The 113,605-nt window shown below is 69.7% G+C and carries 102 protein-coding genes, 2 pseudogenes and 1 riboswitch (2 of these 105 running past the window's edge); of the genes and pseudogenes, 55 read left to right on the top strand and 49 right to left on the bottom strand.

Translation table 11 applies throughout. The features are described 5' to 3' along the window. From G3I56_RS00790 to G3I56_RS00760, 7 genes and pseudogenes are all read left to right on the top strand, one after another. Positions 1-226 carry the final stretch of a TerB family tellurite resistance protein gene (locus tag G3I56_RS00790; RefSeq protein WP_164406477.1) on the top strand. Its footprint begins 482 nt before the window's first position, so only the last 226 of its 708 coding nucleotides appear in the window; the start codon falls outside the window, past its left edge; it ends in the stop codon at positions 224-226. Positions 227-447: 221 nt separating this feature from the next. Next, a complete protein-coding gene (locus tag G3I56_RS00785; RefSeq protein WP_203688898.1) occupies positions 448-2,553 on the top strand; it encodes an MMPL family transporter in 2,106 nt (701 codons plus the stop codon). 119 nt (positions 2,554-2,672) lie between these two features. Further along, positions 2,673-3,899, top strand: a complete 1,227-nt coding sequence (locus tag G3I56_RS00780; protein ID WP_239134624.1) for a sensor histidine kinase — start codon at positions 2,673-2,675, stop codon at positions 3,897-3,899. After that, positions 3,896-4,564, top strand: coding sequence for a response regulator transcription factor (locus G3I56_RS00775; RefSeq protein ID WP_164406472.1), 669 nt, complete (start codon positions 3,896-3,898; stop codon positions 4,562-4,564). The genes G3I56_RS00780 and G3I56_RS00775 overlap by 4 nt, the downstream gene beginning before the upstream one ends. 215 nt (positions 4,565-4,779) lie before the next feature. Beyond that, positions 4,780-5,994 carry a sialidase family protein gene (locus G3I56_RS00770; RefSeq protein ID WP_164406470.1) on the top strand — a complete coding sequence of 405 codons (1,215 nt, stop codon included), beginning with the start codon at positions 4,780-4,782 and terminating at the stop codon, positions 5,992-5,994. 254 nt (positions 5,995-6,248) lie between these two features. Then, positions 6,249-6,392: pseudogene (locus G3I56_RS00765) on the top strand (IS256 family transposase); the annotation flags it as partial. Next, a complete protein-coding gene (locus G3I56_RS00760; protein WP_343239825.1) occupies positions 6,389-7,099 on the top strand; it encodes a class I SAM-dependent methyltransferase in 711 nt (236 codons plus the stop codon). The pseudogene G3I56_RS00765 and the gene G3I56_RS00760, both read left to right, overlap by 4 nt. Positions 7,100-8,302: 1,203 nt before the next feature. Here G3I56_RS00760 and G3I56_RS44625 read toward each other — a convergent pair. Next, positions 8,303-8,860 carry an ATP-binding protein gene (locus G3I56_RS44625; protein ID WP_343239853.1) on the bottom strand — a complete coding sequence of 186 codons (558 nt, stop codon included), beginning with the start codon at positions 8,858-8,860 and terminating at the stop codon, positions 8,303-8,305. A gap of 203 nt (positions 8,861-9,063) precedes the next feature. Next, a complete protein-coding gene (locus G3I56_RS00745) occupies positions 9,064-9,387 on the bottom strand; it encodes a hypothetical protein (protein WP_164406465.1) in 324 nt (107 codons plus the stop codon). Positions 9,388-9,585: 198 nt separating this feature from the next. On the opposite strand from G3I56_RS00745, the gene G3I56_RS00740 reads away from it, so the two are divergent. Beyond that, positions 9,586-10,479 (top strand): helix-turn-helix transcriptional regulator, encoded by an 894-nt coding sequence (locus G3I56_RS00740; protein ID WP_164406463.1) that lies wholly within the window; start codon positions 9,586-9,588, stop codon positions 10,477-10,479. Continuing rightward, positions 10,476-10,703 carry a DUF397 domain-containing protein gene (locus G3I56_RS00735; protein WP_239134622.1) on the top strand — a complete coding sequence of 76 codons (228 nt, stop codon included), beginning with the start codon at positions 10,476-10,478 and terminating at the stop codon, positions 10,701-10,703. Before G3I56_RS00740 ends, G3I56_RS00735 begins: the two co-directional genes overlap by 4 nt. A 116-nt stretch (positions 10,704-10,819) precedes the next feature. Here the strand turns inward: G3I56_RS00735 and G3I56_RS00730 are convergent, their stop codons facing one another. From G3I56_RS00730 to G3I56_RS00710, 5 genes are read right to left on the bottom strand one after another with little or no spacing between them, the layout of a single operon-like run. Then, positions 10,820-11,755, bottom strand: coding sequence for a dihydrodipicolinate synthase family protein (locus G3I56_RS00730; protein WP_164406461.1), 936 nt, complete (start codon positions 11,753-11,755; stop codon positions 10,820-10,822). Next, entirely contained in the window at positions 11,755-12,882 is a 1,128-nt protein-coding gene (locus tag G3I56_RS00725) for an ABC transporter ATP-binding protein (RefSeq protein ID WP_343239824.1), read from the bottom strand. Before G3I56_RS00725 ends, G3I56_RS00730 begins: the two co-directional genes overlap by 1 nt. After that, positions 12,879-14,864 (bottom strand): dipeptide/oligopeptide/nickel ABC transporter permease/ATP-binding protein, encoded by a 1,986-nt coding sequence (locus tag G3I56_RS00720; RefSeq protein ID WP_203689010.1) that lies wholly within the window; start codon positions 14,862-14,864, stop codon positions 12,879-12,881. The genes G3I56_RS00725 and G3I56_RS00720 overlap by 4 nt, the downstream gene beginning before the upstream one ends. Positions 14,865-14,869: 5 nt before the next feature. After that, the gene (locus tag G3I56_RS00715) at positions 14,870-15,829 is read right to left on the bottom strand and encodes an ABC transporter permease (protein WP_164320118.1); all 960 of its coding nucleotides are present in this window, start codon (positions 15,827-15,829) and stop codon (positions 14,870-14,872) included. Positions 15,830-15,882: 53 nt separating this feature from the next. Next, positions 15,883-17,523 (bottom strand): ABC transporter substrate-binding protein, encoded by a 1,641-nt coding sequence (locus G3I56_RS00710; RefSeq protein ID WP_164407187.1) that lies wholly within the window; start codon positions 17,521-17,523, stop codon positions 15,883-15,885. Positions 17,524-17,789: 266 nt separating this feature from the next. Between G3I56_RS00710 and G3I56_RS00705 the strand changes: the two genes are divergently transcribed. After that, complete coding sequence (locus G3I56_RS00705) at positions 17,790-18,521, top strand: FadR/GntR family transcriptional regulator (protein ID WP_203688896.1); 732 nt, start codon at positions 17,790-17,792, stop codon at positions 18,519-18,521. Positions 18,522-18,646: 125 nt separating this feature from the next. Here G3I56_RS00705 and G3I56_RS00700 read toward each other — a convergent pair whose 3' ends face one another. After that, on the bottom strand, positions 18,647-19,588 hold the full coding sequence (locus G3I56_RS00700) for a hypothetical protein (RefSeq protein ID WP_164406459.1): 942 nt from the start codon (positions 19,586-19,588) through the stop codon (positions 18,647-18,649). An 89-nt stretch (positions 19,589-19,677) separates the two neighbouring features. Further along, entirely contained in the window at positions 19,678-20,235 is a 558-nt protein-coding gene (locus G3I56_RS00695; RefSeq protein WP_164406457.1) for a SigE family RNA polymerase sigma factor, read from the bottom strand. Between the two features lie 103 nt (positions 20,236-20,338). Here G3I56_RS00695 and G3I56_RS00690 point away from each other — a divergent pair, with 103 nt between their 5' ends. Further along, the gene (locus G3I56_RS00690; RefSeq protein WP_164407184.1) at positions 20,339-20,794 is read left to right on the top strand and encodes a protein-tyrosine phosphatase family protein; all 456 of its coding nucleotides are present in this window, start codon (positions 20,339-20,341) and stop codon (positions 20,792-20,794) included. Between the two features lie 47 nt (positions 20,795-20,841). On the opposite strand, the gene bla is transcribed toward G3I56_RS00690, so the two are convergent. After that, positions 20,842-21,777: a class A beta-lactamase gene (gene bla / locus G3I56_RS00685; protein ID WP_239134621.1), complete on the bottom strand. Its 936-nt coding sequence runs from the start codon at positions 21,775-21,777 to the stop codon at positions 20,842-20,844. A 133-nt stretch (positions 21,778-21,910) separates the two neighbouring features. Between bla and G3I56_RS00680 the strand changes: the two genes are divergently transcribed. Continuing rightward, entirely contained in the window at positions 21,911-23,086 is a 1,176-nt protein-coding gene (locus G3I56_RS00680) for an abortive phage infection protein (protein ID WP_164406453.1), read from the top strand. 64 nt (positions 23,087-23,150) lie between these two features. On the opposite strand, the gene G3I56_RS00675 is transcribed toward G3I56_RS00680, so the two are convergent. From G3I56_RS00675 to G3I56_RS00665, 3 genes are read right to left on the bottom strand one after another with little or no spacing between them, the layout of a single operon-like run. Continuing rightward, positions 23,151-24,173, bottom strand: a complete 1,023-nt coding sequence (locus G3I56_RS00675) for an ABC transporter substrate-binding protein (protein WP_164406451.1) — start codon at positions 24,171-24,173, stop codon at positions 23,151-23,153. Positions 24,174-24,209: 36 nt separating this feature from the next. Next, complete coding sequence (locus G3I56_RS00670; RefSeq protein ID WP_164406449.1) at positions 24,210-24,977, bottom strand: ABC transporter ATP-binding protein; 768 nt, start codon at positions 24,975-24,977, stop codon at positions 24,210-24,212. Positions 24,978-24,981: 4 nt separating this feature from the next. Further along, the gene (locus tag G3I56_RS00665) at positions 24,982-26,022 is read right to left on the bottom strand and encodes an iron ABC transporter permease (RefSeq protein ID WP_164406447.1); all 1,041 of its coding nucleotides are present in this window, start codon (positions 26,020-26,022) and stop codon (positions 24,982-24,984) included. 63 nt (positions 26,023-26,085) lie between these two features. Then, a riboswitch (cobalamin riboswitch) is annotated at positions 26,086-26,199 on the bottom strand. A gap of 131 nt (positions 26,200-26,330) precedes the next feature. Between G3I56_RS00665 and G3I56_RS00660 the strand changes: the two genes are divergently transcribed. Next, positions 26,331-28,415, top strand: coding sequence for an acyltransferase family protein (locus tag G3I56_RS00660; protein WP_164406445.1), 2,085 nt, complete (start codon positions 26,331-26,333; stop codon positions 28,413-28,415). A 208-nt stretch (positions 28,416-28,623) separates the two neighbouring features. Here the strand turns inward: G3I56_RS00660 and G3I56_RS00655 are convergent, their stop codons facing one another. Then, positions 28,624-29,541, bottom strand: coding sequence for an SDR family oxidoreductase (locus G3I56_RS00655; protein ID WP_164406443.1), 918 nt, complete (start codon positions 29,539-29,541; stop codon positions 28,624-28,626). A gap of 232 nt (positions 29,542-29,773) precedes the next feature. Between G3I56_RS00655 and G3I56_RS00650 the strand changes: the two genes are divergently transcribed. After that, a complete protein-coding gene (locus G3I56_RS00650; protein ID WP_239134661.1) occupies positions 29,774-30,670 on the top strand; it encodes a LysR substrate-binding domain-containing protein in 897 nt (298 codons plus the stop codon). Positions 30,671-30,672: 2 nt separating this feature from the next. Here the strand turns inward: G3I56_RS00650 and G3I56_RS00645 are convergent, their stop codons facing one another. Beyond that, positions 30,673-31,326, bottom strand: coding sequence for a DUF6215 domain-containing protein (locus tag G3I56_RS00645; RefSeq protein ID WP_164406440.1), 654 nt, complete (start codon positions 31,324-31,326; stop codon positions 30,673-30,675). A 583-nt stretch (positions 31,327-31,909) separates the two neighbouring features. Between G3I56_RS00645 and G3I56_RS00640 the strand changes: the two genes are divergently transcribed. Next, a complete protein-coding gene (locus G3I56_RS00640; RefSeq protein ID WP_164406438.1) occupies positions 31,910-34,183 on the top strand; it encodes a M4 family metallopeptidase in 2,274 nt (757 codons plus the stop codon). A gap of 78 nt (positions 34,184-34,261) precedes the next feature. Here the strand turns inward: G3I56_RS00640 and G3I56_RS00635 are convergent, their stop codons facing one another. Both G3I56_RS00635 and G3I56_RS00630 read right to left on the bottom strand, forming a co-directional pair. Further along, entirely contained in the window at positions 34,262-34,531 is a 270-nt protein-coding gene (locus G3I56_RS00635) for a DUF397 domain-containing protein (RefSeq protein ID WP_164406436.1), read from the bottom strand. Beyond that, the gene (locus tag G3I56_RS00630; RefSeq protein WP_164406434.1) at positions 34,513-35,349 is read right to left on the bottom strand and encodes a helix-turn-helix transcriptional regulator; all 837 of its coding nucleotides are present in this window, start codon (positions 35,347-35,349) and stop codon (positions 34,513-34,515) included. The genes G3I56_RS00635 and G3I56_RS00630 overlap by 19 nt, the downstream gene beginning before the upstream one ends. Before the next feature lie 120 nt (positions 35,350-35,469). On the opposite strand from G3I56_RS00630, the gene G3I56_RS00625 reads away from it, so the two are divergent. From G3I56_RS00625 to G3I56_RS00610, 4 genes are all read left to right on the top strand, one after another. Then, positions 35,470-35,697: a hypothetical protein gene (locus tag G3I56_RS00625; RefSeq protein WP_164406432.1), complete on the top strand. Its 228-nt coding sequence runs from the start codon at positions 35,470-35,472 to the stop codon at positions 35,695-35,697. Beyond that, a complete protein-coding gene (locus G3I56_RS00620) occupies positions 35,694-35,945 on the top strand; it encodes a hypothetical protein (RefSeq protein WP_164406430.1) in 252 nt (83 codons plus the stop codon). Before G3I56_RS00625 ends, G3I56_RS00620 begins: the two co-directional genes overlap by 4 nt. 62 nt (positions 35,946-36,007) lie before the next feature. Continuing rightward, positions 36,008-36,757, top strand: a complete 750-nt coding sequence (recO, locus tag G3I56_RS00615) for a DNA repair protein RecO (protein WP_164406429.1) — start codon at positions 36,008-36,010, stop codon at positions 36,755-36,757. Between the two features lie 62 nt (positions 36,758-36,819). Further along, on the top strand, positions 36,820-37,668 hold the full coding sequence (locus tag G3I56_RS00610; protein ID WP_164406427.1) for an isoprenyl transferase: 849 nt from the start codon (positions 36,820-36,822) through the stop codon (positions 37,666-37,668). 97 nt (positions 37,669-37,765) lie between these two features. On the opposite strand, the gene G3I56_RS00605 is transcribed toward G3I56_RS00610, so the two are convergent. From G3I56_RS00605 to G3I56_RS00580, 6 genes are all read right to left on the bottom strand, one after another. Continuing rightward, complete coding sequence (locus G3I56_RS00605; RefSeq protein ID WP_164406425.1) at positions 37,766-40,192, bottom strand: M4 family metallopeptidase; 2,427 nt, start codon at positions 40,190-40,192, stop codon at positions 37,766-37,768. Between the two features lie 222 nt (positions 40,193-40,414). After that, positions 40,415-41,644: an MFS transporter gene (locus G3I56_RS00600; protein ID WP_164406423.1), complete on the bottom strand. Its 1,230-nt coding sequence runs from the start codon at positions 41,642-41,644 to the stop codon at positions 40,415-40,417. Positions 41,645-41,756: 112 nt separating this feature from the next. After that, positions 41,757-42,173 (bottom strand): transcriptional repressor, encoded by a 417-nt coding sequence (locus G3I56_RS00595; RefSeq protein ID WP_164320164.1) that lies wholly within the window; start codon positions 42,171-42,173, stop codon positions 41,757-41,759. 59 nt (positions 42,174-42,232) lie between these two features. Next, positions 42,233-43,135: a metal ABC transporter permease gene (locus tag G3I56_RS00590; RefSeq protein ID WP_164406421.1), complete on the bottom strand. Its 903-nt coding sequence runs from the start codon at positions 43,133-43,135 to the stop codon at positions 42,233-42,235. Beyond that, positions 43,135-43,902, bottom strand: coding sequence for a metal ABC transporter ATP-binding protein (locus G3I56_RS00585; protein ID WP_164406419.1), 768 nt, complete (start codon positions 43,900-43,902; stop codon positions 43,135-43,137). The genes G3I56_RS00590 and G3I56_RS00585 overlap by 1 nt, the downstream gene beginning before the upstream one ends. A gap of 56 nt (positions 43,903-43,958) precedes the next feature. Further along, entirely contained in the window at positions 43,959-44,936 is a 978-nt protein-coding gene (locus tag G3I56_RS00580) for a zinc ABC transporter substrate-binding protein (protein ID WP_164406417.1), read from the bottom strand. 256 nt (positions 44,937-45,192) lie between these two features. Between G3I56_RS00580 and G3I56_RS00575 the strand changes: the two genes are divergently transcribed. Beyond that, positions 45,193-46,575: a glycine--tRNA ligase gene (locus G3I56_RS00575; protein ID WP_164406415.1), complete on the top strand. Its 1,383-nt coding sequence runs from the start codon at positions 45,193-45,195 to the stop codon at positions 46,573-46,575. A 210-nt stretch (positions 46,576-46,785) separates the two neighbouring features. Here the strand turns inward: G3I56_RS00575 and G3I56_RS00570 are convergent, their stop codons facing one another. The 3 genes from G3I56_RS00570 to G3I56_RS00560 form a co-directional block, all read right to left on the bottom strand. Further along, on the bottom strand, positions 46,786-46,992 hold the full coding sequence (locus tag G3I56_RS00570) for a hypothetical protein (protein WP_164320171.1): 207 nt from the start codon (positions 46,990-46,992) through the stop codon (positions 46,786-46,788). Positions 46,993-47,108: 116 nt separating this feature from the next. Then, positions 47,109-47,816 carry a response regulator transcription factor gene (locus tag G3I56_RS00565; RefSeq protein WP_164406413.1) on the bottom strand — a complete coding sequence of 236 codons (708 nt, stop codon included), beginning with the start codon at positions 47,814-47,816 and terminating at the stop codon, positions 47,109-47,111. Then, complete coding sequence (locus G3I56_RS00560) at positions 47,801-49,273, bottom strand: histidine kinase (protein ID WP_239134620.1); 1,473 nt, start codon at positions 49,271-49,273, stop codon at positions 47,801-47,803. The genes G3I56_RS00565 and G3I56_RS00560 overlap by 16 nt, the downstream gene beginning before the upstream one ends. Positions 49,274-49,497: 224 nt before the next feature. Between G3I56_RS00560 and G3I56_RS00555 the strand changes: the two genes are divergently transcribed. Both G3I56_RS00555 and G3I56_RS00550 read left to right on the top strand, forming a co-directional pair. Continuing rightward, positions 49,498-50,190, top strand: a complete 693-nt coding sequence (locus tag G3I56_RS00555) for an ABC transporter ATP-binding protein (protein WP_164406411.1) — start codon at positions 49,498-49,500, stop codon at positions 50,188-50,190. A 17-nt stretch (positions 50,191-50,207) separates the two neighbouring features. Then, the gene (locus G3I56_RS00550) at positions 50,208-52,577 is read left to right on the top strand and encodes an FtsX-like permease family protein (protein WP_239134659.1); all 2,370 of its coding nucleotides are present in this window, start codon (positions 50,208-50,210) and stop codon (positions 52,575-52,577) included. Positions 52,578-52,789: 212 nt separating this feature from the next. Here the strand turns inward: G3I56_RS00550 and G3I56_RS00545 are convergent, their stop codons facing one another. Next, positions 52,790-54,223, bottom strand: a complete 1,434-nt coding sequence (locus tag G3I56_RS00545; RefSeq protein WP_164406410.1) for an MFS transporter — start codon at positions 54,221-54,223, stop codon at positions 52,790-52,792. Between the two features lie 201 nt (positions 54,224-54,424). On the opposite strand from G3I56_RS00545, the gene G3I56_RS00540 reads away from it, so the two are divergent. Further along, complete coding sequence (locus tag G3I56_RS00540) at positions 54,425-55,273, top strand: helix-turn-helix transcriptional regulator (RefSeq protein WP_164407181.1); 849 nt, start codon at positions 54,425-54,427, stop codon at positions 55,271-55,273. A gap of 120 nt (positions 55,274-55,393) precedes the next feature. Here G3I56_RS00540 and G3I56_RS00535 read toward each other — a convergent pair whose 3' ends face one another. Next, positions 55,394-56,893: an MFS transporter gene (locus G3I56_RS00535; protein WP_164406408.1), complete on the bottom strand. Its 1,500-nt coding sequence runs from the start codon at positions 56,891-56,893 to the stop codon at positions 55,394-55,396. A 65-nt stretch (positions 56,894-56,958) separates the two neighbouring features. On the opposite strand from G3I56_RS00535, the gene dusB reads away from it, so the two are divergent. Then, positions 56,959-58,113 (top strand): tRNA dihydrouridine synthase DusB, encoded by a 1,155-nt coding sequence (gene dusB / locus G3I56_RS00530; protein ID WP_164406406.1) that lies wholly within the window; start codon positions 56,959-56,961, stop codon positions 58,111-58,113. Positions 58,114-58,208: 95 nt separating this feature from the next. Here dusB and G3I56_RS00525 read toward each other — a convergent pair whose 3' ends face one another. From G3I56_RS00525 to G3I56_RS00515, 3 genes are all read right to left on the bottom strand, one after another. Then, complete coding sequence (locus tag G3I56_RS00525; RefSeq protein ID WP_203688893.1) at positions 58,209-60,050, bottom strand: CDP-alcohol phosphatidyltransferase; 1,842 nt, start codon at positions 60,048-60,050, stop codon at positions 58,209-58,211. A gap of 201 nt (positions 60,051-60,251) precedes the next feature. Continuing rightward, positions 60,252-62,189 carry a glycogen debranching N-terminal domain-containing protein gene (locus G3I56_RS00520; RefSeq protein WP_164406402.1) on the bottom strand — a complete coding sequence of 646 codons (1,938 nt, stop codon included), beginning with the start codon at positions 62,187-62,189 and terminating at the stop codon, positions 60,252-60,254. Next, positions 62,186-63,670, bottom strand: coding sequence for a trehalase family glycosidase (locus G3I56_RS00515; RefSeq protein ID WP_164406400.1), 1,485 nt, complete (start codon positions 63,668-63,670; stop codon positions 62,186-62,188). The genes G3I56_RS00520 and G3I56_RS00515 overlap by 4 nt, the downstream gene beginning before the upstream one ends. Before the next feature lie 119 nt (positions 63,671-63,789). Here G3I56_RS00515 and G3I56_RS00510 point away from each other — a divergent pair, with 119 nt between their 5' ends. The 5 genes from G3I56_RS00510 (at position 63,790) to G3I56_RS00490 (ending at position 69,826) form a co-directional block, all read left to right on the top strand. After that, on the top strand, positions 63,790-65,001 hold the full coding sequence (locus G3I56_RS00510) for an ROK family protein (protein WP_164406399.1): 1,212 nt from the start codon (positions 63,790-63,792) through the stop codon (positions 64,999-65,001). A gap of 412 nt (positions 65,002-65,413) precedes the next feature. Next, positions 65,414-68,161: a pyruvate, phosphate dikinase gene (gene ppdK, locus G3I56_RS00505; protein ID WP_164406398.1), complete on the top strand. Its 2,748-nt coding sequence runs from the start codon at positions 65,414-65,416 to the stop codon at positions 68,159-68,161. Positions 68,162-68,326: 165 nt separating this feature from the next. Then, the gene (locus G3I56_RS00500) at positions 68,327-68,743 is read left to right on the top strand and encodes a TIGR03668 family PPOX class F420-dependent oxidoreductase (protein ID WP_164406397.1); all 417 of its coding nucleotides are present in this window, start codon (positions 68,327-68,329) and stop codon (positions 68,741-68,743) included. 35 nt (positions 68,744-68,778) lie between these two features. Further along, positions 68,779-69,147, top strand: a complete 369-nt coding sequence (locus G3I56_RS00495) for a GntR family transcriptional regulator (RefSeq protein ID WP_239134619.1) — start codon at positions 68,779-68,781, stop codon at positions 69,145-69,147. A gap of 40 nt (positions 69,148-69,187) precedes the next feature. After that, complete coding sequence (locus G3I56_RS00490; protein WP_164406396.1) at positions 69,188-69,826, top strand: TMEM175 family protein; 639 nt, start codon at positions 69,188-69,190, stop codon at positions 69,824-69,826. 156 nt (positions 69,827-69,982) lie between these two features. Here the strand turns inward: G3I56_RS00490 and G3I56_RS00485 are convergent, their stop codons facing one another. After that, complete coding sequence (locus G3I56_RS00485) at positions 69,983-70,576, bottom strand: hypothetical protein (RefSeq protein ID WP_164406395.1); 594 nt, start codon at positions 70,574-70,576, stop codon at positions 69,983-69,985. A gap of 81 nt (positions 70,577-70,657) precedes the next feature. Continuing rightward, positions 70,658-71,818, bottom strand: a complete 1,161-nt coding sequence (locus G3I56_RS00480) for an alkaline phosphatase PhoX (protein ID WP_164406394.1) — start codon at positions 71,816-71,818, stop codon at positions 70,658-70,660. A gap of 329 nt (positions 71,819-72,147) precedes the next feature. On the opposite strand from G3I56_RS00480, the pseudogene G3I56_RS00475 reads away from it, so the two are divergent. From G3I56_RS00475 to G3I56_RS00465, 3 genes and pseudogenes are all read left to right on the top strand, one after another. After that, positions 72,148-72,324, top strand: a pseudogene (locus G3I56_RS00475) (MarR family transcriptional regulator); the annotation flags it as partial. 185 nt (positions 72,325-72,509) lie between these two features. Continuing rightward, positions 72,510-73,334, top strand: coding sequence for an SAM-dependent methyltransferase (locus G3I56_RS00470; RefSeq protein WP_343239852.1), 825 nt, complete (start codon positions 72,510-72,512; stop codon positions 73,332-73,334). A 167-nt stretch (positions 73,335-73,501) separates the two neighbouring features. Next, entirely contained in the window at positions 73,502-74,428 is a 927-nt protein-coding gene (locus tag G3I56_RS00465) for an oxidoreductase (protein ID WP_164406393.1), read from the top strand. Between the two features lie 71 nt (positions 74,429-74,499). Here the strand turns inward: G3I56_RS00465 and nirD are convergent, their stop codons facing one another. Genes nirD through G3I56_RS00450 form a run of 3 tightly spaced genes read right to left on the bottom strand, consistent with a single transcriptional unit; the run spans position 74,500 to position 78,760 of the window. After that, complete coding sequence (gene nirD / locus G3I56_RS00460; protein WP_164406392.1) at positions 74,500-74,871, bottom strand: nitrite reductase small subunit NirD; 372 nt, start codon at positions 74,869-74,871, stop codon at positions 74,500-74,502. Next, complete coding sequence (gene nirB / locus G3I56_RS00455) at positions 74,868-77,495, bottom strand: nitrite reductase large subunit NirB (protein WP_164406391.1); 2,628 nt, start codon at positions 77,493-77,495, stop codon at positions 74,868-74,870. Before nirB ends, nirD begins: the two co-directional genes overlap by 4 nt. Further along, positions 77,495-78,760 carry an FAD-dependent oxidoreductase gene (locus G3I56_RS00450; protein WP_164406389.1) on the bottom strand — a complete coding sequence of 422 codons (1,266 nt, stop codon included), beginning with the start codon at positions 78,758-78,760 and terminating at the stop codon, positions 77,495-77,497. The genes nirB and G3I56_RS00450 overlap by 1 nt, the downstream gene beginning before the upstream one ends. 194 nt (positions 78,761-78,954) lie before the next feature. Here G3I56_RS00450 and G3I56_RS00445 point away from each other — a divergent pair, with 194 nt between their 5' ends. Continuing rightward, positions 78,955-79,740 (top strand): TSUP family transporter, encoded by a 786-nt coding sequence (locus G3I56_RS00445; protein ID WP_164406387.1) that lies wholly within the window; start codon positions 78,955-78,957, stop codon positions 79,738-79,740. Positions 79,741-79,768: 28 nt separating this feature from the next. On the opposite strand, the gene G3I56_RS00440 is transcribed toward G3I56_RS00445, so the two are convergent. Together G3I56_RS00440 and G3I56_RS00435 are read right to left on the bottom strand one after the other, a co-directional pair. Beyond that, positions 79,769-80,419, bottom strand: a complete 651-nt coding sequence (locus tag G3I56_RS00440; protein WP_343239823.1) for a class F sortase — start codon at positions 80,417-80,419, stop codon at positions 79,769-79,771. 208 nt (positions 80,420-80,627) lie between these two features. After that, positions 80,628-81,167 carry a hypothetical protein gene (locus G3I56_RS00435; RefSeq protein WP_164406384.1) on the bottom strand — a complete coding sequence of 180 codons (540 nt, stop codon included), beginning with the start codon at positions 81,165-81,167 and terminating at the stop codon, positions 80,628-80,630. Between the two features lie 285 nt (positions 81,168-81,452). Between G3I56_RS00435 and G3I56_RS00430 the strand changes: the two genes are divergently transcribed. Then, entirely contained in the window at positions 81,453-82,064 is a 612-nt protein-coding gene (locus tag G3I56_RS00430; RefSeq protein WP_164406382.1) for an NAD(P)H-dependent oxidoreductase, read from the top strand. 30 nt (positions 82,065-82,094) lie between these two features. On the opposite strand, the gene G3I56_RS00425 is transcribed toward G3I56_RS00430, so the two are convergent. Next, positions 82,095-82,604, bottom strand: coding sequence for a CGNR zinc finger domain-containing protein (locus tag G3I56_RS00425; RefSeq protein WP_164406380.1), 510 nt, complete (start codon positions 82,602-82,604; stop codon positions 82,095-82,097). Between the two features lie 110 nt (positions 82,605-82,714). Here G3I56_RS00425 and G3I56_RS00420 point away from each other — a divergent pair, with 110 nt between their 5' ends. Further along, entirely contained in the window at positions 82,715-83,593 is an 879-nt protein-coding gene (locus G3I56_RS00420) for an alpha/beta hydrolase (RefSeq protein WP_164406378.1), read from the top strand. Between the two features lie 146 nt (positions 83,594-83,739). Next, complete coding sequence (locus G3I56_RS00415; RefSeq protein WP_164407178.1) at positions 83,740-84,060, top strand: hypothetical protein; 321 nt, start codon at positions 83,740-83,742, stop codon at positions 84,058-84,060. 77 nt (positions 84,061-84,137) lie between these two features. On the opposite strand, the gene G3I56_RS00410 is transcribed toward G3I56_RS00415, so the two are convergent. After that, positions 84,138-84,992, bottom strand: a complete 855-nt coding sequence (locus G3I56_RS00410) for a helix-turn-helix transcriptional regulator (protein WP_164406377.1) — start codon at positions 84,990-84,992, stop codon at positions 84,138-84,140. A gap of 406 nt (positions 84,993-85,398) precedes the next feature. Between G3I56_RS00410 and G3I56_RS00405 the strand changes: the two genes are divergently transcribed. Both G3I56_RS00405 and G3I56_RS00400 read left to right on the top strand, forming a co-directional pair. Next, entirely contained in the window at positions 85,399-86,142 is a 744-nt protein-coding gene (locus G3I56_RS00405) for an SDR family NAD(P)-dependent oxidoreductase (protein WP_164406375.1), read from the top strand. A 234-nt stretch (positions 86,143-86,376) separates the two neighbouring features. Further along, positions 86,377-86,892, top strand: coding sequence for a hypothetical protein (locus G3I56_RS00400; protein WP_239134618.1), 516 nt, complete (start codon positions 86,377-86,379; stop codon positions 86,890-86,892). Here the strand turns inward: G3I56_RS00400 and G3I56_RS00395 are convergent. After that, positions 86,889-87,077: a DUF397 domain-containing protein gene (locus tag G3I56_RS00395; RefSeq protein WP_164406373.1), complete on the bottom strand. Its 189-nt coding sequence runs from the start codon at positions 87,075-87,077 to the stop codon at positions 86,889-86,891. The two genes, G3I56_RS00400 and G3I56_RS00395, sit on opposite strands and share 4 nt — an antisense overlap. A 3-nt stretch (positions 87,078-87,080) precedes the next feature. After that, complete coding sequence (locus G3I56_RS00390) at positions 87,081-87,974, bottom strand: helix-turn-helix transcriptional regulator (RefSeq protein WP_343239822.1); 894 nt, start codon at positions 87,972-87,974, stop codon at positions 87,081-87,083. Positions 87,975-88,169: 195 nt separating this feature from the next. Here G3I56_RS00390 and G3I56_RS00385 point away from each other — a divergent pair, with 195 nt between their 5' ends. From G3I56_RS00385 to G3I56_RS00375, 3 genes are all read left to right on the top strand, one after another. Beyond that, positions 88,170-88,697, top strand: a complete 528-nt coding sequence (locus tag G3I56_RS00385; RefSeq protein WP_239134617.1) for an ATP-binding protein — start codon at positions 88,170-88,172, stop codon at positions 88,695-88,697. Then, positions 88,694-89,020 carry an antibiotic biosynthesis monooxygenase gene (locus tag G3I56_RS00380; RefSeq protein ID WP_164406372.1) on the top strand — a complete coding sequence of 109 codons (327 nt, stop codon included), beginning with the start codon at positions 88,694-88,696 and terminating at the stop codon, positions 89,018-89,020. The genes G3I56_RS00385 and G3I56_RS00380 overlap by 4 nt, the downstream gene beginning before the upstream one ends. A gap of 223 nt (positions 89,021-89,243) precedes the next feature. Then, positions 89,244-89,852: an NAD(P)-binding oxidoreductase gene (locus G3I56_RS00375; RefSeq protein ID WP_164406370.1), complete on the top strand. Its 609-nt coding sequence runs from the start codon at positions 89,244-89,246 to the stop codon at positions 89,850-89,852. A gap of 24 nt (positions 89,853-89,876) precedes the next feature. Here the strand turns inward: G3I56_RS00375 and G3I56_RS00370 are convergent, their stop codons facing one another. Further along, positions 89,877-90,776, bottom strand: a complete 900-nt coding sequence (locus G3I56_RS00370; protein WP_164406368.1) for a LysR family transcriptional regulator — start codon at positions 90,774-90,776, stop codon at positions 89,877-89,879. 55 nt (positions 90,777-90,831) lie between these two features. Here G3I56_RS00370 and G3I56_RS00365 point away from each other — a divergent pair, with 55 nt between their 5' ends. After that, positions 90,832-91,611, top strand: coding sequence for an inositol monophosphatase family protein (locus G3I56_RS00365; protein WP_164406366.1), 780 nt, complete (start codon positions 90,832-90,834; stop codon positions 91,609-91,611). Positions 91,612-91,746: 135 nt separating this feature from the next. Beyond that, positions 91,747-92,274 carry a hypothetical protein gene (locus tag G3I56_RS00360; protein WP_239134616.1) on the top strand — a complete coding sequence of 176 codons (528 nt, stop codon included), beginning with the start codon at positions 91,747-91,749 and terminating at the stop codon, positions 92,272-92,274. Positions 92,275-92,501: 227 nt separating this feature from the next. Here the strand turns inward: G3I56_RS00360 and G3I56_RS00355 are convergent, their stop codons facing one another. Together G3I56_RS00355 and G3I56_RS00350 are read right to left on the bottom strand one after the other, a co-directional pair. Continuing rightward, the gene (locus tag G3I56_RS00355; RefSeq protein ID WP_164406365.1) at positions 92,502-93,299 is read right to left on the bottom strand and encodes an SAM-dependent methyltransferase; all 798 of its coding nucleotides are present in this window, start codon (positions 93,297-93,299) and stop codon (positions 92,502-92,504) included. Positions 93,300-93,464: 165 nt separating this feature from the next. Next, a complete protein-coding gene (locus tag G3I56_RS00350) occupies positions 93,465-95,087 on the bottom strand; it encodes a M4 family metallopeptidase (protein WP_164406363.1) in 1,623 nt (540 codons plus the stop codon). 188 nt (positions 95,088-95,275) lie between these two features. Here G3I56_RS00350 and G3I56_RS00345 point away from each other — a divergent pair, with 188 nt between their 5' ends. From G3I56_RS00345 to G3I56_RS00310, 8 genes are all read left to right on the top strand, one after another. After that, positions 95,276-95,689, top strand: coding sequence for a gamma-glutamylcyclotransferase family protein (locus tag G3I56_RS00345; protein ID WP_164406361.1), 414 nt, complete (start codon positions 95,276-95,278; stop codon positions 95,687-95,689). A 205-nt stretch (positions 95,690-95,894) separates the two neighbouring features. Beyond that, complete coding sequence (locus G3I56_RS00340; RefSeq protein ID WP_343239821.1) at positions 95,895-96,821, top strand: SCO3242 family prenyltransferase; 927 nt, start codon at positions 95,895-95,897, stop codon at positions 96,819-96,821. Positions 96,822-96,903: 82 nt separating this feature from the next. Further along, positions 96,904-97,752: a sugar phosphate isomerase/epimerase family protein gene (locus G3I56_RS00335; RefSeq protein ID WP_164406359.1), complete on the top strand. Its 849-nt coding sequence runs from the start codon at positions 96,904-96,906 to the stop codon at positions 97,750-97,752. Between the two features lie 121 nt (positions 97,753-97,873). Next, positions 97,874-98,512 (top strand): EboA domain-containing protein, encoded by a 639-nt coding sequence (locus G3I56_RS00330; RefSeq protein WP_164406357.1) that lies wholly within the window; start codon positions 97,874-97,876, stop codon positions 98,510-98,512. Between the two features lie 2 nt (positions 98,513-98,514). Further along, positions 98,515-99,381: a TatD family hydrolase gene (locus tag G3I56_RS00325; protein ID WP_164406355.1), complete on the top strand. Its 867-nt coding sequence runs from the start codon at positions 98,515-98,517 to the stop codon at positions 99,379-99,381. A gap of 7 nt (positions 99,382-99,388) precedes the next feature. After that, entirely contained in the window at positions 99,389-100,558 is a 1,170-nt protein-coding gene (eboE, locus tag G3I56_RS00320) for a metabolite traffic protein EboE (RefSeq protein WP_164406353.1), read from the top strand. 20 nt (positions 100,559-100,578) lie between these two features. Continuing rightward, positions 100,579-101,991: a nucleotide pyrophosphatase/phosphodiesterase family protein gene (locus G3I56_RS00315; protein WP_164406351.1), complete on the top strand. Its 1,413-nt coding sequence runs from the start codon at positions 100,579-100,581 to the stop codon at positions 101,989-101,991. Positions 101,992-102,126: 135 nt separating this feature from the next. Next, entirely contained in the window at positions 102,127-103,317 is a 1,191-nt protein-coding gene (locus tag G3I56_RS00310) for a cytochrome P450 (RefSeq protein ID WP_164406349.1), read from the top strand. A 27-nt stretch (positions 103,318-103,344) separates the two neighbouring features. Here G3I56_RS00310 and G3I56_RS00305 read toward each other — a convergent pair whose 3' ends face one another. Further along, positions 103,345-105,501, bottom strand: coding sequence for a molybdopterin oxidoreductase family protein (locus tag G3I56_RS00305; protein WP_164406347.1), 2,157 nt, complete (start codon positions 105,499-105,501; stop codon positions 103,345-103,347). Between the two features lie 99 nt (positions 105,502-105,600). Further along, the gene (locus G3I56_RS00300; RefSeq protein ID WP_164406345.1) at positions 105,601-106,323 is read right to left on the bottom strand and encodes an ElyC/SanA/YdcF family protein; all 723 of its coding nucleotides are present in this window, start codon (positions 106,321-106,323) and stop codon (positions 105,601-105,603) included. A 231-nt stretch (positions 106,324-106,554) separates the two neighbouring features. Here G3I56_RS00300 and G3I56_RS00295 point away from each other — a divergent pair, with 231 nt between their 5' ends. The 4 genes from G3I56_RS00295 to dnaG all read left to right on the top strand — a co-directional run bounded on the left by G3I56_RS00295 (position 106,555) and on the right by dnaG (position 112,459). Then, positions 106,555-107,463 (top strand): sirohydrochlorin chelatase, encoded by a 909-nt coding sequence (locus tag G3I56_RS00295; protein WP_164406343.1) that lies wholly within the window; start codon positions 106,555-106,557, stop codon positions 107,461-107,463. Positions 107,464-107,610: 147 nt separating this feature from the next. Beyond that, on the top strand, positions 107,611-108,990 hold the full coding sequence (locus tag G3I56_RS00290; protein WP_164406341.1) for a deoxyguanosinetriphosphate triphosphohydrolase: 1,380 nt from the start codon (positions 107,611-107,613) through the stop codon (positions 108,988-108,990). A 231-nt stretch (positions 108,991-109,221) separates the two neighbouring features. After that, positions 109,222-110,487: an FAD-dependent oxidoreductase gene (locus G3I56_RS00285; protein ID WP_164406339.1), complete on the top strand. Its 1,266-nt coding sequence runs from the start codon at positions 109,222-109,224 to the stop codon at positions 110,485-110,487. Between the two features lie 58 nt (positions 110,488-110,545). Next, positions 110,546-112,459: a DNA primase gene (gene dnaG / locus G3I56_RS00280; RefSeq protein WP_164406337.1), complete on the top strand. Its 1,914-nt coding sequence runs from the start codon at positions 110,546-110,548 to the stop codon at positions 112,457-112,459. A 37-nt stretch (positions 112,460-112,496) separates the two neighbouring features. On the opposite strand, the gene G3I56_RS00275 is transcribed toward dnaG, so the two are convergent. Together G3I56_RS00275 and G3I56_RS00270 are read right to left on the bottom strand one after the other, a co-directional pair. Further along, complete coding sequence (locus G3I56_RS00275; protein ID WP_239134615.1) at positions 112,497-113,483, bottom strand: nucleotidyl transferase AbiEii/AbiGii toxin family protein; 987 nt, start codon at positions 113,481-113,483, stop codon at positions 112,497-112,499. Further along, a protein-coding gene (locus G3I56_RS00270; protein ID WP_164406335.1) for a hypothetical protein crosses the window boundary here: on the bottom strand, positions 113,480-113,605 show its final stretch. It continues 537 nt past the right edge of the window; the window shows 126 of its 663 coding nt (coding positions 538-663); its start codon lies beyond the right edge, outside the window; the stop codon is at positions 113,480-113,482. The genes G3I56_RS00275 and G3I56_RS00270 overlap by 4 nt, the downstream gene beginning before the upstream one ends.

The following is a 113,605-nucleotide window of genomic DNA, read 5'->3' as shown; positions in this document are numbered from 1 at the left end:
CCCCGGTCTCGCCATAGAGCTCCATGAGGCCCTGGACCCCCTGGCCCCGCACCTGGCCGCCCCCGGCCGCGAATCGATTCTCCTCCAGGGCGCCCGCATCGCCCTGGCCGACGGCCCGTACGCACCGGCGGAACGCGACGTCCTCGCGACGGTCGGCGCGGCGCTGACGATCTGCGGGGACGACGTGACACGGCTGCTGGCCGCGGCGGCGCGCACGCCGTCCTAGGTCTCTCCAGGCGCCTCTCCAGGTCTCTCCGGGGCTCCTCCCGGGCCGCTCTCGGGCCTTCCGGTTCCGCGTCGCGTACTCCCCGGGGAGTAATACGGCCTGAGGGTCACCCCGGGTAGTACTGCCGAACTCGCCCTCCCGCGCGACGAATCCACCCCCGTGCGACGGAATTCTGGTGAGCGTCATCCATCCAGATGTCCGGACGAGGGGAGGGCCTCGACATGGGGGCCAAAGGGTCCATAGGGGCCGAAAAGACACTGAAGGGCGCGCGACGCAGGCGGGCCGTGCCCTGGCTCGTGCTCGGGCTGTGGATCGGGGTGCTCGCGATCGTGGGGCCGTTCGCGGCCAAGCTCTCCGAGGTGCAGCACGACCGGATCACCGACTATCTGCCCGCGAACGCCGACTCGACCCAAGTCGCCCGGATCCAGGACCGGTTGCCCGGCGGCGAGACCACACAACTGGTCCTCGTCTACCACCGCGACGGCGGACTCACCGCGGCCGACAAAGCCACGGCCGCCGAACAGGTCGGCCGGATCGCCGGCGAGCACGTCCTGACGGCCACCCCACAGGGCGTACCGTCCGCCGACGGCACCACGCTCATGTACCCGGTGACCAGCAACGAGCCCGGCACCGACGAGAAGAAACGGGACGCCCTCGTCCAAGACGTGCGCGAAGTCGCCCACAGCGAGGGCGGGTTGGGCGTCGAGGTCGGCGGGCCGGGGGCGCTGGCCACCGATGCCGGCGAGGTCTACGACTCGCTCGGCGGACCGCTGCTCTACACCACGGTCGCCGTGGTCGCCCTGCTCCTGATCCTCATCTACCGCAGCCCGGTCCTGTGGCTGGTCCCGCTCGTCGTTGCCGGTATCGCCGACTTCCTGTCGATGGGCGTCGCCTACGGCCTCAATCAGGCCTTCGGAACGACGATTTCGGGCCAGAGCTCGGGCATCATGACGATCCTGGTCTTCGGCGCCGGCACGGACTACGCCCTCCTCCTCGTCTCCCGCTACCGCGAGGAACTGCGGCGCTTCGAGCGGCCGTACGACGCCATGGCGGCCGCCCTGCGCGGCTGCGGACCCGCCGTACTCGCCTCCTCCGGCACGGTCGCCGCCGGGCTGCTGTGTCTGCTCGCCGCCGACCTCAACTCCAGCCGCAGCATGGGCCCGTTGGGCGCGGTGGGCGTGCTGTGCGCACTGGTCGCGATGCTCACCCTGCTTCCCGCGATCCTGGTGCTGCTGGGCCGCCGGGTGTTCTGGCCGCTCGTGCCCGCATACGGCAGCACGCCCAAGACGCGCCGGCTGTCGCTGTTCGCCGCGATGGGCAGCTCCGCCGGACGCCGGCCACTGGTGGTCCTGGCGAGCGGCGCGGTCCTACTCGGGGCGCTCGCTCTGGGGGTACTGAACCTGCCCGGACCGGGCAAGGAGGAGGACGCCTTCGTCGACAAGCCGGACTCGGTCGTCGCGATGGAGTCCCTGGCCAAGGCCTATCCCGGCCGGGGCAGCCAGCCCATCAGCGTCATCACCCCGGCCGGGCAGGCCGACCGGACCCTCGCGACGATCCGGGGCGCCGACGGGATCAGCGACGCGCGGAAGGAACGTACCGGCGACGGCTGGACCGAGATCACCGTCTTCGCGAAGGACGCGCCCCAGTCGGCCGGCGAGACCACGACCATCGAGAGGCTGCGGGAGGACCTGAAGGGTTCGTACGTCGGCGGACCGAGCGCCCAGCAGATCGACCTGGTCGACACCAACGCGCGGGACGTGTGGGTCGTCGTACCCATCGTGCTGCTGTCCGTGCTGCTGATCCTGATCGTGCTGCTGCGCTCGCTCGTCGCACCGCTGATGCTGGTGGTCGCCGTCGTCGCGGTGTGGGGAGCCTCGCTCGGCATCGGCGGACTGGTGTTCGGCCCGCTGTTCGGCTTCGACGGCACCGACCCAGGACTCGGCCTGCTGTCCTTCGTGTTCCTGGTCGCCCTCGGCGTCGACTACGGCATCTTCCTCATGCACCGGATGCGTGAGGAGTCCCTGCGGGGCGCGGAACCGGCGGCGGCCGCTCTCACCGCGCTGCGCACGACGGGCGGGGTCATCGCCTCCGCCGGTCTGGTCCTCGCCGCGACCTTCGCGGTGCTGACGAACATGGGCCTCGTCCAACTCGTCGAACTGGGCTTCGTGATCGCGGTCGGCGTGCTCCTGGACACCTTCCTCGTCCGGACGTACCTGGTGACGAGCGCGAGCGTGGCACTGGGCCGGCGGGTGTGGTGGCCGGGCGCGCTGTCCCGCAAGCCCGACCCGGACGCCGTACGACCGGAACGGCAGCCGGAACCCGTATGACCTACGTCGTACGAACGAGCGGGCGCCCCTCCCTGACGGCGGGGCGCTCGTTGACGGAGGATGACCCTGTGCAGCCAACCACCGCAAGAACGGCTCCTGTTGGATGGGGCGAGCGGATCATGGCCGCGATCACCCGCGACCCCCGCAGTGCCCCGCACGTCCTCCGCAACGACGTGCTGCTGGCGCTGACCGCCGCGCTGATCGCCACGCTCCTCGCCCTGTTCACCGACGAGGGAGGCAGCCGACCGGACGTACTCGACGAGGGCGGCCCTCCGGACGCGCTCGGCTGGCTGCTGCTGCTCGCCGCATGCGTGCCGATCGTGTGGCGGCGGCGCCGTCCGATGCTGGTGCTCGTGGCAGTGGTGGCGATAGCCGTGCCGTACCACGCGCTCGACTACAACCACAACGCGCCGACCGCGGCCTCGTACATCGCGCTGTACACGGTCGCCGTCACCGGCCGCCCGCTGCGCACGATCGTGACCGGCGCCGTGGTCGTCGGCATCGCCCTGAGCGTGATGCTCACGGTGAGCAGGCACCAGGCCGCCGAACTGCTGGGGACCTCCGGCTGGATCGTCGCGGTGCTCTTCTGCGGCATCGACGTCCGTGTCTACCGCCAGTACGTCTCGGCCATCGTCGAGCGCGCCGAACGGGCCGAACGCACCCGCGAGGAGGAGGCCCGCCGCCGCGTCGCCGAGGAACGCCTGCGCGTCGCCCGCGACCTGCACGACCTGCTGGCCCACACGATCACACTCGTCGGCGTCCAGACCGCCGTGGCCGCACACGTCCTGGCCGCCGATCCGGACCGCCTGGACCGGACGGCGGTGGCCAAGGCCCTGGACGACATCGCCGAGACCTGCCGAACGGCACGCGGTGAGCTGCGTACGACGCTGGAGGTGCTGCGCGAGGGCCAGGGCGGCGCCGAGGGACGGGGCCCGCTCCCCGGCATCGCCGGCCTGCCCGACCTCGCGGAAACCGCGCGGGCGGCGGGCGCCGAGGTCGAACTGGAGGTACGGGCGCACGAGGTGCCCCCGGCCGTGGGCGCGGCGGCCTACCGGATCGTCCAGGAGGCGCTCACGAACGCCGTACGGCACGGGGGACGGGAGGATCTGACGGTACGGGTGCTGCTGTACGGGGGTGAGGGCGCGTTGCGCGTCGAGGTGACGGACGACGGGGTGGGGGAGGCCGGGGACCCGCCCGCGGACTGCGGTTTCGGGCTGGTGGGGATGCGGGAGCGGGCGCGCAGCGTGGGCGGCACACTGGACGCCGGACCGGGGCACAACGGGGGATTCACGGTGAGCGCGGTACTGCCGCTGCCGCTGAACCGGAAGGCGGAGGAGGCCGGATGACAGCCATTCGCGTACTGCTGGCCGACGACCAGACGCTCGTACGGGCGGCGTTCGCGATGCTCGTCGAGTCGGCGCCGGGCATGGAGGTGGTCGGGCAGGCGGGTACGGGCCGCCAAGCCGTCGAACTGGCCCGCAGCGCCCGCGCCGACCTGGTCGTCATGGACCTGCGGATGCCCGACCTCGACGGCATCGAGGCGACCCGGCTGATCGCCGCCGACGAGGATCTGGCGGGCGTGAAAGTGCTGGTCCTGACGACGTACGACACGGACGAGCACGTGGTGGAGGCGCTGCGCGCGGGCGCGTCGGGCTTCCTGGTCAAGGACACGCGGCCCGCGGAACTCCTGGACGCGATCCGCACCGTCGCGGCAGGCGAGGCCCTGCTCTCACCGGGCCCCACGGCCCGTCTGATCGCCCGCCTGCTGCGCAACGCCGAGGCGCCGCCGACGACGGGCGGCCCCGAACACCTGTCGGAACGGGAACGCGGGGTGCTGAGGCTGGTTGCGCGGGGCCTCAACAACACGGAGATCGCGGACACCCTGGGCCTGAGCCCACTGACCGCGAAGACCCACGTCAGCCGGATCATGGGCAAGCTGGGCGCGCGGGACCGGGCACAACTGGTGATCGTGGCGTACGAGTCGGGGTTGGTGACGCCGGGGGCGGGGTGAGCCGTCGAGGGGCCGGGGGCGAGTGGCGCAAAGGGGGCGGGGTGGGGAGCCGAGGGCGAGTGGCGCAAAGGGGTGGGGTGGGCATGCGGGCACGTATGTTCCGTACGCGCCATGCATGGTGACGAACCATCAGCGGAGTTACTGTCACCTCCTGTCATCCCCTGCCACCCCCTGTAGCCCCCTCGTCCCCCCACTCCACTCCGCAAGGGAGAGCGATGACGCCCCTGAGCCGTACCCTGCTCGCCGCGACCACCGGCGCGGCCCTGATGGCTCTCACCGGCCTCACGACTGCGACCACGTCTCAGGCAGCTACCCGCGCCTCCTGCACCTCGTCCGTTCCGTACGTCGCGGGCAAGGGCGGCTACGACACCTACCGCATCCCCGCCACCGTCACGACCCGCAAGGGCACCCTCCTGGCCTTCGCCGAGGGCAGACACAACGGCGCCGGGGACAGCGGCAACATCGACGTGGTCCTGCGCCGCTCCACGGACGGCGGCTGCACCTGGGGCCCGCTGTCGGTGGTCGCGGCCGGACGCGGTGACACACGAGGCAACCCGGCACCGGTGGTGGACGGCAGGACGGGCCGCATCGTGCTGGTGACGTCGTACAACTCCGGCGCGGTGACCGAGGCCCAGATCATGCGGGGCGAGGCGACGCCGCAGCAGAGCCGCCGAGTCTTCGTCCAGACCAGTTCCGCCACGAACGACGGCCGCCGCTTCACACCTCCGCGCGACATCACAGCCCGGACGAAGCTCCCGAACTGGCGCTGGTACGCGACGGGTCCGGGCCACGCCGTGTACCTCTCGAAGGGCCCCCACACGGGCCGGATCGTGATCCCCGCCAACCACTCGGCGGCTCCGCCGACAGGTTCCCCCGACACCGGCCAGGAGTCCAAGTACTACGGCGGCCACGCGATCTACAGCGACAACGCCGGCCGCACTTGGCACCTGGGCTTCGTGGACGACTCGTACGACGGCATCGAGAACGCCAACGAGACGACCGCCGCCCAACTCCAGGACGGACGCCTGTACTTCTCGTCCCGGGACCAGAACGGCCTGATGCCCGGAAACCGGCTCGACTCCTACTCGAGCGACGGCGCGGAGTCCCTGGACCGCCCGTACACCGTCCAGCCGACCCTGAACGACGTCCCGATCGTGCAGGGCAGCGTGCTCCAACTGCGGGGCGAGTCGGAGGCGTTGCTGTTCTCGGGTCCCTCCGAGCCCACGGCGCGACGGTCGATGGCCGTCTGGCGGAGCGGGGACGGGGGAGAGACGTTCGAGAAGGTGTTGACGTTGTCGAGTCGGAGGGCGGCCTACTCGGACCTGGTGCGGGTGGATCGGGCGGTGGTGGGGGTGTTGTACGAGACGGGGACTGCGGGGACGTACGAGTCGATCGAGTTTCGGCGGGTGGGGGTAGTGGGACTTGGTTGAGGGCGATGCCGTTCAGGCAGTCCCTGGGCGCCGGGCAGTGTGGATAGGGGGTGACCGTGACCGTGGAGGACCGCGCGGTGCAATGCCGAGTGCAGGCGCTTATCTCGGCAAGGGAGAGCGTCAACTGCACATCCGCCGTGTGCTCCCCGTCGCGGGGAAGGCACGCCCGTGCTCACGGTAGTCAACGAAGACGGAACGACACCACACGGCTCCCTGATTGACGAGATCGTCCGCGAGGGCGCCCGGCCGTCGCGCTTGCCGTGGTCTTCAAGCTCGTCGAGTCCGCCCAGGCGCGCTGGCGGGCGGTCAACGCGCCCCACTTCGTGGCCCTCGTCCGCGCCGGAGCCCGCTTCGAACGCGGCCATCTCGTCGAACGCCCCGCGACGGCGGCAGTGTGACCATCTACCCCGAAACGCCGATGGAGGCATCCGCCGTGTCCGACCTCGACAGCCAGACCGCTTACTGGGATGCCGCCGCGACGACGAAGCGATTCACGCACCCGCTGCACACACCGTGGCTCGACGACGTCGAACGAAGCGCCGCGATCCTCGACTACGGCTGCGGCTACGGCCGAACCCTGGACGCCCTGGAACAGCAGGGCTTTGACAACCTCTCCGGCGTCGACACCTCACCGGGGATGATCACCCGGGCCCGCATCCTGCATCCCACGATGCGCTTCGCGGTGCTGGACACACCACCGACACTGGCCTGCCCGGACGCGAGCATCGACGTGGTCGTGCTCTTCGCGGTGCTGACCTGCATCCCAAGCGACGACACACAACGGCTGCTGATCGACGAACTGCACCGCGTGCTCAAGCCGGGCGCACTGCTCTACCTCAGCGACCTGCTGCTCCAAAACGACCAGCGCAACCGCGACCGCTACGCGAGGTTCGCCGAGCACTACGGCACCTACGGCGTGTTCGAGACCGGCGACGGCGCAGTGTGCCGCCACCACCCGAGCGGCAGGTTCACCTCGCTGCTCGCCGGATTCGAGACCATCGACACCCGACGAGCCACAGTGACCACCATGAACGGCAACACATCGGCGGGCCTTCAGATCCTGGCCCGCAAGCCGGCCCCGCGTCACCAGACTCCTGCCCGCTGACCCTGCGACCGGCGGACAACGCACCCACAGGTATTGACAATTACTCCCCGTCGACGCCGCGACAGCCATTCACTCGGTCGTGCTAAAAATCGATCACAGGGTACTCATCCCCAGGTAATGGCCCGATGATCTCAAATCACCGAGCAGTCGTTAATGAGTCACGTCTAACGGACGTGACTCTACGAGGGGACCGGCATGAGAATCAAACGTGCGTTTGTAGCTACCTTCTTGGCACTTCTTGCCTGCGCTTCAGGACCGCCTGCACAGGCGATTGTCGGCGGAGAGAAAGTGTCACAGCCCTGGGCGGTCGCCTTCATCGAACCGAACAACGGAACGCCTGTTGAGAAGCGCACATACTGCTCGGGCGTACTGATCACGCGGACGTGGGTTCTGACAGCCGCGCATTGCGTGAGGGATTTCAGAGGCACCGTAGTCATCGGCCGTGGGAGCCTTGCCTCCAGCCAAGGTGAGAAACGTACCGTGGCCCGTATCCTCCGGATGCATGACAGCAGCTATTGCCCTTCAGGAAGCCGGGAGCTGTGCGACGTTGCTCTGGTAAAGCTCGGTTCGGCATCGACAAAGCCACCCCTTGCCCTCGCCGACAGCCGAGTGCTGCGCGAGTGGGGTGAGGGAACTGCGGCCCGGGCGTACGGATACGGGTGGGTGTCCGCGACGGCTGGCCAGTCCAGCGGGTACCTGAAGCGGGCTCAAGTCAGTATCCGTGACTTCCGCGCGAACAACCACACACTGTTCGCGTCCGGTCCAGGAACGGCAGTGTGTTACGGCGACAGCGGGGGCCCACTGGTGGTGAGCACCTCGCGCGGGCCGCGTCTGGTGGCAGTGGTCCGAGCCCGTGTCGGGCATGATCAGACCTCGTGTACACGGGGTGACTCACAGTCGTATACCAAGGTTGGTTACCGGGGTTCCTCGAACAACTCGAAGCCGTTTCTGTGGATCACTCACATCCTCGGAATCTGACTTGGCCGCGATTCGTCAGCGAGGGCTGGCTGTTGCTCCCGCCGCGAAACCTCTCACGGTTGCCCAGCTCGTCATGGCAGACGTGACCGACGCCGCCGGGTTTCTCCCCGCTGAGCAGTCTGAGTAGCCGTACGGGGCGGAATGCACGTGAACTCCGCCCCGTACGCGGCTCTTCAGCTTCAGACATAGGCTGCGGCGGTGCCGCAACGAGTGTGATCGCGGGATTCATCCCACACGGTCCGAGGCATCGGTAACAACCTCGGCCCACACCGTGAGGCCCTTGTTTGTCCGCCGTCTTCCCCACCGGGCTGCCAGTACGTCAGTGATCAGCAGCCCACGCCCGCGCTCTTCCTCCGGACTCGGTCCCGTCGGCGCGGGTACCACCGGCCCGTGCCCCTCGCCCTCGTCGGTCACGCTGACCGTAGCCGTTTCAGCGGTTAGGGTCAGCGCGACCGTGATGGTTCGGCTGTCGCTGTGTTCCAAGGCGTTGGCCACCAACTCTCCAGTGATCGTTTCCAGATCGTCCGCCGCGTCGCAAGGGAGATCCTGCAACTCGGCCATGCTCCGTACGCAGCGCCGGGCGACCCCAGCAGAGGCGAGGTCCGCGCCCGGGAGTGAGAGCGCGGCGAGCGCGTGGAGACCGACCGGACCGTGTGCGAGTAGGTCATGGATGTCCTCGTAGAGCTGAGGAGCGCCGGACGTCGCTCCTCCGAGGCGAGCACCCCGGCACTGGGCAATGAGCAATGCGTCTCGGAGCGCGTCGGTCAACTGGGTTGCCAACACGCCGAGTTCACTGATCGACAACTCTGGGGTTGCGATCACCTCCTGTGCGCGACCGAGGAGCCTGTCCGCGAGGCCGAGTTGTACGGCCTCGACCCGGTCGGCGATCCGGGCAACAGGGCTGTCGCCGCCCGAGACGAGGAGACTCGGTTGGCCGTTGACGCCGGTCCAGGGCAGCAGTCGTACGTGATCCACGACATGGTCCGTCACACTGCCCCCAATCGGCCGTGGATGACTTGAGGGTCAGGGACGACGCCGTACGTGGTGTGCCCGAGGGCGTCGAGGCCCCGCCGCTGGAGATGAGCCCTCTCGTCACACTCGTACGCGGTGAGGTAAGGGCGGACGAGTGCGGTGGCGGCGCCGTCGATGGGCTGGTACCAGGCTCGGACGGTTTCGGCGATGGCGTTCCGGGGCCGGGGAACCTGAAGCGTCTGTGGTGGACCCGGGAGCGGCAGGCAAACCGCACGATGGCGCCCCGCTGGCGCGAGAATCTGCGCCCAGTCGGCGAGTTTCCTGATCAGTCGTCGCATGGCGGCTCCTGTGACGTGGTCGGCCGAACGGCACACGGGGAGCGAAGGGACGTTCCTCGCATGGCTTGGAGTGTGACACCGATCGTCTCTTTATGAGAATCTCATGGAGAACATCTCTTGAAATTCCCCCGTGTGGGTGACCCGGCTCCGCTCCTGCACGTGTGAGCGTGGTTGATGACCGACACGGGCGCCTCGACAATGGCGCGGACACATAGTGAGAGGACTTCCGTGGGACCGACCACCAGGCGCCGCCAACTCGGCGCCGAGCTCAAGCGGTTGAGGGACCTCAAGGGGCTGACCCTGGAGGTGGCCGGCGAGGCCGCCGGGGTTTCCCGAGCAACCCTGAACCGGTACGAGTCCAACCGGGGGCCGGTGAAGTGGCTGGTGGTGGACGCGCTCTGCCGCGCCTACGGCACCACGGACGAAGAACGCGCCGCACTCGTGGCGATGGCCAAGAGCGCCAAGGTGCAGGGCTGGTGGAAGAGTTACAACGACGCTATCCCCGGCTGGATCACGCCGCTGCTCACGCTTGAGGACGAGGCGGTCGAAGAGTGCCACTGGGCCAACACCTACGTACCTGGGCTACTGCAGACCCCTGAGTACGCGACCGCTGTGATCCAGGCCGCCGAAGTGCGAGCCGAGGCCGAGCTGATCGAGCGGATGGTGGACGTCCGGATGAAGCGGCAGGAGGTCCTCAAGAGGGAGACTCCGCCTCACGTCTGGGCGATCATGGACGAAGCTGTCGTACGGCGCCGCGTTGGATCACCCCAGATCATGGCAGAGCAGCTGGAGCACTTGCGTGCTGCGGCGACGACCCCGCATGTCACGCTGCAGATCCTGCCCTTCGCAGCCGGAGCCCACGCCGCCGAAAGCACCAGTTTCATCATCATCCGGGGCCCCGAACCGTCACTCGACGTCGTACATCTCAGCAACCTCAGCGGAGCCCTGTACCTGGAGAAGGCGGCGGAGTTGGAGCGGCATAGGGTGGTCTTCGAGTATCTGCGGTCCCAGGCGCTGAGCACTTCGGACACGAACAGCCTGCTCGCGGAGCTCGCCAGAGAATTCACCGCCGCAGCGAGCAGGGAGCAATGATGCCACCGGCCCAGGAAGCCAACAGAGACGTCCGCTGGTTCAAGTCCTCGTACAGCGGCGGTTCCGGGAGCGACTGCGTCGAAGTCGCTTTCAGCGGCCAGGTCGCCTCAGTCCGTGACTCGAAGACCCCCTGGCGCGGCATGCTGAACATGCCGACCAACACCTTCGCCGCCTTCATCGAGAACATGAAGGCAATACCGGACGGCGCACGCGATGTGCAATGACCGCCGGGTTCACGAGCGTGACCGGCTGGCAGACGCGTTGGGTTGGCCTTGTCGGAAGCGCCGACTGACAACTTGCTGATCAGCAGGCCCCACCCCGTGGTCCAGTTCCGGGCGGGCTACAACAACCCCGCCCCCGCCAAGAACTTCCCCACCCTCTCCACCTCGTCCTCCGACAAGGGGATCTGCGGATCGGCGGTAGCCGGGCAGTCGATGACCCCCCGCAGATACAGCGCCGCCTTGAACGCCCCCAGCCCCGCCGAGCTGCCCCCCATCCGCACCGGATCCCCCGCTCCCACCATGCCGAACAGGCCACACAACCGTTCCTGCTCGGCCCGGGCCCGCTCCCAGTCGCCCGCACGGCACAGACGGTCCAGCCGTACGTATCCGTGCGGGTCGACGTTCGCGAGCCCGGGCACCGCCCCGTCCGCCCCAAGCGCCAGCGCCGAGTCGACGAGCAGCTCGCTCCCCGTGAGGACACTGAACCCGCCGATCCCGGGGTGTTCCCGCGCGCCTGTCACCACCGCGCGGAACGACGCCAGGTCGCCGCTGGAGTCCTTCAGACCGGCCAGGACGCCGTCGGCGGCCAGTTCCAGGACCAGGCCGGGGGGCAGTTTGCTGTGGACGGAGGCCGGGAGGTCGTACGCCACGACAGGGACCGGACTGCCCGACGCCACCAGGCGGAAGTGACGGGCGATCTCCGAGGGGTGCGTGCGGGTGTAGAAGGGGGCCGTGACCACCACCGCGTCGGCGCCCGCCGCCGAGACCGACCGTACGTGGTCCAGTACCCGGGGGGTCGTCATGTCGATCGCGCCCGCCAGGACCGGCAGCGCGCCCGCGACATGGCCCACCACCGTCTCCACCACCAGCCTGCGCTGATCGTCCGTCAGATACGCCGCCTCCGATGACGAACCGAGCACGAACAGGCCGTTCACGCCCGCCTCCACCAGGTGGTCGACCAGCCTGACGAGCGAGCGTACGTCCACCTCGCGGTCCGGTGTCAGCGGAGTGCAGACGGGAGGGACGACACCGGTCAGCGGGGTGGGGAAGGTCATCAGGGCTCCCTGGGGTCTTTCGGGCCGTGCGGCTGTACGGAGGAGGTGGTGTCGGGGGCGTCGGCCACAGGCTTCGTGGGTACGTCGGGCACGGCGGCGACTGCCTGGGCGACCAGGTCCCGCGTCGCCCGGCCCTCCTCCACAGGGTGGTGGCAACGGAACCGGTGACCCGGGATTGACGCGGCCGTGAACTCCGGCATCGCCTCCGCGCACACCTCGGTCGCCTTCCAGCAGCGTGTGCGGAACGGGCAGCCGGACGGGGGATGCGTCGCCGACGGGACCGGGCCGACCAGCGGGATCGGGTCGATCGGGTCCAGCAGGCCCGGCGTCGCCGAGAACAGTGCTCGGGTGTACGGGTGACGCGCCCCGTCGGTCACCTCGTCCGCCGGGGACTCCTCCACGATCCGGCCCAGGTACATCGTGATCACCCGGTCGCTCATCCGCCGTACCGTCTGGATGTCGTGCGAGACGAAGACGAGGGCCAGGCCCAGCCGCTCCTTCAGGTCCAGGAGGAGGTTCAGGATCTGGGCGCGGACCGACACGTCCAGCGCGCTCGTCGGCTCGTCCGCCACCACCAGGTCGGGGCTCAGTGCCAACGCCCGCGCGATAGCCACCCGTTGGCGTTGGCCGCCTGACAGCTGGCCCGGGAGGCCGTCCGCCAGGGCGCGAGGCAGGCCTACCAGGCCCATCAACTCCCTTACGCGTTCGTCGCGTTCCCTCGTCGTACCTCGCCTGTGCACGTCCAGCGGGTCACGGAGAATCTGGCGGACCGTCAGGCGGCGGTTCAATGCCGTCGAGGGGTCCTGGAAGATCATGCCGGTGCCCGTTCCGATGGCCGACCTGCGCTCCGCCGCCTTCATCGTCCACAAGTCGTCGCCGCGGAACGACACTTGTCCCGACGTCGGCGGCTGCACGCCCACCAGCACCTTCGCCAGTGTCGACTTGCCGCAGCCAGACTCGCCCACCACACCGACCGTTTCGCCGGGCGCGACCGTGAAGTCGGCACCTGTCAGGGCGTACACGCGGTCACGGGTGAACAGGCCGCCGCTGCGGGCCTTGTGGACCACGTGCGTGTCCGACAGTTCCACCAACGGAGTCGTGGTCGACACGGCTGTACTGGTGCTCACTTCACGGTCTCGCTTCCCGTCGGCTCCGGCGTCGCCAGGTCGATCGCCGGGTGGTGGCAGGCCGCCAAGTGGGTCCGGTTGCCCAGGAGATCGGGGGCCGTCGTACGGCACACCTCCGTCGCCATCGGGCAACGGTCCGCGAACCGGCAGCCCTTGGGGAAGTCGGCGGGGGAGGGGACCGTTCCCTTGATCTGGGTCATGCGGACCGCCGCCGACTCCAGGGACAGCACGCTGCCCAGCAGACCCCGGGTGTAGTGGTGGGACGGGGACCCGACCAGGTCCGCCGTCACTCCCGTTTCGACGATCTGGCCGCCGTACATCACGACCACCCGGTCGGTCACGTCCGCCACCAGGGCCAGGTCGTGCGAGACCAGGATCAGGGCGAAGTCCAGCTCCGCGCGCAGGCGCAGCAGCAGCTCGATGATCTGGGCCTGGACCGTGACGTCCAGGGCGGTGGTCGGTTCGTCCGCGACGATCAGCTTCGGGTCCCGGGACAGGGCCATCGCGATCAGGACCCGCTGACGCTGGCCGCCCGACAGTTCGTGCGGGTAGCTGCGGAGGGTGCGGCCGGGGTCCAGGCCCACCAGGCCCAGCAGCTCCTCCGGGGTGCGGTGGCCTCCTCGGCGTACGACCTGCTTGAGCTGGGAGCGGATCGTCATCGCCGGGTTCAGGGACGACAGGGCGTCCTGGTAGATCATGGCCATCTCGTGGCCCAGCAGCCTGCGGCGTACGCGCATCGGTTCCGTCAGCAGGTTCCGCTGGTTGAAGCGGACCTGGCCGGTGACCCGGGCGCCCTTCGGCTCCAGACCCATCACCGTCAGCGCCGTCAGCGACTTGCCGCAGCCCGACTCGCCCACCAGGCCCAGGACTTCGCCCGGGTGCACCTCGAAACTGATGCCGTCGACGATATTCACACCTGAGTGGCGCGCGGCGAAACCGATCGTCAAGTTCTCGACCGCCAGCACCGGTTGGCCCGTGGGGACCGGGCGTGCCCTCGCGCGCAGGCGCGCTGCCGCCTCCGTCAGGCCCGGCAGGGCCAGGACCTTGCCCGTCCCCGGCTCGGGGGCCTCCAGGGGGTCCTCGTCCTCCCGTACCTTCACGTCCCGGGCCGCCGGTGCCGCCCAGGCGTCCGACACGCCCTCCGAGAGGACGTTCAACGACAACACCGTGATCAGCATCAGGAGGCCGGGGAAGACCGTCGCCCACCAACCGCCCGTCAGGACCATGTTCTTGCCGTCCGCGATGACGCTTCCCCAGGACGGGTCCGGCGGCCGTACGCCCGCGCCGATGAACGACAGCGACGCCTCGAAGACGATCGCCTCGGCCACCTGCACCGTGCAGAACACCAGCACGGGAGCCGCGCAGTTGATCGCCACGTGCCGAAGAACGATGTGGGGCGTGCGGGCGCCGATCACCCGTTCCGCCGTCACGTAGTCCTCGCCGTACTGGTCGAGGACGTTCGCCCGCACCACCCGCGCCACCGGTGGGGTGAACAGGAAGGCGATCGCGCAGATCAGGACCGTGATGCCGCCGCCGAAGACCGCGACGAGCACGGCGGCCAGCGCGATGCCCGGGAACGCCATCACGACGTCCAGGCAGCGCATCAGCGTCTCGTCGACCGCCTTGCGCGATGTCGCCGCGATCGCGCCGATCAGCGCGCCCACCGTCAGGGCGAGCGCGGTGGCGCCGAGGCCGATGGCGAGGGACCAGCGGGCGCCGTAGATCAGGCGGCTCATGATGTCGCGGCCCAGGCTGTCCTGGCCCATCCAGTGCGCCGCGGAGGGGGCTCCCGTGCCGCCGGTCAGGGGCTGTTGGTCCAGGGGGTCGTCGGGGGAGACGAGAGGGGCGAAGACGGCCACGAACACCACCAGCGCCAGGAAGCAGACCGCGACCCGGGAGATGACCGGGAGCCGGCGCCACCCGCGCAGGCGGATGCCCGGGCGGGACAGGAGGGCGGCCAGGCGCCCCCGTTCGAACATCATGAACATCAGGCCGCGTCCCTCAAGCGTGGGTTGACCAGGAGATAGAGGATGTCGATGACCAGGTTCACGACCACGAAACCGGTCGCCGTCGTCAGGACCACTCCCTGGACGACCGCCGGGTCGCCGTTCTTCACGGCGTCGATCATCAGCTTGCCCATCCCGGGCAGCGAGAAGATCGTCTCGATGACGACCGCGCCGCCGAGCAGGTAACCGACGCGCAGGCCCAGGACCGTGAGCGGGTTGATGAGCGCGTTGCGCAGCACGTTGCGGCCCACCACCACCCTCGGCGGCAGGCCGCTGCCGATCGCCGTACGGACGTAGTCCTTGTCCAACTCCTCGACCACCGCCGTACGGACGATGCGCGTGAGCTGCGCGGCGACCGGGAGGGAGAGGGCGAAGGCCGGGAGTGTCATCGTCTTCAGCCAGCCGGTGAAGGAGTCGGCCGGGTTGATGTAGCCGCCGGTCGGGAACCAGCCCAGGTCGACGGCAAGGTACTGGATCATCAGCAGCGCCAGCCAGAAGCCCGGCGCCGCGACACCCGTCAGCGACACGACGCGGATGATCTGGTCGGGGAGGCGGTCCCGGTAGATGGCCGCCGTGACGCCGCCCAGCAAGGACAGGACCACCGCGATGGCCAGGCCCAGGAAGGTGAGTTGGAGGGTGAGCGGGAGGGCGGTGGTGACCTGGTCGAGCACCGGCGCGCGGGTGAGCGCGCTGATGCCCATGTCACCGTGGAGCAGGTCGCCGATGAAGTGGAAGTAGCGGACGAGGAACGGATCGAGCAGGCCGTTCTGTTCGCGGAAGTCGTGCAGTTGCTGCGGGGTCGGGTTGGCGCCCTGGAAGAACGCGGAGGCCGGGTCGACGTCCGAGAACCGCATGACGAGGAACACGAACAGCACGATGCCGAGCATCAGCGGGACGAGCAGGACGATCCTGCGGGCCAGGATCCTGGCGATGGCGACCACGTACGAACTCCCGTACAGCTAGCGGTATTTGGCGGTGGTCAGAGCCGCGGTGGTCAGACCCACTTGGCCTGGAGGAGGTTGATGCCCGGATACGGCTGTGCCCTTATACCGGCAAGCTTCTTCGGGTCCCAGGCGGTCATCAGCTCGTTGTGGACGACCGGATAGAGCACGGCCTCCTCGGCGACGACGTCGATGTAGTCCTGGATCATCTGCTTCTTCTTCTCCGGGACCGCCTCCTGAGTCGCCCGGTCCATGTCCTTGAAGAGCTGCTTGGCCACGGCGCTGTCGGCCCAACGGGCGTAGCCCATCCAGAGGTTCTGCGGACCGTAGTTGTAGTGCATGATCAGGTCCGCGTCGAGGCCGAACTGGTTGGGGTTCGAGGCCGCCGACACGACCTGGTAGTCCTGCTTCTGGTCCATCTTCGTGAACACCGCTGTGGTTTCCTGCGGGTTGAGGGTCGTCTCGACGCCGATCGCGTCCCAGGACGCCTTGATGGTGGGCAGGCAGTCGACGATCCAGCTGACGTTCACCGACAGGATCTCGATCTTCAGCCCGCTGACCCCGGCCTCCTTCAGGAGCGCCTTCGCCTTCTCCGGGTCGTAGTCGTAGACCGACTTCGCCCGCCGGTAGCTGGGGTTGGCCTCGTTGAGGAAGGACGAGGACGGCTTGCCGTGGCCCTTGAGAGCCACCTGCACCATCTTCTCCGTGTCGATGGCGTAGTGCAGGGCCTGGCGGACCCGGACGTCGTCGAAGGGCTTGTGCTTGGTGTTGAACATCAGGAACAGGTTGTTCATCCCCGCCCCGCCCTGGACGTCCATCCCCCCGCTCTTGAGCTGCTGGATGTTGGCGTACGGGATGTTGTCGGCGATCTGCGCGCCGGCACTGGACCCCGAGATCTTGGCGACGCGGGGCGCGGCATCCACTATCGTCATCCAGTTCATCTTCTTGAACGCCGCTTTGCGCGGCCCGTTGTAGGCGGCGAAAGCCTCGAACGTCGTGTTCGACTTCGGGTGGTGCGCGGTCTGGCGGTACGGTCCCGAGCCGATCGCCTTTCCCTTGATCGCGTCGTCCCAGCCGCCCGGCTGGGAGAAGACGTGCTTCGGCATGATCTTCGCCAGGGTGAGCCGGGAAATCCCCTCCGGGAAGGGGAACTTCAGCACCAGCTCGACATTCTGCGCGTCGACCTTTTTCACTTCTTTCAGCCAACTGGCGAAAAACCCCTTGGCGAGTGTCTGCGTGTTCGGATCGAGGATTCGATCGAATACGAAGACCACGTCGTCGGCGGTGACCGGCTTTCCGTCGTGGAAGGTCGCCCCGGCCCGCAACGTGAACTTCCACGAGGTGCTGCTGAGATCCCTGGGGACCGCTGTGGCGAGCGCGGGGTACGGCTCGCGGGAGATCGGGTCGGTGTCGAGCAGGCCCTCGTAGATGTGGTTGTTGGCGGCCATGGAGAAGGCGGAGGCCGTCTGCGTGGGGTCCCAGCTGCCGTCGTTGCCGTAGCCGATCACGGCCGTGAGCGTGCTGTTCGCGCCCCCGGTGCCGCCCCCGGTGTCGTTCGTCGACTCCGGCCCGGACGAACAGGCCGACAGGGAGGAGGAAATGGCGGCGGCGGCACCCAGCGCGCCGGTGTACTTCAGGAACGACCGGCGGTGCGGGGCGGCGGTCGATACGTCGCGAGTCACGTCGTGGGTCACGTAGCGGGTTACGTCGCGCACGATTCCTCCAGCGGGGTGGGGTCCGAAAAGGTGAGGAGATACGACGTCCTACGTCATAGGGGGCAGCGTGACCATAAGAGGGGTAGTGGGGCCGGTCAAGAGATCGCACACGAATGGCGTATCTGCCAAAGGTGCGACCAATGACGATATGAAATTCGACCAAGGTGCGGCGAATTCCGCGTAGTTGGATTTTGATATGCCTGGAGGTGGGACGTGGGATGTCCGGCGAGCGTACGATGCGCCGCATGTCTCAGGAGTCCGGGAAGCGACGCCGGCCCGAGCGGCGGGTGAGCGGCCAGGTCCAGCGCGAGGTCATGCAGCTGATCCTCGACCGCAAACTCCGGGCGGGAGCACCGCTGCCCACCGAGGTCGAGCTGATGGCGACCCTCGGGGTCAGCCGCAACTCCGTCCGCGAGGCCCTCAAGGCGCTCCAGGCCCTCGACATCGTGGAGATCAGGCACGGCTACGGGACGTACGTCGGACAGGCGTCGTTGACGCCGCTGGTTGACGGACTGACGTTCCGTACTCTCGCCCGGCATGACGGGGACGGTGCCGCGCTCGCCGAGATACTCCAGGTCAGGGAGGTGCTGGAGGAGGGGCTCATCCGGCGGGTCGCGGCCGTGCTGTCCGACGCGGAACTGGACCGGCTGGAGGCCGTGGTCACCCGGATGGAGGAGGCGGGGCGCACGGGCCGGCGCTTCCCCGAACTGGATCGCGAATTCCATGAGGCCCTGTACGGCCCCCTCGGCAACGCCCTCGTGCCGCAGCTGCTCGGCGCCTTCTGGACGGTGTTCCGCCGTGTCTCGGGCGCCCGCGGCTGGCACGACGACCCGGAGCCGGAGCTGACGGCCCGCAGGCACCGGGACATCGTGACGGCGTTGCGCGCCCACGACGTGGAGAGCGCGCAGCGCGCGCTGACGGTGCACTTCCGCGGGATCGAGGCACGGGCGGCGCAGGAGTCACGGGGAGTGGGCTGAGCGGGTGCGGGGTGCGGGGTGCGGGGTGCGGGGTGCGGGTACGCCGGTAGGCCGGCACGCCGGTACGTGCCAGGGGGCGCCGACCCCTGTACGGCGCCCCTGTGACTTCCCCGTCGCGGCCCGGCCTACGGCAGCGTCTTCTCGTACATGGAGTCGTTGTCCGAGTCATAGACGACCTTGCCGGTGTTGTCGTACCCCTTGACATGCGGAGCCAGGGTGACCTGCTTGTTCAGGGTGCCGGAGGCTACGAACCAGCCGTGGTCCAGGGCGGCTTCACTGGTGCTGCCGCCGTACGAGACGGCCACGCGGGCCACGTTGGACTCGAACCGGCCGATGGTGCCCCAGCGGAACGGTAGCTTCCAGTTGCCCTTGTCGATGTACGACTGTTGGTAGAGCTTGCCGGCGTTCATGTCGGCCATCGCCGGGCCGCCGTTGTCCAACTCGAGGCCCTCACCACTGGTGTTGATGCCGTCCGCCTTGCCGTCCACGATGTCGCAGATCACCCGGGTCTGCTGCTGGTTCGCCTGCTGTCTGACGGCGACGACGTAGATGCCGTCGCCGGGTGCGTTGGAGTCACCGGTGCTGTTCAGAGCCAGGATGATCCGGTAGTCGTCGGCGTCGCCCAGATCGGTCGTCCGCGTCTCGGGGGGGAGGTCCTCCTGGTGCTTGTGGTCAAGGGCGATGCACTTCTCCAGCCCGTCCGAAGCCTGAGCCAGCGTGATCCCGTCGAGCAGTTGCCCCGGCGTCGCCGGTCCGGCCGGGCCAACGGGCTTCGACTGAACGGGAGTTGGTGTCGTCCCCGGTGAAGCGTCGGCCGACGGCAGTGGCGCTGCCGTGTTCACGCTGCCGTCCCCGCCGTTGCCGTTCAGCGCGTACGCAGCCACGGGCGCCGCCGCCAGCGCGACCAGGACCGCGCCGGCCGCTGCCACCCGCCGCCGACGCTCGGTCGTGCCCTGGCGGCGGATCGCCGGATACGGCGCCGACGAGGGCCGGATGGTGTAGGCGTCCTCCGCCATCAGTTCGCGCACCTGTGCCTCGAAGTCCTTCCCGTGCTGCTCGTTCCCCACGTGCCGGCCTGCTTCTTGTGCCTGGTCCGGAGTCCCTGAGGGCCCCAACCGGCCGAACTTGCCGCGTTGTTCCGGCTGCTGTTCCCCGTTCACCGGATGCCTTCCCGAATGCGTGGCGCGTGTGGCGCGTGACTGGGCTCGGGGCGGCCCACGACCTGTGCCAGCCCCGGATACGTACGCAACTTCGCCAGCCCTTTGTACGCCTGGCTCTTGACCGTGCCCTGGGAGCAGCCGAGGGTGTCGGCGACCTCGCTCTCGGACAGGTCCTCCCAGTAGCGTAGGACCACCACCGCCCTCTGCTTGGGCGGGAGTTGGGCGAGTGCGCCGAGGAGTGCGTTGCGTTCGCCGGCCCATGAGACGGCCTCGTCGTGGCCCACCACATCGGGCGGGGCGTCGGTCAGTGCCTCCCGCACCCGCCGCTTGCGGAACCGGTCACTGTTGCAACTGACCAGCATCCGACGGACGTACGCCTCCGGATTGTCGGTGCGCGAGACCCGACGCCAGGAGCGGTACGCCTTAGCCAGTGCCGTCTGCGTCAGGTCCTCGGCGTGATGGGCGTCGCCGGTCAGCAGATACGCGGTGCGCACCAGATGGGACCACCGCGCTCTGACGAACTCATCGAACTGGGCCTCTTGTTCGGCCTGCATCAAGTACCCCCTCGCCCACCAGACCACCGTTTCCCCGGAATCGGTTGCCCTGGTTTCGGGACCGCGTTCGAATGTGCGGATGGACAAGCAGGGGGATTCACGGATGGGCGAGCGGGTGGACGATCGGGCCGACGGGCGTTGGGGCGAGGGGGACGCGGGTGTGCTGCGACTGCCGTCCGGCCGCCTGATCAGGGGACGCGGCCTGTGCCACCCCCTCGACCCGGCGGCGCCCGTCCCCTCGTACGCCGTCTACCTCCTCGGCAGTCGACCTCCCGAGGTTCCCTGGGAGTTCCGCTGGCTCCACTGGCCCGACTTCCGCCTCCCCAAGGACCACGGGGACGCCCGCGCGGCCCTGGCCGAGGTGTGGGAACGGGCGGTGGGCGAGCGGGTGGAGGTCGCCTGCGGCGGCGGACGGGGACGTACGGGGACGGCACTGGCGTGTCTGGCGGTGCTGGACGGAGTGCCGGCGGGGGAGGCGGTGGCCTACGTGCGCGCCCACTACGACCGGCATGCGGTGGAGACGCCTTGGCAGCGGCGGTACGTCCGTCGGTTCGGGTGAGGTGGAGTCGGATGCGTGAGGGGTACGGGCTTGCGGGACCGGCTCCCTCAGCCCAGCGCCTCCCCCAGCACCCGTGCCGTCTCCGCCACCAGCGGATGGTCCGCGGCGGCGTCCCGGTCGGGCTTTGTCGTCTGGACGGCCAGGATGATCGGGGTGCCGTCCTGTGTCCAGGCGATGCCCACGTTGTTGTTCGTGCCGTAGGAGCCGGCGCCCGTCTTGTCGGCGATCGTCCAGGTCGGGGGCAGGGTCAGGCGGAAACGGTTGCCGCTGGTCGTGTTGTTCAGCAGCCAGTGGGTGAGGAGTTCGCGGTCCGGGCGGTTCAGTGCGTCGCCGAGGACCAGACGGGCGTAGGTGCGGCCGATCGCGTACGGCGTCGTCGTGTCCGTGATCCGCCACGGCTCCGCCGAGTTGAGCTCGGTCTCCCAGCGATCGAGGCGGGTCGCCCGGTCGCCGAGGGAGCGGGCGAAGCGGGTGATCGCGCCGGGGCCGCCCAGTTCGCGCAGGAGCAGGTTGCCGGCCGTGTTGTCGCTGAACCGGATTGCCGCGTCGGCGAGTTCGGCCACCGTCATGCCCTCGGCCAGGTGTTCCTCGGTCTGCTTCGAGCCGTCGACCAGGTCGTCGGTCGTGTAGTGCACGCGCTTGGACAGGACCTCGCCGACACGGTCCAAGTCGCGCAGTACGGCCGCCGCCGCGAGGGTCTTGAAGAGCGAGCAGACCGGGAAACGTTCGTCGGCGCGGTGCCGGATCGTCTTCCTCGTGCCGAGATTGTGCGCGAACACGCCCACGCTGGCGCCGTGTTGAGTCTCCAGGGCGTGCAGGCGGGCGGTGACGTCGGGGTCGGTGGTTGAGGCGTGCGCGGGGGCGGCCGGTGCCAGCAGGGTCGCGGCGGTCGCGGCTCCGGTGGTGAGGAGGGTGCGGCGGGTCGGCCTGAACTTCGTGGCGGTCTTCGTGGCGGTCTTCGTGGGGGTCGTTGTCGGGCCCAAGATCTCGGCTCTCCTTTGGTCGGGGCAGGTGACGATCTCCGTAGTGATCGACGTCCTCTCCTCATACCTTGGTTGCGGTGCCGTAGACCTTCGGGGGACGGCGCGGTGCTTTCGGCCTCGGCACAGTGAAGGCATGGAGAAGACCAAGAGCACAGGGATCAGCGGGGTCAAAAGGGTCCGTGGGGTCAGCCGGGCGCGGTTTCTGGCCGGTAGTGCGGCCGTCGGGCTCACCGGAGCGCTGCTTCCGGCAGGCGGGGCGCGGGCGACGGAGCGGCCTGCCGTGGCAACTACGCGCCCCGGTCAGGGGAGTGGCCTGACCCACCGGGGCGTCGTCTACACGCTCGTCGACGGCGAGACTCCCGCCACCGGCTTCAGCCCCGCCCGTATGCGCGCCGACATCCGCACGATCCGCGACGGCCTGCACGCCGACACCGTCGAGGTCACCGGCGACGGGGTCGAGCGGCTGAACGCCACCGTCTCCGAGGTCGCCGAACGCGGCATGCACGTCTGGCTGCAGCCCACCCTCGGGGACGTTCCGGAACGGGACATCCTCGAACACCTCGCGGAGACCGGGCGGCACGCGGAACGGCTGCGGCGGCAGGGGGCGAGCGTCGAGTTCAGCGTGGGCTGCGAGTTCTGGCTGTTCGTGCCCGGCATCATCCCCGGTGACACCGTCCTGGACCGGATCGAGAACCTGCTCAACGGCACGGTGGACTGGGAGAAGATGCAGCGTCGGCTCGACCGGTTCACCGCGAAGGCGGCGGCCGTCGGGCGGTCGGTCTTCCACGGGCGGCTGAGCTACGCCGCCGCCCAGGACGACAAGGTCGACTGGAACCTCTTCGACGTCATCGGCATCGACTACTACTCGTACTACCCCAACAGTGCCGACTACGTGCGGGAGTTGAGGCGCTACCTGCGCTGGGGCAAGCCCCTTGCCATCACCGAGTTCGGTACCTGTACGTACGAGGGGGCGCCGCAGGCAGGCGGCATGGGCTGGAACGTCGTCGACTACGACAAGGTGCCGCAGGAGATCAAGGGCGACCTTGTACGCAGCGAGCGAGCCCAGGCGGCCTATCTCGTCGACCTGTTGGACGTCTTCGAGTCCATGGGCCTGTACGCGGCGATGGCCTTCGAGTTCGGGACCGCCGACGCCGAACACCGCTCCGACAACCCCCTCTACGACATCGACATGGCGAGCTACGGCATCGAGAAGGCCGTCAAGGACCGCCCCGGTGACCCGAGTTCGCCGTGGCACTGGGAGCCGAAGGAGGCGTTCCGTGCGTTGGCGCGGCGGTATGCGTGTGGGTAGGTGGGGGGCTGGGGGGCTGCGCCCTCAGACCCCCGTTCGCGCCGAAAGTGCTCGTGATCATCGCCTATGAGGCGGGACTGGTGTCAGCCACCGAGCGCAGGTAGGCACCCAGCCGCGCGATCGCCGAAGGATTGCGCGGGCTCTCGACGAGGTCCACGTAGTCGAGGACGAAGACGCGCTTGTGCTTGACGGCGGAGACGTTCCTCAGTGGGGCGTACGACAGCAGGAACTTGCGCTTCTGCTCCGCGCTGACGTCCCCGTAGTCACAGATGACGATGACGTCGGGGTCGCGCTCGACGACCGTCTCCCAGCCCACCGTCGTCCAGGAGTCGTCGAGGTCGTGCATCACGTTGACGCCGCCGGCCTTGCTGATGATCTCCTCGGGAGCGGCGTACCGCCCGGAGGTGAAGGGCGAGTCCGTGCCGCTGTCGTACAGGAACACCTTCGGACGCTCGGCCCCCGTCGGAGCCTTCGCCGCCACCGCCGCGACCTGCTTCCTGAAGCCCGCGATCAGGGTGGCCGCGCGCTGTTCGACGCCGAAGAGCTTTCCGAGGTTGGTGAGGTCGGTGTAGAGGGCGTCCAGGGGCGGCATGATGCCGCGTGAGGTCTTCGTGCGGCCGTTGCGGCAGGACTCGGTGAGGATGTACGAGGGGATGCCGAGCTTCGTCAGCGCGTCCGGGGTGAAGCCGTTGTCGTCGCGGAAACCGTAGTTCCAGCCGGCGAACACCCAGTCGCCGCGAGCGTCCAGGACGTTCTCCTTGGTGAGCTGCTGCTTGGACAGCCACTTCACCTTGTCGTAGCCGTCCTTCCAGGGCACGCCGGTCAGATCACCCTTGTCGTCGGGCATGGCGAACCCGGCCATCCGGTCCTCCAGGCCGAGCGCGAACATCAGCTCGGTGATCCCGACATCGTTCGTGACGACTCGCTCGGGAACCTTGTCGTAGGTCACCTTGCGACCGCAGTTGGTGAGGGTGACGGCAGCGGACGACGCCTTCGCCGACGCCTTCTCGACGCTGGCGCCGCACCCGCTGACGAGCACGGACATGAGCACGGACATGAGCACGGTGGAGACAACTGGCTTGTGCATGGGGGTAGTTCCTCGGGTTCTGAGGTTCTCAGGTTCTTAGGACGGCTTGGGAAGCAGGTCGAAGAGCAACTGCACGGCACCCGTCTCCGGATGGCGTACGGGATGCGCGCGCACCCCGAACACCTCGGCCAGCAGCTCGGGTTGGAGCACGTCGTGCGGCGGGCCCGACGCGACGACCCGGCCTCCGGCGATGACGTACAGCAGATCGCAGTGGGCGGCGGCGAGGTTGAGGTCGTGCAGAGCGGACAGCGCGGTCAGGCCGCTGGACCTGACCAGGGACAGGACGTCCAACTGGTGGGCGATGTCCAGGTGGTTGGTGGGCTCGTCGAGGACGAGGACGCGCGGTTGCTGGGCCAACGCCCTGGCAATGAGCACGCGTTGCTTCTCGCCGCCGGAGAGAGCGAGGAACCCGCGGTCGGCGAGATGCGCGACGCCGGTGCGCTCCATGGCGGCGGCGCAGATGTCCCGGTCCCCGGCCGCCGTACGCCCCCGATGCGGCAGCCGTCCCATCGCGACCACCTCGGCGACGGTGAAGTCGAACTCGGCGGACGACTCCTGGGGCAGCGCGGCGAGCACCCGGGCGGCGGCCCGGGGTTCCATGCCGTGCACGTCGACGTCGTCCAGCCGCACCGCACCCCCCGTCGGCCGCAGCGCCCGGTACACGCACCGCAACAGGGTGGACTTTCCGCTCCCGTTGGGCCCGACGAGCCCCACGAAGGCCCCGCTGTCCACCCGCATCGTGATGTCCTCGACGAGCCGGACGGCCCCCGCGTCGACCGACACGCCCTCCACATCGAGCCGCATGCCTTCACCGCCCCCCGAACGCGTAGCCGCCGCGCCGCATCAGCAGCAGGAACGCCGGTACGCCGACCACGGCGGTGATCACCCCGACGGGCAGTTCGGCCGGCGCGAGCAGCAGCCGGGAGAGCACGTCGGCCCACACCAGCAGTACGGCCCCGGCGAGCGGCGCGACCGCCAGCACCCGCCGGTGATCGGCGCCCACGAGCATCCGTACGACATGCGGGACCATGAGCCCGACGAAGCCGATGGCCCCGCTGACGGCGACGACGGTGCCGGTCACGGCGGCGGTCACCAGGAACAGCTCCCGTCGCAACCGGGCCGGTTGGACCCCGAGGGCGGCGGCGGTCTCGTCCCCCATAGCGAGCGCGTTGAGCGACTCCGCGCGCCGGGCCAGCCACGCCCACCCGGCGAGGACGGTCACGGCGGCGATCGGCACCTGCGCCCAGGTGGCCCCGCCCAGACTCCCGAGCAGCCACATCATCGCCGACCTGGCCGCCTCGCCCCGGGCGGCCCCGAACACCATCACGGTGGTGACGGCCTCGAAGCCGTACGCCAGCGCGGTCCCGGTGAGGATCAGCCGCAGCGGGGTGAGCCCATGAGCGGCGGACCGGGCAACGGCGTAGACGAGCACCATGGCGGCGAGCGCGGAGACGAAGGCGGACACGGACAGCGCCCACACCCCGAGCCCGGCGAACGCCCCCAGCAGAATCACGGCGTTGGCCCCCACGGCAGCGCCGGACGAGATCCCGAGGACGAACGGATCGGCGAGCGCGTTGCGCACCATGGCCTGCACGGCCACCCCGACGGCCGCGAGCCCCGCCCCGACCACGGCGGCGAGTACCACCCTGGGCAGCCGCAGCTCCCAGACGATGGTGTAGGCGGCGAGGTCGTCGGCGCGGATGGTGCCGCCGGTGACTCCGTCCCACAGGAACCGGAACACCTGCCCCCAGCCGATCCCGGACGCCCCCAGCCCGACCCCGCACAGCAGGGAGAGCAACAGGAGCACAACCAGCCAGGCGGCCAGCGGTAGGACGGGTATTCGGCGCACGTCGGCGGTCCTTCGCCTCGGCTCGCAGTCCGCGGCGAGCAGTCACAGGGGCACGCGCACCGTGGGTGATCGGGCTCGCACGCCAACGCCCTGCCGAGCAGCCAAGTAGCTGAACGGCCGGACAGGAAGGCGTACATACCGTTGCGGGTCAGCGCCGGAGTCTCACCGGACTTCCCCCATGGGACGCGCCGCGAGCGTAGCAAACCCGTCGGACCGGTCATTTCGGGGCTGCCGGTTGGGGATGGAAGAAAATTTTAGATGATCAGATGGTTTAGGCCACAACCGTTCGGGTGAGGCGACCGTCTCTGATGAACGTGAACATGGACATGAAGGCGACGACACCGGCGGAGAGCCCCGGGCTACGGCTCGACATCCAGGGGCTGCGTGCCGTGGCCGTGTCGCTCGTCGTCCTCGGACATGCCGGCGTGGGCAGTTTCGGCGGGGGCTATGTCGGTGTCGACGTCTTCTTCGTCATGTCGGGCTTCCTCATCACCTCCTTGCTGGTGAGGGAGTTGGCCGCCGGCGATGGACTGTCGATCCGCAGGTTCTACGCCCGCCGCGCACTCCGTCTCCTCCCCGCGTCGACGCTCGTCGTCGTGGCCACCCTCGCCGGTTCCTGGGTGTTCCTGTCGAGGGCCCGCTTCGAGGAGTACGCCGGGGACGCGCTGAGCAGCGCGCTCTACGCGGTGAACCTCCGGCTGGCGGCGAGCGGTACGGACTACTTGGCGGAGGGGAGCCCGCCATCCCCCTTCCAGCACTTCTGGTCGCTGGCTGTGGAGGAGCAGTTCTATCTGCTCTGGCCGCTGCTCCTCCTGCTGAGCTGGCGGCTCGCGCGCCGACGCCGCGGACTTCTGGCGGTGCCGCTCGCCGTGCTCTGCCTGCTGTCGTTCGGGCTGAGCGTCGCCGTGACGCAGGACGCACCGTCCTGGGCGTACTTCGGTTCGCACACCCGGTTCTGGGAACTGGGCGCAGGCGCGCTGCTGGCCCTGTCCGCCGAGCGACTTCGCGGGCTGCCGCCCGGGTTGGCGGCGCCGATGAGCTGGGCGGGCCTGGCCTGCATAGCCGTCTCAGCGACCCTCTACGACAACGACACCCCGTTCCCCGGGTACTACGCGCTCCTGCCGGTGCTCGGGTCGGTCCTGGTCCTGGCCGGCGGTTGCGCACCCTCTCGGTACGGCGCCCAACTGCTCCTGTCCAGGCGGCCGTTGGTCTGGCTGGGTGGCCTGTCGTACGGCTGGTACCTGTGGCACTGGCCGCTGCTGGTCATAGGCCCCGCGATGATGGGCAGGCTCCCCGGGACGTCCAGTGTCCGGATCGCGCTGCTGCTCTGCGCGGTCGCCCTGGTCCTGGCCTGGGCGACTCTGCGACTGGTGGAGAACCCGGTCCGCTTCCACACGGCGTTCCGGGGCCGCCCGGGGCGCGCGCTGCGGCTCGGGGCCGGGTTGTCGGTGGGTGTGGCCCTGATCGCCGCGACGGCGTACGCGTTCCCGCCCGCGATCGACTCGGGCCGACCCACGCCTTCGCTGAGGCAGGCGATGGCCACCGCACCGGACCCGCAACTACGGCTGCGCCAGCTCCTGGAGACGTCGGGGACGAGGCTGCCCAGCAACCTCGCCCCACCCCTCCCCGAGATCAAGTCGGCGCGGTCGGCGGTCTATCGGGACGGCTGCCATGTGGCGTACGACAGCACGAGCACCCCGCCGTGCGAGTACGGGGACCCGGCCTCACGCAAGGTCGTCGTCCTCTTCGGCGACTCCCACGCGGCCCAGTGGTTCCCGGCGCTCAACCGCCTTGCCAAGGAGCGGGGTTGGAAGCTGGTGTCGCTGACGAAGGCGTCGTGCAAGGCGGCCAAGGTCACCCTGCGCCGCCTCGGCGGCCCGTACACGGCCTGCGACACCTGGCGGGCCAGGGCGATCACGAGGATCACGGCGCTGCGCCCGGCGATGGTGATCGTCTCCTCCTCGGACGCGGGCGACCCGATGTATCCGGAGCCCGACCTCGTCCAGCAGTGGACGGGCGGTTTCCGCACCACGTACGACGCGCTGGGAGCCTCCGGTGCGAAGGTGGTCGCGCTGCTCGACACTCCGTGGCCGAAGTCGGACGCGGTCGACTGTGCCGCGATGTACTCCCTCCAGCTGGACCGGTGCGCCAGCCGTCTGCCGGAGGCGATCCAGGACGAGTCCCGTCGAACGGCGTCGACGGACGCGGCGAGGTTGTCCGGAGCGACGGTGATCGACCCGACCCCCTGGCTGTGCACGGCCGGGGGCGACTGTCCTGTGCTGGTCGGCAACACGGTCGTCTACCGCGACGACAGCCATGTCGCCGACGCGTATGCGGAGGCGATCGCGCCTGCCCTGGGCGCCCGGCTGGCCCAGGTGTTGGGGTCCGGCTGACTTTTTCGCCCCCGCCGCCCCTACCCGTCCCATCCTGTTCCTGAGGGCTGCGCCCCCAGACCCCCGCTTCGGCCCTGAAGGGGCCTCGTCCTCAAACGCCGGACGGGCTGAAAGATCCAGCCCCTCCGGCGTTTGAGGAGCGGGGGTTCGGGGGCGGAGCCCCCGAGTACGGGACGGGTAGGGGCGGCGGGGGCGATAAACCGGGCGCTCACGAAACGCCCGTACCTCCCCCGGCGGAGCCGAAGTAGTGACCCGCCGCCAGGTCCGTCAGCAGTTCGCCCTCCACAGGGCGCCACCCCAGCCGCTCCCGGGTCACCGCACTCGACGCCGGAAGGTCGAGGGCGAAGAAGTTGCCCAGCCACCCGAAGTGGTCGTTCGTCTCCGCGTGCGGAACCGACGTCACCGGCACCCCCAGTCCCCGCCCGATGGCCTCGGCGATCTCACGCACCGGAACGCCCTCCTCGGCGATCCCGTGCAGCCGGGTCCCCGCCGGCGCCGACTCCAGGGCCAGCCGGAACAGCCGGGCCACGTCGAGACGGTGGGCGGCGGCCCAGCGGTTGGTGCCGTCGCCCGGGTAGGCCGAGACGCCCTTGGCACGGGCGATGTCGACGAGCCGCGGTACGAAACCGCCGTCCCCCTCGCCGTGCACGGACGGCGGCAGCCGTACGACCGACGCCCGCACCCCGCGCTCCGCGAACCGCATCACGGCCGCCTCGGAGGCGAGCCGGAACATGTGGGGCCTCTCGGGATCGCCCGGGTTGTCCTCCGTTGCCATCGCCCCCGGCGAGAAGGCGGTGCCCGAGCAGATGAGGAGAGGCCGGCCTGAGTCCACCAGCGCCTCGCCCAGCGTCTCCACCGCCCGCAGGTCGGTCCGCGCGGCCTCCGCGAAATCGCGGAAGTCATGGACGTACGCGGTGTGGACCACACCCTCCGAGGCCGCAGCCCCGGCCCGCAGACTGTCGAGGTCGTCCAGGTCACCCCGGTGGACCTCGGCACCGGCCTCCTTCAACGACGCGGCGGCCCCGTCCGAGCGGACCATCCCGACCACCTCGTGACCCGCGCCGAGCAACTCCCGTACGACGACGGACCCGACGAACCCACTCGCCCCGGTGACGAACACACGCATGATGAAATCCCCTTGCATATCGGCCTGTTGACGGCGGCCGGTGTGCCTTCAGCGTGCGTGCGGGGTCCGTTCCGCGTCCAAGACCTGTTCCGGATCGGGCAATGCGGATCAGGCATCACGGCAGCTCAGAGTGTTTGTACGATGGTCAGGTCCCCAACCACGTGGTTACGCTGGCCACATGACCGATTTGCCGTCCGCACCGCCGCCAGGCGACTCGGCCGACTTGGGTGACTTGAGTGACCCGGGGGGCCCCGATCTCGATCTGCGGCTCGTGCGGTACTTCACCGTGGTCGCCGAGCACCTGCACTTCGGCCGTGCCGCCGAAGCCCTGCGCATCGCCCAGCCGTCCCTGAGTCGGCAGATTCGGCGTCTGGAGAAGGAGTTGGGTGCTCGTCTGCTGGACCGCACCCCGCAGGGCAGCCGTCTCACCGAGGCCGGTGAGGTCTTCCTGCCGCATGCCAGGGCGCTGCTCCGAACGGCCACCCGGGCCGCCTCCCGGACCCGCGCCGCCGCGGAGCCCAGCCGTCTGGTCGTCGGCTACACGTCCAACCTGATCGTCACCCCGGCCGTACGGGAGCTGCGGCGCCGGCATCCGGACGCCGACGTACGAGCCCTGCACCTCGACTGGGACGAACCCCGCACCGCGCTGCTCGACCATCGGGTCGACGCCGTGATCGCCCGACTCCCCCTTGCCGCGCACGAGTTGGAGGTGACCGTCCTCTACGAGGAAGCCCGGGTCCTGGTCGTCCCGCTCGATCACCGTCTCGTCGGCAAGGAGTCCGTCACCCTTGACGACATCGCTGACGAGCCGTTGCCCCGGGTGCGGGAGGACGCGGCCTGGAACGCCTTCTGGCGTATCGATCCGCGTCCGGACGGCAGCCGGGCACCGGAGGGTCCGCTCGTCCGGGCGCTGGAAGACAAGTTCGAACTCATCGCCGCCGGACAGGCGGTGGCCATCGTTCCGGGGGGTCTGGGCATGGATCGGCTCCGCCCCGACCTCACCACGATCCCGCTGCACGGCATCGACCCGAGCCATGTCGTCCTCGCCACCCGGGCGGACGACCGCAGCCGCCTGCTCGCCGAGTTCCGCAAAGTGGCGCGGGCTCTGCTGACAGGCGGCGGTGTCTGAACTCAGGCCGCCGGCCAGCCCGGCACCGTCGGCAGCACCTGCTCGGCGACCCAGAGCAGTGCCGTGCCGTCGGGGGGCAGGTCGTCCTGGCGCCAGATGGAGATCTCGTACGAACCGCCGCCGTCCTTGGGGTCCTTGGCGACCAAGAGGTTGCGGGAGATGCCGCCGGGGCCGGAGGTGCCCTTTCCGTCCTTGAAGACGATGCCGAAGGTCTGGCCCGTGTAGAGGAACGCCGGGTGGCCCAGGACCGTTTTCCGCTCTCCCGGCACGGACAGGAATTCGGAGTCGGCTATGTCGGCGACCGTGATGTCCTCGGCCTCCGTCAGCTTCACCGAGTAGCCCTCCAGTTGGACGGTGGCCTCGGGGTCGGTCGACATGACGTCCTGCTTGTCGCTGGACGTGGCTTCGTTGCTGGAGGCGCTCCACGTGCGGTCGTCGGGTGTGCCGAGGAGCGTCGCCAGGTCGGGGCGATTCAGCGCTTTGCACAGTTGCACACCGGAGACGGGCTTCGACAGTGGCACGTCGTCGTCCGAGCGGGAACAGGAGGCGGGCGGGCTGTCCTTGGGATCGGGCTCGTACTTCGCCATCACCCAGAAGCCCCCCGCGAGGCATGCGACCACTAGCAGTGCCGATACGACCTGCGCGCCCTCACTCATGCCCTTCTCGGGTCGGGCCGGTCCACCCGTTCCAGCTGTTCCACTCGCTCCAGCCGCTCCACCTGCCCCAGTTGGCTCGGCGGATCTGGGTACGTCGATGTCGTTGGTCATGTCCCCCACCTCGGATGTCCCCCACCCCATGCGTTCGCGCCCCATGCGCGCGCCGGGGGAGCCTAACCGCGCGATCTCCGCTTTTGGAAGCTTCGGAAGTGCGCTGTGCGTGCTCCGGGCGCTCCCGGTGCCCTGGTGCTGCAGGTTGTCCGGAATGGTTCGGTGTGAGCAGCGGGATGAAGAGGGCCGTTCCCGTGGCCGAAAAATGTGCCCAGCGTGACGGATCCCCAGCTGGACATGACCATTTCAAGCCGTTGTTTTGGCAGTCTCATGACAAAGCGAGGCACGCGGTGCCACGCTGCTGCCGAAGTTCACCATTCCTTCACACCCGCATCATGCGGAGCATCCCCCACTCACCCCCCACCTCCTTTCACCCGCCTGCCGTGCAGCGCTCCGGACCGGCCTCATCCCGTCGGTCCGCCCCCACGTCGGTCCCCACCACGGACCGGCCGTCGCACAGAAGGAGAACCCGTTGCCCCGGCGACACCGCCCCATCCTCCGGCGCAGAAGCGCCACCACCGCTCTCGCGCTGACCACCATCGGGACCCTGCTCGCCCTCGGGGCTCCCGCCGGCACCGCGACCGCGGCCCCGGCCGACCCGGGCCCGGCCAAGATCACCGCCGTGCCTCGCGCAGGAGCCGCCGCGACGCCCCTGTCGGCGGCCCGCCGCGCCTCACTGATCAAGAGCGCGCAGACCGCGGCCGGCTCCACGGCCCGTCAACTCGCCCTCGGCGCGCAGGAGAAGCTCGTCGTCAAGGATGTCGTCCAGGACGCCGACGGCACCGTCCACACCCGCTACGAACGCACCTACGCGGGACTGCCCGTCCTCGGCGGCGACCTGGTCGTTCACCTCAAGAGCAACCGCACCACCGTTTCCAAGGCGAGCGCGGCGACCCTCACGCTGCCGTCCCTCAGCCCGAAGCTCTCCGCGGCCAACGCCAACGGCAAGGCCCTCGCGGCGGCGAAGGGCGCCGACGTCACCGGCACCGAGACCGAGCGCGCGCCCCGCCTCGTCGTCTGGGCCGGCGACTCCAAGCCCGTCCTGGCCTGGGAGACTGTGGTCGAGGGTGTCCAGCCGGACGGCACGCCCAGTGAGCTACAGGTGGTCACCGACGCGAGCACGGGCAAGCAGATCCTCGCCGCCGAGAAGGTGCACACCGGCGAAGGCACCGGCCAGTACGTCGGCACGGTTCCCCTCGGCAGCACCCTCTCGGGATCGACGTACCAGCTCACCGACGGCGCCCGCGCCGGGCACAAGACGTACGACCTGAACCAGGGCACCTCCGGCACCGGCACCCTCTTCACGGACGACAACGATGTCTGGGGCAACGGTCTGCCGTCCAACCGCCAGACCGCCGGTGTCGACGTGGCCTTCGGCGCCGCAGCCACCTGGGACTACTACAAGGACGTGTACGGCCGCAACGGCATCCGCAACGACGGTGTCGCCGCCTACAGCCGGGCCCACTACGGCAGCAGCTACATCAACGCCTTCTGGCAGGACAGCTGCTTCTGCATGACCTACGGCGACGGCTCGGGCAACACGCACCCGCTGACCTCCCTCGACGTGGCCGCCCACGAGATGAGCCACGGCGTCACCGCCGCCACCGCCAACCTCACCTACGCGGGTGAGTCCGGCGGTCTCAACGAGGCGACCTCCGACATCTTCGCCGCGGCCGTCGAGTTCCACTCGAACCTCGCCGCCGACCCCGGTGACTACCTCGTCGGCGAGAAGATCGACATCAACGGCAACGGCACTCCGCTGCGTTACATGGACAAGCCCTCGAAGGACGGCTCCTCCCTCGACAGTTGGAGCTCCAGCCTGGGCAACGTCGACGTCCACTACTCCTCGGGCCCCGCGAACCACTTCTTCTACCTGCTCTCCGAGGGCAGCGGCGCCAAGACCGTCAACGGCGTCGCCTACAACAGCCCGACCTTCGACGGTACGGCCGTCACCGGCATCGGCATCGAGAACGCCGCCGCCGTCTGGTACCGGGCGCTGACGACGTACATGACCTCGTCGACCAACTACGCGGGCGCCCGCACCGCCACCCTCCAGGCGGCCGGTGACCTGTTCGGCGCCTACAGCCCCACCTACCTCGCCGTCGCCGACGCCTGGGCCGCCATCAACGTCGGCAACCGGATAGCCCTCGGCGTCAACGTCGCCCCGATCGCCGACCAGACCAGCGGCGTCGGCCAGGCGGTCAGCCTTCAGGTGGATGCCTACACCACCAACTCCGGTTCGGAGCTGACCTACGAGGCCACCGGCCTGCCCGACGGCCTGACCCTCAGCCCGAGCGGTCTGATCTCCGGGACGCCGACCACCCTCGGTGACAGCGACGTCGCCGTCACGGTCACCGACGGCACGGGCGCGTCCCTCACGGACACCTTCACCTGGCGGATCGCGTACATCTACGCCACCTCCACCCGCGTCGACATCCCTGACAACGCCGGCGCCGTGGAGTCCCCGATCACCATCGAGGGCCGCGACGGCAACGCCTCCGCCACCACCTCGGTCTACGTCAACATCGTCCACACGTACCGCGGTGACCTGACCGTCGACCTGGTCGGACCCAACGGCACCGTCTACTCGCTCCTCAACCGGAGCGGCGGCTCCGCCGACAACGTCGACCAGACCTTCACGATCGACGCCTCGGCCCAACCCATCACCGGCACGTGGAAGCTGCGCGTGCAGGACCGTGCGTCGATCGACGTCGGATACATCCAGCGCTGGCAGCTCACTCCCTGACCGGATCACTGCCTGACCGATTCACCGCCTGACAGCAGGCCGGTACCAGTACTGGTACCGGCCTGCTGTTCTTTGACCTCAGGCGACGGCGCCGACGAACTCCGCCCAGGCATCGGCCCCGAGGAGCAGCACCGGTCCGTCCAAGACCTTGCTGTCCCGGACGGGCACGATGCCGGGGACTCCGTCGGCTACTTCGACGCAACTCCCGCCGTTGTCGTCGCTGTACGTGCTCTTACGCCAGCGGGCGGCGCCCACGAAGTCGTACGCGACCTCGACACATTCGCCGCCGTTGTCGTCGCTGAAGGTGCTTTTGCGCCACTTGGCAGTGCTCAGGTCGTACGCGCGCATCGTCTGTGGTCCTCCGCCGCCGACTTGATCAGGGCGAGGGACGCCTCCGGCGGCAGTGCGGCGGCCCTGAGCAGATCGTATGCCCCCTGCACCCGCTTAACCAGGGCCGGATCGTCGAGCAGGTTCCCCGAATACACGGCCTCTGTATAGGCGGTTGGCGGCGCGTCCTCGAACTCCATGAGCTGCACCATTCGGCCCATGAGGGGGTACGCCCCAACAGCGATCGGCAGCACCTGCACCAGCACCTTCTGCTGTCGCGCCAGCTCCAGAATGTGCTCCAACTGCTCGGCCATCTCGGCCGCGCTGCCGACCGGAATGCGCAGCACGTGCTCGTGCAGGATCGCCCAATACTCGGGCCTTGTAGCGTCGTTCAGGATTCGTGCCCGGTCGATGCGAGCCGCGATCTTTTCCTCGATGTAGGCATCGGTGGCGAACGGGTTGCTCGCCAACGTCACTGCCCGCGTGTAGCGGGCGGTCTGCAACAGGCCGGGCACGAGCGTCGGGGCGAACGTGGCGATCTTCGTCGCCGTCTGCTCAAGCTCCACAACCTTCGCGAAGTAATCTGCGTACCGCTTGTCGTCGATGAGCTTGCGCCACGTGCGCTCGAAAATACCGTCGGTTTGCAGTACCTCGTCAATCCGGATCGCCACATCCAACTGCGGCTTCCGAATGGCCTGTTCGAACTGCCCGATGTAGCCCCCGGAGACAAAGACCATCGCCCCCAACTCCACCTGGGTTAATCCGGCCTCCTCCCGCCGCCGCTTCAACTCCGTCCCGAAGAACTCCCAAGCCGCCTGCCGCTGTGAACCATTGGCCATAACCGAACCGAACCCCCTTCGACTGCACCGCCGTTGCTGCGCCCAGAGCCTTCCGAGTGTAGGCACAGCACGTCATCGTAGAAGTGCGAAGAGTGAAACTCGATTGATCAGGGGAGCACGGTGGCGGCACGAAAGACGGCACGGCAGGCGGCACACTCGGCGGCCTGTGTCGAAGAAGCGGAGGAAATTGTGAAGGAATTGCGGATGGCGTTGAAAAACGCCGGGATTACTCTGCCGTCGCTCCGATTGGACGCGGTGAGTGTGGCCCGGGAAGCGCCCTGTCCGCTCATCGAATTGGGGCGCTGCAACGTCGAGACGGCGGCCCGGATCGCGGCGGCGCTGCGATGAACGACGTAAGGCCGGCGAAGTCGGGAAGGCCGGGGCGGCCGGAGGTCGGCTCGTACGTCATGGACACCCGCACCACGAAGGTGGGGATCGTCATGGGGCACGAGGGGCCCTACGTCCAGCTCAGGTCGTACGGCGGCGGCAGGGAATGGGACGCGGCCCCGGACGCTCTCCGGCCCGCCACCCCGGCGGAACGCCTCAGCGCGGCCACGGCGTACGCGAACGCCCGCAGCCGCGGCGAGGTTCCCTGAGGGTCCCCTGCGGGGGCCTGGCGGAGGGGATCGATCACTCGTACGTAGGCGACAATGACCCCATGAGCCTGTTCCGTGACGACGGTGTCGTGCTGCGTACCCAGAAGCTGGGTGAGGCCGACCGGATCATCACGCTGCTCACGCGCGGTCACGGGCGCGTACGGGCCGTGGCCCGGGGGGTGCGGCGGACCAAGTCCAAGTTCGGGGCCCGGCTCGAACCGTTCTCCCACGTCGACGTGCAGTTCTTCTCGCGGGGGAGCGAGCTGGTCGGGCGCGGGCTGCCGCTGTGCACGCAGAGCGAGACCATCGCTCCGTACGGCAGCGGGATCGTCACCGACTACGCCCGGTACACCGCCGGGACGGCCATGCTGGAGACGGCAGAACGGTTCACCGACCACGAGGGCGAGCCCGCCGTGCAGCAGTACCTGCTGCTCGTCGGCGGCCTGCGCACCCTCGCCCGCGCCGAGCACGAGCCCCACCTCATCCTCGACGCGTTCCTTCTGCGCTCCCTCGCCGTCAACGGGTACGCGCCCACCTTCAGCGACTGCGCGCGGTGCGGGATGGCCGGCCCGAACCGGTTCTTCTCGGTGTCCGCCGGAGGCTCCGTCTGCGCCGACTGCCGGGTGGCCGGCAGCGTCGTACCCTCTCCCCAGGCCCTCGAACTGCTCGCCGCGCTACTGACCGGCGACTGGGCGACCGCGGACGCGTGTGAGCCGCGTCATGTCAGAGAGGGGAGCGGACTGGTGTCCGCCTACCTGCACTGGCACCTGGAGCGCGGGCTGCGCTCCCTGCGCTACGTAGAGAAGAACTAGCAGTAGAAGCAGCAGAAGCAAGCCGAAGCAGTAAAAGTACGTAACAAGGAGACGAGAAGCGCATGGCCGTACGCGGAATCCTGGGGAGCCGGCGCCGCGAGTACAAGACGCCGGAACCGCACCCCTCCGGCGCCACCGCGCCGAAGCTCCCCGGCGAGCTCGTACCGAACCATGTGGCGTGCGTCATGGACGGCAACGGGCGGTGGGCCAAGGAGCGCGGGCTGCCGCGCACGGAGGGGCACAAGGTCGGCGAAGGCGTCGTCCTCGATGTTCTCAAGGGATGCCTGGAACTCGGCGTCAAGAATCTCTCCCTCTACGCCTTCTCCACCGAGAACTGGAAGCGGTCCCCGGAAGAGGTCCGCTTCCTCATGAACTTCAACCGTGACGTCATCCGGCGCCGGCGCGACGAGATGAACGAACTCGGTATCCGGATCCGGTGGGTCGGGCGTATGCCCAAGATGTGGAAGTCCGTCGTTCAGGAACTCCAGATCGCCCAGGAGCAGACCAAGACCAACGACGCCATGACGCTCTACTTCTGCGTCAATTACGGCGGTCGGGCCGAACTCGCCGACGCGGCCAAGGCGATGGCTCGTGATGTCGCCGCCGGAAAGCTCGACCCAGACAAGGTCTCCGAGAAGACCATCCAGAAGTACCTCTACTACCCGGACATGCCGGACGTCGACCTTTTCCTTCGTCCCAGTGGGGAACAGCGCACCTCCAACTACTTGATCTGGCAGTCGAGTTACGCCGAAATGGTGTTCCAGGACGTGCTCTGGCCCGACTTCGACCGCCGCGACCTGTGGCGCGCCTGCGTCGAATTCGCCTCCCGTGACCGGCGGTTCGGCGGCGCGGTCCCGAATGAGCAACTGCTGGAAATGCAGCGGGACATGAAGGGCAACCCGGAGTTCTGAGGGATTCTCAGGGCAATGCAGCGGCCCCCGGCGCCTTTCCAGGCGCCGGGGGCCGCTGTCGTACCCGTGGGGGGGTGGTCGGTGGGCGTTGGTCAGGTCAGCTGGTCGTGACCGCCGTGTCGTCGATCACGAAGCTCGTCTGGAGCGACGAGTCCTCGACGCCCGTGAACTTGAGCGCGACCGTAGTGCCCGCGTAGGCCGAGAGGCTGATCGTCTTCAGGACGTAGCCGCTGGCCGCGTTCAGGTTGGAGTAGGTCGCGAGGGTGGTCGAACCAGCGGTGACCGTCAGCTTGTCGTACTGCGAGCTGGTGGTGGTCTCGGCCGTGTCGATGTGGACGTAGAAGGTGAGCTTGGTGCCCGTGCAACCGCTCGGGATCGTCACCGACTGGGAGAGCGTGTCGGTGTGGGTCGCGCCGTAGCCGTCCAGCCAGGCCTTGTAGGAGCCGGTGCGGGCCGCCTGGCTGCTGGAGGTGGTGATGACACCGCTGGACGCCGTCCAGGTGGTGTTGCCGGACTCGAAGCCCGGGTTGCCCAGCAGTTGTGCCGAGGTGCAGGAGCCGCCGCCGGTCGCGCTGACCGTCCAGGTGAAGGACGCCGTACCGGTGGCGCCCGTGCTGTCGGTCACCGTGACCACGCTGCTGTAGGTGCCCGCGGTGGTCGGCGTGCCGGAGATGGCGCCCGTCGAGCTGCTGATCGACAGGCCGGTCGGCAGACCGGTCGCCGAGTAGGTCAGCGTGCCGCTGTTGGTGCTGCTGGCCGTGATCGCCAGGCTGACCGCGGTACCGACCGTGGACGACTGGCTGCCCGGGTTGGTGACCGAGACACCCGTGGTCGGCACGGAGATGTGGGCGCCGACGTTGATACCGGCGAAGGCGTTGCCGACCCCGGCGTACTGGGTGGAGCTGGCGCCGTAGAGCGACGAGGCGGCGTTCAGCGCTGCGGTGCGGGCCTGGGCGTACGTGGTGCTGGACGTCATGTACGTCGTCAGCGCCTTGTACCAGATCTGCAGCGCGGCGGCCCGGCCGATGCCCGCGACGGCGACACCGTCGGAGGTCGAACTGTTGTAGGTGACGCCGTTGATGGTCTTGGAGCCGCTGCCCTCGGACAGCAGGTAGAACATGTGGTTCGCCGGACCCGAGGAGTAGTGCACGTCGAGGTTGCCGACGCCCGAGTACCAACTGTCCGCCGAGCCGCCGTCCTTGCTCGGCTTGTCCATGTAACGCAGCGGCGTGCCGTCGCCGTTGATGTCGATCTTCTCGCCGATGAGGTAGTCACCGACGTCGGTGGAGTTGTTCGCGTAGAACTCGACACCGGTACCGAAGATGTCGGAGGTCGCCTCGTTCAACCCGCCTGATTCACCGGTGTAGTTGAGGCCCGCGGTGTTGGACGTGACACCGTGTGTCATCTCGTGCCCGGCCACGTCCAGCGAGGTGAGCGCGTGCGTGCTGCTCGTGCCGTCGCCGTACGTCATGCAGAAGCAGTCGTCGTCCCAGAACGCGTTCACGTACGCCGTGCTGTAGTGCACGCGCGAGTAGGCGGCCACACCGTCGTTCTTGATGCCGCTGCGCCCGAACGTGTTCTTGTAGAAGTCCCACGTCGTCTGGGCGCCGTAGTGGGCGTCGACGCCGGCGGTCTGGGTGTTGGACCCGGCCCCGGTGCCCCAGGTGTCGTCGGCGTCCGTCATCAGGGTGCCGGTGCCCGACGTGCCGTTGTTGAGGCTGTACGTCTTGTGGGTGCCGCGTGTCGTGTCGTTCAGCTGGTACGTCGAACCGGACAGCGTGGTCCCGATGGTGACCGTGCCGCTGTACTGGCTGTTGCCGGTGCCGGTCTTGATCGCCTGGAACTGGTACAGCTTCGCGCCGGTCTGAGCGTCCGTGATGACGTGCAGCTGGCTCGGCGTACCGTCGTCCTGGAGACCGCCGATCACCGTCTCCCAGGCCAGCTTCGGCGTACCGTTGCCCGCCCAGATCACCTTGCGGGCGCTGTCGGTGGTGGCCTTCTCCGCGTCCAGCGCCTTGGCCGCGCCGAGCGCCTTCGTCTCGGCGGCCGACTTGGCGTACGTGGGGGTCGTGGACGCGACCGAGATCGCCCGCCGCGAGTTGAACGTGCTGCTCACCGTGCCCGAGGCCTTGGAGGCGGGCGGGGTGTGCACGACGAGGTCGCCGCCGAGGACCGGCAGACCGGCGTAGGTGCGCTCGTAGCGGGTGTGGACGGTGCCGTCGGCGTCCTTGCTGACGTCCTTGACGACCAGCTTCTCCTTGGCGCCGAGACCCAGGGTGCCGGCGGTCTGCGTCGTTCGCTGCGCCGCGGTCTTGATCAGCGCCGTGCGCTGGGCGGGGGTGAGCTTCGCCTGGAGGGCGCCGGCGCGCAGCGGACTGGGGGCCGGGGGCGCGGGCTTGGCGGCGGCGGGGACCGTCTGTACGCCGACGGCCAGGAGAGTGGCGAGGGCGAGCCGGGCGCCGGCCGCGGTGGCCTTGCTGGTGCGGCCGGATCTGTGGGGGGTGTTGCTGGACTTTCGTCTCACTCGAGACTCCTCCTGCGACGGCCGCGCCTTCTGCGGCCGGAAACAGAACCGGGCGAACGGGGGTGTGCGGCCCGGGATGAGCTGAGCAGTGCGTGATGTGCTTGAGACGTGGGGGGTGACTGCCGGAAGAGTGGCAGCATTGAGGAGTGCATGTCAGCAAAAAATAAGAGGTCGAGGGTTATCCCTGTACGCGCCTCCAGGTTCAGAGGGCTGGGTGCGGGGCTAGGTACGGGGCAGCAGCAGCGGAGTCGCGAGGATCAGGACACCGGCGGCCCCGACGGCGGTCAGGGGCGTGGTGAGCGCCGCCAGCAGCCCCCACAGTGCCGTCAGCGCGGCGACGGTCAGCTTGCTGGACACCGACCAGGCGGAGAGGGTGCGGGCGACCCGGTCCGCCGGGGTGTGCTGGAGCCGGTAGGTCGCGTACACCGGGTTGAACACGCCCATGCTGGTGATCAGCCCGAACTGGACGACCATCACGAGGACGAGCCCTGTCGTGCCGCCGTGCAGGAACACCATCCCGACCGGCCAGCAGACCCGCAGCGTCCCGAAGGTGAGCATGATCCCGCGCTGGCCGTACCGCGCCACGAGCGGCCGGGACAGGCGTGAACCGACGAGGCCGCCGACGCAGGGCACGGCGAAGGCGAGGGCGTACTGCCAGGGCGCGAAGCCGAAGCGGCCGAGCATGAGGACGGCGACGAGCGGTGCCGTCGCCATGATCAGCCCGCTGACCAGCACGGTGTTGAGGAACAGGGGCCGCAGTACCGGATCGGCCAGGATGAACCGCCACCCGCCGACCAGATCACCGGCGCGTACCCGCACCTGCCGTTTCCCGTCGGGACGAGCCTCCGGCTGCCCGCCGATCGCCCGGATACCGGCCGCCGACAGCAGAAAGCTCACCGCGTTCGCGACGACGGTGGTCACCGGCCCGAGCAGCGCGATGGCGGCCCCGCCCAGCGGCGGCCCGAGCACACTCGCCGTCCACATCGTGGACTCGAACCGACCGTTGGCGACGAGGAGTTGGGAGGGCGGCAGCAGCCCTTTCAGATACGCCCCACTGGCGGCGGTGAAGGTGATGTCGGCGGCGGCGACGATGATCGCCACCACCACGAGCTGCCCGAAGGAGAGCGCGCCGAGCGCGTAGGCGGCGGGGATGCTGAGCAGTGCCCCGCACCGCACGAGATCCATCGCGACCATCACCGGCCGCTTGCGCCGGAACTCCACCCAGGGCCCGAGCGGCACCGCCACCACCGCCCCGACAGCCAGCCCGGCCGCCGCCAGCAACGACACCTGGGCGGGCCCCACATGCAGCACAAGAACCGCGATCAACGGAAACGAGTCGAACGCGAGCCAGGTCCCGGCCAGACTGCTGGCATAGGCCCCCCACAACCACCGAAACGGCACCCCGAGCGAGGCACCACTCAGCTGACCGTCCTTCTCCCTGACATCACCCACGGCGAGAAGCTATCGGACGTGAGGGTGGCGCGCCCCCATAGGGGCGCGGGGAACGGCGCGACCAGCCACAACGCACCCGCACCCGACAACGCACCGAACGGAACCGAACCACTTACCGCCCAACCGCAGAGCACTCCGCACAGGTACCGAAGATCTCCACCGTATGAGCCACGTTCACGAACCCGTGCTCCACAGCGATCGCCTCCGCCCACGTCTCCACGGCCGGCCCCTCGACCTCCACCGCCTTGCCGCACACCCGGCAGACAAGGTGATGGTGATGGTCGCCGGTCGAGCAGCGCCGGTAGACCGACTCCCCGTCGGACGTCCGCAGGACATCCACCTCACCCGCGTCCGCCAGGGACTGCAGCGTGCGGTAGACGGTCGTCAGCCCCACCGAGTCGCCCTTGTGCTTGAGCATGTCGTGGAGGTCCTGGGCACTGCGAAACTCGTCGACCTCGTCCAGCGCCGCCGCCACAGCGGCACGCTGGCGGGTGGATCGTCCCTTAACGGGCGGGCCGGCCGTCGTCACCGTTGTTCTCCTCACGTCTGCGCTTGCCGGGCCATTGTGCCAGCCCGGACTGTGCGCGGTCAGACGCCCGCCTTGCCGGCGGCTTCCCGGCTGGCCGGAATCACACACTCCGCCGGATCCCCGGCCGTCCGCGTGGCAGCCGCCGCACGGGCCCGGCGGCGGGCCACCGGTGTCGCCAGCGCGGTCAGCACGACGAACGCGCCGATGGTCAGCAGTACGATCGTCGCACCGGGCGGGACATCCTGGTAGTACGAGGTCACCGTGCCGCCGATCGTCACGGACACGCCGATCGCCACCGCGATGGCGAACGTGGCCGCGAAGCTCCGGCTGAGCTGCTGGGCGGCGGCCACCGGGACCACCATCAGGGCGCTGACCAGCAGCAATCCCACCACCCGCATCGCGACAGTCACCGTGATCGCCGCTGTGATCGCCGTGAGGAGGTTGAGGGCCCGGACCGGCAGGCCCGTCACCCGGGCGAACTCCTCGTCCTGGCTGACCGCGAAGAGCTGCCGGCGCAGACCGATGGTGACCAGGACCACGAAGGCCGCGAGCACACAGATCGCGGTCACGTCGGATTCGCTGACCGTCGACAGCGACCCGAACAGGTACGAGGTCAGGTTGGCGTTCGAGCCCGTCGGCGCGAGGTTGATGAACATCACGCCGCCGGCCATACCGCCGTAGAACAGCATCGCGAGGGCGATGTCGCCGCGCGTCCTGCCGTACCAGCGGATGAGCTCCATCAGCACCGCGCCGACGACGGAGACGCCCGTCGCCATCCACACCGGTGAGGTGTTCAGCAGGAAGCCGAGGCCGACGCCCGTCATCGCGACATGGCCGATACCGTCGCCCATCAGCGCCTGGCGCCGCTGGACCAGGTAGATGCCGATCGCCGGGGCCGTGATGCCGACGAGTACCGCGGCGAGCAGGGCCCGCTGCATGAAGGCGTAGTCGAGGAATTCCATCAGCTCAGCAGTCCCGTCCGGATCGGTTCGGCGTCGTGAGCCGCGTGCGGGTGTACGTGGTCGTGGCCGGGCAGGGCATGCTGTCCGACCGCCTTGGGGGGCGGCCCGTCGTGCGTCACACAACCGTCGCGGAGCACCACCGCCCGGTCGATCAGCGGTTCCAGCGGCCCGAGTTCGTGGAGCACGAGCAGCACCGTCGTACCGGCCGCGACCTGCTCCCGCAGCGTCCGAGCCAGCACCTCCTGACTCGCCAGGTCGACGCCCGCCATCGGCTCGTCCATGATCAGCAGCTCGGGTTCGGAGGCGAGGGCCCGGGCGATCAGTACGCGCTGGTGCTGGCCGCCGGACAGCGCGTTCACCGAGTCCTTGGCTCGGTCCGCCAGCCCGACAAGGTCGATGGCCCGCTGAACGGCCTCGTGGTCGGCCTTGCGCAGCACGCCGAAGCGGGCACGCGAGAGCCGGCCCGACGCGACGATCTCCGTGATCGTCGCGGGTACGCCACCGGCCGCGGTCGTCCGCTGCGGTACGTAGCCCACGCGCCGCCAGTCGTTGAACCGGCGGCGGGGGACGCCGAACAGCTCGATCTCGCCCGCGCTGACCGGTACCTGGCCGATGACCGTGCGGATCGCGGTCGACTTGCCCGAGCCGTTGGCGCCGAGCAGCGCGACGACCTCACCGCGGCCCACGGTGAGGTCGATCCCCCGCAGGACCGGGCGAGTGCCCAGTTCGGCGCGTACACCGCGCAGCGAAATGACGGGCTCGCCCATGCCTGCATCCTCCGTAACGATCATCAACTACCGCTCATTTACGGCTCATTCATCGCTCATTTGGCGCCCAGAGCCGTCCGCAGCGCCTTGAGGTTGGACTCCATGACCGCGATGTAGTCGTCGCCCCGGGACTTCTCGGTGATGCCCTCGAGCGGATCCAGGACGTCCGTCGTGAGGTTCGCGTCCTCGGCGAGGGTCTTCGCGGTCTTGTCGGAGACCAGTGTCTCGTAGAAGACGGTGGTCACTCCGTCCGTCTTCGCCTCCTGCTGGAGCTCCTTCATCCGCGCGGCACTCGGCTCGCTCTCCGGGTCCACACCGGCGATGGCTTCCTGGGTCAGGCCGTAGCGCTCGGCGAGGTAGCCGAAGGCCGCGTGGTTGGTGAAGAACACCTTGGTCCTGGTGTTCTTCAGGCCGTCCTCGAACGCGGTGTTGAGCGAGGTCAGCTTCGCGGTCAACGCCTCGGTGTTCTTCCTGTATTCCGCCGCGTTGGTCGGGTCGGCCTTCTGGAAGGCGGCGGACACACCGTCGGCGATCTCGGCGTACTTCACCGGGTCGAGCCAGACGTGCGGATCGAGGGCGGAGGCATCCTCGTCGGACGCCCCGGACTCCTCGGAGTGGGCTTCCTCACCCTCGTGGCTGTGCGTGGTGCTGCCGTGCTTCTCAAGGGTGGTGAGGGTCGCCGCGTCGATCTTCGTCTTCGCCTCGGACTGCGACACCGCCTCGTCGACGGCGGGCTGGAGGCCCTTGAGGTACAGGACCGCGTCGGCCTTCTGCAGGTCGACGGTCTGCTTGGCGCTGATCTCCAGGTCGTGCGGCTCCTGGCCGGGCTCGGTCAGCGTGCTGATGGAGACATGCCTGCCGCCTATCTGCTCGGCGAGGTACTGCATCGGATAGAACGACGCCACGACGTCGAGCTGCCCGGTGATGTTCCGGTCGGCGGCGCTCGAATCCGAGGAACAGGCGGACAGGGCGCCGAGGCCGAGCGCGGTGGCCGCCGCGATCGCGGTGCCCGATATGAGTCGTCGTACGTTCATGACAGTCATTTTCAATGATTCTGGAAACGATTGTCAACAAGGGGGCTTTTGGGGCGCGGATCGGAGCGCGAAACGGGGCGCGAAACGGGGTGCGGACGAGGCCCTCGCAAGGCCCGTGGCCGGAACCGATTTGATTGGGGGGCGGGCCCCGCCGGTAACCTGAAGCATTCGCTCTGAAGCGCGCCCGCTTCCGCCCGTCCGGAGCGCGTCCGCTTCATCGCCCGTCGTCGTAAATCGTCGTAATGAAGAGAGCACCGTGGCCGCCGACAAGATCGACACCATCGTCAGCCTGAGCAAGCGCCGAGGCTTCGTATTCCCCTGCAGCGAGATCTACGGCGGCCAGAAGGCCGCCTGGGACTACGGACCGCTGGGTGTCGAGCTCAAGGAGAACCTCAAGCGTCAGTGGTGGCGCTACATGGTGACGTCGCGCGAGGACGTCGTCGGTATCGACTCGTCCGTCATCCTGGCCTCCGAGGTCTGGGTGGCGTCCGGTCACGTCGCCACCTTCTCCGACCCGCTCACCGAGTGCACCTCCTGTCACAAGCGCTACCGCGCCGACCACCTGGAGGAGGCCTACGAGGCGAAGCATCACCGCCTCCCGGAGAACGGCCTCGCGGACATCAACTGCCCCAACTGCGGCAACAAGGGCCAGTTCACCGAGCCCAAGCAGTTCTCGGGTCTGCTGTCGACGCACCTCGGCCCGACCCAGGACTCCGGCTCGGTCGCCTACCTGCGCCCCGAGACCGCCCAGGGCATCTTCACCAACTTCTCCCAGGTGCAGACCACTTCGCGCCGCAAGCCGCCGTTCGGCATCGCCCAGATGGGCAAGTCGTTCCGCAACGAGATCACGCCCGGCAACTTCATCTTCCGCACCCGCGAGTTCGAGCAGATGGAGATGGAGTTCTTCGTCAAGCCGGGCGAGGACGAGAAGTGGCAGGAGTACTGGATGGCGGAGCGCTGGAACTGGTACACCGGCCTCGGTCTCCGCGAGGAGAACATGCGCTGGTTCGACCACCCGGCCGAGAAGCTCTCGCACTACTCCAAGCGCACCGCCGACATCGAGTACCGCTTCCAGTTCGGCGGCAACGAGTGGGGTGAGCTGGAGGGCGTCGCCAACCGCACCGACTACGACCTCACGGCCCACTCCAAGGCCTCCGGCCAGGACCTCTCCTTCTTCGACCAGGAGGCCGGCGAGCGCTACACGCCGTTCGTCATCGAGCCCGCGGCCGGTGTCGGCCGCGCGATGCTGGCGTTCCTGCTCGATGCGTACTTCGAGGACGAGGCGCCCAACGCCAAGGGCAAGATGGAGAAGCGCACGGTGCTTCGCCTCGACCCGCGCCTGGCGCCGGTCAAGGTCGCGGTCCTGCCGCTGTCCCGCAACCCCGAACTGTCCCCGAAGGCCAAGGGACTTGCCACCGCCCTGCGCCAGAACTGGAACATCGAGTTCGACGACGCGGGCGCGATCGGCCGCCGTTACCGCCGCCAGGACGAGATCGGTACGCCGTTCTGCGTCACGGTCGACTTCGACACGCTGGACGACAACGCGGTGACGGTTCGCGAGCGGGACACGATGAAGCAGGAGCGCGTGTCGCTGGACCAGATCGAGGGGTACTTGGCTCAGCGTCTGATCGGCTGCTAGGCCTGATGCCCTGCTGTTCTGGGGGCTGCCGCCCCCAGGCCCCCGCTTCGGCCTGAACGGCCTCGTCCTCAAACGCCGGACGGGCTGAGGGTGGCCCGGAGCCCTCAAACGCCCGGACGGGCTGAGGGTGGCCCCGGAGTCCTCAAGCGTCGGACGGGTGAAAGCTGAGAGTGGCCCCGGAGTCCATTGACTCCGGGGCCACTTGACGTTCTAGCCCGCCGTTGGGTCCACCGTTGCCTGATGCTCCTCGGCGAGGTGTTCCTCCGCCTTCAGCCAGGGCAGGAACTGCACCTTCTTGCGCCAGCCGCACGTGTCACAGCTCATGAGGCGCTGCGCCCCGGTGCGCGTGACGTGGACTATGTGCTCCCGCCCGTGCTGGTCCCAGCGGCTCACCTTGCTCGTGTTGGTCTGCAACATGACCTCTCCGCTGTCCAGGGGATGCGTGCAGGTGTGAGTGTGCAGCAAGAGCAACATCAACAGGGGGCGGCTGTGTGAAGAGTTGACAGTTGATGCGTCTGATACGTCATGGACGCTCAGGGCTCGGTACCGGGGGCGATCAGGCCCGTCTCGTAGGCCAGTACGACCGCTTGGACCCGGTCGCGCAGCTCCAGTTTCGACAGGATGCGGCCGACGTGCGTCTTGACCGTGGTGGGGCTCAGGAACAGCCGTTCCGCCAACTCGGCGTTGCTCAGGCCCGTCGCCATCAGGCGCAGGACCTCCAGCTCACGGGGTGTCAGACCCGACAGGTCGGCGTGGCGGGCGGGAGCTTTCGGGGGTTCCTGGCGGTGGGCGAAGCGTTCGATCAGGCGGCGGGTGATCGCGGGGGCGAGCAGGGCGTCGCCGGCCTGGACCAGGCGTACGGAGGCGACCAGGTGCTCGGGGGTGACGTCCTTGAGGAGGAAACCGCAGGCGCCGGCGGTCAGGGCTGCGTAGACGTAGTGGTCGAGGTCGTAGGTGGTGAGGATGACGACGCGGGTTCCCCCGGCCTCCGGGGCGTCGTCGGCGAGGATCCGCCGCGTGGCCTCGATACCGTCCATGCCCGGCATCCGGATGTCCATCAGGACCACATCGGGCCGGGTACGGCGCACGGCGGCCACCGCCTCGGCCCCGTCGGCGGCCTCGGCGGTCACCTCGATGCCGTCGGCGGCCAGGATCATCCCGAAGCCCGTGCGGACCAGCGCCTGGTCGTCGGCGATGACGGCGCGGAGAGGTGGCTGGTTGTGGGTCACGGGGTCCGCCACGGGACTCTGGCCGTGATGCGGTAGCCGCCGGCGAGGGTCGGACCGGCGGTCAGGTCGCCGCCGTAGACCGCGAGCCGTTCACGCAGTCCGATCAGACCGCGGCCGTTGCCGGTTCCGGTGGTTCCGGTGGTTCCGGTGGTTCCGGTGGCTCCCGTGGTTCCCGTGGTTCCGGTGGTTCCTGCGGCTCCGGTGGTCCCGCGCGTGTTGCCGACCTCGATCTGGAGGCAGTCGTCGGTCCAGCCGATCAGGACGGAGGCCTTGGCGCCGGGCGCGTGCCTGATCGTGTTGGTCAGCGCCTCCTGGACCACGCGGTACGCCGTCAGGTCCACCCCGGGCGGCAAGGGGGCGGGCGGCAGCGACACGGCGACGACGACCGGGGTCCCGGCGCCGCGCACCCGCTCCGTCAGGGCGTCGAGCCGGTCCAGACCGGGCTGCGGCTCAAGGCCGTCGGCGGGAGTCTCCTGCGGGCCACCGGTGTCCGGGGCGGCCAACAGGCCCATCACATGCCGGAGTTCGGCCATCGCGGCCCGGCCCCCGGCCTCTACGGCGAGCAGCGCCTCCTTCGACCGGTCGGGCGCCGTGTCCATCACCTTGCGTGCCGCGCCGGCCTGGATCACCATCACGCTCACATTGTGGGTCACGACGTCGTGCAACTCGGCGGCGATTCGCGCGCGTTCCTCCGCCACGGCCCGCCGCATGGCCTCCTCCTGGGTCCGCTGCAACCGCGTGAACCGGTCCCGGCCGACCGCGAGCCGTCGCCGCCAGAAACGGACCAGGCCGGCCAGCACCCCGGCGATCAACAGCACGACCCCGGGACTCGACCAGCCGGGGAGCAGGGGCTCCGCCCGCTGGAATGCGAGGCCGGCCAGCACGGCGCCGACGACCATCGCGGCGATGGCGCCCACCCGGTAACGGCTGTGCATGACCGCGCTGTAGGCGCCGATGACGCAGGTCAGCACGGTGATCCAGGAGGCTTCGTCACCGATGGTCACAGCGGCGCCCAGTACCACCCCGAACACCGCCAGCGGATACCGGCGCCTTGCCAGCAGCGGCAGCGCCGACAGGACGACCAGGGGCCAGGGCGCGAGCGGGGCGTCCTCCTCCACGAACCCTGGACGGGGTTCGGGCGGGACCGGCGGGACGGGCGGCGGGCTCGGCTGCATGACCTCGGCCCCCGGCACACGCACGCTCACGCCGCCGCTCTCGTAAACGGTCTTCGGGAAGAAGCGCACCGGGCCGTCGCCGGGATAGCTCGCCGCGACGATCAGCGCGACGACGGTCAGGACGACCGCCAGCGCCAGATCGACGAGTACCGCCCGTCGGGACAGCGGAGCGGGCTTGGGCTCCGGCCGCAGCGCGTCCCGCAGTTGCTGACGCCAGAGCCATGAGCGCCGATGCCGGTACTCCGCCCCCACCGGCGCCCCCACCGGCGTCGTTTCCATCGGCGTCGTCTCCATCGGCACATTGTGCGGCCGGTCGCCCCGCCCCGCGCCCCTCCGCGCCGAACGGCCCGACAAGCCGTTCCTCAGGCCTACTTCGCAGGGATGACCCCACGGCCGGGTCCTCCGCGGGGAGGGTCGGACGTCGGTGCCGCGGCCGACGCGCCGCGACGGCGCCCGGCCCTACGTTCACCGAGTCCGACAACTTCCCGCTCGAACCAACCGTAGGGACAGGCGAGTTCATGACTCAGGTGATCCAACTGGAGGACGTGGCCAAGCGCTACGACAGCGCGGGCAGGCCCGCGCTCGGGCCCCTCACGCTCACCGTCGAACAGGGCGAGGCGCTCGCCGTGACCGGCCCCTCCGGCAGCGGCAAGTCCACCCTGCTGAACCTCGTCGCGGGCTTGGACCGGGCGACCGAGGGCACTGTGTCCGTGGCCGGCCGGAGGCTCGACGGCCTGACCGAGCACGCGCTGGCCCGGTTCCGCCGCGAACAGATCGGCATGGTCTTCCAGTTCTTCAACCTGCTCGACGATCTCACCGTCACCGACAACATCCAGCTCCCCGCCCAACTGACCGGCACCGCACGGCGCGAGACGGCGGCCCGAGCCGGGGAACTCATGGAGGTGCTCGGCATCCAGAAGCACGCCCGCGCCTATCCGGGCCGGCTCTCCGGCGGCGAACGCCAGCGGGTCGCGGTAGCCAGGGCCCTGGTCAACCGCCCCGCCCTGCTGCTCGCCGACGAGCCGACCGGCGCCCTCGACACCGCCTCGGGCGAGGACGTACGGGAGCTGCTGGTCGAGCTGCACCGAGGCGGGCAGACCATCGTGCTGGTCACGCACGACCTGGCACTCGCCGAGGCGTGCGCGAGCCGGACCATCCAGCTCGTCGACGGCCACCTCGCCCTCGACACCCGGGCGGGGGCGGCCCGTTGAACCGCTTCGGCATGAGCATGGGCATGGGTGGTGCGCTGGGCAGGGTCGTACGGTCCGGGGTGGGGCGGCGCCGGGTGCAGACCGTGGTGATCGCCGTCGCCACGATGATGGCCGTGGCCTCGGCGGTGGTCGCCGGGTCGCTGATCGTCGCCTCGAACGCGCCCTTCGACCACGCCTTCGCGCAGCAGCACGGCGCCCATCTGACCGTCCAGTTCGATCCGGGCAGAGCGAGTACGGCGCAGCTCGTGGCCACGGGGGAGGAGACAGGCGTCACCGCGAGCGCGGGACCGTACCCCGTCACGACGATTCGGCCGGTGGACTCGAGGGGCGGCCATCTGCCGACGCTGACGCTCGTCGGACGGTCCGGTCCGCAGGCCGACGTGGACGATCTGGACCTCAAGTCCGGCCGGTGGGCGGCGAAGCCGGGCGAGATCGTGCTGAACTCGTCGTTCTCGGGACCCGATCTCGGGCTCGGCTCCACACTCCAGGCCTCGGACGCCGCCGGCAGCCCCACTCTGACGATCGTCGGCTTCGCCCTGTCGGTCAGCAGGACCGCCGACGTCTGGACGACCCCCGCCCAGGCCAGGGCGCTGGCGTCGAAGGAGACTCCGCTCACGAGCCAGATGCTGTACCGCTTCGACTCGGCCGGCACGGAGAAACAACTCACCGCCGACCGCAAGCAGCTCGCCGCGGCCGTGCCGTCCGGTGCACTGCTGGGCAGCCAGTCCTATCTGGAGACCAAGCGTGACGCCGACCAGGGCGCGGCGCCGACCATCCCCTTCCTCGTCGCCTTCGGTGTCCTCGGCATCGTGATGTCGGTGATCATCGTCGGCAGTGTCACCAGCGGCGCGGTCGGTTCGAGTCTGCGCAGGATCGGCATCCTCAAGGCCATCGGCTTCACCCCGCGCGAGGTCGTACGCGCCTATGTGGCCCAGGCGTTGATCCCGGCCGCCGTCGGCATCGGGCTCGGTGTCGTCCTCGGCAACCTGCTGGCCGTACCCCTCCTCGACGACACCGAGCAGGCGTACGGCACCGCCACGCTCAGCGTGACGTGGTGGGTGGACGTCGTGGTGCCGGCCGCCGCGCTGCTGGTCGTCGGGCTCGCCGCGCTGGTGCCCGCGCTGCGCGCCGGGCGGCTGAGCACGGTCGAGGCCATCGCCGTGGGCCGGGCCCCGCGCCCCGGACGCGGCCAGTGGGCGCACCGGGTGGCGGGACGGCTACCGCTGCCCAGGGCGGTGACATACGGCCTCGCGAGCCCCTTCGCGCACCCTGTCCGCATGGTCGCGATGCTGCTCGCGGTGGCCTTCGGCACCGTCGCGGCGACTTTCGCGGTGGGGCTGACCGCGTCCCTGACGGCGGTCGGCGCCACGGCCGATCCCGAGGAGAGCGCCGCGGTCACCGTGTTCGGCGGCGGCGGACCGGGGCCCGCCCCCGGCGGACCCGTGCAGGCAGAGGGCGGGTCCGAGGCCCCGGCCGCCGATCCGGCCCGCATCCGCGCTGCCATCGAGGCGCAGAAAGGCACCGCCTCGTACTACGCCATGACCCGGAGCGACGCCGCCGTGGCCGGGATCACCGGCTCGGTACCGGTCAGCCTCTACCAGGGGGACTCCCGAGCCGGCAGCTACGAGATGAACTCCGGGCACTGGCTCGACGGTGCCGGGCAGGCCGTGGTGGGCTCGGGTTTCCTGGAACGGACCGGCACGGAGCTCGGTGACACGGTGCGGGTGACCTACGACGGGGCCACCCGGACCCTGCGGATCGTCGGCGAGGCCTTCGACACGTCGGACGGCGGCCTGCAGATCCACGGGAACATCGCCGACTTCCCCACGGCCCAGCCCCGGATGTTCCTCGTCGAGGTGAAGCCGGGCGTCTCTCCCTTCGAGTACGCCACGAAGCTCGCCGCGGTGGTGCGGCCGCTGGGCGGTGACGCCATGGCCAACGCCGCCTCCGAGAACGACAACTTCATCATCATCCTGGAGTCGATGGCGGCACTCCTCACCCTCATGCTGGTCTCCGTGGCCGGCCTCGGCGTCCTCAACTCCGTCGTCCTGGACACCAGGGAGCGCGTCCACGACCTCGGCGTCTGCAAGGCGCTCGGCATGTCACCACGCCAGACCGTCAGCCTCGTCCTCGCCTCGGTGGCCGGGATCGGTGTCCTCGGCGGCCTGATCGGCGTACCGGCCGGATTCGCACTCCACGGCTTCGTACTCCCGGTGATGGGCCATGCGGCGGGCACCGAGCTACCACCGTCGGTCCTCGACGTGTACGACCCCTGGCAGCTACTGCTCCTGGGCCTGGCAGGCATCGCCATCGCGCTACTGGGCGCCCTGCTCCCGGCAGGCTGGGCGGCGAAAGTGCGTACGGCAACGGCCTTGCGCACGGAGTGAAGGAGGAGGAGGGGGTAAGGCTGGTGCTGGTGCTCGTGGCGGGCTGCGGGCGGGGCCGGGCGCGGAGACGGGGCCGGGGGCAGCCCCGCAGGGGCCCTCCCGGCCCCGGTCAGGGGCGCGGGGAACTGCGAGACCAGCCACAGCGCACCCGCACCCAGAAGCGAGCCGAGTGCCCCGAGCTCCCAACCGCACCGGGCCGGAGGCCAAAGCGCTCACCCGATCTTCCGCGGCAGCCGCAGGCTGAGAAGCGTCGTCAGCGCGATACCACCCACCTGCACCACCAGCGTCGTGACCAACGCATCCCGCATGCCCATTCCCGGGGCCAGGGAGAGGAACAGCGTGCCCAGGGTCGCCACACCCAGCGCCAGGGCGGCCTGCTGGGTCGTGACCATGACACCGCTGCCGACACCCGCCCGGGCCGGCTCGACCTCCGAGAGGATGATCCGGAAGAGAACAGGGAGCTGGAGCGCCTGTCCCGCACCCGCGACAGCCGCACCCGGCAGCAGCTCCACCAGCCCCAGGTCCGGCCAGGAACGCCACACCGCGACGGTGATGAGAGCCACGCCCACCCCCTGGATCAGGCCGCCGACCGTGACGACCCGGGTGCCGTACCGGGCGACCAGACGCGGCCCGGCGAGGGAGACGGCGAAGAACGTCACCGCCATCGGGGCCAGCGCCAGCCCCGCCCGCACCGGACCCAGGCCCGCGCCCCGTTGCAGGGCCACCGCGATCACGAACATGAAGCCGCTGAAACCGATCGCGAACGGCACGATCATCAGCAGGCCCCGGCGCAGCGACGTCAGCGCGAAGAGGGTCGGCGGCACGAGGGGCGTGCGGCCCTTGCGGTCCGCGCCGCGCTCGATCGCGAGGAACGCCCACGCGGCGAACGGGAACGCGGCCAGCGACAGCCACGTCCACAGCGGCCAGCCCGACGCCCGGCCCTCGGTGAGCGGGGCCAGCAGCGTGATCAGGGAGACCCCGAGAAGGAGCGTGCCGGGGACGTCCACCGGTTCGGGGTGCTGCGAGCGGGTCTCCGGGACCGACCGGGCGGCAAGGATCAGCCCGAGGAGCACCACCGGTACGTTCACCAGGAACACCGAGCGCCAGCCCGTGCCCGCTATGTCGGCGGCCACGAGTACGCCGCCGAGGATCTGGCCCGCCACCATCGAGAGTCCGGCCGTCGCGCCGTACAGGCCCATCGCCCTCGCGCGGCGCGGGCCGGCCGTCGCCGACTGGATCGTGGCGAGCACCTGCGGCAGCATCGCGGCCGACGCCGCGCCCTGTGCGATCCGGGCCGCCACCAGGGTCCAGGCGGTAGGTGCCAGACCGCAGGCCAGCGAGGTGACGGCGAAGGCCGCCATACCGCCCAGGAACAGCCGGCGCCTGCCGAAGAGGTCGCCGAGCCGCCCACCGAGGACGAGCAGGACGGCGTACGAGACCCCGTATCCGGCGACCACCAGTTCGAGGACGGCCTCGCTCGCCGAGAGGTCCCGGCCGATGGTGGGCAGGGCGACGTTGACGATGAAGAAGTCGATGAGAGGGAGGGCCGCGCCGAGGAGCACGGTGAACAGCCCGAGCCCGCCGAGTACGGGTGGCCCGGCCGGAGAACGGACAGCGGCGGTGGGTGAGGTGCTGGTTTCGGTCACATCGGACAGCATCTGCCTCCTCCCGAGGGTGGTACCAGAGTGTCTTTATCCTGGTAGTAGGAGTACCTGGAAACAGGGTCCGAAGAGATGGGAAGGGGAGGGAAAGTGGGAACCGTGACCACGACGAGCATCGCCACCGCCCAGGAATCCACGGCTCAACGGGAGCGGGAGCGGGAGCGGCCCGGCGGGCGCGGCTCGGAGATCCGGCGCCACGAACTCGCCGTCTTCCTGCGCAGCCGCCGCGAGCGCATCACCCCCGAGCAGGTCGGCCTTCCGCGCGGCCGGCGCCGCCGTACACCGGGCCTGCGCCGTGAGGAGGTCGCCCAGCTCTCAGCGGTGGGCGTCACCTGGTACACCTGGCTCGAACAGGCGCGCGCGATCCAGGTCTCCGAACAGGTGCTCGACGCCCTCGCCCGCACCCTCCTCCTCGACGCGAGCGAACGCGCCCACCTCTTCCAGCTGGCCGGAGCCGTCGATCCCACCCCCGCCGCGAGCTGCCCGACGATCACCCCGGCCCTGCGCGAACTCCTGCGCGCCCTCGACCCCATCCCGGCCTGCATCCAGAACAGCCGGTACGACATCCAGGCGTACAACCGCACGTACAGCCGTCTCATGGGCGACCTGGACGCCGTACCACCCGAGGACCGAAACCTCATGCTGCTCGTCTACACGAACGAGGAGTGGCGCTCGTCGGTCGTCCTGCTCGAAGAGACGATGCGCATGATGGCGGCCAAGCTCCGGGTTCAGCAGACCGCCCATCTCGGCGACCCCGCCTGGAAGTTGATGCTGAAGCGGCTGCGCACGCAGTCCCCGGAGTTCTGCGCGATCTGGGAGCGGTACGAGGTGATCAGCGCCCGCGGCAAGACCAAGCAGTTCCGCAATCCGTACGTCGGCCTGCTCACCGTCGACCACACCGACCTCTGGCTCGCCCCGGAACTGGGCACCCGCCTGGTGACACTGGTCCCGACGGACGAGGACACGCGCGAACGCCTGGAGAAGCTGTACGCGATGGTCTTGGCCGGCGAGTGGGGAGTTGACAGCGGAGGCTGAGGCGGGGCGGGGCTGGTCGGGAAAGGGGTGAGTGGGCTGGGAGAGGGGTCGAGGGAGGTGGCTGAGGGTTGCCGGGCGTGTGCGGCACCCTCCGGCACCGCGATGTGTCGCGGCGACGACTCACCCCGCGGTGCGTGCCCCCGCGGCGCCCCGCACGCCCGCATCCCCGTCCTTGCCCTCGCTCCCGTCCTCACGCGAAGCGCCCTCTCCGTCCTCCAAGCGCCCCGCCGCCCGCTCCGCCGTCCGCCGGGCCCAGCCGCCGGTCGTGACGGCGCCCAGGACCAGAACGGCCAGACCGCAGCCCGCGATGATCCACCAGCCGGGCCGCGCCGCAGCGGCGAACACCTCCTTGTACGGGCCCGCCCCGATCCCCGACGCCAGCACCGCGCCGATCACCGCGACCCCCAGCGTGCCGCCGGTCTGGCGGCTCGTGGAGGCAACTGCTGCGGCCACTCCGGCCTGGGAGCGGGGCATGCCCGAGACGGCCGTGTTGGTGATGGGCGCGTTGACGAAGCCGAAGCCGAGGCCGAACACGAAGTACCCGATGACCAGCGTCGCGTTCGACGACTCCGCGTCGAACCCGGCGAACAGGACCCCGCTCGCCGTCATCGCGACCCCTGCCATGAGCAGCGAGAACCGTGGACCCCGGCTGCCGACCAGCCGCCCCGAGATCGGCGCGCACACGAAGCACATCACCGCCATCGGCAGCATCCACAGACCCGCGTCCAGCGCGGACAGCCCCCGCACGTTCTGCAGGTACAGCGTCGACAGGAACAGGAACCCGCTCAGCGCCGCGAACGCGCTGACCGCGATCACGGTCGCCCCGCTGAACGGCACTGACCGGAAGAACCGCAGGTCGATGAGAGGTTCGGTGCGCCGACGCTCGTAGTACAGCAGCCCGAGCAGCGCGGCCAGGGCGACCGCCCCGAAGGCGAGCGTGTGCGTGACCGGCGAACCGGGGGCCTCGATGATCGCGTACGTCAGCGAGCCGAGCAGTGCGATGACCAGGACCTGGCCGACCGGGTCCGGGCGGCGGGCCTTCGGCGCCCGGGACTCGGGGACGTACCGCCAGGTCAGCAGGAGCGCGGCGAGGCCCACCGGCAGGTTGATCCAGAAGATCGAGCGCCAGCCGACGGTGTCCACGAGCAGGCCGCCGATGATCGGGCCGGCGGCCATGGAGATGCCGACGACCCCGCCCCACACCCCGATGGCCCTGGCCCGCTCGCGCGGGTCGGTGAACGTGTTGGTGATGATCGACATGGCGACCGGGTTGAGCATCGAGCCGCCGATCGCCTGGATCATGCGGAACACGATGAGCCAGTCGAGACTCGGGGCGAGCGAACAGAGCACCGAGCCGAGCGTGAACAGCACCAGCCCCGTCAGGAAGACCCGGCGGCGGCCGATCCGGTCGGCGGTCGACCCCGCCAGCATCAGCAGCGACGCCAGCACCAGCGTGTACGCGTCGAGCGCCCACTGCATACCGGCCACGCTCGCGCCCAGGTCTCTCTCCATGGAGGGCAGCGCGACGTTGAGCACGGTGACGTCGAGGCTCACGATCAGCAGGCTCATGCAGCAGATCGCGAGCACCAGCATGCGGCGGCGGGAACTCAGCTCGGACATGCGGTCCATAGTACGGCTAACTAACGACTTTGGCTGTACTCCGTTCGGTGCGCGAGAATGGCCCGATGTCCACGCCCGTGACCGCCCCCGCAAGTCTCCTCCGGATCGGCCCGCACACCGTGCAGCCGCCTGTCGTCCTCGCGCCCATGGCCGGGATCACGAACGCGCCCTTCCGCACCCTGTGCCGGGAGTTCAGTGGCGGCAAGGGTCTGTTCGTCAGCGAGATGATCACGACCCGGGCGCTGGTCGAGCGCAACGAGAAGACCATGCAGCTGATCCATTTCGACGCGACCGAGAAGCCGCGCTCGATCCAGCTGTACGGCGTCGACCCGGCGACAGTCGGCAAGGCCGTCCGCATGATCGCGGAGGAGGACCGCGCCGACCACATCGACCTCAACTTCGGCTGCCCCGTCCCGAAGGTGACGAGGAAGGGCGGCGGCTCGGCCCTCCCGTACAAGCGGCACCTGCTGCGCGCGATCCTGCGCGAGGCGGTGTCCGGCGCCGGGGACATCCCCGTCACGATGAAGATGCGCAAGGGCATCGACGACGACCACATCACCTACCTCGACGCCGGCCGTATCGCGGTCGAGGAGGGCGTGACAGCCATCGCCCTGCACGGCCGCACCGCCGCCCAGCACTACGGCGGCACCGCGGACTGGGAAGCCATCGCCCGCCTCAAGGAGCATGTGCCGGAGATCCCCGTCCTCGGCAACGGCGACATCTGGTCGGCCGAGGACGCGCTGCGGATGGTCCGGGAGACCGGGTGCGACGGAGTCGTGGTCGGCCGTGGCTGCCTCGGTCGGCCGTGGCTGTTCGCCGACCTGGTGGCGGCCTTCGAGGGGCGTACGGAGGCCATCGCGCGCCCGTCCCTCCGCGAGGTCGCCGACATCATGGTCCGGCACGCCACGCTGCTCGGTGAGTGGATCGGGGACGAGCCCCGCGGGGTCATCGACTTCCGCAAGCACGTCGCCTGGTACCTGAAGGGCTTCGCGGTTGGCTCGGAGATGCGCAAGCGTCTCGCGATCACGTCGTCCCTGGAGGAACTCCGTTCCGGCCTCGACGAGTTGGACCTCGACCAGGCCTGGCCGCTCGGCGCCGACGGGCCCCGTGGGCGTACGTCCGGCAACAACCGGGTGGTGTTGCCGGAGGGCTGGCTGAAGGACCCGTACGACTGCGCGGGCGTGAGCGAGGACGCGGAGTTGGACACGTCCGGGGGGTGAGTTGTTCGGCTGCGGGTCCGTTGTGGCTGGTCGCGCCCACGCGGCGGAGCCGCACATCGATACAGCCCCGCGCCCCTTCACGCCCCTTCGGGCGTTTACGGGTGCGGGGTCGAGCCGTATGCCGTGAGGAATTTGTCGCGGAACGCGTCCATCTTCCAGACGGGGGCGTCGTGGGCGGGGCGCAGGCCGTCCGTCCAGTTCCAGTCGGCGATCTTGTCGAGGATCTTCGGGTCCTTGGCCACGACCGACACCGGCACGTCACGGCTGGCGTTGCTGCCGCTGACCCGGGACATGGGCTGGTGGTCGCCGAGGAAGACGAGGACGGTGTTGTCGGTGCCGTACCGGGTCAGCCAGTCGATGAGGCTGGTGACCGAGTACTGGATCGACTTGCCGTACTCCGCCTTGGCCTCGGGGCCGTTGTAGAGGACGTCCTTCGGGTCCTTGCCGGCCTTCTGGATCGCGTTGAACACCGTGCCGTCGCCGAGTTCGTCCTGCGGGACCGTCTTGGGAAGCGGCGCCCAGGGCTGGTGGCTCGACGTCAGGATGATCTCCGACATCAGCGGCTTGGCCTGCTTCCTGCCGTGCTCCAGGCGCTGGTAGGCCTCCAGCGTGTACTGGTCCGGCATGGTCGACCAGCTGAACTTCGGTCCCTTGTACCCGAGATCCTTCGCCGCGTAGTTCTTCTCCAGGCCGTAGAACTTCGCCTCGGGCCAGCTCTTCTGCACGCCCGGCATCACGCCGACGACCCGGTAGTCGCCGGTGCGCCGGAACACCTCGGGGAGGGTGAGGCGGTCGCTGTCGACGAGGGTGCGGTAGCGCTGCTGGGTGCTGATCCACAGGCCCGACAGGAACGTGGAGTGGCCGAGCCAGCTGCTGCCGCCGTACGTCGCCGAGGTCAGCCAGCCGCTCTTCGCGGCGAATCCGGCATCGGTCAGGGCCTGGGTCTGGTCGGCGAGTGTCTTGTCTACACCGGGCGACATGATCGGGTCCTCGATCGCGCTGCGGCCGTAGCTCTCGATGAACGTGAAGATGACGTCCTTGCCGCGCAGGTCCGGCACCAGCTGGTCAGGGGGCGTCTTCGCGAACGGGTCGTTCTTCGCCAGCTTCCTGAACACGGCCTCGTCGCGAATGGTGTCGCCCACCCGTTGCACATGCGCCTCGACGATCGCGGTGGCGTGGTTCGAGGCCATCGGCGCCCCGGCGAAGTTCGTGAGGCCGAGGGACATGGAAGTGATCCAGACGGTGCCGGCGATGAGCGTCGCCTTGGTGGCGCCGGCGTTGTGGCGAGCGAGCAGGTTGCTGAGCCGCACGGTTGCGAGCCCTGTCCCGACGAGCAGGAGCAGCACGAGCACGATGACCCCGATGGTGGTGACGATCGAACCCACCGTGCCTATGGAGTCCGTGAGGTACGACTGCGCGTCGCCCAGCAGCGCCCAGTCGACCATCACGTTGAAGTGCCGGCCCAGGAACTCGACGTATCCCATGTCCAGCAGGTTCACCACGGTCAGCGCGCCGAGGAAGACGCCCATGGACGCCGCCGTGATCACTCGCGGCCGGCGCGGCATCGCGAGCAGCACGACGGCCGCGACGATCGCCTCCGCCGGGAGCCGCAGGAACTCCGAGAGCCTGAGCTGGTCGGCGGTGGCCGGCAACTGCAGGGCGACGAGAACGAGGAGCGCGGAGAGGGCGGTGATCGCCCAGCTGAGGTTCCGGGCGGCGGTGGGACGACGGGTGCGCCAGTCGGGCTTGGGGGTTTTCTCGGCGTCGGCGTCGGCGTCGGAGTTGGCGTCCGTGTCGGCGTCGACTCCGTCGGTGGCATCGGTTGCTTCAGTGACCGCCTGAGCCTCCGTGGCGCTGTTGTCCGTCTCAGGGGATGGGGTCTCGGCCGAAGGTGCCTCGGTGGTGGCGTCCGTGGTGGCGTCCGTCGATGGGGTCATGCGCGTGAACAGAGGCACCCCGAGGGTCCTTCCGTGTAGCCCGTGCAGGAGGCGGCGGACCCGGCGCGGGAGCCGAGGTCCGCCACCATCCCGTACGGCGGGCCCTCAGCCTCCGTTCAGCCTTCGCCCCCAAGCACCCGGCAAACACCGGGCAAACGCCTCACCAAGCCCGACCGGCCACACCCCTCGCCGTACGTCCCCTCAGGCGCCCCCGACCGCCGTGAGCAGCGCCAACGGTGCCGCCGCCGACCGGGATTCACGTACGCACGCGTGCGGGTAGGGCACCGGTTCACCGTGGGTGTCGCGGCCGTAACCGGCGAGGACCTCGGGGAGGCGGTGGCCGGTGGCGGTCGCCGCGTCGACGAGGGCGTGGGCGACCGTACGGGCCTCGTCGTGCAGGCCGTACCGGGAGAGGCCCAACGTGATCAGGGCGTTGTCGTGCGGCCAGACCGAGCCCCGGTGGTAGGAGAGGGGATGGTAGGCGGCCTGGCCCGACGCCAGCGTCCGTACGCCCCAGCCGGAGAAGAAGTCCGGCTCGACCAGACGCCGGCCGACCTTCTCGCCGTACTCCTTGTCGAGCAGCCCCGACCAGAGCAGATGGCCCGCGTCGGAGGCCAGCGCGTCGACCTGCTTGCCCTCGCCGTCGAGCGCGAGGGCCGGGAAGGAGTGCTGGGGCATCCAGAAGTCCCGCTGGAAACGGTCCCGGAGGTCGGCCGCCGCCTGTTCGAGGAGAGCCGCGTACACCTCGTCGCCCCATACCGTGCGGGAGAGTTGGGCGGTACGGCGCAGGGCGTCGTACGCGTAGCCCTGGGCCCCCGCCGCCATCACCGGGCCGCTCGCGCGGGTGCCGTCGGCCGAGCAGATGGCGCCGGGGGAGTCCTTCCAGTTCTGGTTGGCGAGGCCGCCCTGGTCGGCCCGGTAGACCAGATAGCCACGGGACGTCAGGCCGCCGTGGTCCAGCATCCAGCCGATCGCCGCACGGGCGTTGGCCTCCAGACGGCGCGCCAGAGCCGTGTCGCCGGTCTGCTCGACGTACGCCCCGAGGAGTACCAGGAAGAGGGGTGTCGCGTCGACCGAGCCGTAGTAACGGCCGTACGGCACCTGCCCGAAGTGCGCCAGCTCGCCGTGCCGCACCTCGTGCACGATCTTGCCCGGCTGGGCCACGGAGTCGGGGCCGACCTCGGTCGCCTGGGTCGCGGCGAGTGCCGGGAGGGTGGCGGCGGCGAGTTGGGGACGGTAGGGGAGGGCGAAGAGGGAGGTGAGGAGCGCGTCGCGACCGAGGAGGGTGAGGAACCAGGGTGCACCGGCGGCCGGTACGCGCAGTTCCTCACCGTCGGGCCCGGTCGCGGGGACCTGCATCGACGCCAGGTCGGAGAGGCCGCGTGCGCAGGCCGCCGCCAGTTCCGGCCAGCCGGTGGGGAAGGCGATGCCTTCGACGAACTCCCCTTCCAGAGCGAGGAGTTGATCAGTGGCGGCCGCGGGAGAGGCGGGGACCAGTGGCTCCCTGGCCGCACCGTGGGGGCGAGCGGCGACGCGCAGGGCCAGTTCCGCCGAACCGTGCGGTTCCAGCTCCAGGGTCCAGACGAGGCGCCGGGCGCCGGTGCCGGTCTCCTCGACACCGTCGGGGGCGGGCTCGGCGGTGACCGTCGTACAGGACAGCCACTCACCGCGCCGGTAGCTGAACTCGACGCCGTCGTCGAGCACTTCACGCCCCCGGACGGCGCCGGACTTGACGTACGTCCGGTAGTCGGAGCGCAGCTCGAACTGGTCGGTGAAGTCGGCGTCGGCGGTGACCGCGATCCGGACCGTCACCGGCACCGGACGGTTGCTGGTCACCCGCAGCGACTCGACGAACGCGCCGTCCGCGACGGCCTGTTCACGGAAGAGCGTGTAGGCGGGCGGCTCCTGACGGCCCCCGCGCGGTACGAGGACACAGCGCGCGGTGTCCCCGTCGGCGACCGGGCTGAGCGTCTCGGGCACGGCGCCGTCGACGGTGAGCTGCCAGCGGCTCAAGTGCCGTGCGTCGCGTACGAATAACCCGTCGGGCTGGCTGCTCCCGCGTACGCCGCTGATGTCCCCGCCGTCGCCCACTGCCGCGAACGTCCCGCCGTGCACGAGCAGATGATGCCGGTCCGTCATGCCCGTTCGCCTCCCTTGTCATCCATGCCACTCATGCCACTTACATCACTGATGCCACTTACGTCACTCATGCCGAATACGGTGTTGATGTCGCTGTCGCCGAAGGGCTGTTGGTGGAGCAGGTCGAGGGTGAGGGCGGCGGTCCAGCCGAAGCCGAGCGCCCCACAGGCCTCGCCGGTGTACGGGTCCACGTACTCCGCGAACTCCGTGGTGTCGGCGGTCTCCAGCAGCGCCGTGCGCAGCCCGTCGGCGTGCGCCTGCTCGCCGTGCTGCCGCAGCCCGCGCTCCACCAGCCACCCCGTGTTGAACCAGGCCGGCCCGCGCCAGTAGCGGTGCGGGTCGAAGGCCTCGCCGAGCAGGTCGTAGGACGGGACGAGGCGGGCGGCGCCGCCGACCTCGAAGTGCGGCCCGCACGCGGTACGCACGAGGGTGGCGGCGATGTCCCGGGGGAGCGTGGGCAGGAGGAGCGGGATGAGCCCGGAGACGCTGCGTTCGGGGATGAGAGCACCGTCCCGCACATCCCGGCAGAAGAACATCCCCTCCGCCGGGTCCCACAGCCGCTCCACCAGGGCCGCCGTCAGGCGTTCCGCGCGGGCGTGCCGGGCCGTCCCCGTGGCGCCCAGCTCGCGGGCGATACGGGCCAGCGCGTGCTCCGACGCGATCAGCAGCGCGTTGAAGGAGGGGTCCTCGACGGCGAACTCGCCGGTACCGTCCGTATATCCGGCGTCCCGGTAGTCCGTGGCCAGCCGCACGTACCGCCCGTAGTCCAGGTCGGTCGGCCGGTCCTCGGCGGCTCCGTGGTCGAGGTCGGCGCGGCGGAAGGAGCGGGCCGGAGCCGGGGTGACGCGGCTCAACGGGGCGTCCCAGCAAGGGCTGTTGTCCATACCCTGTTCCCAGGGGTGCACGACCGACGCGAGGCCGCCCCCGCCCAGGTCGCGGCGGTGCAGCAGATAGCGGTGCCAGGCGGCGAGTGCCGGGTAGGCGCGGGCGAGGAAGCCGCGCGACCGGGACAGCCCGGGGTCGGCCTGGTGCACCAGCCAGACGGCCAGCGCGTGCACCGGTGGCTGCACGATGCCGGACGTCTGTACGGTGCGCGGGGCGCCCGCAGCGCGCCCCGCGGTCGAGGAGCGCCAGAAGTCGGGGCTCGGGAAGTACGCGTCGAGCGGGACGGAAGGGTTGAAGACGATGTGCGGGATCCGCCCGTCGCCCCACTGGGCCGAGAGCAGCGTCTCCAGCTCGGTCTGCGCGCGCAGGGGCGACAGATGACGCAGGCCGATCGCGATGAACGCGGAGTCCCAGGACCACTGGTGCGGATACAGGCCGCGCGAGGGCACCGTCGAGGTGCCGGTCCAGTTGCCCTCCAGCACCTCGGCCGCCCTGATGTGCAGGGTGCGCCGGCCATGTGTCGTAACGTCCGCTTCGTATACGAAGGAGCGACCCGTGGTGCGGGCACGGGAGGTCAGCTGGGCAGTGCGATCCACTCGGGGCTCCCCGAAGACGTTCGGCCCGACCGGTTCGGTTGGGCCACCATAGAGTTACGTCTATTTAACACGCATAACTCAATATGTAATGCAGGCTTGAGAAACACAAGGGGGTGCGCATGAGTGGTCGTGCTCAGGCGAGCGCCGGCGATCTGCTCGAACTGGTACGCAGTGGACGCGCCACGACTCGCGGTGCCCTGCAACAGGTGACGGGTCTCTCACGCGCGACGGTCGGCCACCGGCTGGACCGGCTGTTCCGCGCGGGCTGGCTGCGCGAGGGCGCCTCGGGCCCGGTCGACTCACCGCTCGGCGGTCGCCCGTCGATCACCCTGGAGTTCGACGACGCGCACGCCGTCGTCCTCGCCGCGGACCTCGACACCCGTCACGCCCGCGCCGCCGTTCTCACCCTCACGGGTGAACTTCTCGCGGAACACTCGGGCACGCTGGCCGTCGACGACGGCCCCGAAGCCGTACTCGGCGAACTCGGCCGCTGGTTCGCGGAACTCCTGACGAAAGCCGGCCACCGCCCGTCCGAGGTCTGCGGCATCGGCCTCGCGGTACCGGGCCCGGTCGACATGGACTCCGGTCGAGTCGTCCAGCCGCCGATCATGCCCGGCTGGGACGGCTACGACATCAGAGCCCGTCTCGCCCGCGCCTTCGCCGAACACACGGACGAGCCAGCCGCCGCGAGGGTCCCGGTACTGGTCGACAACGACGCCAACCTCATGGCGTACGGCGAACAGCGCACCGGCTACCCCGACTGCTCGGCCTTCGTCCTGGTCAAGGTCTCGACGGGCATCGGCGCGGGCGTGGTGGTCGGCGGTTCGGTGTTCCGGGGCATCGACGGCGGCGCCGGGGACATCGGGCACATCCGCGTCCCGCAGGGCGCCGAGACGCTGTGCCGGTGCGGGTCGTACGGCTGCCTGGCGGCCATCGCGAGCGGTGGCGCCGTCGCCCGCCGGCTCGCCGAGACCGGGGTGCCGGCGGCGTCGGGCTCGGACGTGCGGGACCTGCTCGCCGCCGGGCACCCGGGGGCGCTCGCGCTCGCGCGGGAGGCGGGCCGGAGCGTGGGGGACGTACTGGCGACGGTGGTGACGCTGCTCAACCCCGGCGTGCTGATGATCGCGGGCGACCTGGCCGGCACACCGTTCCTGACCGGCGTACGGGAACTCCTCTACCAGCGGGCGCTGCCGCGCTCGACCGCTCATCTGGACGTGGTGACGTCGAGGCTGGGGGAGCGGGCGGGGCTGGTGGGGGCCGGGGCGATGGTCGTGGAGTACCTGTACGCGCCGGAGCGGGTGGAGGAGCGGTTGGCTGCGCTCGGGGTGTGACCTTGTGACAAGGGTGTTTCCCTCTCTTGTCGGCGTCCGCATGGTGAAATTCCGGTGCCCGTGTGTGCGTGATTCTCGCCACCCTTGATAGGGGTTGCGCTCAGATGAGCAGATCGCGGGCGACTGCACTTCTCAAAGGGTGGCACTCAGTGCCACCCTTTGATCGTTCATCGATAGAACTCAGACGTGTCGCGATCCGCTCACTTGAGCGACAAAATGGGCATGAGGTCATGGTTGCCTTCAAGAAGTGAAAACACGCCGCTCGCACAGCTTGCAAGCTGCGACTTTGGATCTACTGGCTGACGGCTGGTTACAGGCACATGACGCGCAAGTGGACGTACCCAGACGCCTTCGATCTGGGTATGTTCCTGGCCGTCAGGGCAGCCACCGCGTCCTCAAGGAGTTGGGACCCGTGTCGGAAAACAAAGATCCCCACGTAGCTCGGCCGGCCAACAGTGTTGAGGACGTGAAGTTCGTCTACGACTTCACCGAGGGCAACAGGGACCTCAAGGACCTTCTCGGCGGTAAGGGTGCCAACCTCGCCGAGATGACCAACCTGGGCCTTCCGGTGCCTCCGGGTTTCACGATCACCACCGAGGCCTGCAAGACGTACCTCGACAGCGGCGACGAGCCGGCGGCACTGCGTGACGAGGTGAGCGCGCACCTCACGGCTCTCGAAACGGCTATGGGCAAGAAGCTCGGCCAGGCCGACGACCCCCTCCTCGTGTCCGTCCGTTCCGGGGCGAAGTTCTCGATGCCCGGCATGATGGACACGGTGCTGAACATCGGCCTCTCCGACAAGTCGGTCCAGGGCCTCGCCAAGCAGTCCGGCGACGAGCGCTTCGCGTGGGACTCCTACCGCCGCCTCATCCAGATGTTCGGCAAGACGGTCCTCGGCGTCGAGGGCGAGCTGTTCGAGGACGCGCTGGACGCGGCGAAGAAGGCCAAGAAGGTCGCGGTCGACACGGAGTTGGAGGCCGCGGACCTCAAGAAGCTGGTCACCAGGTTCAAGAAGATCGTCAAGACCGAGGCGGGCCGCGACTTCCCGCAGGACCCGCGCGAGCAGATGGACCTCGCGATCCACGCGGTCTTCGACTCCTGGAACACGGACCGCGCGAAGCTCTACCGCCGCCAGGAGCGCATCCCGGGCGACCTCGGCACGGCGGTCAACATCTGCTCGATGGTCTTCGGCAACCTGGGTCCCGACTCGGGCACGGGCGTCGCGTTCACCCGCGACCCGGCCAGCGGCCACGCGGGCGTGTACGGCGACTACCTGCAGAACGCGCAGGGCGAGGACGTCGTGGCGGGCATCCGCAACACGGTCCCGCTCGCGGAGCTGGAGCAGATCGACAAGAAGTCGTACGACCAGCTGATGCAGATCATGGGGACCCTGGAGAACCACTACAAGGATCTCTGCGACATCGAGTTCACCATCGAGCGCGGCCAGTTGTGGATGCTCCAGACGCGCGTCGGCAAGCGCACGGCGGGCGCGGCCTTCCGCATCGCCACGCAGCTCGTCGACCAGGGCCTCATCGACGAGGCGGAGGCGCTCCAGCGCGTCACCGGCGCCCAGTTGGCCCAGCTGATGTTCCCGCGCTTCGACGACGAGGCGAAGGTCAAGCAGGTCGGCCGGGGCATCGCGGCGTCGCCGGGTGCGGCGGTCGGCAAGGCGGTGTTCGACTCGTACACCGCGGTGAAGTGGTCGCGTTCGGGCGAGAAGGTCATCCTGGTGCGCAGGGAGACCAACCCCGACGACCTCGACGGGATGATCGCGGCCGAGGGCATCCTGACCAGCCGTGGCGGCAAGACGTCCCACGCGGCCGTTGTGGCACGTGGCATGGGCAAGACGTGCGTGTGCGGCGCGGAGGAGCTGGAGGTCGACACCAAACGCCGCCGGATGACGGTCCCCGGCGGTCACGTCGTGGAGGAGGGCGACCTCATCTCCATCGACGGTTCGAGCGGCAAGGTGTACCTGGGCGAGGTCCCGGTGGTCCCGTCCCCGGTGGTGGAGTACTTCGAGGGCCGGATGCACGCGGGCGCCCACGACGCCGACGAACTGGTCGAGGCGGTCCACCGGATCATGGCCTTCGCGGACAGGAAGCGTCGCCTGCGTGTCCGGGCCAACGCGGACAACGCCGAGGACGCGATGCGGGCGCGGCGGTTCGGCGCCCAGGGCATCGGCCTCTGCCGTACGGAGCACATGTTCCTCGGTGACCGGCGCGAGCTGGTGGAACGCCTGATCCTGGCCGACACGGACGTCGAGCGCGAGGAGTCCCTGAAGGCGCTTCTCCCGCTCCAGAAGCAGGACTTCGTCGAACTGTTCTCGGCGATGGACGGCCTCCCGGTGACGGTCCGTCTCCTCGACCCGCCGCTGCACGAATTCCTGCCGGACATCACGGAGTTGTCGGTACGCGTCGCCCTCGCCGAGTCCCGCAAGGACCCGCACGAGAACGACCTGCGCCTGCTCCAGGCGGTGCACCGGCTGCACGAGCAGAACCCGATGCTGGGCCTGCGGGGCGTACGTCTTGGCCTGGTGATCCCCGGCCTGTTCACCATGCAGGTACGGGCGATCGCGGAGGCGGTCGCCGAGCGCAAGAACGCCAAGGGCGACCCGCGCGCCGAGATCATGATCCCGCTGGTGGGCACCGTCCAGGAGCTGGAGATCGTGCGCGACGAGGCCGACCAGGTCATCGCCGAGGTCGAGGCGGCGACAGGTATGCAGTTGAAGCTCGCGATCGGCACGATGATCGAGCTGCCGCGGGCCGCGCTCACGGCCGGCCAGATCGCCGAGGCGGCGGAGTTCTTCAGCTTCGGCACGAACGACCTGACGCAGACGGTGTGGGGCTTCAGCCGGGACGACGTGGAGGCCTCGTTCTTCACGGCGTACCTGGAGAAGGGCATCTTCGGAGTCTCCCCGTTCGAGACGATCGACCGTGACGGCGTCGGCGCGCTGGTCAAGCTGGCGGTCGAGGCGGGCCGCGCGACCCGCCCCGACCTGAAACTGGGCGTGTGCGGCGAACACGGCGGCGACCCGGAGTCGGTCCACTTCTTCCACGAGGTCGGCCTGGACTACGTCAGCTGCTCACCGTTCCGGATCCCGGTGGCCCGGCTGGAGGCGGGGCGGGCGGCTTCGTCCTCGGCGGGGAGCGATCACCGGTAGGGGGCGCGCCAGGAGCACCAACGGCTCCAGGAGGCCCTGAAGGGCCCTGAAGACGCCGGAACCGTCGCCCTGTCACCCCGACCCTCAGCGACACGGCAGCGGTTCCGGAGCACGAAAGAGGGCGGCACCCCTGTGCGGGGAGTGCCGCCCTCTACCGTGGAGTGCATGAAAATCTCCCCGTTCGTCGCCCGGGAACGCTTCGTGGGTTCGCCTGTCGCACGGCTGGCGACGGCCGATGCCAATGGGGTGCCCCACGCAGTGCCGGTGACCTTCGCCGTCCTGGGCGACGTCGTGTACTTCGCGGTGGACCACAAGCCCAAGAGCACGTGGCAGCTGCGGAGGCTCAGCAACATTCGGGAGAATTCCTCGGTTACGGTCCTGGTCGACCACTACGCCGAGGACTGGTCGACCCTGTGGTGGGCTCGTGCCGATGGTCGCGGGGAAGTGCTGGAGGACGGCCAAGAGCGGCACCGTGCGGTGGAGTTGCTGCGTGACAAGTACGACCAGTACCGGGGCTCTCCTCCTCAGGGTCCCGTGGTTGCCATTCGGGTCGAGCGGTGGAGCGGGTGGGCGTTTGCATAGCCTTGCCCGGTACAGCCGAACCCGAGGTGACGTAGATGCCGGACCGAGATCTTCCTCCGTACCGCCGGATCGCCGACGACCTGCGGGCGGCGATCGCCACGGGGAAACTGGTTCCGGGCGAGAAGCTGAAGTCGGAGAACGAACTCAAGGATCAGTACGGCACGACCCGGGTTACGGTGCGCAAGGCATTGTCCCTGCTCAAGGCGGACGGTCTGCTGATCAGCGAACAGGGCAGGGGTGTTCTCGTACGTTCGCAGCCCAGCGTGCGGTTGCGGACGACTGGGGCCAACTTCCGTGGGTCGCTGACCGCGACACCGGACGGCAAGCAGGTGCTCGCGCGCTTTCCCCTTGATCAGACCAATCGGGCCGCGCTGTTCCTGATCCCCTGCAGAGGTGGGGCGTGACTCGCCCCGACCGTCCAGTGAGCGCCCTACTGTCGTCGACATGACGAAGCCAGTGGCAGAGACGCACTCGCACGAGAACGACCCGGGCACGGCACGCTTGATCGTTCTGTCCGACGGCGTCTACGCCATCGCGATGACACTGCTGGTCATCAACGTGGCCGTTCCCGCGCATCTGGAAGACGCCGCGTTCCACCGTGCCCTGGGCGACGCGCTTCCCAACCTCGGTGCCTTCGTCCTCAGCTTCGCCCTCATCGCCGGGTTCTGGCGTGATCACCGCCGCATTCTCACCGCACTGCCCATCGAGACGGCCCTGGTCACCCGGCTGATCCTCCTCGGCCTCGGCCTGGTCGCCCTGTCGCCCTTCCCCACCGCGCTCCTGGCCGCGTACGCCTCCCAGCCCGAAGCCGTCGCCCTCTACGCGGGTGCCATGGCCGCGATCCACGCGGTGCACGCGACCCTGCTGCTGCTCACGCAACGCGAAGTGCACCCCTCGCCCGCGTCCTCCGGCGCGGCGGCCCGCCGCCGCTTCACCGCCCAACTCGGTTCCAGCGTTCTGATCTTCGGCCTGTCCATTCCCCTGGCCTTCGTCAGCACGGACGCGGCCATGTGGTTCTGGCTCACGCTCATCCCCGCCCACCTCGTCCTCGGCCACCACCTCTGCGGGCTTCCGCAACAGTGAATCGTCCGGCCCGGCAATCGCCGACGGTCCCGCTGACCTCGTGAGGCGGTGGATCGCGCTGCCGCGCCCGCGCGTACGGCTGCGCCGGGGCAGACCTGGGGACCCGGCTGGTCGACCGTGTCGCCCCCGACTGCAAGGACTGACCCGAAGGAATCGTCAGGAGTACACCATCGGACACCCCCGTCTGAGCGAGTGCTGTGCCGCGCGCAGGTACAGGGCGACATAGAAGGCGGCGTCCAGATCTTCGCCCCACGGCCCCGGTCGGGCCTCTGACAGTTCCCTCGCCTCGCCGTCCAGGAACCAGCTGGTCAGGTCCAGGTTGTCGCACATCTCCGGGGCCTCGGGCGGCAGTTCGACCGCCGCCGCCAACTTCTCGGCGACTGCCAGGACTTGCGGGGCGCCCACGATCACCGTCGAGTCGGAGTACGAGGACCCGACCCGCAGCTCGATCTCCTCCTCCAGGGACACCGGCACCAGGACGTTCCAGCCGCAGAGCAGATCCGTTTCCGCCTCCGAGAGATGCGCCCCGCACAGCGTGAGGAAGCTGTTCATGGACGGGACCAGTTTCTCCTCGAAGGACCGGCCCGAGCCGCGGACGAATTCCGCTGCCGCGGGTACGGAGTCGTACCGGGGCAGGCCTCGTCGGACCAGCTCCGCGTTCAGGCCCGAGGCGATCTTCGCGCGCCCACCCTCGTCCTCGTCCTCACCGAACCACTCCTCCGCACCGACATCGACCACGTATACGCCCATCACCGCAACGTACTGCGCACCACTGACATCGACGCCGGTGCGCAGTACGGGCGTACGGACGTACGGCGGCGGTGCTTACGCCTACGAGCGGAACGGGCCCGTCACCTCGTACGTGATCCCGCCCGAGGAGCTGCCGCTCGTGCCGCGCTGGCTGGAGAAGTACAGGCGGCTGCCGTTGGGGGAGAACGCCGGGCCCGTGATCTCCGAGCCCGACTGGCCGTCGATGCGCAGGAACGGGGCGACCAGGTCGTCCGGAGTGATCAGGCAGATCTCCATGTTGCCGCCGTCCTCCGCCACGAACAGGTCGCCCGATGACGTGCCGGTGATGTTGTCGACGCCGGTCAGCGGGGCCGTGCCCGAGGTGACCAGGGAGTCGTCGTACGCCAACTCGTAAGTGTTCGTCAGCAGGTTGAGCTGCCAGACCCTGTTGTCGCCCTTGGTGGTGAACCAGACCTTGTCGTCGGCGTAGTAGCAACCCTCGCCGCCGTTGAAGGACTTGGAGCCGGAGACCTGGGTGCGCGTGGTGGTCGGGGAGCCGTCCGGGTCGGGGATCGTCGTCCAGGTGTAGGAGCCCGAGGTCGCCGTGCCGGCCACCAGAACCTGGAGGGTGCCTGCCGCCAGGTTGCCCCAAGTCGTGGGAACGAAGCGGTAGAAGCGGCCGTTCGTCTCGTCCTCCGTCAGGTAGACGACCTTGCGGACCGGGTCCGCTGCCGCCGCCTCGTGCTTGAAGCGGCCCATCGCGGGGCGCTGCGTCGCCGCGTTCGTGCCCCACGGGTCCGTCTCGTAGACGTACCCCAGCGACACCTCCTCGCAGGACAGCCACGTGTTCCAAGGGGTGCGTCCACCCGCGCAGTTCTGGCGCGTGCCCGACAGGATGCGGTACGCGGAGGTGATGGCGCCCGTCGACGAGAACTTCACCGCGCTCGCACCGCCCGACGGGTTGATCTCCGAGTTGGAGACATAGATCCAGCCCGTGCCGTCGGCGTAACAGGCCCCGCCGTCAGGGGCGTTGTGCCAGGTGTACGACGTTCCGGTGACCGTCTGGCCCGAGCGGGCGACGACCCGGCTGGTGAAGCCGGCGGGGAGTCTGATGCCGTTGGCGTCGGGCGCGGCGAGGGCTCCGTACGGGCCGGTGCCCGGCTGGGCGGGGGCCGCGTGGGCGGCGCCGCGCCACAGGGTGCCGCCGAAGACGGCAGCCGAGCCGCCGATGACGGCGGCGCGCAGAAGGGTGCGGCGTTCCATGTGTGCGTTCACTCGTGCGTCCACTCTCGCTCCAAGGGTCCAAAGGGGGTGGCGTGTGGCGTGCGGTGACGTCTGGGACCCTAGGGCGGCGGAATGGAATTGTCATGTACGCGCGATGTAGCCTTGGCGGTCGTTCGTTGCCGTACCGCGAGGTGGTCGGGTGCCGGATTGTCGACATGTCGTTCGGAATGTCGGTCGGCATCGCGGTCCACGTGTGCGTCGGCACGCCTGGGCGCCCGAGGGTGACGCCCGCCAGCACCAGGGCCAGGCCGCACAGTTGCTGGTTTGTCAGTACTTCGCCGGCGAGTACCGTGCCGAACAGCACGCACGTGACCGCCCTCACCGGACCCGGACGGGAACTCATCGACCGGGCGTTCACCGACCACACGCGCAACGAGCGGCGGCTGCTGGATCTCCTGCCGCCCGCCGAGGCCTCGGCGCTCGAAACGCTGCTGACGGCGTGGCTCTCCCGCATGGAGTATCCGGGCCCCACCGGTGGCGACTGACCCCGACGCGCATGCCTACGAGCAGTCGGCGCCGGATGGCCGGAACCCTGCGGTGCGTGGGCGCGGATCTTCACAACTCTGTTGTGGAGAAAGCGAGTTCACCTACGTTGGTGCCTGATGATCACCATCACGTCACAGGAGGCTCTGCTGTGTTAGACGACGACCCCACCCCTTCGGTCGAACCCATCCCCTCGGTCAGCACCGGCACCGGCACCGGCGCACGGGCACGAGCGCACATCGACACCTCCAAGCCGCACTCGGCCCGCTTCTGGAACTACTTCGTCGGCGGCAAGGACAACTACGAGGTCGACCGGGAGATCGGGGACCAGATCAAGGGGATCTTCCCCGGTCTCGTCGATGTCGCCGTCACCAGCCGGCACTTCCTGGGACGCGCCGTCCGCTACCTGGCCGACGAGCAGGGCGTACGTCAGTTCCTGGACGTCGGCACCGGGCTGCCGACCGCCGACAACACCCACGAGGTCGCACAGCGCGCCGCCCCGGACGCCCGGATCGTGTACGTCGACAACGACCCCGTCGTGCTCGCCCACGCGGACGCCCTGCTCGGCAGCACCCCCGAGGGCCGGACCGTCTATCTGAACGCCGATCTGTACACCCCCGAGGCCATCCTCGAAGCGGCGGCCGACACCCTCGACCTCTCCCGGCCGGTCGCCCTGATGATCCTCAACACGCTCGGCCACGTCGCCGACCACGACCAGGCGCGTGACCTGGTGAGCCGGCTGATGGCGGGCCTGCCGTCGGGCAGCCATCTGGTGGTCAGCGACTCCACCGCCACCAGCGAGGGCATGATCGCCGCGTCGAAGGCCTACAACGCGAGCGGCGCCGTGCCGTACTACGTGCGGAGCGTCGCGGAGATCGCCGCCTTCTTCGACGGCCTCGACCTGGTGGAGCCGGGCGTGGTCCAGGTACCCGAGTGGCGCCCTGACCTCCGGGGCCCGGCCGGTTCCGCCGCGTCCGTCGACGCCTACTGTGGAGTGGGCCGCAAGCCCTGACGTGCCGATGCAGATACAGAACCAGAGCCTGGAACTGGCCATGAGGGCCGATCCGGCGCAGCCTGGGACGCGTATCCGGATCCGGACACGTATCCGGGTACGCGTCCGGACGCGTACCCGTGTCCGCCGGAACCGCCGGACTCGTCGCTCATGGAGGTAACCCGAACATGCCGGGCTGGAACACGCAGGACATCCCCGACCAGAGCGGTCGCATCGCCGTCGTCACCGGTGCCAACAGTGGTCTCGGGTACGTCACCGCGCGGGAGTTGGCGCGCAAGGGGGCGCGGGTGGTGCTCGCGTGCCGGAGCGAGGCACGCGGGAACGAGGCGGTCGGGCGGCTGCTGGCCGAAGTGCCGGACGCCATCGCCGAGTTCTGGCCGCTCGACCTCGGAGACCTGGGCTCCGTACGGGAGTTCGCGGACGAGCTTCCGTACGAGCGGCTCGATCTCCTCGTCAACAACGCGGGTGTGATGGCGCTGCCGTACGGGACGACGGCGGACGGGTTCGAGACGCAGTTCGGGGTCAACCACCTCGGGCACTTCGCGCTCACCGGGCTGCTGTTCCCGACCCTGCTCGGCACGCCCGGCGCCCGGATCGTGAACCTCTCCAGCGGTGCCCACGCACTCGGCAACATCGACATCGACGACCTCAACAGCGAGTGCAAATACCGGCGTTGGACCGCGTACGGGCGTTCCAAGACGGCCAACCTGCTCTTCACCCACGAGCTGGCGCGCAAGCTGGCCGCGACCCGTTCCGGGGTCGTGGTCGCCGCCGCGCACCCCGGGTACGCCGCCACCAACCTCCAGACGGCCGCGCCGAAGATGCAGGGCCGCAAGGGTGCCGAGCGGTTCATGGAGTTCGGCAACCGGGTCTTCGCCCAGTCCGCCGAGGCGGGCGCCCTGCCCACGCTCTACGCGGCCACCGCACCGGACGTACGGCCCGACGCGTTCGTCGGGCCGTCCTTCCTGGGCTGGCGTGGCTCGCCCGCCAAGTCCTGGCGGGCTTCCTGGACGCTCAACGACCGTGCGGGGGACCGGCTTTGGGTCGCCTCCGAGCAGCTCACCGGGGTGACGTACGAGGGCCTGAAGTCATGAAGAACGTGAGCGGCGCCCCGGCCGGTAGTGGGCTGGGGCGCCGCTCACGAGCAGCATCGGTCGGGGGTGGGTCAGGCGGCGGCGCGCACCTCGTACGCCTGCACGGCCACCGTCTCGTCGTCGAGGCAGCGGCCCGACTCCAGGTCGAAGCGCTGCTTCAGGAGCGGGGAGGCGACGTACGGGCGGCCCTGGTGGGTGCCGGTCAGGCCGCGGGAGAGGACCGCCGCGCCGCCGAACGGGTCACGGTTGTCGATGGCGTAGAGACTGCCCGCGCGGTCGCGGAAGATGGCCGCCTGCCGGCCGTCGGGCAGCAGGGCCGCCACGCCGCGGCCTGGCAGCAGGAGGCTCAGGTCGCAGACCGTGAACCAGTCGTCGGCGCTGTCGGCGCTGTCGGCGAGGCGAAGTTGGATCTTCAGGTCGGTCGTCTCGGGTGCCAGGGTCATCGCTGGGCGCTTCCTTCCAGGACGTCATCGGCGGGGCGCAGGCCGATGGACAGCAGCGGCAGGTCGGGCTTGATCTGGTCGCGCTCGGGGACGAAGCCGACGACCGGGTCGGGGGTGTCCGGCGCGTTCACGAAGGACACGAACCGGGCGAGTTTCTCGGGGTCGTTGATGGTGTCGGCCCACTCGTCGCGGTAGTGGGCGACATGCGCGGTCATCAGCGACTCCAGCTCCTCGCAGATACCGAGGGAGTCCTCCACGACCACGTCCCGTACGTGGTCCAGGCCGCCGGGGATCCGCTCCAGCCAGGTCGACGTACGCTCCAGCCGGTCCGCCGTGCGGATGTAGAACATCAGGAACCGGTCGATCAGCTTGATCAGTTCGGCGTCGTTCAGATCCTGGGCCAGCAGGTCCGCGTGGCGCGGAGTGGCGCCGCCGTTGCCGCCGACGTACAGGTTCCAGCCGCCCGAGGTGGCGATGATGCCGAAGTCCTTGGACTGGGCCTCGGCGCACTCACGCGCACAGCCCGACACCGCCGACTTCAGCTTGTGCGGCGACCTGAGGCCCCGGTAGCGCAACTCCAGGTCGATCGCCATCCGGACCGAGTCCTGGACGCCGTAACGGCACCAGGTCTGACCGACGCAGGACTTCACCGTGCGGAGGGACTTGCCGTAGGCGTGCCCGGACTCGAAGCCGGCGTCCACCAACCGGGTCCAGATCAGCGGGAGTTGTTCGACGCGCGCGCCGAACATGTCGATCCGCTGACCGCCGGTGATCTTCGTGTAGAGGCCGAAGTCGCGGGCGATCTCGCCGATGACGATCAGGCCCTCCGGGGTGATCTCACCGCCGGGGATGCGCGGGACGACCGAGTACGAGCCGTTCTTCTGCAGGTTGGCGAGGAAGTGGTCGTTGGTCTCCTGCAGTGCCGCCTGCTCGCCGTCGAGGACGTAGCCGCTCGCGCCGATGGTCGGGGCGAGGGAGGCGATGATCGAGGCGACCGCCGGCTTGCAGACGTCGCAGCCGTCACCGCCCCTGGCGTTGTCGCGGCCGTAGCGGTCGAGCAGGTCCTGGTAGGTGTTGACGCGCAGGGCGAGGACGATCTCGTACAGCTCCTCGCGGGTCTGCGAGAAGCAGCCGCACAGGCCCTTGTCGACGACGACACCGCTCGCCTCCAGCTCGGCGGTGACGAGCTGGCCGAGGACCTTGACGCAACTGCCGCACGTCGTACCGGCCTTCGTGCACTTCTTGACCTCGGGCACGGTGGTGCAGTTGTGCTCGGTGACCGCGCCACGGATCGTGCCCTTGGTGACGTTGTTGCAGGAGCAGATGATCGCGCTGTCCGGCAACGCGGTCGGGCCGAGCTGGACCTGGCCGCCGGCACCGGCCGGGAGCACAAGGGACTCGGGGGAGACCGGCGGGACCGTACCGGTGAACGCGCGCAGGGTGCCGTAGGCCTCCGCGTCGCCGACGAGGATGCCGCCGAGCAGGGTGCCGTCGCGGCCGATGACGAGCTTCTTGTACAGACCCGAGCGGGAGTCGGAGTAGACGACGTCCAGGCAGTCCTCGGTGGCGCCGTGCGCGTCGCCGAAGGACGCCACGTCGACGCCGAGCAGCTTCAGCTTGGTGGAGAGGTCGGCGCCGGTGAACGTCAACTGCTCGGCCTCGTCCGCGGCGATGGCGGCGGCGGCGGTCTCCGCCTGCTCGTAACCGGGGGCGACCAGGCCGTACACCCGGCCGTCGGAGGCCAGCGCGCACTCGCCGATCGCGAAGACGTGCGGGTCGTTGACCGTACGGCACCGCTCGTCGACCGCGATGCCGCCCCGCTCGCCGACGGAAAGGCCGCAGTCCCGGGCGAGTTGGTCCCTCGGCCGGACACCGGCGCTGAACACCACCAGGTCGGCGGCGAGTTCGGAACCGTCGGACAGCTTCATGCCGGTGACCGCGCCGTCCTCGTCGACGACGATCTCCTGGGTGCCGACGCCCGTGTGGACGGACAGGCCCATGTCCTCGATGGTGCGCAGCAGGGCCGCGCCGCCGCCGTCGTCGACCTGCACCGGCATCAGACGCGGCGCGAACTCGACGATGTGGGAGGTGAGTCCGAGACCCTTCAGCGCGCCGGCCGCCTCTAGTCCGAGCAGACCACCGCCGACCACGGCACCGGTCGTACGGGTACTCGCGTACTCCTCGATCGCGAGGAGGTCCTCGATGGTGCGGTAGACGAAGCAGCCCTTGGCGTCCTTGTTGGGGACCGGCGGCACGAAGGGGTAGGAGCCGGTGGCGAGGACCAGGACGTCGTAGTCGACGACCAGACCCGAGCGGGAGGTCACCCGCTTCGCCTCGCGGTCGATGGTCTCCGCCGGGTCGCCGATGTGCAGCTCGATGCCCTCCTTCTCGATGAACGCCATGTCGGTCATCGAGAGGTCCTCGGGCGTCTTGCCCGAGAAGTACGAGGTCAGCGCCACGCGGTCGTATGCCGGACGCGGCTCCTCGCACAGCACGACCACGCGGTGCGCGGCGGTCAGGTTGCGCTCGGCGAGGGCTTCGAGGAAGCGCTGGCCGACCATTCCGTGGCCGACGAGGACGATCGTGGGGGTGGTCGTGGGGGTGGCCCCATCAGCGGCGGTCATTAGGAGCCTCCATCGTTGGTGAGCAGGTGGAGCAACGGGCCGCCGTCAGTGGGGAGCGGCTCTGCTCCCTCCCAGGCGCGCGCGAGGGCGCCGACGGTGCCGAGTTCGCCGACGAGCACCCCGCCGACCAGCCGGTCGTCGCGGACGACGACCTTGCGATACGTGCCCCGGGTGGCGTCGGCGAGCTGGATGACGTCGTCGCCGGGGCGGGGGGTCGGCTCGCCGAAGGCGGCGAGATCGAAGGGGTTGCCGGTGTCGGCGGTGAAGTCGGTGAGGGTGAGCCGGGTGAGGGCACGGGTGCCGGTGTAACGGGCGCCGGAATCACCCGACGCGCCCGGCTCGCCCGACTCGCTCGCAATCAACTCGGCCAGGACTTCGGCCTGTTCGAGGGCGGGGGTGGCAAGCCCGTAGATCGTTCCCTGGTGCTGTGCGCAGTCCCCGAGGGCCCGGATGTGCGGGTCGGAGGTACGCAGTTCGTCGTCGACGAGGATGCCCTTGTGCACGGCGAGTCCCGCGTCACGCGCGAGCCCTACCCGGGGGTGGACTCCGCAGGCCAGTACGACGAGGTCGGCGTCGAGAGCGTAGTGGTCGGCCAGTTCGACCGAGCGGACCCTGCCGCCCACGCAGCGCACGTTCCGTACGCGGCACTCGGTGTGCACCTCGACACCCAGATCGGTGAGGTGCCGCAACACCAACGCCGAGGCGCCCGGGTCTAGTTGGCGTTCCATCAGCCGTTCGGCCTGTTGGGCGAGAACGACCTGCGCCCCGCGTACGGCGAGGGCGCGGGCGGCGGACACACCGAGGAGCCCGCCACCGATGACGACGACCCGCGCCCCCGGACGTACGTCCTTGGACAGCCCGAGACAGTCGTCCATCGTGCGGAACGCGTGGACGCCCGAGGGGAGTTCGTGATCCGCGGTGAACAGCCCACGCAGGGGCGGGAGTACGGGGTTGGAGCCCGTCGCCAGCACCAGCGTGTCGTATGCGATCACCGACCCGTCGGAGCAGTGCACGGTCCGGTCGGCGCGGTCGATGTGCTCGGCGCGGGCCCGGACCAGCCGGTCCGGCGTCGGCAGGGCGATCACGTCGGGGCCGTACCGCCCGGCGAGAACCTCGGCGAGCAGCACCCTGTTGTACGGGCGGTGCTCCTCCTCGCCGACGAGCACGACGTCCGACGCGGACAGGCCGAGCTCGCCGAGCCGCCGGGCGAGCCGGACGCCCGCGAGCCCGGCGCCGATCACCACCACACGCGTATTCGAGGTCATGTACTGCAGCGTGCGTTGCCGGTGTTACCCGGCGGCATCACGTCTGTTTCCCGGGAGGCACGCTTCCCTCAGCGGAAGCCGGAAGAGGGTGTGAGGGTTCCGGAGGGGCGAGGCGGGCGGCTGTGAGGTGCGGGTCCCGGCCGGAAGCTTCCCCGTGTCCTGGGCCTGCGGATGCGCCACCTAAAATCGCGATCATGCCCGACATATCGCTGCCCATGATCGTCGCCCTCTGTGTCGCCGCCCTCGCGGCCGGCTGGATCGACGCCGTCGTGGGCGGCGGCGGCCTGCTCATGATGCCCGTACTGCTGCTGGGGCTCCCGGACACGTCCTCGGTGGCGCAGTACGCGCTCGGCACCAACAAGGCCATGGCGATCGTCGGCACCACGGGCGCGGCAGTGACGTATACACGCAAGGCGCCGGTGGACGTACGTCTGGCGGTACGCATCGGGCTGGCGGCGGTCGCCGGCTCGACGGCCGGGGCGTTCGTCGCGGCAGGCATGAGCACGGACACGCTGAAGCCGGTCATCATGGTCGTCCTGCTCGGCGTGGGCGCCTTCGTGATCTTCAAGCCCGCCTTCGGTACGGCTCCGGCGACCACCCCGGTCTCCGCGCGCCGCGTCCTGGCCGCGATCGGACTCGCGGGTCTGGGCATCGGCTTCTACGACGGCCTCATCGGCCCCGGCACGGGCACGTTCCTCGTCCTCGCGCTGACCGCGCTGCTCCACCTCGACCTGGTGACCGCCTCCGCCACCGCCAAGATCGTCAACTGCTGCACCAACGCGGGCGCCCTCGCGATCTTCGCCTGGCAGGGCACGGTGTACTGGCAGCTGGGCGCGCTCCTGGCCGCGTTCAACCTGGCCGGGGGGATGGTGGGGGCGCATACGGCACTGAAGAAGGGGAGCGGGTTCGTACGGGTGGTGCTGCTGGTGGTGGTGTTCACGCTGGTGGCGAATCTGGCGTACCAGCAGTGGCTGGCGTAGTGGCGCTCGGGCGGTGCCCAACGGGTGCTCAAGCGGTGCCCGATGGGTGGCGGTCGCTGCCGCTGAGGTGGGCGAAGACAACCACGTTGCCCTCGTACCCGGTCCGGGGTGAGTAGCCGCCGCCGCAGGTGATGACGCGCAGCTCGGGGCGGGGCGCGGCGCCGTACACCTTCTCGTCCGGGAAGTGGTCCTTGTCGTACACCTCGACGGCGTCGACGGTGAAGCGAGCGGTGCTCCCGTCGAGCCGCTCGACCTCGATCGCGCCGCCCTTCTCCAGGGCGCCGAGGCGGTAGAAGACGGAGGGCCCGTCGGCGTTGTCGACATGCCCGGCAACGATGGCGGTGCCCGTCTCGCCGGGCGCCGTACCGGCCTCGTACCAGCCGGCCAGGTCCTCACGCTCGGCGGGCGGTACGTCCAGGCTGCCGGTGGGGGTGAGGCCGAGGCCCATCAGCGGGGCGTCCACGCGGATGTCGGGGATGCGGATGCGGAGGGGCGGGGAGGCCGGGAGTGCGGGGGACACCGGTACGGCGGACTCCGGGTGGGTGGGCCGCGTTCGGGCCTGGGCGGCGGACGGCTGCGGCGGGGCATGGGTCTCGCCGCCGCTGCGCACCAGCCAGGCGCCGGAGCAGAGGGCGGTGACGGTGGCGACGGCTATGACGAGATTGGTGAATCTGCGCACGAGGACCTCCGACCTCCTGGACGCCCCTGTTCCACCCTGATGTCTCACCCTGAAGTGCCTTGTGTCCTTGCGTCCTTGTGCTCTTGTGTCCCTTTTCATTCCTGTGTTTCTGATGGTTTGTCCTGGCCCCCCTCCGGGCCACGAGGGGCGTCGGGCCCGGAGGGGAGGGGACGTGCGGTACCGGCGGACGGACGGCGGAGGACGTCCGTCAGATCCTGTCGCCTCTCGCCCGGCGATGCAGGAGCCAGGTACCGCCCGCGGCGGCGACGGCGAGAGCCGCCACGCCGGCCGCGGTCCGCACGGGGTCGGGACCGAGCGCGCCACCGACCCCCGTCTTCACACTCCCCCTGGGCTGCACCGGGGGACGCACGGGCGGCCGGGTCGAGGTGAGCGTGACAACCAGATCGCCACTGACCCGCCGACCGTTCCCTTTCCCGTGCCCGTCACACTGGGCGACGATCTCGTACGTCCCCGGCTGCGCGCCCGGCGGCACCCGGAACCGCCCGACGGCGACCTCCTTGTGCGTCCCGGGCGCGAGAACGAAGGCCCCGGCGCCCACCGCACTGGCATCCCCGGCGGCGGTACCGCCCGCTCCGCAGGCCGTGGTGTTGACGGTGACCTGGGAGCCGGGGGTGACGGTCGCCGGGTACACCTCAAGGGAACCGCCGGTGCCCGCGTGAGCGGGCCCGGCGAGGGCGACGGCGAGCGCGGTACCGGTCAGCAGACGGGCGGCGGCGGTACGTCGCATCGGGCTTGCTCCTCCGAGAGCTCGCGAACGGGGTGGTCTGGTACCGAGGTAAGTGGCAGGGACCCGGACGCGCTCTCTGAGGACCCGTCAGAAATACGGTGAACGGGTGGCCGGAGGCTGCGGGAAACGACCGGCGCGTCGACATTCGGGCAGGTCATCGACGTACGACTGGCGTGTCGCGAAAAGAACCGGATGGATGGGGACCGGGGGTGTGAACGGGTGACCGGGGCGGAGGCGAATGAAGGGCTTGACCTCAAGGAAGCTTGAGGTATGAGGCTGTACCGCATGCAGACACACACTGAATCCAGTGAACGCAGCGACTCTGTCGAGCCCGTACGGGTGACCGTCGTCGTCGGGAGCAACCGGGAGGGCCGTTTCGGGCCGGTGGTGGCCGACTGGCTGCTGAACCGGATGGCGAAGCGCGACGACCTGGTGGCGGAGGTCGTGGACGTCGCGGCCACGGCACTCCCGACGACGTTCGCGACCGACGAGGACGCGAAGGCCCAGCTGGCGACGGTCACCCCGAAGCTGGCGTCGGCGGACGCGTTCATCGTCCTGACCCCCGAGTACAACCACTCCTACCCGGCCGGCCTCAAGAACCTCATCGACTGGCACTACACGGAGTGGCAGGCCAAGCCGGTCGCCTTCGTCTCGTACGGCGGAGTCTCGGGAGGCCTCCGCGCGGTCGAACACCTCCGCCAGGTCTTCGCGGAACTCCACGCGACGACGGTCCGGGACACGGTGTCGTTCCACAACGCGGGCGCGTCGTTCGACGAGGAGGGGCAACTGAGGGACCCGTCGGGACCGGACGCGGCGGCGATGACGATGCTGGGCCAAGTGGTTTGGTGGGGACGGACGTTGAGGGAGGGACGGGCGACTCGGGCGTACGGGGGGTAGCGCGCACGGGGACCCGACTCGCCGGCGCTCTTACTCGGGCCGTGAGGGCTCCTCCCGTGTCCGGGCCTGGTGTCGGCGGGCCTTGAGCCGGTTCCCGCAGGTCTTCATCGAGCACCACCGTGCGGTGTTGGCGCGACTGCGGTCCAGAAGGAAGAGGCGGCAGTCGGGGTTCTCGCACGGTCGCAGACGGCCGGGCATGCGCTCTTTCACGTCCGCCCACGCGAGCACGAGTTCGACGGCGAGCCTGCGCTCCGGTGGCACCTCCAAGTGCCACTCGATGCCCGACGCGCTGGGCTGCGGGACCTTGTGAACGCCCGCGAGGACCCGGCTCAGACGGGGCTCCGCCGCCGTGCCCGTCTCCACCGCCTGGAGCGCGTCCCGGGTGGTGCGCAGCCACCCGCGCTCCTCGTCGCCGCCGAGACCCCCGTGCTCCCGCGCCCACCTGTCCACCTCGTGGTCGTCACGCCACAGGTCCTGGCGTCGGCCATCCGCAACGGGGGTGCTGTTGAGGGCCTGCATCAGGGCTTGGTCGTTCAGCACGAACCCTGCCTCCCATCTAACTCCATCAAGTGGTTTGACAGGTTACTCCAGAGGCGGTCTACTGAACGACGACGACAGGTAACCATCAAAAGATGTTGAAGGGGTTAGTCATGGTTGAGGTCCGCCACCAGTACGCGACCGTGCGGGGACATCGCGTCTTCTACCGCGAGGCAGGATCCCGCGAGGCGCCCACGCTCGTACTCCTGCACGGATTCCCCTCCAGCTCGCGCATGTTCCGTCACCTGATTCCGGCGCTGGCCGATCGATTCCACGTCATCGCCCCCGACCACCTGGGCTTCGGCAACTCCGACGTCCCGCCCGTGGACGCGTTCACCTACACCTTCGACTCCCTGACCGACGTCACCGAAGCCCTCCTGGCCCAGCTCGACATCACCCGCTACGCCGTGTACGTCCAGGACTACGGCGCGCCCATCGGCTGGCGGCTGGCCCTGCGCACGCCGGACGCGGTCACCGCGGTGATCACGCAGAACGGCAACGCCTACAAGGACGGCTTCGTACCGGATTTCTGGAAGCACGTATGGGCGTACTGCGAGAATCCGGGCCCCGAGACCGAACCCGCCGCCCGCGCCGCCCTCTCCCTCGACGCCATCCGCTGGCAGTACCTGAACGGAGTGGACCGGCCCGAGCTGGTCGACCCCGACACCTGGGCCGCCGACCACCGCGAGGTCAACCGGCCGGGCCTCGACCTCGTGCAACTCGCGCTGTTTCGCGACTACGCCAGCAATCCACCGCTCTACCCCCAGGTGCACGCCTACTTCCGGGAACGCCAGGTTCCTCTCCTCGCGGTCTGGGGCGCGGGCGACGAGATCTTCGGCCCGGACGGAGCACGCGCCTTCGCAAGGGACCTGCCGGACGCGGAGATCCACCTGGTTCCCGGAGGTGGACACTTCCTCCTCGAAAGCCACCTGGACACAGTGGCCGGGTACATTCGCGGGTTCCTGACGACCGTCACAGAATCACCGGCGTGAAGCCCGTGAAGAGCTCCCGGGGCGGGTGAACGGGCTCTTCAAGGCCAAGGCCAAGGTCCAGCCGGCGTTGTGGGTCCAGGGAACGCCGCCATAAGGTCACCTGCATGTCTTTACGTCTTCGTATGCGGCAGGCACTTCCGGAAGCGATGCGCGCCCGTGACAAGGTCGCGGTGAGCGCCCTGCGGGCAACACTCGGTGCACTGGACAACGCGGAGGCGGTGCCCGTGGGCGAAGCCGAACTCCGCGGGGTGGCCCTTGAGTTGTCACCGGTCGGCGCCGGCACCACCGAAGCGGCGCGGCGCGAACTGAGCGAGCGCGACGCGGAGGATGTCGTACGCGCAGAGGTCGCCGAACGGCTGGACGTCGCGGCGCAGTTGACCGCACCCGCGCACGCCGACCGGGCCGCGCGACTCCGCGCGGAGGCCGCCGTACTGCTTCGCTTCCTCGACGGTCCCGGCGCCGCATAGGAAATGGCGTGGCTCATTCAGGGGTGCGATTTATGAGCGGCTGACCAACGGACCTGCTTTCGCCGCCCCCATGGGCGTCAGCCGGTAGGGAAACTGTCCGCGCCGAGGACGTTCAGCAGGGCCAGCTTGTCGTAGCTGTCGGTGCCGGGCGTCGCGGTGAAGACGAGCAGGGACTGCGACTGGTCGGGATCATGCAGGTTCTGGCAGAACAGGTCGAGACGCCCGACCTGGGGGTGGACAAACCGTTTGGCGTGGCTCCAGGACAGGCCGACCTCCTGCTGGTCCCACAGCGACGCGAACTCCGTGCTTTGGCGCAGCAGGATCGCCACGAGACGGGCGGCCTGCGACCGGGGCCCTTCTCGCGTGGACGCTGCCCGCAGGATCGCGACGTGCACACGGCTGCTGAGACGGTGGTCGTCGGGGAGGTACAGCCTGCGGGCGGTCGGATCGGTGAACCAGCGGTAGGAGGCACTGCGGGCTTCCCCGGTGTAGTGGGTCTGTTCGCCGAGCAGGGCCACGGCAGGAGGCGTCTGCAGCAGTGTCTCGCCGAGGGGACCCATGACCTGTGCCGGGGTGTCCTGCAGCCGGTCCAGGATGCGCATCAGCCCTGGGTTGACGTGCTCGGTGTGCAGGTGCCGACTCGGTGTGCGGTGCCCGCACAGGAGAAACAGGTGATCGCGCTCGTCCGGGGTGAAGCGCAGCCCACGGGCGATGGCTGCCGCCATCTGCTGTGAGGGCTGCGGCCCGCTGCCACGTTCCAGGCGGGCGAAGTAGTCGGCCGACATGTCGCACAGTTCGGCCACTTCCTCCCGTCGCAGCCCGCTGGCACGCCGACGCGATCCGCGGCGCAGTCCCACATCCTCCGGTTGCAGCGCCTCCCGCCGGGCACGCAGGAAGGCGCCCAGCGACGCGCGGTCCACCGTCTGCTCCATGGGCCTCCCTCCAGAGGTCACGTGCGGTCCGGACTCCGGTCGGGGCCGCCGTACACCGCCATCGTCGCAGCCGCGAGCGGCCTCAACCACTGACTGCGAGTCAGTGGTTGAGCGGGCCCTTCATCCGCGCGGCCGGGTGCCGTCCACTGGTCGTTGTGGAACGACGCAACGCGTTCCGCGAAGACGCGACAACGCACTCCGCGACGGCGCAACGCGTTCCGCCACGACCGGGAAGGGCGCCGGGAACTCCTTCACCCAGCGTGTCCCTTCCCGACCTTGCCGCACTCGACGCACGGCCACGACCTGGCCGGCTGCGTCATGACGCCCGCCGACTGGCAGGCCGACCTCCCCTCCCTCCACTGACCCTTCACCTCACCTCACCACCAACCGCAGCCGGAGAAACCCCATGAATCCCACAGGCAACACCGTCCTCGTCGCCGGAGCGACCTCCGGCATCGGCCTCGGCCTCGCGCTGCGGCTGCACACGGCAGGCAACCGGGTCATCGTCTCCGGACGCCGCGAGGACAGGCTGGCGCAGATCGTCGCGGAGAACCCCGGCGTCGAGTCCGTCGTGCTCGACACCACCGACCCGGTCGCCGTCCAGGACGTCACCGCGCAACTGGTGCAACGCTTTCCCGACCTGAACGTCCTGGTCGCGATGGCCGGCATCATGCTGCCGGAGGACCTGCACAACAGTGGCTTCCTCGCCACGGCGGAAGCGACCGTGGCAACCAACTTCCTCGGCCCCGTCCGCCTCATCGCAGCCCTGACCGAGCACCTCGCCACCCGGCCGCAGGCGACGATCATGACAGTCTCCTCCGGGCTGGCATTCGTCCCCCTGCCGATCGCCCCGACCTACAACGCGACCAAGGCCGCCATCCACTCCTTCACCGAAAGCCTGCGCGTCCAGCTGGCCGACACGGCCATCGAGGTCCTGGAACTGGTGCCCCCGGCGGTGCGCACCGCCTTGATGGGACAGGAGGAGTCGGACAACGCCATGCCCCTCGACGCCTTCCTCGACGAGGTCATGGACATCCTCGGCTCCAACGACCGACCGAACGAGATCCTCGTCAAGGCGGTCGAGCCCCTGCGATTCGCCGAGGCTCGCGGCCAGTACGCCGACGTGCTGCACATGCTGTCCAGCCACTGACGAACTGCGTCCGGCTACGCGGCGGGATCCGCCCACCGCGTAGCCGGACACAGCCTTTCGGTACGGAGGACACTCGGGTCCTCGGGTCCTCGGGTCCTCGGGTCCTCGGGTCCTCCGGCCACAGGGCCGCAACGAGCCCGCAACGGGTCGGCGGCGGCGACGCGGTTCGACTCGGATCGTCCCTACCATCCGGTGTACAGGGGTACGAATAGCGACCCCGGGTCAGGGGGCGCTGTGAAGTCGACAGTTTCGTGGCTGTTGGTCCGGCGCATCGTCGCCGCTTCCGCTGCCTGCGTCGCCCTGGCCACAACCTCGGGGTGCACGACTGCCGTTGACGCCGTCACCGGCATCTCGGTGACCGACGGCGGTCAGCTGGTCGGCGTCATCATGGTCTGCGGACATCACATCGACGGTGCGACGCTCTACGTGGACGGCGGCGACGCCGACAGCGAGGTGACCGTCGGTTCATGGACCGCAGCCCGGCCCCTCAAGTCCGGCCTCGCCACCTGGACCCTCGACGCGCCCGCCGCCGACTGGACCGCGACCACATCTCTCAAACCGCTCACGGCCAAGACCAGTTACACGCTCTACGGCTGGACCAAGGACAACTCGTCGTCGGCAAGCAGCGTCGACTTCACCCTGACCGACCGGGACGGGCTCACATCGGGAATGGTCCGCTACGAGGGCGCCGAATCCGTGGTCACCGTCCCGGTGGCGGAGTTCAAGACCAGTGCCTGCGAGGACAGTTAACGAATTCGGTCGTCTGCGACGGCGGCTTGGAACGTCTCCCAGGCGGTGGGGTGGAGGCGGAGGGACGGGCTCGTCGGGGTCTTGGAGTCGCGTATCGCGATGGTGGCGGGGATGTTGGTGGCTACCTCGACGCACTCGTCCTTGGCGTCGCTGTAGCTGGACTTGAGGTACTGGAAATCGGGCACGGCTCAGAGTTCCTTGCTGAGGTTGTGGAGAAAGCGAAGGGATTCTCGTTCGTTCAGCGAGCGAGCAGAGATCAGCTCGAACAGTTCATGGTGGGCTGTGGCTCCTTCTCCGCCCTCGACCCACGTCTGCCCGAAGGCGGCTTCGGAGTAGACGACATCCATGGCTCCCGGTTCGGCGAAGGAGATGATGTTGAACGCGCCGTTCAGGCCTTGGTGTGTACCCCCGCCGAACGGGAAGACCTGGATGATGACGTTCTGCCGGTCGGTCATCTTCGCCAGATGGTCGAGTTGTCCACGGGCCGTTTCGACTCCGCCGGGAAAGTTGCGCAGCACGGCTTCGTAGAGCACCACCCTTAGCCTGAGCGGTGGTTCATGGGTCAGACGCTGCTGCCGCGCGAGCCGTGAGGCAATGAACTCCTCGTCGGGGTCCCTGCGTTCGGCTGCTCGCGAGGCGCTGACCTGAGTGGCTCTCAACGCGCGTACGTATTCGGGTGTTTGCAGTAGGCCAGGGATGTAGGCGGGCTGCCATGCCCTGATGGTCGTTGCCGCGTTCTCCAGTGCAACGTACTCCTGCATGGTGCCGAGCGTGACGTAGTCGTCCCACCAGCCGCTTGCCTTGCGTCGCTCGCGGTCGATCCTCGCCAGCTCCAACAGGCCGCCCACGGTCTTGAGGTCATGGACCCCATACAACTCGCACAGCGCCCGGATGTCCGGGTCGCGAACGGGAACCCAACCGCCCTCCATCTTCGCGACCTTGGTCGTGGACGCGGTGAGTGCCTTGCCCGCCTGGGTCTGGTTGAGGCCGGCTGCTATGCGCAACTTCGTGAGTTCGCCGCCGAGTCGGCGTCCCAGGACGGTGGATGTGCTGTAGCCCTGCGTCGGCTGGCGTGCGGTCACGTCGGTGCTCCTCCTGGCGTTTGTGCGCGGCCAGTCTGACGTGCTGTCACAAGGCATCGCAAACTCGATCGGAGGAATTCCTCCGAGAGTAACTTGCGGACTCATCGAGCCGTCTCTACCGTCGGTGACGAACCGACCGCAGAGTGGCGCCAGTTAATCCACGGCGCAGCTCCCCCCTGCCCGAAAGCGACCCCCATGACCAAGGAAGACCCCCTCCGATACGACCGCCTCGACTACACGCCCCTCCCCAAGAGCGTCACCCTCGCCCGTCACCGAGCCCACCGTCTCCTCACCCACTGGGGGCACCCCGAACTCGCCCCCGACACCGCCCTGTTGGTCTCCGAGCTCGGCGGAAACGCCGTACTGCACGGGTGTCTCCGCGACCGTCTCTTCCGGGTCGAGCTCGCCCTCACGGACCGCGCCGTGCGAGTCGGCGTCTCCGACCCGCGAGGTGAGTTACTGCCACGCCAACGCAAAGCCACGCCCGACGAGATGTTCGGACGGGGACTGCTGATCGTCGATGCCGTCGCCGACCGCTGGGGCGTGACCGAACTGACCGTCGGCAAGCTCGTCTGGTGCGAGCTGGACGTCGTACGCGGCGCGGATCAGGCGACGAACCAGCAGGAATCGCACCCTCTGCCTGTCACTGCCGCTGCCCCTGTATCCGCCACCGCCCCCGCACGAAACCGTCAGCGACACCCTGCGGCAAGATGGGTTTCATGAGCATCGTAAAGATCAACGTACTCACCGTTCCCGAAGAGCAGCGCGAGGTGCTGGAGAAGCGGTTCGCGTCGCGGGTCGGTGCTGTCGAGGGGTCGGACGGGTTCGAGTGGTTCGAGCTGCTGCGGCCGGTCGAGGGCACCGACAGCTACCTGGTGTACACGCGGTGGCGCAGCGAAGAGGACTTCCAGGCCTGGATGGCGGGCCCGATGCAGTCGGCGCACCGCCCCGCGTCCCCGGGCGGGGAGCAGCCCAAGCCCGCCGCGTCCGGGTCGACGCTCTGGTCCTTCGAGGTCGTCCAGCAGGCAGCACCCAAGCAGGGCTGAGCCCGCCATTGCGGCGCGCCGAGCCGCAGTAGCCGTCTTCGGCGCGCCGTAATGGACCGCGTTTCAGCGGGGGCCCGATCGACGTTGCCCTGAAGAATCTCAGCTTGCGGCGCCGTCGGCCGTCGGTCAGGGCGAGCGCCGCGCAGCCGATTGCGTTTGGGTAACTCATCAAGTCAGATACTTGCACTTGATGTTAAGTGTTGAACTCCCTAGCGTTCTCGGCATGAACCTCACCGTCCTCGCGGCCTCCGGCCGGACCGGAATCGCCCTCACCCGACAGGCGCTACGACGTGGTCACACCGTGACCGCCATCGCGCGTGATCCCGAGCGGATCGCCCTGCCCGACTCCCCGAACCTGCGGAAGGTGGCGGGCGACGTGAACGACGCGGCCAGTATCGCCGCCGTCGTGGACGGGGATTCCGTGGTCCTTTCCGCGCTCGGCACGGACCGGGCCGGGATTCTCCTGACCGGCGCCCGGGCCGTCGTCGCCGCCGGCCCGCGGCGCGTCATCTGGCTCGGTGCCTACGGCACGGGCAAGTCGGCCGAAGCGGCGGGGGAGGGTGCGGGCGTGCTCGCCAAGGTGCTGGGCGACCGGCTCGCGGACAAGGTCGAAGCCGACGGCACCGTTCTCGCGGCCGGAGGCACGGTCTTCCACGCCGGGATGCTCGCTGACGGGGCGGAAAGCCCCCGTCGGCGCACGGTCGGTCTGGAGGCCGGGCCTCCCTTCGACCTCGGTGCGAAGGTCAGCCGGGAAACCGTCGCCGCGGCGATGCTCGACGAAGCCGAGGCGCCCGGCTTTCCCGGTGCCGTGGCCCTGCCGTTGGCGGAGTAGGGGAGTAGAGGAGCAGGGGAGTGGTCAGCCGGCGGCGATCTCCTCGAACGACGCCCGGACCTGCTCGCGGAGCCAGGCGTGGGCGGGGTCGGAATCGTAGCGCTGGTGCCAGTTGCAACTGATCGTCGCTGCCGGGGACTCGATCGGCATCGGCCGGGCGAGGAGCCCGAACGCCTCGATGAGCGGGCGGCCGAGGATCGCCGTGCAGGTGACCAGTGCGTCGCCGCGGGCGGCGATCTGCAGAGCGGCGGACACCGTTGCCACCGCCGCGACCACCCGGCGCCGCAGGCCTTCGGCGGCCAGCATCTCGTCGATCGGGGCGGTGAGGCGGCCACGCCGGGAGATCACCACATGTGGCTGCGCCGCGTAGGACGCCAGGTCGAGTCCGGCGGCACAGGGGTGGCCCGCGCGCATCGCCACGACGAGCCGATCGTCACCGAGCGGCTCGGACCGGAACTCGGGCAGACGGGGCCTCCCGCCGCCGATTTCCAGATCGACGCGGCCGTGTCGCAGGTCGTCGGTGTCGACGGAGTTCTCCGCCAGCACCCGCAACTGCACCCCGGAAGCCCGCTGCTGGATCCTCTCGACCAGTACCGGTACCAGTGACGCGGCTGCCGCGTCGTGACACTGGATCGTGAAGGTGCGATCCAGTTCGGCCAGGTCCAACTCGCGGGTCGGCGAGAGCACTTCCTGCGCTTGCCTGACCAGCCGGTGCACGTCCTCCCGTACCGACAGCGCGTACGGGGTGGGGGTCATCGAGTGGCCGGTGCGCACCAGGATGTCGTCCCCGGTGACGGTACGAAGCCGGCCGAGGGTGCGGCTGACCGCAGGCGAGGACAGGTGCAGCCGCTCGGCCGCGCCCATCACGCTGCCTTCTTCGAGCAGGGCGTTCAGCACGGTCAGCAGATTCAAGTCCAATTGCATAAGAGTAAATCTTAACAAGACATAGATTCATTTCGATCAACTCCAGGAGCGTCCCATGAGTCAGGAACTGCTTGCCGCCACCGTCGCCGCCGTCCGCCACGCCGGCGCCCGGATGATGACGCGCTATTCCACCGAGTCCCGTCAGCCCGGGCTCTCCGAACTGCTCGCGAACCTCCAGGCCAATGACGCGGCCGTTGTCGACACGTTGCGCCCGGCGTTGACCGAGGCCCTGCCGAGCGCGGGCTGGCTCAACGACGAACACGGATCGGGACCGCTGGCCATGGGCGAGTGGTGGCTCATCGACCCGGTCGGTGGCAACGTCAACGCCGTGCACGGCATGCCCGACTGGAACATCGGCGTGAGCCTCGTCCGTGACGGCCGCCCGGTGCTGGCGGTGGTCTACTTCCCGGCCCTGGACGAGATGTTCACCGCGACCGAGGGCGGCGGGGCGTTTCTCAACGGTGTACGGCTGCGGGTCTCGGTCAAGACGTCGTTGGACGGCGCACTGGCCGGGACCGGCCAGGCCAAGCCGGGTCATGACCCCGAGCTCGCCAAGCGGATGGGCTCCGCCTTCAGCGCGATGACGAACGCCGCCCTTTATGTGCGGATCTCCGTACCGGTGACCCAACATCTCGCCCAAGTCGCCGCAGGCCGGATGGACCTGCACTGGCAGTTCGACAACGTCCGGTCCCACGCGGCAGGTGTGCTCCTTGTCCAGGAGGCCGGCGGCGTCGTCACCGATTTCGAGGGCAAACCGTGGGAACTGGCCGGCCAGAGCTACCTCGCCGCCGCGCCGGGTGTGCACGCCGCCGCGCTGGAAGTACTCAACGCCTGAGGGGAGTCCGGATCCACCTTCCGTGGTGGCCCGTCAGACGGCCTCAGCCACTTCCACAGGTCCCCCCGCGGTTGATCGACCGATCGACCGCCGCACCTGACCCGTACCCCACGCACTCCGCGGACAAGGACGACCATGAGTACCCTCACCACACCCCGAACCACCCCGCCGGCACGGGGGAACCTGGTCCGCTGGCGCATCTCGGCCCGGCTGCGCAAGAGCATCCTGGTCACGCATGTCGTGTCGGCGGGAGCCTGGATCGGCATAGATGTCATCGCCACCGTCATGGTGGCGATCGGCTGGGTACGCGCGGGCGACGACCGCACCGCCGTATACCGGGCACTGGCGGACTTCTTCGTCGTTCCGCTACTGCTGTCGGCTCTCGTGGCGGGGGTGGTCTGCCTTGTCACGGGTGTCCTGCTGGGGCTGGCGACCAAGTGGGGACTCGTTCGCTACCGGTGGGTCGCGGTGAAACTGGTCCTCAACGTCATCGCCTGTGTGATGCTGCTGGCGTTCCTGGGTCCGATCACCGAACTCGCCTCGGGCGAACAACCGTTGCGGGACATCTGGTTCGTCGCGTTCCTCGGCGCCACCGCCATGGTGTTCCTGAGTTTCGCGATGGTGCTCTCGGTCTTCAAGCCGTGGGGCCGAGTCCGCAAGTAGTTCTCGCCGGGTCGGCGCTGAGCAAGGGCACTGAGCAGGGGCGCGGAACAGGAAGACCTGAGAACCACTTGCTCATCGAAGTTCCGCGTCCCGTGGGCACCTGCCCACCGACCACCGCCGAACACACCGCGGCGCGCCCCCTCACCCGTGCCCTGACCATCGCCGGACTCCACGATCGCACCACCAGTACCGAACCCCGGCTCGGTGCTGGAGGGCGATCGATCCGGTCAGGGCTTCCGCCCCAGCCCCCCATGCTGCCCGATAGCCGGCGCCGCCACCCCGGACGCGCTCGGCTCCGGCCGCCACAGCGGCACCGAGACCACCCCGGGCGCGACCAGTTCGAGCCCCTCGAAGTACGCCTCGATCTGGTCCACCGGCCGCAGGAAATACGGCACCGCGCCCGTCTCGTTGTAGGCGTCCTGCGCTGCCTCGTAAGCCGGATCCGTACCCCGCGAGCCCTCGTTCAACGACAGGTAACTGCCCGACGGCAGGCCCGCCATCAGGTCGCGGACGATTCCGCACGCCACCTCGTGGTCCGCCACGTGACCCAGGATGCCGCTCAGGATCAGGGCTGTCGGGCGGGAGAGGTCGAGCGTCCTGGCCGCCGCCTCCAGGATGCGGTCCGTGTCGTACAGCTCGGCGTCGACATAGTCCGTCGCCCCCTCGGGAGTCGACGTGAGGAGCGCTCGGGCGTGGGTCAGGACCAGCGGGTCGTGGTCCACGTACACGATGCGTGCGTCGGGAGCGACCGACTGGGCCACCTCGTGCGTGTTGTCCACCGTCGGCAGGCCCGTGCCGACGTCCAGGAACTGGCGGATGCCCGCCTCTCCGGCCAGATGGCGGATCGTACGGCCCAGGAACGCGCGGCTGCTGCGCGCGATCGTGACGATGCCGGGGAAGACCGCGGTGTACGCGTCGCCGGCCGCCTCGTCGACGGGGTAGTTGTCCTTGCCGCCGAGCCAGTAGTTCCAGATGCGGGCGGAATGCGGTACCGAGGTATCGATCCTCTGTTCGGGTTCAGGCATGCCGGCATCGTCTCCTCGGTCGCAGCGGACGCGTTGGTGCAGGGTTCAACTTAAGGCCCAAGGTCAACCATACGTATGCCACTTGCCCGAGTCAGCACGCGACCCGGTGGCCACCCCGGCGAAATTCCCGGGATGGCCACCAGCGGCACGTCTCCGATCTCCGGATCAGCCCACCGACACCGCACTCCAGGCGGCGCCGACCGCCGCGTACTCCGTGCTGCTCGTCCCGTACAGATCACGCGCCGCGTTCAGCGTGGCGGTGCGCGCGCCCGCGTAGTTCGTCGACGACGTCATGTACGTGGTCAGCGCCTTGTACCAGATCGCGCCCAGCTTGGCCCGGCCGATGCCCGCGACCGTCGAGTTGTTGCACGTGGGGGAGTTGTAGCTGACGCCGTTGAGTATCTTGGCGCCGCTGCCCTCCGCCAGCAGGTACGCGAAGTGGTTCGCCACGCCCGAGGAGTAGTGCACGTCCAGGTTCCCGACGCCCGAACTCCAGCAGTTGGCCGAGTTGTTGTCCTTCGACGGCTGGTCCATGTAGCGAAGCGCCGACCGGCCGAAGCCCGGCTTGACGATCTTCTCGCCGATCAAGTAGTCACCGAGGTCGGTGGAGTTGGCCGCGTTGAACTCCACCAACGTGCCGAAGATGTCGGACGTCGCCTCGTTGAGACCGCCCGGCTCGCCCGAGTACGTCAGGTTGGCCGTCGACGACGTCACGCCGTGCGTCATCTCGTGGCCGGCCACGTCCAGTGAGACCAGCGGACCGAACGTCGTCCCGTCACCGTCGCCGTACGTCATGCAGAAGCAACTGTTGTCCCAGAAGGCGTTGTTGTAGCTGTTGCCGTAGTGCACGCGGTTGTACGAGCCGACCCCGTTGCCCTTGATGCCGCTGCGCCCGAACGTGTCCTTGTAGTAGTCCCAGGTCTCGTCGGTGCCGTACTGCGCGTCAACCGCCGCCGAGGAGCGGTCCGTTGTCACACCCGTGCCCCAGTGGTTGTCCGCGTCCGTGAAGAGCGTGGCAGGGGCGCGGACGATGCAGATACCGAAGATGCACAGGTCAGTGCCGTTGGCGGCGTCGCCCGTGTACGTGTTGCCGCGCGTAGGGTCCTTCAGCTGGTACGTCGATCCGGAGACCGTCGTCTCCAGCGGGACTGTGCCGCCGTACAGGGACCGGCCGTCGCCCGTCGCCGTCTCGATGCTGTCCCAGGCGTCGATCTGGGCGCCCGTGCGCGCGTCGGTCAGCACGGTCCGGGCGACGGGGTTGCCGACCGAGTCCAGGGCCACCGCGTTTGTCTGCCAGGCGAGTCTGGGGGCGCCGTGCAGGGCGTCAACCACCAGCTGCGGCTTGGAGGTTGTCTTCTTCAGCGCCTCGCCCCGGTTCGCCGCGCGCAGCGCCGAGGCCGCCAGGTCGGCTGCCTTCGGGGCCGACACCGACGGGCTGATCGTGGACAGGGATATCGGGCGGGTCGTGGCACGGCTCGCGCTCCGGTAGGTGCCACTCGGCGCCAGATGGACGACGAAGTCGCCGCCGAGCACCGGGAGTTGGCGGTACGTGCGGTCATAGCGGACGTGCTGACTGCCGTCCTTGTCGATGACGACATCCCGGACTGTGGTGCCCTGTACGGAGGTCAGGCCCAGCTGGGCGGCCTGGTCCACGAGCGCTGTGACCGAGTTCCTGATGGCGGTGTCGCGGGTCGGTCTGTCGGCCGCGCCTGCGCTGGGGGAGAGTGCGGCGGCCAGCAGGACGGCGGTGGTGGCGGCTGTACCGGCCGCGGCGAGACGGGAGGTCATCGGTCTCCTTGGGGGTGAAGACGGTGGGGATCGCTCAGATTTAAGGGTTCATGACATGTCGTGTCCAGAGCGCATGCACTTTCACCTCGACTTGTGGCGAGAATCGTTTCCCCATCCCCACGAACCCCGTCCCCGCCCTCATCAGCCCCGCCTCATGAGCCCCGCCCTCACGAATGCGAGACCGACACGTGAGACTCCCGTTCTTCGTCTACGGCACCCTCCGTCCAGGCGAGCCCAACCACGACCACTTCCTGCGCGGCCGTACGCAGTCGGAGCGGCCGGGACGGCTCGCGGACGCGGTGCTGTACGACGGGCCCGGCTACCCGTACGCCGTGACGGAACCCGGCGGAGTCGTGCACGGGGAGCTGGTCGTGGCGCTGCCGGATGCCTACGACGAACTGCTGGCCGAACTGGACGAGTTGGAGGAGTGCGTACCGGGTGACCCGCACAGCCTGTACGAGCGGGTGGCGCGGCAGGTGACCCTCGACGCCGATGGGGGCGCCGTACGTGCCTGGGTGTACGTCGCCGGCCCGATCGTCGCCGCACGGATGCGGGCGCACGGGAGGCTGATCAAGGGCGGGGACTGGCGGGCGCGTTACTGAAGACGGTGAAATAGTCACACGAAGGAAATGTCAACAAGGTCCAGTTGTCGCGTTCCTCACAAGAAGCAACATGGGGCAAGAGCATTAGCTTTCAACAATCTTCAGTAATGATTGGCACATGAGTGACCGGAAATCATTTCCCCCCGCCGGTTCCCGACAACCCCTGCAGCACACCAATTTTCAACTACCCCCACTTTCGGATCTGGTGAGCCTTGTCAGAGCCCCGGCCGCGCTGAGCGTCCCCGGCGACATCCTGGCGGGCGCGACCGCGGCGGGCCGTCCTCTCGGTCCCCGGACGGCCGGCGCGATGGCGTCCTCCGTCTGTCTCTACTGGGCCGGCATGGCCCTCAACGACTACGCCGACGCAGCCGTCGACTCGGTCGAGCGGCCCGCCCGTCCGGTGCCCTCCGGCCGGGTGCCGCGCCGGACCGCGCTGGCCGTCGCAACCAGCCTGACCGGCGCGGGCCTCGGTCTCGCCGCCGTGTCGGGCGGCCGACGCGGACTCGCCGTCGCCCTGCCGCTGACAGCCCTCATATGGGCGTACGACCTGAAGTTGAAGTCGACTCCGGCCGGCCCGGCGGCGATGGCGGGCGCGCGTGCGCTCGACGTACTGGCGGGCGCGGTGGCCGGCGGCGGCAACCCCCCGTGGCACGCCGGTGGGGGTGGCACGGCAGGCGCGCTCGCTCGAGGCGCCGTCCCCGCCCTCCTCACCGGGGTGCACACCTACACGATCACCGCCCTCAGCCGCCACGAGATCTCCGGCGCGCCCTCGCGGCTGCCGGCCACGACGCTCGCCGTGTCGTCGGCCACGGCGCTGTCGACGGTGCTGCCTTCCGTACTCCCGGCCGTTCTCCCGCCCCGGCGCTCCCTGCCCCGGGCGGAGGTCGCCCGAACAGCCGTTGCCTCCGCCGGAGTTCTCGCCTACCTGGGGACGTACGGCTGGGCCCAGGCGCGGGCCGTACGCGATCCAGGAGCGAGTTCCGTACGGCGTGCGGTGGGGGCGGGCATCCTCGCCATGGTCCCCCTGCAGGCGGCGCTCACGGCGCGCGCCGGAGCACCCGTCGCCGCCGCACTCCTGGGTGCCCTGCACCCGGTGGCGCAGCGCCTGGCGAGGCGGGTGTCCCCGACATGAGCAATGCCATGAGCCCTGCTTCGAGATCTACTTCGAGCTGTGCGTCGAGCCCTCTCGTGAACTACGTGACGGAGGGCGGGCCATGGGCCTGAGATTCGGCTACGGCACCAACGGGTTCACCCACCACCGCCTCTCCGACGTCCTCGGCATCCTTGCCGACCTCGGCTACGACGGCGTGGCCCTCACCCTCGACCACAACCACCTCGACCCGTACGCCGACGACCTGGACCGCCAGGTCGACCGCGTCCGACAGCAGTTGACGCGGCTCGGGCTGACCGTCACGGTCGAGACCGGAGCGCCCTACTTCCTCGACCCCTGGGGCAAGCATCAGCCGACGCTGATGTCAGGCCAACCGGAACGCCGCGTCGACCTGTTGCGGCGTGCCGTACGCATCGCCGCGGAACTCGGCTCGCCCAGCGTCCAGTTGTGCAGCGGACCGGCCCCGGACGACATCCCGGAGACAGAGGCATGGCGGCGGCTGGCCGCAGGCGTCGGTGCCGCGCTGGAAACGGCGGAGGCATACGGGGTCGCGCTGGCCTTCGAACCCGAGCCGCACATGTTCGTCGACACGGTCGCGAAGTGCCTGAGACTGCGCGAACTGGTCGGCGGGCACGAACTGTTCGGCGTCACCCTGGACATCGGACACGCCCACTGCGTGGAGGAGCCGACGCTGCTCGACTGTGTCGACCTGGCCGCGCCGCACCTGCTGAACGTCCAGATCGAGGACATGGTCCGCGGCGTCCACCGGCATCTGGAGTTCGGCGCCGGTGAGATCGACTTCCCGCCGGTACTGGCGGCGCTGACCGACCTCGGCCATCGCGGCCTGGTGTCCGTCGAGATCCAGGGCGGCGCTCTGGACGCCCCCGACATCGCCCGCAGCTCCCTGGAGTTCCTGTGCCGAGCCGAGGCCCGGAGCCTGCTCGCCTCCTGAGCCTGCCGCCCCACCATTCGTTCACGAGAATTTCGCGTCGCGATCCCTATTTCCGGCGCTCTCCAACCTCTGCCGCGCCCCCTTTTTTCTTCCTCTCCAACTCCCTTTCTGGAACCGCGCCATGCCGCTTTCCGATACATCCCCCCTGCCCCTCACCCCCGAAGCCCGCGCCTGGCTCGACACCGCCCTGGCCGAGGTCGCCGCCGCCCCCACCACGATCCGCACCCTCTTCCCGGCTGTCCGCCGCCACTGCGGACGCGCCCCGCTGCCCGACGGCCGGACCGTCGACGAAGCGGCCCGCGTGCTGCTCCTCGCCGCGCTGCCCCTGCGCGACAAGGCCCTCGCCGACGAGGTGGCAGCGCTGCACCGCTACGGCGACCCCGCCGAACAGCGGGCCGTCCTAAGGGCGTTGCCACAGCTCGACCGGGAGGGGACCGGCCGGTTCCTGGACCTCGTACGCCAGACCCTGCGCGGTAACGACAACACGCTGATCGAGGCCGCCCTCGGCCCGTACGCGGCGGCCCACCTGCCGGCCGACGAGTACCGCCAGGCCGTCCTGAAGTGCGTGTTCTGCGAGATCCCGCTCGCCCGAGTCGCCGGACTCGACGACCGTGCCGACGCCGAACTCGCCGGCATGCTCGGCGACTTCGCCCACGAGCGGACGGCGGCCGGACGCCCCATACCCGAGGACATCGCCCCCCTCGTACACCCCTTCACCACTTCCGCCGCCCCCACCTCCGGCACCGACGAAACCGGGTGATCATGCGCATCTTCGACCCCCACATCCACATGTCCTCCCGCACCACCGACGACTACGAGGCGATGTACGAGGCCGGAGTCCGGGCCGTCGTCGAGCCCGCCTTCTGGCTCGGCCAGCCCCGCACCTCGCCCGACACCTTCTACGACTACTTCGACTCGCTGCTCGGCTGGGAGCCCTACCGGGCAGCCCAGTTCGGTATCCAGCACTTCTGCACGATCGCCCTCAACCCGAAGGAGGCCAACGACCCGCGCTGCCTCCCCGTCCTCGACGAACTGCCCCGCTACCTCGCCAAGGACCGGGTCGTCGCCGTCGGCGAGATCGGCTACGACTCGATGACCAAGGCGGAGGACGAGGTGCTCGCCCGTCAGCTCCAACTCGCCGTCGAACACGGCCTGCCCGCCCTCGTCCACACCCCGCACCGCGACAAGGTGGCCGGGACCAGGCGCACCCTGGACGTCGTACGTGAGTCGGGCATCGCCCCCGAACTCGTCGTCCTGGACCACCTGAACGAGCTGACGGTCGGCATGGTCCTCGACAGCGGCTGCTGGGCCGGGTTCTCCGTCTACCCGAAGACGAAGATGAGCGAGGACCGGATGGTCCGCATCCTCCAGGAGCACGGCCTTGACCGCGTGCTGATCAACTCGGCGGCGGACTGGGGCAGTTCGGACCCCCTGAAAACCCGCAAGACCGGTGACGCCATGCTCGCCGACGGCTTCACGGACGACGACGTCGACCGCGTCCTGTGGCGCAACCCCGTCGCCTTCTACGGCCAGAGCGGGCGCCTCGACCTGGACGACACGGACGGTGAGCCGAAGCCCGACGAGGCCTCGTCGTTCGAGGGCAACTCCATCCGGCGCGGGGGAGAGTGAACCGACCGTGCGCTTTCTCCACCCCGACGGCACCCCCGTCCACCTCGCGTACTGCAGCAACGTCCACCAGGCCGAGGACCTCGCCGGGGTCATCGCCCAGCTCGGCGCCCACGCCGAACCCGTACGGCAACGGCTCGGCGTCGGCAGGCTCGGGATCGGCCTCTGGCTGGCCCGCACCGCCGTCACCGAACTCGCCGCCGACGAAAGGGCGTTGACGACACTCAAGCGCGAACTCGCGGCGCGCGGCCTGGAGACCGTCACCCTCAACGCCTTCCCGTACGAGGGGTTCCACCGGGAGGTCGTCAAGAAGGACGTCTACCTCCCGGACTGGGCCGACCCGGCCCGCCTCGACTACACCCTCGACTGCGCCCGCGTCCTCGCCGCCCTCCTCCCCGACGACGCCCGACGCGGCAGCGTCTCCACCCTCCCGCTCGCCTGGCGCACCCCCTGGCCGACGGAGCGCGCGGACACCGCCCGCCGCGCCCTGGACCAACTGGCCTCAGGGTTGGCAGAGTTGGAGTCGGACACCGGCCGCCGTATCCGAGTCGGCTTCGAACCGGAACCGGGGTGCGTCGTGGAGACCACCACCCAGGCGGTGCGGGAGTTCGCCGACGTGGACCGCGACTATCTCGGCGTCTGTCTGGACGCCTGCCATCTCGCCGTCCAGTTCGAGGAGCCCGGCGAGGCCCTCGGACGGCTCGCCGACGCGGGTCTGCCGATCGTCAAGCTCCAGGCGTCCTGCGCGGTCGAGGCCCCCGACCCGACCGACCCGCGCGCCCGCACAGCCCTGCGCGAACTGGCCGAACGACGGTTCCTGCACCAGGCGCGAACGGTCAACGACGACGGCACGGTGGTCGGCGTGGACGACCTGCCGGACGCCCTGGACGGCGGCGGGCTTCCGGCGGCCGGCGTCGACAGACCCTGGCGCACACACTTCCACGCCCCGCTGCACGCCGAGCCGGAACCACCCCTCCGCACCACCGCCGACCAACTCACCACCGTCCTCGCCGGACTTCTCGGCGGCCCGAGCGCCGTCTGCGACCACATCGAGGTCGAGACCTACACCTGGTCCGTCCTGCCCCGCCCGCCCGCCGACCTCGCCGCCGGCATAGCCGCCGAACTCACCTGGGCCCGCGACCGGTTGACCGGCCTGGGCCTCAAAGAAGACCACTCATGACCGGCCGCAAGGAACCCCTCATGACCGAAACCCCGAACAGCAACCGACTCGTCGTCCTTGACATCGTCGGTCTCACCCCCGCCCTCCTGCGCCACATGCCCGCCGTCGCCGCCCTCGGCGACCGCGGATTCCGGGCCACCCTCGGCACCACGCTCCCCGCCGTCACCTGCACCGCCCAGTCGACCTTCCTCACCGGCGAACTCCCCTCCACGCACGGCGCGGTGGCCAACGGCTGGTACTTCCGCGACCTCGGTGAGGTACTCCTCTGGCGGCAGCACAACGCCCTCGTCGGCGGCGAGAAGATCTGGGACGCGGCCCGAAAGCGGCTCCCCGGCTACACGGTCGCCAACATCTGCTGGTGGTACGCCATGGGCGCCGACGTCGACTGGACGGTGACCCCGCGCCCGATCTACTACTCCGACGGCCGCAAGGAACCCGACTGCTACACCTGGCCGCCCTCCCTGCACGACGAACTCACCGAACGCCTCGGCCCCTTCCCCCTGTTCACCTACTGGGGCCCGAACGCCGGCATGCCCTCCACCCAGTGGATCCTGGGCGCCGCCCGCCAGATCTTCGACGAACACGACCCCGACCTGACCCTGGTCTACATCCCGGAGATGGACTACGAACCCCAGCGCTCCGGCCCGCAGTCCGACGCGTCGATCCGCGCAGCCCGCCAACTCGACGACGCCCTGCGCCCGTTGATCGACCACTTCCTCGCCGCCGGCGCCACTGTGGTGGCGCTGAGCGAGTACGGCATCACCCCGGTCTCCCGCCCCGTGGACATCAACCGGGCCCTGCGCCGGGCCGGACTGCTGGAGGTGTACACCCAGGACGGCATGGAGTACCTCGACCCCTGGACCTCCCGCGCCTTCGCCGTCGCCGACCACCAGGTGGCGCACGTCTACGTCCGGGACCCGGCCGACGTACGCGAGGTCGCCAAGATCCTCGGGGAACTCGACGGTGTGGAACAGGTGTTGGGCGAGATGGGCAAGGCGGTCCAGGGCCTGGACCACGAGCGTTCGGGAGAGCTGGTCGCGGTGGCGGACGCCGACGCCTGGTTCACGTACTACTACTGGCTCGACGACGACCGCGCCCCCGACTTCGCCCGCCAGGTCGAGATCCACCGCAAGCCCGGCTACGACCCCGCCGAACTGCTGTGGGACGACACCAACCCGTCGGTGAAACTGCATGCGGCCGGTCAACTCGCCCGCAAAAAGCTGGGGTTCCGCTACCGCATGCAGACAGTCCCGCTGGACCCCTCGGGCGTCCGCGGCAGCCACGGCCGCCTCCCGGGCGACCCCGACCACGGCCCTGTACTGCTGTGCTCGGAACCGGAGCACAGCAGCGAGGCCATCGCCGCCACCGACGTCAAGGGCCTGCTCCTGAAACTCGCCGGCCTGTCCGCAACCCCGCCCACCGACCAAGCCTAGGCACCCGACCAAGCCTAGGCACCCGACCGTGCCTTGGCACCGGCCGGTACCCAGGCACACCGCCTGCGCCTGGGTACCGACCGTGCCGCAGGAACCGACCACGCCCCCGCCCCCCACCACGCGGAGACACCGACCATGTCCGAGACCACGTTCCCCCCGCTGCCCATGCGGCGCACCGCCCTGCTCGACCCGCCCGCCGAGTTCACGCCGCTGCGTGAGCAGGGCCGGATCAGCCGTATCGCGCTCTGGGGCGGCAACACCCCCTGGCTGGTCACCCGGCACGAGGACGCCCGTGCCGTCCTGGCGGACGCCCGCTTCAGGGCCGAGAACCGCCGGGAGGGATTCCCCGGCCTCCAGCCGACCCCGCCACCACCCACCCCCGGCCAGCTCTTCGCCATGGACGCGCCCGAGCACACCCGGCTGCGCCGGATGCTGATCCCGGACTTCACCTTCCGACGCGCCGAAGAACTGCGCCCGTCCATCCAGCAGTTGACCGACCGCCTCATCGACGACCTGGTGGCCAAGGGGCCCGACGCCGATCTCGTGGAGCAATTCACCCTGCCGCTGCCGCTGCTCGTCATCTGCGAACTCCTCGGAGTGCCCTACGCGGACCGGGAGTTCATCCATCGCCACGCCGCCGCGTTCGCCACGGTGACCGACGGGCCCGAGGCGATGCGGGCGGGCTGGGGAGCGCTGTTCGGGTACCTCATGGAGCTGCTAGCCGCCAAGACCGCCGACCCCGGCGACGACCTGCTGAGCAGGCTCACGGCCGAACGGGTGGCCACCGGGGAGGCAACCGCCCCCGAGGCGGCCGGACTTGCCGTGATGCTGCTCATCGCGGGGCACGAGACGACGGCGAGCATGCTGTCGCTCGGCGTGGTGACTCTGCTGTCCCACCCCGCCCAACTGGCGGAGCTGCAGGCCGATCCGGAGCTGGTGCCAGGAGCAGTCGAGGAACTCCTGCGCTATCTCACGGTCGTTCACGTCGGGATGCGGCGCATCGCCACGCAGGACGTGGAGATCGGCGGCGTCACCGTACGGGCCGGAGAAGGTGTCGTCGTCGCGCTCCAGGCCGCCAACCGGGACCCCAGCGTGTTCACGGACCCGGACACCTTCGACATCACCCGGGAGACCCAGCACCACCTGACGTTCAGCCACGGCCTGCACAACTGCCTCGGCCAGTCCCTCGCCCGCGCCGAACTCCAGATCGCCCTGCCCACCCTGTTCCGCCGCCTGCCGGGCCTACGACTGACGGCCCCGGCCGAGGTGAACGCCCACGAGGGCCGCGCGGTCCACGGCGTACGCACCCTCCCGGTCACCTGGTAGTACTGCGTACCCCAACTCGCCTTCCCCTCAAGGGCGTACGGTCTCCAGCCGTACCGCGCACGCCTTGAACTCCGGCATCCGTGAGGTCGGGTCGAGCGCCGGATTCGTCAGCGTGTTGGCCCGGCCCTCGCCCGGCCAGTGGAAGGGCATGAAGACGGTGTCGGGGCGGATCGAGGTCGTGATCCGCGCCGGCGCCACCGCCCGCCCGCGCCGGGACACGACGGCGATGACATCCCCTTCCTCGGCTCCCAGCCGCGCGGCCAGCCGGGGATGCAGCTCCACGAACGGCCCGGGCGCGGCGGCGTTCAGCTCGTCGACCCGCCGGGTCTGGGCCCCGGACTGGTACTGGGCCACGACCCGTCCGGTGGTCAGCAGCACCGGGTACTCGGCGTCCGGCTCCTCGGCGATCGGCCGGTACGTCACCGGCGCGAACCGGGCCCGCCCGTCCTCGGTCGCGAATCGGTCGAGGAACAGTCGGGGGGAACCGGGATGCGGCGCTGCCAACGCCTGGTCGTCGTGCCCGTGCTCGTGTCGTTGCGGGTGCCGCGGATCGTGCTGCTGCTCGTCCGACTGGTCGTCCTGCGCCGGGCAGGGCCAGAAGACGCCGTTCTCCTCGGCGAGCCGCCGGTAGGTGATCCCCGAGTAGTCGGCGATCCCGCCCGCGCTGGCCCGGCGCAACTCCTCGAAGACCTCCTCGGGGTCGACCGGAAACCCCTTCTCCACCCCTGCGCGCGCGGCGAGTTGATGCAGAACGTACAGATCGCTGCGGACCCCGTCCGGGGGAGCGACGGCCTGCCGGCGCAGCAGCACCCGGCCTTCCAGATTGGTGGTCGTACCGGTCTCCTCCGCCCACTGGGTCACGGGCAGGACGACATCGGCAAGCGCGGCCGTCTCGGACAGCACGACATCCGCGACGGCGAGGAAGTCCAGGGATTCCAGGCGCTGTTGGATGTGCCCGGCGCGAGGCGCGGACACCACCGGGTTGGACCCCATCAGCAGCAGGGAGTGGATGTCGGAGCCCAGCGCGTCGAGGAGCTCGTACGCGCTCAGCCCGGGTCCGGGCAACGAGTCCGGGTCGACGCCCCACACGCCGGCCACATGGCGCCGCGCCTCCGGGTCGGTCAGTTTGCGGTAGCCGGGCAACTGGTCGGCCTTCTGGCCGTGTTCCCGCCCGCCCTGCCCGTTGCCCTGCCCGGTCAGACACCCGTATCCGGAGTACGGCCGCCCCGAACGCCCGGTAGCCAGGCACAGGTTGATCCACGCGCTCACCGTGTCGGTCCCCTTGGACTGCTGCTCGGGTCCACGCGCGGTGAGCACCATCGCGTTGGCCGGCTCGCAGAACATCCGCACGGCCTCCCGGAGCTGCGGCACGGGCACCCCGGTGATCCGCTCCACGTACTCCGGCCAGTGGGCCATCGCCGCCGCCCGGGTCTCCTCCCAGCCGCTCGTCCGCTCCTCGATGAACGCCTCGTCGGTGCGCCCCTGGGACACGACCAGGTGCAACAGGCCCAGGGCGAGGGCGAGATCGGTGCCGGGACGCGGCGCGAGATGCAGATCGGCCTGCTCGGCGGTACGGGTCCGACGCGGATCGATGACGATCAACGTTCCCCCGTTCTCCCTGAGTTCGGTGAGATAGCGGAGGGCGGGCGGCATCGTCTCTGCGAGATTGGAGCCGACGAGGATGACGCACCCGGTCTTGGGAATGTCCTCCATCGGGAAGGGCAGCCCCCGGTCCATCCCGAAGGCCTTGTTCCCGGCAGCGGCGGCGGACGACATGCAGAAACGCCCGTTGTAGTCGATCTGCGAGGTCCCGAGAACGACCCGCGCGAACTTCCCCAGCGCGTAGGCCTTCTCGTTCGTCAGCCCACCCCCGCCGAAGACACCGCACGCGTCCGGGCCATGCTCCGTACGCGTGCGGGTCAGTCCCTCGGCGACCCGGTCCAGCGCCTCCTCCCAGGAGGCGGGCACGAGAACCCCGTCACGCCGGACGAGCGGCTCGGTCAGCCGCAGCGCCGGTGACAGCAGGGCGGGTGCGGTGCGCCCCTTGCCGCACAGGGCGCCCCGGTTGACCGGGAAATCGACGCGCTCGGTGACCGTGACGCCCCCGCCTGCTGCCGGCGTGAGGTTCATACCGCACTGCAGGGCGCAGTACGGGCAGTGCGTGGGCGTCACGGAGTTCTCCATACCGCCCAGCGTGCGGCGCCGGTGTTACACCCCGGAACGCCCCCCGTTACACACCAGGCACGGGGACCTCCCGGGAGAGCGATGCCGCCGGTGAGGTTCTCACTCCCCGTTCTCCCGCAACGCCCGCTGAACCCCTACCTCCACCGGCCCCAGGAACCGCGGATCAGGCTTGAACACCGCGTCCATCGCCGCCTTGCCCGCCGCGAAGATCTCCCGCACACCGCCGTAGTACCACGTCACATCATGCTTGGCCTCGACCCCGACGCCGTACGACTCCACCCCCACCGCCTCGCACAACGCGACAGCACGACGGATATGGAACCCCTGGCTGATCAGCACCGCCCGGTCGACCCCGAATATCTTCTTCGCCCGGACACACGAGTCCCAGGTGTCGAACCCGGCGTAGTCACTCACGATCCGCCCGTCGGGCACCCCGTGCCGCGTCAGATACGCCCGCATCGCATCCGGCTCGTCGTAGTCCTCGCGGCTGTTGTCCCCGGTGACGAGCACCACCTTCACCCGCCCCGCCCGGTACAGTTTCGCCGCCGCGTCCAACCGGTGCGCGAGGTACGGAGACGGCTCCCCGCCCCACAACCCGGCGCCGAAGACGACGGCGACGTCGGTACGCGGCGCGTCCGACACATCGCGCAGCCGGTCACCCGTGGCGACGAACATCCACGTGGCCGGCAACAAGGCCAGCACGCACAGCGCCATCACGACCTGCACGGCCCGCCGCTGCCCGGCCCGAGTACGAGGCAGACGCACCCGCGAACGCAAAGACGCCAAAGACGCCCACGATCCACGCGCCTTCGGACTGCTCATCGGACGGGTCCCTCCCAGGTGGCCTTCGGCGGCCCACGGTGGCCTTCGATCAAGGAAGACGCCCCCGGCACCGCCCCGGTTCGCCGCCCTCGACGTGACCAGCTTCACTCGGCCCCAGGAAGCCGCAGGTCAGGCAAACTCACACACCCCTTGCCCCCACCGTGAACCCCCGGAAAAGACCCGTGACCAAGCCGCAACGGCGTGGCAACCTCGTACCGTCACGATCGGTACATGACGCCGTCGCCCCGTTCTTACGACGAGTCCGCACAGCACCCGCAGAGCCCCCGGCCGCCCGGAGGCGCCCACCTCGACAGTACGGCGCACATCATGGACCGGATCACCAGCCAGCTCGGCAGCCAGCTCAGCCTCATCTCGCTCGACGGCAGCCGTCACCCCGCCCCGCCCGCACTCGTCCTCGTGGGCCACGGCAGCCGCGACCCGCGCGCCCTGAGCACCGTCGGCGCGCTCGCCGAACGTGTCCGCGCACTGCGCCCCGACCTGCCCGTGCACCTGGGGCACATCGAGCTGAACGCACCCCTGCTCCCGGACACGCTCGCGGGACTGGGCACGGCCGAGGCCGTCCTCGTACCGCTGCTGCTCAGCCGCGGCTACCACGTCAAGCAGGACATCCCGGAGATGGCCGCGGCGGCAAAGGCACGCACGCGCGTGGCCGCCCCGCTCGGCCCGCACCGCCTGCTCGTGGACACCCTGCACGCCCGCCTTGTCGAGGCCGGCTGGCGCACCCGGATGACCGACGAGCAGCGCCGGTCGAGCGCGGTCGTCCTTGCCGCCGCGGGTTCCCGGGACCCCGACTCGGACGTCGACACCCGCCGCACCGCCCAGCTCCTCGCCGAACGCCTGGGCGTGCCCGTCGTACCGGCGTACGCGACCACCGCCGCGCCGACCGTCCCCGCAGCCGTACGCGCCCTGGCCGCCCGAGGCCGCCACCGGGTCGCCGTGGCCTCGTACTTCACCGCCCCGGGCCGCTTCGCCACGGAGTGCGCCGAGGCCGCCCCCTGGATCGCCGCGGCCCCCCTGGGCGCCCACCCGTCAATGGCCCACCTGATCCTCCACCGCTACGACGAGACGGTAGCGGCCCCCGCAACATCCCTGACCCGAGAACTGGCGCCGGCCGTATAGGGGCGCGGGGCTGTATCGATTTGCGGCTCCGCCGCGTGGGCGCGACAAGCCACAACGGAGCCGCACCCGCCAACGAAACAGCCCCCGGCAGACGCGCAGGCGCACACTCACGCCCAAATTGTCAGTACCTGCCCTTACTGTCGAACCATGGAAGGCACACGCACCAACACGACCCCCACCCCCCAACCCCCGGAGAATGACCCCACCCCCACCGGCTACGCCCCGGCGGCAGCCGCGCGCTGGGCCGCCGAACCCGACAAACGCCCAGGCCGCACCGCCTTCCAGCGCGACCGCGCCCGCGTACTGCACTCCTCCGCGCTGCGACGGCTGGCCGGCAAGACCCAGGTGGTCACGCCCGGCACCCGCAGCCGGGTCTGGGACGCCAGCCCCCGCACCCGCCTCACGCACTCCCTGGAATGCGCCCAGGTCGGCCGCGAACTGGGCGCCGCCCTCGGCTGCGACCCCGACCTCGTCGAGGCGGCCTGTCTCTCGCACGACCTGGGCCACCCGCCCTTCGGGCACAACGGCGAACAGGCGCTCAACGAGTTCGCGGCGGACTGCGGCGGCTTCGAGGGCAACGCCCAGTCCCTCCGGCTCCTCACCCGGATCGAACCGAAACGCTTCGTGCGCAGCGAACGTCTCGAGAGCGCGGGCGGACCGGGAATCACCGGCGGATCCGGGACCACAGGCGACCTCGTCAGCGTGGGCCTCAACCTCACCCGGGCCACCCTCGACGCCGCGACCAAGTACCCCTGGCCGCGTGGCGCGCACCCCACCGACCCGGCCTCCCCGAAGTTCGGCGTCTACGACGACGACCGACCGGTCTTCGACTGGGTCCGCCAGGGCGCCCCCGGGACCCGGACGACCTTCGAGGCCCAGGTCATGGACTGGGCGGACGACGTGGCGTACTCGGTGCACGACGTCGAGGACGGTCTGCACGCCGGTCACATCGACCCCAACTGCCTGCACGCCGAGCCCGAGCGCCAGGAGATCTTCCGGGTCGCCACCGGCCGCTACGTGGCCGCGGACACCGACCCCGCCGAGCTCGCCGAGGCCCTCGACCGTCTCCTCGACCAGGAGTGGTGGCCGCACGGCTACGACGGTACGGCCGTCGCCCAGGCCCGGCTGAAGGACGCCACCAGCCAGCTCATCGGCCGCTTCTGCCTGGCCGCGGAGGGCGCCACGCGCGCGGCGTACGGAAACGGCCGGCTCACGCGGTACGCGGCGGAACTGGTCGTCCCGCGCGAGGCCCGGCTGGAGTGCGCGGTCCTGAAGGCGGTCGCCGACCGGTACGTGATGCAGCGCGCCGAACAGGAACTGATCCGCGCCGACCAGCGCGTCGTCGTCGCCGAGCTCGCCGAGGCACTCACCGCCCGCGCCCCGGACGGCCTGGACCCCCAGTTCCGCGCGCTGTTCGACGAGGCGGCGGACGACCGTGCGCGCAAGCGGGTGATCGTCGACCAGATCGCGTCCCTCACGGACGCGTCGGCGCGTTCGCTGCACGCGCACCTGAAGGGCGGCATATGACCTGCGTGCAGCCTCTGTGCGGACCCTATGTGATTCCCGCGTGACCTCTATATGGTCCTGTATGAACCGCATATGACACAAATGTGACCCTGCGTGGCCTGATCGGGCCACACCCTCTTCCCCCATCACGCTCCGTGCGGGACGCTCCCCAGGGGGCACCCGTACAACAAGGCACGAGTAACACGCGGCACGAGCAGCAACGTGGCACCCGTTCTTACGAGGAGGCATGAAGTGGTCGACGCGGATCAGACATTCGTCATCGTCGGAGGCGGACTGGCCGGCGCCAAGGCGGCCGAGACGCTCCGGACGGAGGGCTTCACGGGCCGCGTGATACTGATCTGCGACGAACGCGACCACCCGTACGAGCGGCCCCCGCTCTCCAAGGGCTACCTCCTCGGTAAAGAGGAACGCGACAGCGTCTTCGTCCACGAGCCGGCTTGGTACGCGCGCAACGACATCGAACTCCACCTCGGCCAGACCGTCGACGCCATCGACCGTACGGCGAAGACGGTCCGGTTCGGCGACGACGGCACCCTCGTCCACTACGACAAACTGCTCATCGCCACCGGCGCCGAACCTCGCCGCCTGGACATCCCCGGGACGGACCTGGCCGGTGTCCACCATCTGCGCCGCCTCGCGCACGCCGAGCGCCTCAAGGGCGTCCTGGCCGCGCTGGGCCGGGACAACGGCCACCTCGTGATCGCCGGCGCCGGCTGGATCGGCCTGGAGGTCGCGGCGGCGGCACGGGAGTACGGCGCCGAGGTGACCGTCGTCGAGCCGTCGTCGACCCCGCTGCACTCGGTGCTCGGCCCCGAGCTGGGCAACCTCTTCGCCGAGCTGCACCGCGAGCACGGCGTCCGTTTCCACTTCGGCGCCCGTCTGACGGAGATCGTCGGCCAGGACGGCATGGTCCTCGCGGCCCGTACGGACGACGGCGAGGAGCACCCGGCCCACGACGTCCTCGCGGCCATCGGAGCCGCACCACGCACGGCACTGGCGGAGGCGGCCGGCCTCACCCTCGCCGACCGCGCGTACGGCGGCGGCATCGCGGTCGACGAACGCCTGCGCACCTCCGACCCCGACATCTACGCGGCCGGTGACGTGGCCGCCTTCCACCACGCCCTGTTCGACACCAGGCTGCGCGTCGAACACTGGGCCAACGCCCTCAACGGCGGCCCGGCGGCGGCCCGCGCGATGCTGGGCCGCGAATCGACGTACGACCGCGTCCCCTATTTCTTCTCCGACCAGTACGACATGGGCATGGAGTACTCGGGCTGGGCGCCCCCGGGCTCGTACGACCAGGTGGTGATCCGGGGAGACGCGGGCAAGCGCGAGTTCATCGCCTTCTGGGTGAAGGAGAACCGGGTGCTGGCCGGGATGAACGTGAACGTGTGGGACGTCACAGAGCCCGTCCAGCAGCTCATCCGCTCCCGGTCCCAGGTGGACACGGAGGCCCTGGCCGACCCGCACGTACCACTGGACAGCCTCGTCCCGTAGCCGTGATACCGCCCGCGACTGTCACGGCACTGTCGGCCCGCCCCCGTAGACTCACTGCGTGGCCGGAAGGATCAACGAAGAGGACGTGAAGGCGGTTCGGGACGCGGTCCCGATCGACGCCGTCGTGTCCGAGTACCTCCAGCTGCGCAACGCGGGCGGCGGCAACCTCAAGGGCCTGTGCCCCTTCCACGACGAGAAGTCACCGTCCTTCCAGGTCAGCCCGAGCAAGGGACTTTTCCACTGCTTCGGCTGCCAGGAGGGCGGCGACACCATCACGTTCGTGATGAAGGTCGACCACCTCTCCTTCTCCGAGGTGGTCGAGCGGCTGGCCGCCCAGGCCGGCATCACCCTGCGGTACGAGGAGGGCGGCTACAACCCCGCGGGCCAGCGCGGCGAGCGCATCCGCCTGGTCGAGGCCCACAAGATCGCCGCGCAGTGGTACGTGGAACAGCTGGCCACCAGCTCCGAGGCGGACGCGGGCCGCAAGTTCCTGGCGGAACGGGGCTTCGACCAGTCGGCCGCCGAACACTTCTCCGTCGGCTACAGCCCCCAGGGCTGGGACCACCTCACCCGCTACCTCCGCGGCAAGGGCTTCTCGGACAAGGAACTCCTGCTGTCCGGCATCTCCCAGGAAGGCCGCCGCGGTCCCATCGACCGCTTCCGGGGCCGCCTGATGTGGCCGATCCGAGACATCGGCGGCGAGGTCGTCGGCTTCGGCGCGCGAAAGCTGTACGAGGAGGACAACGGCCCCAAGTACCTCAACACCCCCGACACGGCGATCTACCGGAAGTCCCAGGTCCTGTACGGCATCGACCTCGCCAAGAAGGACATCGCGAAGTCGAGCCGCGCTGTCGTCGTCGAGGGCTACACGGACGTCATGGCCTGCCACCTGGCCGGCGTGACGACGGCGATCGCGACCTGCGGCACCGCCTTCGGCACCGATCACATCAAGATCCTCCGGCGGCTGTTGATGGACAACGGCTCGGCCCGCGTGATCTTCACCTTCGACGGCGACGCGGCCGGACAGAAGGCGGCACTGCGCGCCTTCGAGGACGACCAGAAGTTCGCCGCCGAGACCTACATCGCGATCGCGCCCGACGGCATGGACCCGTGCGACCTGCGCCTCGCGAAGGGCGACCAGGCCGTCGCCGACCTGGCCGAACCCCGCACCCCGCTCTTCGAGTTCGCCCTGCGCCAGATCGCCGTCCGCTACGACCTGGAGACCCCGGCGGGCCGCGCGGCGGCGCTGGACGAGGCCGCCCCGATCGTGGCCCGCATCAAGAACAGCGGCGCACAGCACGAGGTCGCGGTCCAGCTCGCCGGCATGCTCGGCATCCTGGACACCCAGTTCGTCGTCAAGAGGGTTGCCCAGCTGGCCCGTTGGGCCCGCGACCGCGGCGGCAAGGGCCCGGCCCCCACCGGCGGGCAGCGCCAGTCCCAGCCGTACGAGACGACCTCGTCCAGGCCCGGCGGCCCCTCCGGCCCCGCCCTGAACCTCCGCAACCCGGTCTACGCCACCGAACGCGAACTCCTCAAACTCGCGCTCCAGCGGCCCGACCTGGTCTCCCCGGCCTTCGACGCCTACGGCCTCGACGAGTTCACGGCCGCCCCCTACGCGGCCGTACGTCAGGCGATCATGGAGGTGGGCGGTGTGGAGTACGGCGCCCAGGACCCCCAGGAGTACCTGGTCCGCGTCCGCGAGGTGGCCCCGGACAACACGGTCCGCGCCATGGTGACGGAGCTGGCCGTCGAGGCGATCATGCGCAAGACGGTCGACGACGTGTACGCGAGCGACCAGTTGGTCATGGTCCGCCGCAGAGCGGTGGAACGCCGGATCCAGGAGGTCCAGGTCACCCACACCCGCCTGGCCACCCACGGCGACCCGGCCGAACTGGCCGCCGTGCAGAACGAGTTGTGGGTACTCCAGCAGTACGACCAGGCACTGCGGGAGCGTGGCGCGGCAGCGCTCTGAGCAGGCCTCCGAGCAGATCTCCGCGCAGGCCCCGGCGTCACCGCCCCTCGAACGTCGGCGTCACCGCCCGCACCAACCGGTCCACGAACTCCCGCTCCCTCCCCGCGAGTTGCGGGTACTCCATGACGAAGTGATCCCACTCGACGTACCCCACCGCCTGCACCACGTCCGCGAGCAGGATGTGCTCACGGTCGTGGTGCGGCCACTCGCCGGAGAGCCGGAACACCTCGTTCAGCAGCTCGTGGGGGAGCGGATACCGCTCGGCCAGGAGCACGGCGTCGTACAGGTCCTTGCCCTGCGCGTACATGTCGTTGATCAGCCACATCAGCTTCCAGGCCAGCGACAGCGCGGGAGTCGCCGCCTCGACCGACGCGCCGCCCGGCAGCTCCACCGGCACCGGCGGCTCGGCGAGCCGCTCGTTGAAGACGAAGTCGAGCTGCACATGGCCCCCGGGCAGCTCCGGCGCGGACCAGGGCAGCACCATACGGCGGCCCGGGACCCGGTCGTAGGTCCAGATGTCCTCGACCACCGCCGCGCGCGCGGAGAACCCCACCTCGCCGTCGCCCCGGGCCTCGGCCGCCGCCGCGATCCCGGCGAGCAGCTGGCCCGCACGTGCGTCACTGATCGAAAAGGTGTCCGGTACGACGACGAAGTCCAGGTCACCGGGCTCACGGGCGGCTTCGCCGAACCACGCCGCCATCAGCACGCTCCCGCGCAGCACCAGCGACCCGGCCCACTCGGACCCGGCGATCGCGTCGAGCACCAGCTCCAGCGCCCGGCGCCGCGTGGCCCGCCAGGCCTCACCCCGGGCCGGGTCGGCGAAGCCGGGATCGGCCGCCCGGAAGGCGTTGGGGTGCTGCTTCAGCGCCGGCTCGAAGACCAGCCGCTGCACCACGTCTTTACCCGGCACGGTACGCAGGGTGAGGGGCAGCCCCTGATTCTCCCGGGTCCTGTCGTCCAGGGCGACCTTGGGCGCGTCGACGCCTGCCCGCATCGGTTTCCGCCACGACCTCTTGTTGCTCATCTCCACACCTCCGGCGCCGCCATGACTGCGCCTCCGCTCTCCTCGATCCATCCGTCGTCGACGGACAGGTCACTGTCGTACAGCACGAACTCCCGCTCCACGCCGATCACTTCGGCCCCCGT

Origin of the sequence: Streptomyces sp. SID12488, from assembly GCF_010548275.1 — a bacterium.
GTDB lineage: Bacteria > Actinomycetota > Actinomycetes > Streptomycetales > Streptomycetaceae > Streptomyces.
This window is presented reverse-complemented; position numbering and strand designations above follow the sequence as displayed.

Excerpts from the sequence above, each read along its gene's own strand:
- G3I56_RS00785 (WP_203688898.1), top strand. The coding sequence starts at position 448 with ATGGGGGCCAAAGGGTCCATAGGGGCCGAAAAGACACTGAAGGGCGCG.
- G3I56_RS00780 (WP_239134624.1), top strand. The coding sequence starts at position 2,673 with ATGGCCGCGATCACCCGCGACCCCCGCAGTGCCCCGCACGTCCTCCGC.
- G3I56_RS00775 (WP_164406472.1), top strand. The coding sequence starts at position 3,896 with ATGACAGCCATTCGCGTACTGCTGGCCGACGACCAGACGCTCGTACGG.
- G3I56_RS00770 (WP_164406470.1), top strand. The coding sequence starts at position 4,780 with ATGACGCCCCTGAGCCGTACCCTGCTCGCCGCGACCACCGGCGCGGCC.
- G3I56_RS00745 (WP_164406465.1), bottom strand. The coding sequence starts at position 9,387 with ATGCGACGACTGATCAGGAAACTCGCCGACTGGGCGCAGATTCTCGCG.
- G3I56_RS00740 (WP_164406463.1), top strand. The coding sequence starts at position 9,586 with ATGGCGCGGACACATAGTGAGAGGACTTCCGTGGGACCGACCACCAGG.
- G3I56_RS00735 (WP_239134622.1), top strand. The coding sequence starts at position 10,476 with ATGATGCCACCGGCCCAGGAAGCCAACAGAGACGTCCGCTGGTTCAAG.
- G3I56_RS00730 (WP_164406461.1), bottom strand. The coding sequence starts at position 11,755 with ATGACCTTCCCCACCCCGCTGACCGGTGTCGTCCCTCCCGTCTGCACT.
- G3I56_RS00720 (WP_203689010.1), bottom strand. The coding sequence starts at position 14,864 with ATGATGTTCGAACGGGGGCGCCTGGCCGCCCTCCTGTCCCGCCCGGGC.
- G3I56_RS00705 (WP_203688896.1), top strand. The coding sequence starts at position 17,790 with ATGTCTCAGGAGTCCGGGAAGCGACGCCGGCCCGAGCGGCGGGTGAGC.
- G3I56_RS00695 (WP_164406457.1), bottom strand. The coding sequence starts at position 20,235 with ATGCAGGCCGAACAAGAGGCCCAGTTCGATGAGTTCGTCAGAGCGCGG.
- G3I56_RS00690 (WP_164407184.1), top strand. The coding sequence starts at position 20,339 with ATGGGCGAGCGGGTGGACGATCGGGCCGACGGGCGTTGGGGCGAGGGG.
- G3I56_RS00680 (WP_164406453.1), top strand. The coding sequence starts at position 21,911 with ATGGAGAAGACCAAGAGCACAGGGATCAGCGGGGTCAAAAGGGTCCGT.
- G3I56_RS00675 (WP_164406451.1), bottom strand. The coding sequence starts at position 24,173 with ATGCACAAGCCAGTTGTCTCCACCGTGCTCATGTCCGTGCTCATGTCC.
- G3I56_RS00670 (WP_164406449.1), bottom strand. The coding sequence starts at position 24,977 with ATGCGGCTCGATGTGGAGGGCGTGTCGGTCGACGCGGGGGCCGTCCGG.
- G3I56_RS00660 (WP_164406445.1), top strand. The coding sequence starts at position 26,331 with ATGAACGTGAACATGGACATGAAGGCGACGACACCGGCGGAGAGCCCC.
- G3I56_RS00655 (WP_164406443.1), bottom strand. The coding sequence starts at position 29,541 with ATGCGTGTGTTCGTCACCGGGGCGAGTGGGTTCGTCGGGTCCGTCGTC.
- G3I56_RS00645 (WP_164406440.1), bottom strand. The coding sequence starts at position 31,326 with ATGAGTGAGGGCGCGCAGGTCGTATCGGCACTGCTAGTGGTCGCATGC.
- G3I56_RS00635 (WP_164406436.1), bottom strand. The coding sequence starts at position 34,531 with ATGCGCGCGTACGACCTGAGCACTGCCAAGTGGCGCAAAAGCACCTTC.
- G3I56_RS00630 (WP_164406434.1), bottom strand. The coding sequence starts at position 35,349 with ATGGCCAATGGTTCACAGCGGCAGGCGGCTTGGGAGTTCTTCGGGACG.
- G3I56_RS00620 (WP_164406430.1), top strand. The coding sequence starts at position 35,694 with ATGAACGACGTAAGGCCGGCGAAGTCGGGAAGGCCGGGGCGGCCGGAG.
- recO (WP_164406429.1), top strand. The coding sequence starts at position 36,008 with ATGAGCCTGTTCCGTGACGACGGTGTCGTGCTGCGTACCCAGAAGCTG.
- G3I56_RS00610 (WP_164406427.1), top strand. The coding sequence starts at position 36,820 with ATGGCCGTACGCGGAATCCTGGGGAGCCGGCGCCGCGAGTACAAGACG.
- G3I56_RS00590 (WP_164406421.1), bottom strand. The coding sequence starts at position 43,135 with ATGGAATTCCTCGACTACGCCTTCATGCAGCGGGCCCTGCTCGCCGCG.
- G3I56_RS00585 (WP_164406419.1), bottom strand. The coding sequence starts at position 43,902 with ATGGGCGAGCCCGTCATTTCGCTGCGCGGTGTACGCGCCGAACTGGGC.
- G3I56_RS00580 (WP_164406417.1), bottom strand. The coding sequence starts at position 44,936 with ATGAACGTACGACGACTCATATCGGGCACCGCGATCGCGGCGGCCACC.
- G3I56_RS00570 (WP_164320171.1), bottom strand. The coding sequence starts at position 46,992 with ATGTTGCAGACCAACACGAGCAAGGTGAGCCGCTGGGACCAGCACGGG.
- G3I56_RS00560 (WP_239134620.1), bottom strand. The coding sequence starts at position 49,273 with ATGGAGACGACGCCGATGGAAACGACGCCGGTGGGGGCGCCGGTGGGG.
- G3I56_RS00555 (WP_164406411.1), top strand. The coding sequence starts at position 49,498 with ATGACTCAGGTGATCCAACTGGAGGACGTGGCCAAGCGCTACGACAGC.
- G3I56_RS00550 (WP_239134659.1), top strand. The coding sequence starts at position 50,208 with ATGGGCATGGGTGGTGCGCTGGGCAGGGTCGTACGGTCCGGGGTGGGG.
- G3I56_RS00535 (WP_164406408.1), bottom strand. The coding sequence starts at position 56,893 with ATGTCCGAGCTGAGTTCCCGCCGCCGCATGCTGGTGCTCGCGATCTGC.
- dusB (WP_164406406.1), top strand. The coding sequence starts at position 56,959 with ATGTCCACGCCCGTGACCGCCCCCGCAAGTCTCCTCCGGATCGGCCCG.
- G3I56_RS00525 (WP_203688893.1), bottom strand. The coding sequence starts at position 60,050 with ATGACCCCATCGACGGACGCCACCACGGACGCCACCACCGAGGCACCT.
- G3I56_RS00520 (WP_164406402.1), bottom strand. The coding sequence starts at position 62,189 with ATGACGGACCGGCATCATCTGCTCGTGCACGGCGGGACGTTCGCGGCA.
- G3I56_RS00510 (WP_164406399.1), top strand. The coding sequence starts at position 63,790 with ATGAGTGGTCGTGCTCAGGCGAGCGCCGGCGATCTGCTCGAACTGGTA.
- G3I56_RS00500 (WP_164406397.1), top strand. The coding sequence starts at position 68,327 with ATGAAAATCTCCCCGTTCGTCGCCCGGGAACGCTTCGTGGGTTCGCCT.
- G3I56_RS00495 (WP_239134619.1), top strand. The coding sequence starts at position 68,779 with ATGCCGGACCGAGATCTTCCTCCGTACCGCCGGATCGCCGACGACCTG.
- G3I56_RS00490 (WP_164406396.1), top strand. The coding sequence starts at position 69,188 with ATGACGAAGCCAGTGGCAGAGACGCACTCGCACGAGAACGACCCGGGC.
- G3I56_RS00485 (WP_164406395.1), bottom strand. The coding sequence starts at position 70,576 with ATGGGCGTATACGTGGTCGATGTCGGTGCGGAGGAGTGGTTCGGTGAG.
- G3I56_RS00480 (WP_164406394.1), bottom strand. The coding sequence starts at position 71,818 with ATGGAACGCCGCACCCTTCTGCGCGCCGCCGTCATCGGCGGCTCGGCT.
- G3I56_RS00465 (WP_164406393.1), top strand. The coding sequence starts at position 73,502 with ATGCCGGGCTGGAACACGCAGGACATCCCCGACCAGAGCGGTCGCATC.
- nirD (WP_164406392.1), bottom strand. The coding sequence starts at position 74,871 with ATGACCCTGGCACCCGAGACGACCGACCTGAAGATCCAACTTCGCCTC.
- nirB (WP_164406391.1), bottom strand. The coding sequence starts at position 77,495 with ATGACCGCCGCTGATGGGGCCACCCCCACGACCACCCCCACGATCGTC.
- G3I56_RS00450 (WP_164406389.1), bottom strand. The coding sequence starts at position 78,760 with ATGACCTCGAATACGCGTGTGGTGGTGATCGGCGCCGGGCTCGCGGGC.
- G3I56_RS00445 (WP_164406387.1), top strand. The coding sequence starts at position 78,955 with ATGCCCGACATATCGCTGCCCATGATCGTCGCCCTCTGTGTCGCCGCC.
- G3I56_RS00435 (WP_164406384.1), bottom strand. The coding sequence starts at position 81,167 with ATGCGACGTACCGCCGCCGCCCGTCTGCTGACCGGTACCGCGCTCGCC.
- G3I56_RS00430 (WP_164406382.1), top strand. The coding sequence starts at position 81,453 with ATGCAGACACACACTGAATCCAGTGAACGCAGCGACTCTGTCGAGCCC.
- G3I56_RS00420 (WP_164406378.1), top strand. The coding sequence starts at position 82,715 with ATGGTTGAGGTCCGCCACCAGTACGCGACCGTGCGGGGACATCGCGTC.
- G3I56_RS00415 (WP_164407178.1), top strand. The coding sequence starts at position 83,740 with ATGCGCGCCCGTGACAAGGTCGCGGTGAGCGCCCTGCGGGCAACACTC.
- G3I56_RS00410 (WP_164406377.1), bottom strand. The coding sequence starts at position 84,992 with ATGGAGCAGACGGTGGACCGCGCGTCGCTGGGCGCCTTCCTGCGTGCC.
- G3I56_RS00405 (WP_164406375.1), top strand. The coding sequence starts at position 85,399 with ATGAATCCCACAGGCAACACCGTCCTCGTCGCCGGAGCGACCTCCGGC.
- G3I56_RS00385 (WP_239134617.1), top strand. The coding sequence starts at position 88,170 with ATGACCAAGGAAGACCCCCTCCGATACGACCGCCTCGACTACACGCCC.
- G3I56_RS00380 (WP_164406372.1), top strand. The coding sequence starts at position 88,694 with ATGAGCATCGTAAAGATCAACGTACTCACCGTTCCCGAAGAGCAGCGC.
- G3I56_RS00375 (WP_164406370.1), top strand. The coding sequence starts at position 89,244 with ATGAACCTCACCGTCCTCGCGGCCTCCGGCCGGACCGGAATCGCCCTC.
- G3I56_RS00370 (WP_164406368.1), bottom strand. The coding sequence starts at position 90,776 with ATGCAATTGGACTTGAATCTGCTGACCGTGCTGAACGCCCTGCTCGAA.
- G3I56_RS00365 (WP_164406366.1), top strand. The coding sequence starts at position 90,832 with ATGAGTCAGGAACTGCTTGCCGCCACCGTCGCCGCCGTCCGCCACGCC.
- G3I56_RS00360 (WP_239134616.1), top strand. The coding sequence starts at position 91,747 with ATGAGTACCCTCACCACACCCCGAACCACCCCGCCGGCACGGGGGAAC.
- G3I56_RS00355 (WP_164406365.1), bottom strand. The coding sequence starts at position 93,299 with ATGCCTGAACCCGAACAGAGGATCGATACCTCGGTACCGCATTCCGCC.
- G3I56_RS00350 (WP_164406363.1), bottom strand. The coding sequence starts at position 95,087 with ATGACCTCCCGTCTCGCCGCGGCCGGTACAGCCGCCACCACCGCCGTC.
- G3I56_RS00335 (WP_164406359.1), top strand. The coding sequence starts at position 96,904 with ATGGGCCTGAGATTCGGCTACGGCACCAACGGGTTCACCCACCACCGC.
- G3I56_RS00330 (WP_164406357.1), top strand. The coding sequence starts at position 97,874 with ATGCCGCTTTCCGATACATCCCCCCTGCCCCTCACCCCCGAAGCCCGC.
- G3I56_RS00325 (WP_164406355.1), top strand. The coding sequence starts at position 98,515 with ATGCGCATCTTCGACCCCCACATCCACATGTCCTCCCGCACCACCGAC.
- G3I56_RS00315 (WP_164406351.1), top strand. The coding sequence starts at position 100,579 with ATGACCGAAACCCCGAACAGCAACCGACTCGTCGTCCTTGACATCGTC.
- G3I56_RS00310 (WP_164406349.1), top strand. The coding sequence starts at position 102,127 with ATGTCCGAGACCACGTTCCCCCCGCTGCCCATGCGGCGCACCGCCCTG.
- G3I56_RS00305 (WP_164406347.1), bottom strand. The coding sequence starts at position 105,501 with ATGGAGAACTCCGTGACGCCCACGCACTGCCCGTACTGCGCCCTGCAG.
- G3I56_RS00300 (WP_164406345.1), bottom strand. The coding sequence starts at position 106,323 with ATGAGCAGTCCGAAGGCGCGTGGATCGTGGGCGTCTTTGGCGTCTTTG.
- G3I56_RS00295 (WP_164406343.1), top strand. The coding sequence starts at position 106,555 with ATGACGCCGTCGCCCCGTTCTTACGACGAGTCCGCACAGCACCCGCAG.
- G3I56_RS00290 (WP_164406341.1), top strand. The coding sequence starts at position 107,611 with ATGGAAGGCACACGCACCAACACGACCCCCACCCCCCAACCCCCGGAG.
- G3I56_RS00275 (WP_239134615.1), bottom strand. The coding sequence starts at position 113,483 with ATGAGCAACAAGAGGTCGTGGCGGAAACCGATGCGGGCAGGCGTCGAC.